Below are 112,148 nucleotides of genomic sequence, written 5' to 3'. Positions count from 1 at the left end.
TCCGGTATGGTCACCAACCCGGTGACCGCCACACCAGACATGACGATTCGTGACGTCGACGCGCTGTGCGGCCGCTTCCACATCTCGGGCCTGCCGGTGATCGACGCCGACGAGCGCCTGGTGGGCATCATCACCAACCGCGATATGCGCTTCGAGCCGGACTACGACCGCAAGGTCGCAGAGGTGATGACAGCGATGCCGCTGGTTGTGGCGGATGAGGGCGTCGATAAGCAGGAGGCACTTGCGCTGCTGTCGGCGAACAAGGTGGAGAAGCTGCCGATCGTGGACAAGGCAGGCAAGCTGGTTGGCCTGATCACGGTGAAGGACTTCGTGAAGAGCGAGCAGTACCCGAACGCGTCGAAGGACTCGAACGGCCGTCTGCTTGTTGCCGCTGGTATCGGCACTGGTGAAGAGTCCTACGAGCGTGCCGCGCTGCTCGTTGAGGCGGGTGTCGACGCCCTCGTCGTCGACTCTGCGCACGCACATAACAACCGCGTGCTGGAGATGGTGTCCCGTGTGAAGAAGGACTTCGGCGACCGCGTTGACGTCGTCGGCGGCAACCTGGCAACGCGCGAAGCCGCGCAGGCCATGATCGATGCCGGTGCGGACGCGATCAAGGTCGGCATCGGTCCTGGCTCCATTTGCACCACCCGCGTTGTTGCGGGCGTCGGAGCACCACAGATCACGTCCATCCTGGAGGCTTCCGTACCTGCTCACAAGGCCGGGGTACCGATCATCGCAGACGGTGGCATGCAGTTCTCCGGCGACGTTGCTAAGGCCCTCGCCGCTGGCGCATCGACCGTCATGCTCGGCTCCATGCTCGCAGGCACCACTGAGGCACCCGGTGACGTTGTCGTCGTTGGTGGCAAGCAGTACAAGCGCTACCGCGGCATGGGCTCGATGGGCGCGATGCAGGGCCGTGGCCTGACCGGCGAAAAGCGCTCCTTCTCCAAGGACCGCTACTTCCAGGCAGACGTCACCAGCGAAGACAAGCTGGTGCCGGAGGGCGTCGAGGGCCGCGTTCCGTTCCGCGGAGATATCGACGCCATCACCCACCAGATCGTCGGTGGTCTGCGCGCCGCGATGGGCTACACCGGCTCCGCCTCGATCGCAGAACTGCAGACGAAGCAGTTCGTCCAAATCACCACGGCTGGCTTGCGCGAATCGCACCCGCATGACATCACGCAAACGGTTGCAGCGCCGAACTACCACAACTAATCCTTTCTGACTGGCTCCTGAAGGAGAGAACCTGACATGCGTGAATATGTAGAAATTGGCATCGGACGCGAAGCCCGCAAGGCCTACGACCTTGACGATCTGACCCTGGTTCCGACGCGGCGCACCCGCTCGTCGAAGGACGTCAACACGGAGTGGCACATCGACGCCTACTCCTTTGACATGCCGCTCGTATCCCACCCGACCGATGCCCTAGCGAGCCCCGAGTTCGCCATCGAGATGGGTAAACAGGGTGGACTTGCGGTGCTCAACGCCGAGGGCATCCTGGGCCGCCACGCGAACTTCGAAGAGGCGATCAACGAGGTCTGCGGGCAGGCGCCAAATCCCAAGGACCTCGAGCAGGAGAATTACCACGAGATTCCTAGCAAGATTGCCAAGGCTACGGCAACGCTGCAGAAACTCCATCAGGCCCCAATTAATTTGGACGTGTTGAGCGAGCGCATTGCGCAGGTCCGCGCGTCGGGCGCGACCGTCGCTGTGCGCGTGAGCCCGCAAAACGTGCGCGAGCTTGCCCCTGCAGTGATCAAGGCCGGCGCGGAGATCCTGTTCGTGCAGGGTACGTTGATCTCCGCCGAGCACGTGCAGCCCGGTGGGGAACCGCTGAACTTGAAGGAGTTCATCGGCTCCCTTGACGTTCCGGTCATCGCAGGTGGCGTCTTCGACTACACGACGGCCACGCACCTGATGCGTGCTGGCGCTGCCGGCGTGATTGTCGGCTCGGGTCGTTCCTCTTCCGGCCTGGCGCTGGACGTTCCCCTTGCAACTGCGATTGCCGACGTGGCTGCGGCTCGCCGCGACTACTTGGACGAGACCGGTGGCCGTTATGTCCACGTTATCGCTGATTCGGCACCGTCGAACGCCGGGGACATCGCGTTGGCACTCGCCATGGGCGCCGACGCCGTCATGGTAGGCAGTCTGTTTGCGAAGGCGAACGAGGCCGCTGCTGGCGGCGCGTACTGGGAACCGGCGGCTGCGCACCCGCGCTTCCCGCGCGGCGAGGTTGCCAACTGGGAGTTCGGCGATCGTCTTCCGCTGTCTGAGATTTTGTTCGGTCCATCGAGCGATTCGGGCGCTGCCACGAACTTAGTGGGCGGTTTGCGCCGTATTATGGCGAAATGTGGGTACACTGATCTCAAGTCGTTCCAAAAGGTCGACGTGACCGTCCGCCCGTAAACAGATTGACCTAATATATCGAATATGGCCTACGAAGTAGTTATTAAACGAGATGCCCCTGACGGCCCACACCACGAGGTTGATGTCAACCACATCTTCTTCTCGGTGACGGACAGCAAGGGCATTATGACCCATGTCAATGAGGTCTTTATTCACTACGCGCAGTATCCCGAAGTCGAGATGATCGGGAAGCCACACAATCTCATTCGCCATATTGAGATGCCTGGTGGCGCGTTCAAGCTGATGTGGGACGTCATTGAGGACGGCCGACCGTTCGCAGGCTATGTCCGTAACCGCGCAAAGAGCGGCTCTGCGTACGACGTGTTTGCTACCGTGACGCCTCTGCCAAATGGCGACTACCTCTCGGTGCGCACCCGCCCGATGACCGAACTGTTCAAGGTCGTCGGCGACGTGTACCAAGCGGTGAACGACGTTGAGTGGAAGGCGCGCCACGAGGGCGTTGGCCGTCGCCGCCGTGCAGAGCTTGGCTTGGACAAGCTGCAGGAGCTTGTGCCTGATTACGACGCCTTCGTTGCCGAAGCGCTGCCGGCCGAGGTGCTGGCGCGTGAGGAAGCGGGCTTCGACCTTCCAGAGGGCACCGGTGAGGTGTACGAGGCTACCAAGCGTCTCTACCGCGAGCTGGACCGCTTCATGGAAATCCAGTCGTCCATTAAGGAAGCCGCTGAAGAACTGGCAAAGGCCAGCCAGACTTTGGTGGAAGAAAACGCTGTGACCAACAGCGTGAAGGGCGAGATGGAGAACGTCATGGCGGAGGGTGCTGCCCGTACGCTGTTGCTTGCACCACTGCAGGTGTGGGCGACGATGCGTGGCATCATCGACGAGAACGCGCAGTCGCTCAACGAGGTGGCTGGCGAGTTGGCGAAGAAGGCGGCGTCCGCGCGTATGGCGATTGCGCTGGCTCGTCTGCATACTGCGCAGACCGCGATTTTCTCCCTTGAGGCGAACCGCGGCGAGGTGCTCTCTATGCTGTTCGACGCCCTCGAGGTGGACGTGAAGCAGATGGACGACGCAGTCTTCCTGCACTCCTCCCTGGCGAACCGCGTGGACCTGAAGGTGAACTCGATTTCCGAGCTGACCAAGATGCCGCTCGAGATGATTCGTCGCTGGTCCCAGACCACGGCGCAGGAGCCGTTCGGCGAGAACATCGAGCCGCTTGTTGCTCAGGTGCACCGCGCTATCCAGGCTGCTGATAACTCTATCGAGCGCCTGCACGCTTCCTCGCAGAAGCTGGGCTCCGACCCGGCGATTGACGGGGTGCACGATGCGCTGGAGAACCTGCGTGCGCTGCTGAAGTAGTCTGTTGTAACGTCGCAACGCTGAAGACACCACCCGCCAAGCGGGTGGTGTTTTGTTGTTTCGAAGGGATTCCCGCACCAGATTCCAGTATTTCGGCCGGGTGCATTGGCGTTTCCCCAGGTCCCGAATTGTGCGCGCGGGAATGTGGTGCGCAGGACACTGTCATCGGGCTCACGTACACATTAGGTGCTGCGTAGGTTAAGATTTGGTGCGTGACTACAGCTCAAACTCGCCCTGTTCTTGTTGTTGATTTCGGTGCGCAGTACGCGCAGCTCATTGCGCGTCGTGTGCGTGAGGCGCACGTGTTCTCCGAAGTCGTTCCGTCCACGATCTCCGCTGCGGAGGTGAAGGAGAAGCAGCCGCTGGCGCTTGTCCTATCCGGTGGCCCGTCGTCCGTGTATGAGGATGGCGCTCCGCAGTTGGACCCTGAGATTTTCGAGTTGGGGATTCCGATCTTCGGCATCTGCTACGGCTTCCAGGTGATGACGCGGGCGCTCGGCGGAAAGGTTGAGCAGACCGGCGCCCGTGAGTACGGCCGCACGTCGATGGACGTCAAGGGCGGCGTGCTGCACGCCGGCTTGCCGGAGGAGCACAAGGTGTGGATGAGCCACGGCGATTCGGTGACGCAGGCTCCGGAGGGCTTCGAGGTCACCGCGTCTTCGAAGGGTGCGCCGGTCGCCGCGTTCGAGAACGTGGAGCGCAAGTTCGCCGGTGTGCAGTACCACCCGGAGGTGATGCACTCGCCGCACGGCCAGGAGGTGCTGACGCGCTTCCTCACCGAGATTGCTGGTCTGGAGCAGAACTGGACGGCATCCAATATTGCGGAGCAGCTCATTGAGCAGGTTCGCACCCAGGTTGGGGACGGCTACGCCATCTGTGGTCTGTCCGGTGGTGTGGACTCGGCTGTTGCTGCGGCGCTGGTGCAGCGCGCGATCGGTGACCGTTTGACTTGTGTGTTCGTGGACCACGGCCTGCTGCGTCAGGGTGAGCGCGAGCAGGTGGAGAAGGACTTCGTCGCCGCGACCGGCGCGAAGCTGGTCACCGTGGATGAGCGCAAGGCCTTCCTGGACAAATTGTCTGGTGTGACCGAGCCGGAGGCCAAGCGCAAGGCGATCGGTGCGGAGTTCATCCGTTCCTTCGAGCGCGCTGTGGCTGATGTGTTGTCGGACCACAAGGTCGATTACCTGGTGCAGGGCACCCTGTACCCGGACGTCGTGGAGTCTGGCGGCGGCACCGGCACCGCGAACATCAAGAGCCACCACAACGTCGGCGGCCTACCGGACGACGTCGAGTTTGAGCTGGTCGAGCCGCTTCGTCTGCTGTTTAAGGACGAGGTCCGCGCGGTCGGCCGCGAGCTGGGCCTGCCCGAGGTGATCGTGAACCGTCAGCCGTTCCCGGGTCCGGGCCTGGGCATCCGGATCATCGGTGAGGTCACCGAGGAGCGCCTGGAAACCCTGCGCGCTGCTGACGCGATTGCTCGCGAGGAGCTGACCAAGGCTGGACTGGATGACCAGATTTGGCAGTGCCCGGTTGTGCTGCTGGCCGATGTGCGTTCGGTTGGTGTGCAGGGCGATGGCCGCACCTACGGCCACCCAATTGTGCTGCGCCCTGTCGCATCTGAGGACGCGATGACCGCGGACTGGGTACGCATCCCGTACGAGACGCTGGAGGTCATCTCGACCCGCATCACCAACGAGGTGGCGGATGTCAACCGCGTGGTGTTGGATGTTACATCCAAGCCGCCGGCCACCATTGAGTGGGAGTAGGTAGCCGAATTATTCGGCAAAGTACGCGGACACGGACCCGACGCGCTGCTTCACGTTGATCGTGAGGAGCTCGCCGTCCTTGTCCGCGTTTTGCTTGCCCTGGGGGCATGTAGTTTCGCCGATGGTGGCTTCGCAGTGGACGTCGACCGGCACGTTGTTGGGCAGAATGATCTCGATTTCGCCGACGCCGTTGGCAATGTTGACGGTCTTCGGTTCGTCGAGTGGTTTGAGGCTGCTCAGATCGATGGTGGTTTCTCCAACGAGGTTGTTGAGATCGGGGATTGAAGCCGCGTCCTCGAATGAGTGGTGCATTTCGCCGATGCGGCTGCCCACGTTGCTCTCGAATCGGGGGCCCGCAATACCGGTGATAAACAGGGCGCAGACGAGGATGACAGCCAGGGGCAGCCATAGCCAAAGGCGTTTCTTTTTCTTCGGCTGTTCCGGCGCTGGCTCGGTTGGCTCAGGCAGGTGCCAGAGCCCGGGCGCCGCGCCGAGCGGGTCCCACGCGGGTGGCGTGCCGGGATGCTCGTAGCCCTCGGGCACGGTGAGGTGTGAGGTGTCCACGGTGGGGCCTTCGCTTGTCGACGCCTCCTCGGGGTTCATTACCAGCAGTCCTGCCGGGGGCTCTGGTTGGCGCTGGTGGGCGAGGTACCAGCCGAGCGCGAACAACACGAACGTAACGAGCACCCCGTTGAGGTCGCCTGCCGCTGAGACAGATGGGAAGAAGATCACCAACCCGATGAGTAGCCACCAGCCGGTGCTGCGGTCCTTCTTCTCTGGCTCGGTGAGTTGTTCTTTCGGCGTGATAATTGAGTTCCACGGGCTGCGGGTCATGCCGAAGCGTGGCATGTTGATCCAGCACAGTAGGTAGAGGAAAAGTCCGCCGCCAAATACGAGTGCAAGTGCTACGAAGATGACGCGAACAAGCATCGGGTCGACTTGGTAGCGGGCGCCGATGCCTTCACAGACGCCAGCGATGACAGCCTTACCGCCCTGGTCTTCTGGGATGCGGGGCGGGCGGGTCTCCCACATGCGCTTCAGTGTGTTGGTTTCCATGCCTCCATTGTCGCGTGGTGGGCCCGTGGACGGTATCGGGAATGACCCTGATTTTTGATTTCAGGGTTTACCCCGATGTGGCCGAGGCGCCGCCCGTGTCATGATGAGTGCATGTCTGCGTTGTATCCCCGGCTGACCCGGGACCGTTCACGCCGCGTGATCGCGGGTGTGGCCTCTGGAGTTGCTGGCCACTTCGGGGTGGACGTGAAATGGGTGCGGCTGTTCTTTGTCGTCGCAAGTTTCACTGGCGGGATTGGCGTGTTGTTGTACACGGGCTTGTGGATGTTCGCGCCGGTTGCAGAGAGTACCGAGCCCCGGCAGCGTCCTGGAGCGCTGGATGTTTTCCTTGTGCTGGTGGGGTTTGCGGGTGCGCTGATGTCCTTGCAGAGCTCCTCGGGCGTTGGATCGGCTGTGCTGTTCGTGGTTGGCGTGCTCATAGTGGGTGCGATTATCGCGTTGCAGGCCTACGACCGCGGTATGGCCTCATGGAAGAATCTTGCGGCGCTGGCGCTGGGTGCGCTGCTCATGATGGGTGGGGTGCTGGCGCTCGCGCTCATGGGGGAAAGCAGCGGGGTCGCCGGTGTGGTTGTCTCTGTGCTGGTGACGGTGCTGGGGGTGGCGGTGCTGGTGGTGCCGCTGATTACGAAGTTGGCGAACTCGCTCGTCACGGAGCGTGAGCAGAAGGCGGTGGCGGACCAGCGCGCGGAGATCGCTTCCCGCTTGCATGATTCGGTGCTGCAGACCTTGGCGCTGATTCAGCGCCAGGCTGGTGATCCGGACGAGGTGGTTCGGCTTGCCCGTGGCCAGGAGCGTGAGCTTCGCGCCTGGCTTTTCGACGACACCGTGTCCAACCACACCACCACCTTCGCCGCGCTGTGCAAGGCTGCCGGCGAGGTGGAGGACGCGTACGGGATCGTGATCAAACCGGTCACGGTGGGCGAGGACATCCCTTTCGGCGAGCGCGCCGAGGCAGTCGTGCTCGCAGCCAGGGAAGCGATGGTCAACGCGGCAAAGCACGCCGGTGTGGACACCGTTGATGTTTACGCGGAGCACCTTGCTGGCAGGCTCACCGTGTTCGTGAGGGATCGCGGCAAGGGCTTCGACCCTGAGGCAGTGCCGACGGACCGCCACGGGTTGCGGGACTCCATCGTGGGCCGCGTGGAGCGCGTTGGGGGAGAGGTGCACGTGGTGGCATCGGAAAGCAGTGGCACCGAGATTGAACTAGCGTTGGACCTATGACTCGCGTGTTTCTAGTGGATGACCACTCCGTGTTCCGCGCTGGGGTGAAGGCAGAGCTGCAGGAAGCGGTGGACATCGTCGGTGAGGCCGGCACGGTTGCCGAGGCGGTGCGAGGGATCGAGCAGACGCAGCCCGACGTCGTGCTTCTCGACGTCCACATGCCCGACGGCGGCGGCCTCGCCGTGCTGAAGCGCGCTCCGGGCCCTGCGTACCTGGTGCTCAGCGTGTCCGATGCAGCCGAGGACGTCATCGCCCTGATCCGCGCGGGTGCCCGCGGGTACGTGACCAAGAACATCGCGGGCGCGGAGCTCGCGGAGGCGATTGAGCGGGTGCACGGCGGGGACGCGTACTTCTCACCGCGCCTGGCGGGGTTCGTGCTTGACGCGTTCGCGAGCGGGCCGGTCGTCGAGGAGGACGACCCGGCGGTGGACTCGCTGACCCGGCGCGAACTCGAGGTGCTGCGGCTTTTGGCACGTGGCTACACGTATAAGGAGATCGCGCAGCGCCTGTTTATTTCGGTGAAGACGGTGGAGACGCACGCGTCAAATATTTTGCGCAAGACGCAGACCTCGAACCGCCACCAGTTGACCCGGTGGGCGGTTGCGCGCGACCTGGGTTAGCGTACGCCCGCCTGCGGCAGCAGCGACTGGGCGGTGAGGTCCGTTTCCTGCAGCATGCGCGGGTCGGTGCCGGGCATTGGGGAGATGGTGGTGTCGGCCCACTGCTTGCCGGTGGGAATGCCGGCGATGTGCAGGCGCGGGTCCAGGGTGCCGTCGGGGTGGACGGTGCGGCGGGTGTCTGCGTCGGTTTCGGGAGAGCCGGTGGGCGTGCCGAAAGGCGCGAACGGGCGGATGCGCTCGCTTTCCAGCAGCGACGCGGTGAGTGGGTCGGCTGCGCGGGTGATGTTGGGGGACGGCAGGAATGCGTCCGCGAGGGTGTCCGCGGTGACGGTGCGCTCGGTGCTGGTGGCGGTGAACGTGGTGCCCGACTGCGTGACGGTTGGGGTTGGGCCGAGCAGGGTGACCAGGCCGGCGTCGATGAGTGCGAGGAGCTCGCGGGAGCGGAACAGCGGCGGTCCGGAGCCGACCATCTGGCCGAATGCCATGTAATCGGAGAGCGCGCCGCGCTGGTCCTCCGGGGTGCCGCGGCCGTTCTCCACAGCGATGGCGGTTGGTTTGCGGCCTGCGGAGATCACCCACAGGGCGGACTTGATGGGGGAGTTGTGGGCAGCGACGGCCTCGGCGATGTCGCGGGCCAGGGCGTCGGCGATGACGCAGTTCAGGCTCTCGGCGTCGAGGCCGTCGCACCCGGCCAAGGGGTCGATCCAGTAGGAGACGTCGAAGGGCTCGGTGGTGGCGTCGGCAAGGGCGTCGTTGAGCGCGCGGGCGCAGGGCAGGAGGCTGGTGCGGGTGGCGGCGCCGGCGAGTGGTGCGGCGTCGATGCGCGAGATGATGTCCGCAAGCGGGATGCGCAGGGCGTCGGGGCGTACGCGCGCAAGCGTGGTGTAGTAGGCGGCGTAGGAGTCGCGGATGAGCGCCGGCCAGAGTTGCTCGCCGAAGCTCACCGTGGTGGTGCCGCTGTGCTGCTCGATCGCGGCGCGCAGTCGAGAGAGGTCGGCCTTGGGCGGCAGTGAGTGGTACTCGGATTTCGGCAGGTAAGGGTAGCCGCGGCCAGAGGTAACCACGAGGTGAGGCTCGGCACCGCTGGGTTCGTAGCGTAGCCCGGAGCGGGTGTCGGCGGGCACGAAGCGGCCGCCGCGGTTGATGGTGCTCAGCGCCATGAGGTCGAAAAAGCCCATGCCAAGGCCGCGCACGATTGCGGTTTCGCCAGCAACCAGCGTATCGACGTCCTGTTCCACCGGGTTGCCCGGCTGAATCCAGTGCCCGCGGAAGGCCACCGGGTGCTCGGGGACGACCCAGCCGGTGGCGAGCACGGTGGCGTCGGCGTGGACGGTGGTGCCGTCCTCAAGCGTGATGGCGTCGTGGCCGTTCTCGGCGGTGATGCGCTGCGCGCGGGAGCGGTGGTTGGTGACGGTCACGTGTTCGGGGAGCTGCGCCAGCGCGACCGTGAGGCCCCAGTGGAGGTACTCGCCGTACAGCGCGCGGGATGGGTTGGACTCCGGGCGGGTGGCAGCCAGCTCCGCGCCGAAGTCGGCGGTGACGTGGTCGGGGGTTGGGTGGGCGTCGAAAAGTGATTGCTTGGTGGCGGACACGGCGTCGCGCTCGCCGCGCAGGAGCTGGATCCACTCGTACATGGTCGGGCCCTCGAGTACGGGGGCGGTGACGGTCGCGCCGGGTTCGGTGAAGAGGGTGACGGCGCCGGCCAGCGTGTTCATGCACAGCGTGTGGGTTTGTGTGGTGTCCCAGACGCGCCCGGCGCCGTGCTGGGCGTCGTCGATGAGGTGGATTGTCAGCGACTGGGTGGAATTAGATTCGTTGAGCGTGGCGGCGACGCGTTCGATGATGGAAATGCCACGTGGACCTGCGCCGACGATGGCGATTGCTGGCTGCACTGTGTGTTCCTTCCTGTTGCGACAGTGACCGTTTAGACTGCTTAGTCTAGACGCATGAGACCGCTCCGTCTAATCTGTGTTAGCGTTATCGCTCATCGAAGGGAGAACAGTGAAGCACACACGTCGAACGCAGGCCGGAGCGCTGCTTGCGGCTACCACGCTACTCGGATTATGCACCGCATGTGCAGGGCAAACAGAGCAAAGCGGGGACATGCAGGCAATCACGTACCTGGAGCCGAACTGGTTTACCTCGCTCTATCCGCCTGCGGCCGGGTTCTACCCGAATGGTGGCGTCGTGAATCAAATAACAGACAGACTGCTCTATCAGGACCCGGAGACGCTCGAGCTGCACCCGTGGATCGCCACGAAGCTACCGGAGATCAACGAGGACGCGACGGTATACACGTTCGACATCCGCACCGACGTCACCTACTCCGACGGCTCGCCGCTCACCGCGGAGAACGTCGTGGCCAACTTCGACCTCTACGGCAAAGGCGACAAGGAGCGGCTGCTCAACGCATCCGAGCAGATCTCGAACTATGACTACGGCGAAGTCATCGACGAAGACACGGTGCGATTCCACTTCACCGCACCCTCGCCGGGGTTCGAGCAAGCGGTCTCCGTGTACAACGCCGGGCTGCTTTCCGACGCCACCCTGGCGCTCGACAACGAGTCCTTCGGGCCGGGCAGCGCCCACAACATCATCGGCTCCGGCCCGTTTGTCATCGCCGGTGAGGAGCTGGGCACCTCCATCGAGCTGCGGGCGCGCGAGGACTACGACTGGGCACCGCCCATCCTCGAGCACCAGGGCCGCGCCCGGCTGGACAGCGTGACGTACCGGCTCGCCGCCGAAGAAGCGATGCGCACCGGCGCGGTCCTATCCGGGCAGGCGGACATCGTGCGCGACGTGACTGCGTCGGCCGAGCGCCACCTCCAAGACCGCGGCGTGCAGATCGTCTCCCGCGGCACGAACGCGATGAACAACCAGATCGCGATGCGCCCGCAGCACCCGTACCTGCAGGACATCCGGGTGCGCCGCGCGATCACGCACAGCGTGGACCGCGAAGAGCTGCTGCGCATCCTGTTCTCTGACTCCTACCCGCTGGCGACCTCGAGCGTGGCCGCCACCGGCTTGGGCTACAAGAACCAGGGTGACGCCTACACATACGACCCGGAGCTTGCCCGGCAGCTCCTCGATGAGGCCGGGTGGGTCGTGGGTGGCGACGGCATCCGCGTCAAGGACGGGGAACGCCTGCACCTGACCGTCAACTACGCGCAGACCCAGCCGCGCGCCCGCGAGGTGATGACGATGGTGCAGTCCTACCTGCGTGACATCGGCATTGAGCTGTCCATCCTTTCCGGCGACCGCTCGACGCAAAACGTGGCGTCGAAGGACCCGGACAAGGTGCAGCTCTACCACACGATGGTCGGTCGGGCGGACTACGACGCCATCGAGTCGCACTACGCGGTTGGGCGCCGAGACTCCTTCATTAACCAGGATGAAAATGACAACGTGATCGACCAGCACCTCGAAGACCTGCTGCAGACCGTGGTCTCCACACCCGACGACACAGGCCGGGCCCGCGCGGTGGAAGCCGTCCAGGACTACGTCACTGAGCAGGCCTACGCGCTGCCGCTGTTCGAAGAGCCGCAGGTCTACGCCCTGAGCCCGCGCCTGTGCGGGTTCAGCGTGGAATCTGTTGCACGACCTGCGCTGTACAGCGCCTACCTCCAGGAAGGGGATACGCCATGCCGTACATCGTAAAGCGGGTAGGCCAAGCACTGATCGTGCTGCTGCTGACCTACACTCTCGCATTCTTTCTGCTTTCGGCTCTGCCATCCGACGGTGTCATGGCCCGCTACGCTGACCCGGCACTGGGACTCAGCCAGGCGGAGATTGAGGCGATCCGTTCGGAGATGGGCGTCGATAAGCCGTTGCTTACGCAGTACGTGGCGACGCTGACGGGTCTATTCACCGGTAGCCTCGGCTACTCCGTGCGCACTGGTACGCCGGTGGGCCAGCTCATCGCCGACGCCCTGCCGCATACGCTGGCGTTGGCCGCGACCTCGGTCGGGCTCGCGATCATCGTGGCACTCATCACCGCATTCGTCGCGACGCTGCCCGGCGCCGGGCGCATCGGCGCGCTGTTTCGCGCGGTGCCCTCCCTGATGGTGTCGCTGCCAGGGTTCTGGATCGCGATCGTGCTGCTGCAGCTCGTGTCCTTCGAGCTCGGCTGGATCAACGTGATTGCGCCGGGCCCGCTCGAGGGGCTCGTGCTGCCGACGCTCACGCTGTCCGTCCCGATGGCGGTCCCGCTCGCGCAGGTGCTGATCCGCTCCATCGACGAGGTGCAGCGCAGCCCATTCGTGCAGGTGGCGCGTGCGCGCGGCGCGAGCGAGACCCGCATCTTCTGGTCCGACGTGCTGCGAAACGCGCTGCTCCCAGCGCTGACCATGGCTGGTTTGCTCTTCGGCGAGCTCGTCGGTGGTGCTGTGGTGACGGAAACCGTCTTCGGGCGTACGGGGTTGGGCTCCATGGTGGTCACCGCCGTGTCGAACCGCGACACGCCGGTGCTGCTGGGCGTAGTCCTCATCGCGGCGGTGGCGTACGTGACCATCAACCTCATCATTGACCTGCTCTACCCGGTGCTTGACGTGCGGCTGCGCACCGCCGGCGGACCGTTTGCCGCAACACCGAAGCAGTACGCCAGCCAGTCCGCCGACGCCATCGACGTGCGGGCAATCGAAACGGGACGGGAGTAGCAACCATGCGAACGACGAATTGGAAACAGCATTGGAAACAACCAGGCACGGTTCTCGCACTGCTCGTGCTGCTGCTTGCGTGCGCGTGGGCCCTGCTGCCGGGCATATTTGCCACGCACGACCCATACAAGGGCGTCGACGTAGCCCTTGCAGCGCCGAGCGCGGAGCACTTCTTCGGCACCGACGCCGTGGGGCGCGACGTGTACTCGCGCGTGGTCTACGGCGCGCGCCAGTCGCTGCTCGGCGCGGTGATCGCGGTGGCGGTCGGGCTGGTGTTCGGCACGCTGATTGGCCTGGTGGCGGGCGCGCTGCGAGGCAAAGTCGACACCGTACTGATGCGGATCGTGGACGTCCTGCTCGCTATCCCAGGCATCCTGCTGTCTCTGTCCATCATCATCGTGCTGGGCTTCGGCTCACTACAGGCGGCCTTCGCTGTCGGCATGACCACGGTGGCGACGTTCGCCCGCCTCGCCCGTTCACAGGTGATGCAGGTTGCAGGCACCGACTACGTTGAGGCCGCCTACGGCTCTGGAGCGACGAAGTCCCAGGTGCTGGTGCGCCACATCCTGCCGAACTCGCTCACCCCGGTCATCGCGCTGGCGGCCCTGCAGTTCGGCACGGCGATCCTGCAGCTGTCCATCCTCGGGTTCCTCGGCTACGGTGCCCCGCCGCCGATCCCGGAGTGGGGCCTCATCATCGCCGAAGGCCGCGACTTCATGGCCACCGCCTGGTGGATCATCGTCCTGCCCGGCGTGGCGATCATCGCCACCGTCATGAGCGCGAACCACCTGTCCCAACTCATTCGTACGGAGGCCTAACCCATGCAACCCCTGCAACCTTTACTTGAAGTACGTGGCCTGACCGTCGCGTACGGCAATCAGCCGCCATCGGCGCAAGACGTGTCCTTTTCCGTCGCGCCTGGCAAACTCACCGCGATCGTGGGGGAGTCCGGCTCTGGCAAGACGACCTCGGTGATGGCGACTCTGGGACTCCTCGGCGGGTCCGCGCGGGTGCTGGACGGCGCAGTCTATTTCCAAGGCAAGGACATCACGCAGTTGTCTCCGCGGCAGTGGCGTCAGCTGCGCGGTGCGAAGATTGGCTTGGTGCCGCAGGACCCGAACAATTCGCTCAACCCGCTCAAGCCCGTCGGGGCCTCGATCGAGGAGGCGATGGCGGTCCACGGTATTGGCACAGCCGCCTCCCGTCGCGCACGCGCGCTGGAGCTCATGGAGGCCGTCGGCATCGACGACCCGCAGCGCCGCCACGGCCAGTACCCGCACGAGCTCTCGGGTGGGATGAAGCAGCGCGTGCTCATCGCAGCAGCCATCGCGCCCGAGCCGCAGGTACTGATCGCCGACGAGCCGACGTCCGCCCTGGATGTGACCGTGCAGGAAAAGGCGCTGGACGTGCTCGACGAGATGCGTGAGCGCCTCAACCTCGGCATCGTGCTGATCACGCACGACTTGGCGGTGGCGGGTGACCGTGCCGACGACGTGGTGATTATGCAGCGCGGCGTCGTCGTGGAGGAAGGCCCCGCCGCGGAGGTGCTCGCCGACCCGCAAGAGGAGTATTCACAGCGCCTGCTTGCCGACGCCCCTTCGCTCGCCGTCGCGAACGCCTACCACCGGCCAGCGCCGGACGGCGACGTGCTGGTGCGCGTGGATCACCTGCGCCAGGAGTATGGGGACTTCGTGGCCGTCAATGACGTCTCCTTCGAAGTGAAGCGAGGGTCCACGCACGCGATTGTGGGCGAATCCGGCTCCGGGAAGACCACGACTGGGCGGGCGATCTCCCTGTTCCGGGATCCGACGAGCGGCAGCGTCACCATCGGCGGCAACGTCGTGACCGGCGTCGACGACGCCACCCGCCGGAAGCTGCGCTCCACGGTGCAGCTGGTGCACCAGAACCCGTTTTCTTCCCTGAACCCTAAAATGACGGTGGAGGCCATCGTGGCCGAGCCGGTTCGGAACCTGACGGGGGCGTCGAAACGCGAGGCGCGCGCGAAGGCGCACGAGGTGCTGGCGCGCGTGGCGCTGGACCCGCAGCAGTTCGCGCGGCGCACCCCGTCGCAGCTTTCCGGCGGGCAGCGCCAGCGTGTCGCCATTGCGCGTGCGCTCGTGGTGGAGCCGGAGCTCGTCGTGTTCGATGAGGCGGTTTCCGCGCTCGACGTGACGGTGCAGGCGCAGATCCTCCGGCTGCTGGAAGACCTGCAGCAAGAGCTGGGCCTGACCTATATCTTTATTTCCCATGATTTGGCGGTGGTGCGCCAGGTTTCGGACACGGTCAGCGTGCTCAGCCGTGGTACCCAGGTGGAGTATGGCCCGACGGACGACGTCTTCCAGTGGCCGCGCCACGAAGTGACAAAGAACTTGATCCATGCAATCCCGGGCGCGCGCTTTCGCGCCCGGCAGTTAGGAGAATTTAGTGTCTAACATCATCGATACGCTTGCCGACGCCTCTCCGGAACTCGCGCGCCTTCGCAGGCGCCGCCCGGAAGCAGTCGAGAACGCAGAGCTCACGTTTACGGCCCTCTTCGAGCCTGACGACGAGGGCGACGTGCCACTGGCCTGGCGCTATGGTGTCGCCGCGTTCGTGGCCGGGCTCACCGGACTGACAACTGCGAGCGCGTTCTACCGGGAGTTGCTCGAGGACCTCGAAGACCAAGCCCCCGGCCTCGCCGAGGCCGTCGACGACGCTGTCGCGCGCGGTGCATCCGAGGGGCCGTACTGGCACGGCGACTTCGTCCTGTTCGGTGACGTCATTGGGGAGGCGTCCGAGCAGTTCGCCGCTGCCCTGGACTTCGCACACCTGCTGGTCTTCCACCCGAAGGATTCCACCGCCGCAGCGATCGGTCACCTGCAGACCTCCGGGTGGAGCGACAACGGCATCGTCACGTTGGGGCAGCTCATCGCGTTCGTGGCGTTCCAGTTGCGCGTCGTGCACGGCGTGCGGGTGCTCGGCGGGGTTGACGCTGGTGGAGCGCAGCGGGCGTCGATTAGCGGGCGCGCGCACGGCGTGGCTGACCCCGGCTGGGAGCCCGGGCCGCGCACCCTGCTGCCCGAAGTTGTGGCGCCGACGAAGTTCGTGGAGCACTCCCTGGGCTGGCGCGCGTGGGTGCCCAGCCTGGACAAGTTCGAATTCATCGACGAGCACCGCGACGCGCTGCTCAAGCCCGAACGAATCGATATGGAGTACTTCCGGCTGCTCGCGCGTGACCCTGCGGTGCTCAAGGCACGCACCCTGACTGACCTGGACATTTTCTACAACACCGACGGCGGCCTGGGGCGCGCCGAGCGCGAACTCGCCGCGACCGTGGTCTCCCGTCTCAACGGGTGCGAGTACTGTGCTTCCGTGCACCAGGGGCGCGCGAAGCAGGAAGGCGGCGACGCCGAGGCGATCTCCCGGCTCCTCGACGAAGGCGTGACCGCGGACCTGGGCACCCCGCTGTGGAACGCGCTGCGCGATGCGGCCGTGGCGCTCACGCACACCCCGATCGCGTTCTCGCAACAGCACGTCGTAGCGCTGCGCGAGGCCGGCTGCGGCGAGCTCGAGATCCTTGACCTGATCAACTCGGCGGCGTTCTTCAACTGGGCCAACCGCCTCATGCTCAGTCTCGGTGCGGCTGACGTACCGAAGCGCTACCGCTAGCGCTTCTGGATGGGCGCTGTAGGCGCGTATGCGAGGCGCCGCGTGCCGTCGACGTGCGGCATGAGCACCCACGCCACCACAAACAGCCCACCCGCAAGCAGCGCCAGCCCCCAGCCGGGCAGCGGCGCGATCAGCGGGCTCAGCATGATTGCGAGCCACCACAGCATCAGCGGCACCACCATGCTGAGCGACGGCACCTGCGAGACGTTGCGGCTGCGCGCAAACTCGGCCATAGCCTTGCGGTACGGGTGCGCTCGGGTAGTTGCACGGGCGACGAGCACCGCGGCGAGAGCAATGCCGACTTTCACGGCTGCGGGTAGCGGTGCCGCCATCACGCTTATCGACGCCGCTACGCACCCCGCCGCCACAGCCCGCACAATGGGTGGCGTGGGAATTGGGGTGACGCGGTTGCGGAAGTCTGCGTAATACATAGGGCAGAGCGTACAGCATGGTGTCTCGCTTTTTGTGGCACAGGGATTCGAAACCCTGTTCGACCTTTACTGTTGCCCGTGTCGGGGGCGCGTTGCATACTTACATGCATGAATGGAACACCTATTCGCTTGCGTGAGTTTGCCTCGGACGGTGGCGGACAGCTCAGCAAAGCTGAGCAGATTGCGCAACTCCGAGCGCAATTAGCCGAGCTCGGCGGTGGTGCTGTGCAGGAGCCGATCGGGAGCGAGGGTGTTGTTCCGCTGTCTGCAGAGTTGGCGCGCGTGCTCCCGAACGGGGGTTTGCCAAGACGGCAAGTCACGCAGGTGAGCGATACGCCGTCGCTTATCGTAGAGATCCTGCGGCAGGTCACGGAAGCCGGAGGATACGCGGCCGTGGTGGGGTGGCCGGAGTTGTCCTACGCAGAGCTCTCGAAGCAAGCGCTGCGCAGAACCGTAGCGGTTCCGGAACCGGGGATGGATGCCATGCACGCCGCAGGGGTGCTCGCCGAGGGGCTAGACGTGGTGGTGCTACACACCCGAAGCGAAATCCAGTACACGCCCGCCCAGGCACGCCCACTGCTTGCCCGCGTGCGCGCAGGGGAGGCGGCGATGCTCTGCGTGAACGCGACGGTGCCTTCGCCTGCATTGCGCATGAGCGCGGACATCGCTAGCTTCCACGGCATCGGGCGCGGCCGCGGGCGCATCGCAGGCATTGACCTGGAGGTGTCCGCGCACGCGAAAGGCTGGAAGCGGCCACGGGCACTGCTGACGCTTGGGGCCGCGACGGGCGGTGTCACGCATCTGAAAGCGGTGCCCTCATGAGGGTTGCGGCGCTCTGGTTCCCGGATTGGCCCGTGCAAGCAGCCAAGCTCGAAGCCGAGGACACGCTGGAGGAACCGATCGCGATCGCGGTGCAGCACCGTATCAAGGTGTGTTCGCAGGAGGCGCGGCGCGCCGGGGTCCGCCGTGGGATGCGGGTGCGCAACGCGCAGGCCGTCGCGCCTGAGCTGACGGTGGTAGAAGACAACCCGGAGCGCGACGGCCGCACGTTCAGCGCGCTCGCGGGATCCCTGGATGACGTGGCGGCCTCCGTGGAGGTGCTGCGCCCTGGCCTGGTGGTTGCGGACCTCGCCGCGGCGGGGAAGTTCCACGGCGATGAAGATACGGCGCTTGAGATGCTTCTCGACGCCGCCGCACGCCACGGCATCGACGTCATGGCAGGGGCGGCGGATGAGATCGCCACGGCCGTGATCGCCACCCGGAGCTCGCACGTGGTTGCAGCGGGGGAGTCGGCGCAGTTCCTTGCAGTACAGCCGCTTCGGGTGCTCACCGCCGAGACAGCACTCGGCGCGGACCCGGAAACGGTCCGTACCCTGGGCCAGCTGGGCATCCAGACGCTGGGGCAGCTCGCGCAACTGCCGTCCTCTGCCGTGATGACTCGCTTCGGGGTCGCGGGCATCCACCTCCACCGGATCGCCAGTGCGGCCCCGGACCGGCGCGTCGCCCCGGAGCTACCCGTGGAGGACTTCGCCGTCGAGATGACGCCGGAGGAACCAATCGAGCGCGTCGACGCCGCCGCGTTCGCCGCCCGGGCGCTCGCGGCCACGCTGCACCAGCGCCTCAAGGGGGCCAGGGTGCACTGCCTCCGGCTGAAAATCTCCGCCGAGCTTGTCGACGCCACCCGGGTCGAGCGCGTGTGGCGCACCCGGGAAGCACTGACAGAGGCTGGCACCGCCGACCGGGTGCGCTGGCAGCTCGACGGCTGGCTCACCAACGGGGGCGCAGGGCCGATCGCCTCGCTCATGCTGGAACCACTTGAGCTTGCGCAACCCGACATGGTGGGGGAGCTGTGGTCCGACGGGGCGTCGGACGAGGGGGCGCGGCGCGTGATCGAGCGGGTGCAGTCCCAGCTCGGAATGGAGGCGGTGCTGCAGCCGGTCGCGGTTGGAGGTCGCGGCGTGGCCGAGCGTATTCAGCTGGTGCCCTATGGGGAGGTGCCGCCGCAGGGCCGCGGGGCGTTCGTCGGCGCCGTTCCGTCACCACTTCCAGCCCGGCTCGGCGGTGGGATCGAACACCCGTCATCGCGGGTGCAGCTGCTGGACAGCTCCGACCAGCCGATACTGCTCAATGCCGAAGTCCTGCTCAGCGGCCAGCCGACAACGCTAGTGTGGGGCAAGCGCTGCTACGACATCACCGCGTGGGCAGGGCCTTGGCCCGTTGACGAAGAGTGGTGGGGTGCTCATCCGACCCGGCTTGCGCGCCTCCAGGTGCTGGGTCACGACCAGGCGGTAGGAACAGGGCAGCGCGGGTGGTTGTTGGTGTGGCACCGGCAGCGCTGGAGCGTCGAGGCGCTCTACCACTAGGTGTTAGGACTGCACGATGTCGACGACCAGGCGCAGCGGGTGCTCCAGAATCTGCACCGAATACGGCAGGTCAGAGCGCAGCCCTACGACCACGCGGCTGCGACCCTCGTAGGTGCCGGCGTTGACGACGTCGATAATGTTGCCGGTCTCTGCCGGGGTATCCACCTTGATTTGGTCCGCGTCCAGGCCAAGTTCGTAGGGGTAGACGGTGCCGTCGATGTTGATATTGAGGAACGCGTTGCCGGTCACCTTCAGCGGTTTGCCGGTGATCTCCTGCATCGGGGTGGAGGTGTAATCCACGAACCAGCCCGGCTCGCCCTCGCCGACGAGGTCTACAACCACACGGTCGAACCCTTCGTGGGTGCCCACACGCACGCCAGCCACGGCGAGTTGAGCAGGCGCGGAAGGCCGCTGAGTCTTCGGGCTCGCGTTCGCGGTACCGAGCGGGCGAAGCTGCGTCGTTGATGGCGCAGCATGCATCGAGCCGACGCGGGTCGCGGCCTGGTCCTGAGCAGGAGAGGACACGCACCCGGCGAGCACGGCGCCAGCAATGCAGGGCGTCAGCGCCGCAACGGCGAACTTCGGTAAGGGAAACACGCAAATTACCGTAGCCAGAACGAATCTCGAAGAGCAAAGCAGAACGGCAAAAAATCAAAAAGGTTATCAAAATGTTAACTGCCCGACTCGGCCCGGTTTAGGTATACCTAATCAATCGGGAAATTTTCGCTACAGTAGGTGACATGACTACAGCCCATGCACGCACACTCTGCTCCGATACGGACAGTGAGCCGCTGCCGGGTACCGCGAAACCCGGCTCGACCTACGTTTTGTTTGAGTGGCCACACAAGTGGAGCCACGACGTACTCGACGGCGACACCTTCGGGGATGAACTGACCGAAAAGTTGAAAGCGCACATGCAGCGCTACAACGCCACCTTGCTGCTCATCCGCCACCCAACGAGGGAAGGCCGCCAGATTGAAGACCACCACGTCTACCTGGTCTTCGCCGACCAGGCAGCAACCGAGGTGCTGCACGTCGATGGGCCTGAGGCGATCCTGGATCTCGACCTGTCAGGCCCAGGGCAAAACAGCGCCAAGTCGCGTACGAAACCGCTGGTCCTGGTCTGTACCCACGCGAAGCGCGACATGTGCTGCGCCATCAAGGGTCGCCCCATCGTCAACGAGCTCGTAGAGAAGTACCCGTTTGGGCAGGGCAACGACGTGGTGTGGGAAACCTCGCACATCAAGGGGCACCGTTTTGCCGCCACGATGCTGCTCATGCCGTGGGCGTACAGCTTTGGCCGAATGAACCTTGAGGCTACTGAGGCCATGCTTGAAGCTGCGATGCGCGGCGAGTACTTCGTGCCGGGCAACCGCGGCCGCGGCACCTTCAGCCCGGTAGGTCAGGTGGCGGAAGTGGACGTCGCAACGCAGCTCGCCACCCGAGGGGACAAGGTGCGCTACGGCCAGCTCGAAGTCACCGCCGAGCGTATCGACGGCCCCTCCGCCCACGTCACCGTCACCGACACCGCGACCGACACTGCCTACGAGGTGACGTTGGAACAGCGCGACGTTGATGCCGTGATGGCATCATGCGGGAAGGACCCGAAGCCCGGCAAGAGCTGGGTCGCAGTCGGGCGCTCCTAGATGTAGCTGGGCAGCACGTCAGCGACCCTGTTGATCACGTGGTCGGTGCGCTGCTGCACCTCGGCGGGCGAGTGGTGGAAGCTGTGCGAGTGATCTGCGATCTCGTGCATGGACAGGTCATTCCACGAGTCGCCGAAGGTGTACAGCTCGATGTCTTCGCGTGGGACGTCGAGGAGCTGCAACAGGTCCTGGATGCCTGCGCCCTTCGTGCGACCGGGCGCCATGATGTCGATGAAGTCCTGGTTCTGCGCTACCGATACATGCGGCAGCGCGCGCGTCCACTCGTAGACTTCCGCGCGAAGCGCTTCGTTGCCTGGGATCCACAAGGGGACGACGGCGAACTCGTGGTGGGGAATGTCGGCCGTCGTCATTGCGTCGAAGTTGACGGTAAAGCTGCTGCGGGCCTGGGTGTTGTTGCTGAACTCACCATCGACGTGGCCGATCGTGGTGCCGAACACCGCCACCCCATCCGTGTCAGCGAAGTGCGTGACCACCTGCTCGACGATCTCCGGGTCTACAAGGTGCGAGTAGAGCAGGCGCTCGTTATCGCCGGTGGTTGCGGAGCCGCCGTTGGAGAGCACCTGGTAGTCGAAGCGGATGGGGCAGTGGCGCATTCCGAACTCGAGCGCGGTGCGCGAGCGTCCGGTGGCAGAAATGGCGATGTGGCCGGCGTCGCGCCAGGCCTGGATTGCGGCCATGTCGGCCGGGTCGAAGCCGTGCTCGCCCGTGTCAGTGTCCGTGGAATGATGAAGGGTGCCATCAAAATCAAACGCTGCGATTTTCATGGCACCCATCCTAACCAACTGATCACACCTTAGCGGCGCATCACCTTCTTGGACAGCCAGTTGCCCAAGAACTGCGCCAGCTGCACGATGACGACGATGACGATCACAGCCGCCCACGTCACCTGCGGCTCGAACTGGCGGTAGCCATACACGATGGCGAAGTCACCGAGGCCGCCACCGCCGATGTAGCCGGCCATCGCGGACATATCGATCACCGCGATGAAGATGAACGTGTAGCCGAGGATCAGCGGACCGAGCGCCTCGGGGAGGATGACGGTGCGGATGATCGTCCACGGTCCTGCGCCCATCGAACGTGCGGCCTCAATCATGCCGGGGTCGATGGACACCAGGTTCTGCTCGACAATACGGGCCACGGTAAAGGTCGCGGAGAAGCACATCACGAACGTGGCTGCACCACGACCAATCGTCGTGCCCACCACCGACAACGTGATGGGGTAGAGCATCGCGATCATGATGATGAACGGGATCGGCCGGAAGAAGTTCACGGCGAAGTTAATCACCCAGTACACGACGCTGTTCTGCAGGATGCCACCCGGGCGGGTGGTGTACAGGAACACGCCAAGGATCAGGCCGCAGATACCACCGACCAGCAGGGTGATGCCCACCATCCAGAGCGTGTCGCCGATGGCGTCTACGAACGTGGGACCGAGGCGGTCCCAGTTCGGCTGCGCCAGAATGAATTCATTGACAGCACTGTTCATCGACGTATCTCCTGAATATCCGTGGTGCCCTGCAGCGTGTGCAGGAACTCGTTAATCGCTGCATCGTCGCCGTTGAGGCGGACCGTCATCTTGCCGAAGGAGTGCTCCTGCAGGGTCGTAATACCCGCATGCACCGGCTGAATCGACACGCCGCGTTGGCGCGCCTTCTCCGCCGCGCCGAAGAATCCCGAGTGTTCGGTCAGGTCGACGGTGAAGAGACGCCCAGGCGCCGCGTTCAGCAACTCGAGCTCCTCGTGCTTGTCTGGGGTGTTGCGAAGCGACGTCGATACGAAGCGCTGCGCGACCTTCGTCTTCGGGTCCGAGAACACCTTGTAGACGGAGCCATACTCGACGACCTTGCCGGCCTCCATCACGGCGACCTTGTCCGCAATCGCGCGGATCACGTCCATCTCGTGGGTAATCACCACGATCGTGATGCCAAGTTCCGCGTTGACGCGGCGCAGTAGCTCAAGCACCTCGTGGGTGGTCTCGGGGTCGAGGGCGGAGGTGGCTTCGTCGGCAAGCAAGAGCGAGGGATTCGTGGCGAGCGCACGAGCGATGCCCACGCGCTGCTTCTGACCACCCGAAAGTTGCTCGGGGTAGTTCTTGCCGCGATCCGACAGGCCGACGAACTCGAGGAGCTCCTCGACGCGCGCCCGGCGCTCCTGCTTGCCCAAACCGGCAAGCTGCAGCGGGTACTCAATGTTGCCCGCCGCAGTTCGGGAAGAGAACAGGTTGAACTGCTGGAAAATCATCCCAACGTTTCGGCGCACTTCCCGCAGGCGCTTCTCGCTCTTGCCGACGATATTGGTGCCGTCGAGGAGGAGTTCGCCGCTGGTAGGCATGTCGAGCCCGTTGATCAGCCGCACCAGCGTGGACTTGCCAGCGCCGGAGTAGCCGATCACTCCAAGGATCTCACCAGGCTCGACCGTCAGCGACACATTGTCGACGGCCACAACCTCGCGCCCACCCGTTGTAAAGACTTTCGATACGTCCCGGAACTCAACCCGGGTGCCGGTTTTCGTCACGGATTACTTCTCCTGAAGGCGTGCGAGGATAGCGTTTGCGTCATCACGGGAGCGCTCAACAGCGACCGCGGTGCCGCGGGAATCCTCCTGGACGGCAGCTGCGACCTCTGGGGAGTTCCACAGCTCTGCGAGGCGGTTGTAGGTCGGGTTGTCCAGGTCCTCAGCGCGTGCAGCGAAGACGTTGATGTATGGCTCGCCCTGCTCGGAAGCCGGGTCATCCTGGAAGATAGCCTGCTTTGGCTCAATGCCAGCGCGCTCCAGCCAGGAGTTGTTGATGATGGCCGGGCGGCCTTCCTTGTACGCGGAGGTCGTCTGGGAAGCGTCGACCGGAACGACCTTCACCTTCGACGCTGCCTCGTCGATATCTGCTGGGGACGGTGCCAGTTCATCAGCGCCATCCTTCAGCGTGATCAAGTCAGCCTGGACGAGGACGTTGATTGCGCGGCCCTGGTTCGAGTCATCGTTCGGGATAGCAACCTCGGTGCCTTCGATGCCGTCGAGGGAATCGTGATCCTTCCAGAACAGTGCCAGCGGGTAGATCTCCGTGGTGGACAGCACCTTCAGGTCGTTGCCGGAAGCCTCGTTGTAGGTAGCAAGGTAGAGGATGTGCTGGAACTTGTTCAGGTCAATCTCGCCCTGGGCAAGCGCCTCGTTGACTGGTGCGTAGTCAGAGAACTGCACGATGTCGAGGGTGATGCCGTTGTCCGCTGCAAGGTCCTCGAAGACGGACCATGCCTTCTGGTCAGCGTCGGTGGTACCAATCTTGACGACGGTGTCCTCGCCGCCACCGGCAGCGTCAGTGGACTTTTCAGCGGAGTTGTCAGAGCAGGCTACGAGGCTGGTAGCTGCGAGGGCTGAAGCTGCGATGGTTGCAATCACACGGTTGAGGCGCATGATGTCTCCTTTATGTCTTTCGTTGGGGAATCATTGATGGTTTGAAAACTTAGCATCTATTGGACCGCTTAGTCTATCCCTGGCTACAAACGTTGAATATAAATCCGCTTGCACGAACATTCGAACATGTTTACACTATCGAACATGCGATTCAATGGGGGTGCTCCGCTGACATGGTCAAAGCTGGAGCGGATACTGTCTGGGAACGACGTCGGTCCTGTCGTTCCGGTAGATCACCTCGCCTTTGCTGGTGAAGCGGAGGGTGAGGGGGTCGGTGGGCGGCGCGGTGGGGTGCCATTCGCCGAGTTGCACGCGGTGTCGTCCTATAGCTTCCTTGGCGGGGCGAGCGAGCCTGAACAGCTGGTTGCACGCGCTCGGTCGCTCGGACTTTCGGCGCTTGGCCTGTGTGATCGTGACGGTTTCTACGGTGCGGTGAAGTTTGCGGAAGCTGCTGCGGCGGCCGGGATGCCCACGGTGTTTGGTGCAGAGCTGACGCTGAAAGAGGGGGTGCTGCCCGTCCTGGCCCGTGGCGCGGAAGGGTACCGGAGGTTATCGCATCTGATGTCGCGCGCGCACATGGAGGGTAGGCAAAAAGGCGAGCTCTCGTACCCGCCGATGTGGGAAATCGGGGAGTGGCTTGATGGCTCCTGCTTAGCGCTTGGCGGGTGGGAGTGGACCCCGCTATTCGATAAATTGAGCGAGAGCTTCGGGGTGGAAAATGTGGTGAGGGAGTACGTGGTCTCACTCATGCCGGATGACGCCGATCATCACCAACAATTAGACCGCTTCGTTCATCTTCCCGCCATAGTGAGTACCCGGCCTGCCGCTGCGACGCGCCGACACGCGCGCCTCGCTGCAGCGAAACATGCGCTTGGCCAGCGCCGCGCGCTGCGGCAAGACGTTGCTGACCTGCACCCCATGGGTGCGCACTGGCTGCGCAGCGGGCAGCAGCTCGCCCGGCTGCTGCCGGGATGTGAGCCGATGCTGGCCACCACCGTGGAGCTTGCCGAACAGTGCGCGTTTACGCTCGACCTTGTCGCGCCAAACCTACCGGACTACGACACTCCTGCTGGCCACAATGAGATGAGCTATCTGAAGGAGTTGACCTACGCGAGTGCGCAGGTGCGGTATGCGACGCGCCCGGAAAACATCCGTGAGCAGGCGATGAAGCAGATTGCTTATGAACTCAGCGTGATTGAGGAGCTCCAATTCCCCGGCTACTTCTTAATCGTGTACGACCTGGTCGACTTTTGTCAGCGCAGCAATATCCTGTGCCAAGGCCGTGGGTCGGCGGCGAACTCAGCGGTCTGCTTTGCTCTCGGGATCACGAACGCCGAGCCGATCAGCGCTGGCCTTCTTTTTGAGCGTTTCCTGTCGCCGGACCGCGATGGCCCACCGGATATCGATATTGATATTGAGTCCGGCAGGCGCGAAGAAGTAATCCAGTACGTTTACCGGCGCTACGGCCGCGAGCGTGCCGCGCAGGTGGCGAACGTGATTACGTACCGGAGGAAGGGTGCTGTTCGTGACGCTTCCCGGGCGCTCGGGTACCCACAAGGTGCTGCGGATGCCTGGTCAAAAGGACTCAGCGACCCGCCGGAGCAGGTATGTACGTTGGCGGAGGAGTTCATTGGCCAGCCACGCCACCTCGGGATCCACTCGGGCGGGATGGTGATCTGCGACCGGCCGATCGCGGACGTTGTCCCCATCGAGTGGGCGCGCAAGGAACAGCGCTCTGTGGTGCAGTGGGACAAAGACGACTGCGCTTCGGCGGGGTTGGTGAAGTTTGACCTGCTCGGGCTCGGCATGCTGGAGGCCCTGCACCACATGGTGGACCTCGTACGCGATACAACGGGCACAGAGGTGCACCTGTGGGAGCTCGACCTCACCGACACCAACGTCTACGACATGCTGTGCCGCGCTGACGCCGTCGGGGTATTCCAGGTGGAGTCGCGCGCGCAGCTTTCTACGCTGCCACGGCTGAAACCACAGCGATTCTTTGACCTCGTGGTCGAGGTGGCCCTCATTCGCCCAGGCCCAATTCAAGGCGGATCCGTTCACCCATATCTACGGCGCCGCGATGGCCTCGAGCCCGTCATTTACGATCACCCGGTGCTGGGAAAATCTCTTGGTAAGACGCTGGGTATTCCGTTGTTCCAGGAGCAGCTCATGCAGATCGCCGTCGACGCCGCAGGATTCAGCGGCCGGGAGGCCGACGCGCTGCGCCGCGCGATGGGTTCGAAGCGTTCTCCAGCAAAAATGGCGGCGCTCAAAGCCCGGTTCTTCGAGGGCTGCAACACCACGAACGGGATCGGGGCGGACGTCGCGGAAAAGCTCTGGAACAAGATCGTCGCGTTTGCCGCCTACGGATTTCCGGAGTCGCACTCGCAATCGTTTGCGTCGCTTGTGTACTTCTCCGCGTGGATGAAGTACTACTACCCGGCGCAGTTCTGCGTCGGCCTGCTGCGGGCACAGCCGATGGGCTTCTACTCGCCCCAGTCCCTGATTCAAGACGCCCGCCGCCACGGCATCACGGTGTTGCCGGTGAGCGTGAACGGATCCGGCGTACAGGCGCGCTGTATAGATAATGACACAATTCGGATCGGGCTGAATTTGGTGAAGGGGGTCGGGGAGAAGGCTGCGGCCAGGATCGAGGAGGCCGCGCCGTTTACGGACATCGCGGACCTGGCGCGTCGGGCGGAGCTGACCGTGGAGCACGTCGAGGCGCTCGCCAAGGCGGGTGCGCTGGACTGCTTCGGAGGGGAGCGTCGACAAGCAGTGTGGGCTGCGGGTATCGCAGCAACAGAGCGCGACGGCATGCTGCCTGGGCTTTCAGGTATCGACGCCCCAGCGCTGCCCGGGATGACCGCGTTCGAGCTGCTCGCGGCCGATGTTGCCGCGACCGGCGTCACCCCTGATGCTCAACCGATGCAGCTGCTGCGCGAACACTTGCAACGGGAGGGGATTCTCCGAGCGGTCGACCTTCGTAGCGTGGAAGACGGTACCCGCGTCCGCGTCGCAGGCGTGGTCACGCACAGGCAGCGGCCGCAGACGGCATCAGGCCTGACGTTTCTGGGGATGGAGGACGAAACCGGGCTGCTGAACATCATGGTGTCGCCGGGGCTGTGGAAGCGGCAGCGCGTAGTGGCGCGCACAGCGCACGCGCTGGTGGTGCGCGGGATTGTCCAAAATGCGTCAGGTGCGGTCAGCGTCGTGGCGGACCGTCTGGAGCAAATCGATGTCGGCCAGTGGCTCTCGCGTGGTTCACGTGATTTTCGGTGAAGTCGCTAGGGTAGGGCCCATGGAACAGCAGACTGACGCACTCGCGAGACCACCGCTACCGGTCTCGGTTGAGCAGATGCACCGCGTATCACGGAAGTACATGGTGCCCATGCTGGTGACCAATACGGTGTGGGCGCTGATTGTCATCGGCGGCTTGCTGTGGGCCCAGTGGAAGTACGGCGGCTGGTGGATGTGGGGAGCGGCCGCCTGTGGGGTGTTCTTTATCTGGAAGTACTTCTTTATCCCGTTTCAGGTACGCAACCTGGCGTGGCTGGAAACGAACAACGAGCTGATCCTGAGCCAGGGGAAGATGTGGCACACGCTCACCGTTATCCCTTACGGGCGCATCCAGTTCGTGGACGTCAACACGGGACCGGTGATGCGGATGCTTGGGCTCAAGAAGTTGGTGGTGAACACGGCATCGGTCAGTTCGGTGACCACACTGCCTGGGCTTCCCGCCCACGACGCCGACGCGCTGCGTGACCGGCTTGTAGTCAAAGCACGCGAACAGATGAGTGGCCTATGACGGCGGCCTCTGAGTACCGGCGGGTCCACCGACTGACCCCGTTGCTGCGCGTGTGGGCGACGCTGCTTGCTCTGCTCACGATCGCTGTCTTCAACTTCACGATGCCCCTAGTCAACTGGCTGCAGGACGAAGGCATCGGCATCATGGATGTGGGCGTGGCCGTCGGCGTGTTCGTCGTTGGCCTGCTCGTAGTGTTCATTATTTCGCAGCTGTGGTGGGCCAAGATCGGATTCCGCGTTGGCGAAGAAGACATCGAGCTGACGCGAGGGGTGCTCACCACTAAGGTGCGCACCGCTCGCTACGACCGGATCCAGGCAGTCGACGTCATCGAGCCGTTCGCGCCGCGCCTGTTCGGGCTTGCGGCGGTGCGCGTCGAGGCGGCCGGCGGCAACAACTCGGCCATCGAGATCGCCTACCTGCCCCGCGCGGAAGCAGACGAACTACGCGCCGAGATCCTGCAGGCCATCGCTGCCCGCCCCGGCGCAGCTGCGTCCGCGTTGACGCCCACCGAGCAAGACGCCGACCCGGCTAATACGCTGGTGCCACCAATCCCGATTGGTCGTTCGCTGCTTGCTGCGGCGTTCCAACTCTCAACCATCATTACTGTTGTCTCGAGCGCCGTCCCGCTCTTCACCGATCTCTCGATCACCGCGGCAGTACCGATCCTCGTCGGGTTCGTGCCACAGATCTGGCGCACCATCGACCACTCGTGGCGCTTCAATTCAGTGCTTGACGATGCCACCTCCGGCAGCAACGGGGCCGTCATCAACATGACGTACGGGCTTGCGAACCGCAGGCACCAAGCGGTCCCGCTGCACCGCATCCACGCGGTACAGCTTCGCCAGCCACTGCTGTGGCGCATGTTTGGGTGGTGGACCGTCTCGGTGACTGTGGCCGGGTACGGATCCGAGCGCAACAAGGCAACTGGCACGTCCAAGCTGCTGCCGGTCGGGACCTTGGAGCAGGCCATGCAGGTCATCGACGCGATTGCGCCGCTGTCCGGTGAGGCGATGCGAGACATGTCGCGTGCACAGCTGCGCTCCCCGCGCTCTGCGCGGTGGGTTTCACCGGTTGATTGGCGGCGGCAGACAGTCGCGCTGTACCCAGAGGCCACCGTGGTCACGTTCGGTCGCCTGTCCCAGCGATACCAGATGGTGGAAAACGCGCATATCCAGGAACTTTCCTTCAAACAAGGGCCGTTGCAGCGCAGGCTTGGCCTCGCGCACGTGCGCTTTGATCTGGTCCCTGGAGCCGTCAAAATGGTGGCTCGGGATATGCGCGCGGGGGAGGGGCGTTGGATCGTCGATACGCTGCGCACCCGCACGCTGCCTGGCATGGACGATGCGGTAGCGCTCGTCGAGGAGACTTAGTTGTGGATGGTCAGGCCCCAGTATTGGATGGCGCTGCCGATCTCCATGGCGCCTACGCGAGTCTTATTCGCATCGGACACGTTGGAGTTGACGCCTACGGCCCACACTCCAGAGTTGTCGGCGGCGAAGACCGCACCGCCTGAGTCTCCGCGATCGGTGATGCTGCGGAAGTAGAAGAGGCCGTTGTTTCCGATGCTTTCGAACTCTCCACATGAGTAACCGGTGGTGGCGCCGAGACGGCAGATGGCCATGCCGCGTGCCTGTGCTTCTTGCGGGGTGATCCAGCCGCGGAGCGGAAGATCCAACGGGAGTGTTGAGGAAGATCGCGCATCGCCGGTGATTTCGATCAGCCCGATATCGGCGCCGACGATACCGCCGTATGCGTCCTTCTCCAGATAGGACTCCACCATCTCTCCGACATACGACCAGTTGCCTTGGGCATCCTGCACGTAGAACTGATCGCCGCGATCGCCACAGTGGCCCGCAGTGATGATGAAGATCCGCTCGCCTTTGGATGCAAGGAAGCCCGTCGAACAGCCCGAGCTTTGTGTCTCGTTGATGATCCTGCCGCCAGGTACGATCCCGCCAGGCTGCTCCAGCCACTTCCAGTCGACGGAGTTGTGGTAGTACACGCCACGGTTGTCGTCGCGGCCCCGTTGCCCAGATGAGTCGTTTCTCGGATCGATGACGTTGCGTTGAATCGGTGGCTCGACGCGCTGGCTGGGGGCGCTTGGGCGTTCGCGGTAGTCCGGTTCTGGCCGGTACGGTGACTGACGGGCGGAGGTAGTAGTAGCTGGTGTCGGAGAGTTCTCGTTAAGCATTGAGGCTATGTCCGAGACTGCGGCGTCTTGCTCGGCGCGCCACGCGTCGAGCTCTTCATCGGAGGAACCCGAACAACCGACCAACAGGGTAGAGACGGCGAGTACAGCGGTCAAACGGGCACGGGATGCAGTCGTAGAGAGCATGGCGGACTCGTTTCAACTAAGGGGGCAGGGTAACAGGCACAGATCTTAACAGCTGTAGCAACCCTTCCGCTTAGACTCCGCCGACGAATCCCAACTGCCGCCAAGCCTCGAAGACGGCGACGGACGCGGAGTTGGAAAGGTTCATCGACCTGCGGCTCGGCAGCATCGGGATGCGTAGCTGCTTGGTCACGCGCGGGTGGCTGCGGTGTGCTTCGGGGAGACCGGTCGGCTCGGTGCCGAAGAGGAGGGCGTCGCCGTCGCGGTACTCGACGTCCTGGTAGTAGTCGGTTGCCTGCGTGGTGAACGCGAAGATGCGGGCATCCGGGATGGCGGCGAAGCAGGCGTCGATAGTTGGGTGGATCTGGACGTCCGCTAGGTCGTGGTAGTCCAGCCCTGCGCGCTTCAGGTGCTTGTCTTCGAAGTTGAACCCGAGTGGCTCCACCAGGTGCAGTACGGCGCCGGTGTTTGCGCACAGCCGGATTGCGTTGCCGGTGTTGCCTGGGATGACGGGATTGTCAAAGATAACGTGAAAAGCGCACATGGTTACAGTCTAGGATGGTCACCGTGACTGCGATTAAATTAGACGGAAAACTGTACCGCGAGGAGATCTTTGCGGATCTCAAAACACGAGTTGCCGCCCTGCGCGAGCGTGGGATTACGCCGGGGCTGGCCACCGTGCTGGTCGGCGATGATCCGGCGAGCCAGAACTACGTGCGCATGAAGCACCGCGACTGTGAAGAGCTGGGCATTGCCTCCATCATGAAGGAGCTGCCAGGGGACATCACGCAGGAAGCACTCGAGGAAGTCATCGAGGAGCTCAACAACGACGACGCCGTCACCGGCTACATCGTGCAGCTGCCACTGCCGAAGCACTTGGATGAGAACCGCATCCTGGAACTCATCGATCCAGACAAGGACGCCGACGGCCTGCACCCGGTCAACCTGGGCAAGCTGGTGCTCAACGAGCCCGCGCCGCTGCCGTGTACGCCGAACGGCTCCATCAAGCTGCTGGAGCGCTTCGGCGTGGATCTTAACGGCGCGATCGTGTGCGTCATCGGCCGCGGAGTAACCGTGGGCCGCCCAATCTCGCTGATGTTGACCTCGCGTAACGTCAACGCCACGACGGTGCTGTGCCACACCGGCACCAAGGATCTGGCCGCGGAGACGCGCCGGGCGGACGTGGTCATCGCGGCGGCTGGCAAACCACACATGATTACGGCGGACATGATTAAGGAAGGCGCCGCGCTGCTGGACGTGGGCGTCTCTCGTGTCGACGGCAAAACAGTCGGCGACCTGCACCCGGATGTGTGGGAGAAGGCGGGCTGGGTCTCGCCGAACCCTGGTGGCGTTGGCCCGATGACTCGCACGTTCCTGGTCCGCAATATCGTGGAGCGGGCTGAGCAGCTTGCCTAACTCGGCAGAAGGGTTGTCGCTGGACAACCCTCATGACATTGGGAACCCGCCCTCGCCTCTGCCTCGGAACGTGCAGGTGGCGATGGTCGGCGTGTTCATCCTGGGTTTTGTCGCCGCGGGGGTGTGGTCGCTGACGGATCATTGGCGGCGTGCCACGTTCACACTCGGGGCGACCATGCTGTGGTGCGCACTGCTGCGCCTGACGTGCGACTCGCAAGTCATTGGTCTGCTGGCAGTGCGCTCCAAGCGTTTCGATATCGCGTTTTCCACCGGCCTGGGCGCCGCGATGGTGTGGCTAGCCTGGTCGGTGGACGCGCTGGGCTCCTAAAGGGATCTTACGCGCTGGTCAGCGCGATGAAGTTGCGCAAGATGTTGTCCATCTGGCGGGCCTCGACGAGAAACGCGTCGTGGCCAACCGGGGATGACAGCTTGTGCATCCCCAGCAGGTTCCCCAGGTTGCGGGACATGTGTTCCTGCTGGTGGTAGGGGTACAAAATATCCGTATCGACGCCCACAATCATCGTCGGCACCGTCGACGAGTGCAGCGCCTTGTTCAGGCCTCCGCGACCGCGACCGATGTCGTGGCGGTTCATGGCTTCAGTGAGTGTGACGTAGGCGCCGGCGTCGAAACGCTTGACGAGCTTCTGCCCCTGGTAGTCCAGGTAGCTTTGCACAGCGAAGCGCTGGTCGTGCTCGCGGTAGGGGCCGAGTGGGTTTTCGCCTTCTTGGGCGCTGGTGCCGAAGCGCTCGTCGATTTCGAGCTCACCGCGGTAGGTGAGGTGTGCGATGCGCCGGGCGGCAGCCAGTCCCTCATCGGGGGAGGTGCCGGTGGAGTAGTAGTCGCCGCCGTGCCAGTTGGGGTCGCGCACGATGGCGTAAATCTGAGCCTCCTGGATGCCGATCTGCCAGGCGCTTGCGCGCGCGGAGACCGCCATGACGCAGGCGTAGCCGACAGATTCGGGGTAAAGCAGCGTCCACTCCAGGGTGCGCGCCCCGCCCATGGAGCCTCCCATGATGGCATGCACACGGTGGATACCGAGCTGGGTGAACAAGGTGCGTTCGGCGCGGACCTGGTCGCGGACTGAAAGTGCGGGGAAGCGCGACCCCCATGCGGCGCCGTCGGGATGCGTGCTCGCAGGGCCAGTCGAGCCGTAGCAGGACCCGATCACGTTGGTGCAGATCACGCACCAAGTGTCGGTGTCGAGTGCTTTGCCGGGGCCGATCGCCCCGCCCCACCACTCAGCGGCGTTGGAGTCCCCGGTTAAGGCGTGCTCAACAAGGAGGATGTTGTTCTCGCCCTTCGGGTCACCCCGGAACTGCCCCCACCGCTGGTATGCGATGTGGGCGTCCTGGATGGTGGCTCCGGCCTCTGTGGTGAAGTCGCCAATCGGGACTAATTGCAGCTCGCCTTCAGGCGCCAGGTTGGGCATGTTAGATCGCTGCGAATCCGCGCTCGAGGTCCGCAATGATGTCGTCGGCGTCTTCGATACCGACGCTCAGGCGGATGGTTGCCTGGGAGATGCCGGCTCGTGCCAGGCCCTCCGCGTCCGACTGGGAGTGCGTCGTTGTAGCCGGGTGAACCACCAGGGAGCGCACATCGCCAATGTTTGCCAGGTTCGAGTGCAGCTTGAGGGCGTCGATAAACTTCCAAGCGTTGGTGTGGTCGTCCTTGTCGCCTGCGATTTCGAACGAGAGGACCGAGCCGGTGTAGCGCAGTCCGAGCTTTTCCTTGACCGCGTAGTACGGAGAGGACTCGAGGCCGGCGAAGTTCACCTTGGCTACCTTGTCGTGCTCGCTGAGGAACTTCGCTACCTTCAGTGCGTTCTCGTTGTGACGCTCCACGCGCAGGCTGAGCGTGTCTAGGCCCTGCAGCGCAACCCACGCGTTGAACGGGGAGATTGCAGCGCCGGTGTCGCGCAGGATGCCGGCGCGGGCCTTCAGTGCGAAGGCCGGTGCACCGAGGTCCGCGTACTTCAGGCCGTGGTACGCCGGATCCGGGGTGACGAAGTACGGGAAGACTGGCTTGCCGTCGCGCTCGACGGTCCAGTCGAACTTGCCGCCGTCGACGAGGACGCCGCCGATAGCTGCGCCGTTGCCCGTGTAGAACTTCGTAGTGGAAGCGACCACGATGTCCGCGCCGAGCTCCAGTGGGCGGACCAAGGCAGCGGTGGCCATGGTGTTATCGATAATCAGTGGCACCTGGTTGCGGTGCGCGACCTCCGCGACGGTCGGGATGTCGAGGACGTCGGCGATCGGGTTGCCGAAGGTCTCGCCGTAGAACGCCTTCGTGTTCGGCTGGACAGCCGCCTGCCAGCTCTCTGGATCGTCAGGGTTGTCCACGAACGTGACGTCGATGCCGAGGCGCGGCAGCGTCACCTGGAACAGGGTCTCGGTGCCACCGTAGATGCGAGGTGAGGTAACGATGTGGTCGCCTGCCGACGCCAGGTTCGTAATGGCGGCAGTCTCTGCAGCCATGCCGGAAGCGAATGCGGTCGCTGCGACGCCCCCCTCGAGGTCCGCGATGCGGTCTTCGAGTGCCTGCTGGGTTGGGTTGGTCAGGCGAGTGTAAATCGGGCCTGGGTTGGAGAGGTTGAAGCGGTCTGCTGCGTGCTGAGCGTTGTCGAACACGTAGGAGGTGGTCATGTAGATGGGTTGGTTGCGGGCCCCGTAGTCGCTGTCCACGGCCTGTCCGGCGTGGATGGTGCGGGTGTTGAAGGACCAGTCTTTCGTATTGCTGTTGTCGTATTGAGTCATGGGGAACAATGTAACGCTTGGTAGGTTTCGTGTGAACCAAGCTGTCTAGCGATACTGTTTAACCAGGCGATATATGTGAATATAAATAGAATAGTGAAGAGCGTCCAGCGCCACGCTCACCCCGGGCGGTAGTCATGCCAACTTGCTGGTTCAACCATGTTGACAATAGTGACGGTGATGTACGTTCGTGAACCTTCGCGCTGCGCAACGCGGGCTAGGCCTTCGCGGCGGGAGGGAACCGGTACCGGGTTTTCGCCGTCAGAAAAGACATGGGGATTGACAGAGCTCATAAGGCACAACAGCAACGGTGGGAGGAACGGAAGGAAGAGCTACGGCGGGGGATTGTGGACAAGCGGGTTCTTTCCCACAAGGAACTCGACAAACTCCGAGGTCCGTATCGGGTGCTCGACACGAGCATTGTGTATGCAGAGACGGGATGGAAAGCGCTGAGGTTCCACGAACGTCAGTGGCTGCGCGTCGAAGCTGCTGCGATGATGAGCAGGGAAGCGGTGTTGGTCGGAAGATCGGCCGCGCGCATGCACGGCATTTGGGTGATCAGTACGACGGAAGAACCCGTCGAACTGTGTCTGCTTTCGAGGGGGAGCCCGCCATCTCGCCGAAACCGGGAGGGGATAATGTTTCGGCGCATGGTGCTGCGTAGCAACGAAATCTCGTTGCGCGACGGCCACCGGGTTACTAACGGTTTCCGAACGTTTGCTGACATCGCCCGCCATTACGGCTTCGTCGAAGGGCTCGTCGCTGCCGACTACCTTCGGTGTAGTGGGTTTACGTTTGAACTTCTTGAACGGGAGGCATCCCAACTTGGCAGGCTAAAGGGCGTTGCCGTGGTCCGGGAGTGCATCCGGCACTGTGTCGCGGATTCCGGTTCGCCCTACGAATCTTTCGCACGCGCTCTGCTGATCCGGGCGGGGATCGGCCCTTTGTTTACGCAGTACGAAGTGGCTGGACGCTACGCGGACCTGTGCGTCGACGGCTGGTTACTCATCGAGATCGACGGCAACGTGAAGTACCAAGGACCCAATGCCGAACGCGTGCGGCAGGAGGAGTTCGAGCGCCAGAAGAGAATCGCCAACAGGGGGTATGTCTTCCTCCGCTACTCGCCGTCGTTCTTGCGTCGGTACCCCGATCAGTTCGTCCGCGAGGTCCGCGACACCATCGCTGGCCGCCGGGCAGCCCTCGGGTGAGTACCTGCTTCTCGACGCCACTACACCCGCAGCCCGCTCTTAGCCGAGGATGGTGACCAGAGGATGGTAATCAGCCGAGTAGAGGTGATCGCCGTTGGCCCAGTTACTCGGCTGATTACCATCCTCTGGTTACCACGTAGAGGTGCCATCCTGGGCGCCAGGTCAAGAACCGTAAACGAAACCCCGGCCGCCGCGAAAACGCAGCAACCGGGGCCGATCAAACCGAGGGTTTACTTCAAACCGTCAATCACCTTGTTAAACGTTGCCGACGGACGCATGACGGCAGTGACTTTGGCCTCCTCAGGCCAGTAGTAGCCACCCAAGTCGGCAGGGGAGCCCTGCACCGCGAGCAGCTCTGCGTCGATGGTCTCGGCGTTCTCTGCCAGCGCTGCAGCAACCGGAGCGAACGTGGCCGCCAGGTCCGCGTCCTCGGACTGTGCAGCGAGTGCCTCGGCCCAGTAGCGTGCCAGCCAGAAGTGGGAGCCGCGGTCGTCGATCTCGCCCACCTTGCGCGATGGCGACTTGCCTTCGTTGAGCAGCTTCTCCGTTGCGCGGTCCAGCGCGTCACCGAGGACGCCTGCCTTCTCGTTGCCCTTGGTGTTCTTCTCGTGGCGGAAGGACTCTGCAAGTGCGAGGTACTCGCCGAGGGAGTCCCAGCGCAGGTGGTTCTCCTCCTGGACCTGCTGGACGTGCTTCGGCGCGGAGCCGCCGGCACCGGTTTCGAAGAGGCCGCCGCCAGCCATCAGTGGAACGACGGAGAGCATCTTCGCGGAGGTGCCCAGCTCCAGAATCGGGAACAGGTCGGTGTTGTAGTCGCGCAGGACGTTACCGGTCACGGAGATGGTGTCCTCGCCGCGGCGGATGCGCTCGACGGAAACCTTCGTCGCCTCAACCGGGTTCAAGATGGAGATGTCCAGGCCGTCCGTGTCGTGGTCCTGCAGATATTTCTCAACAAGGGAGATGAGGTTGCGGTCGTGCGCGCGCTCCTCGTCGAGCCAGAAGATGGCCTTCATGCCGGACAGGCGTGCGCGGTTGACGGCGAGCTTCACCCAATCCTGGATCGGGGCGTCCTTGGTCTGGCATGCGCGCCAGATGTCGTCGGCTTCGACGTCGTGCTCGATCAGCACGTCGCCGGCGGCGTTGACAACCTGGACCTTGCCGTCGGCAGGGATCTTGAAGGTCTTGTCGTGGGAGCCGTACTCCTCAGCCTTCTTCGCCATCAGACCAACGTTTGGCACGGTACCCATGGTGGTTGGGTCGTAGGCGCCGTTGGCGCGGCAGTCGTCGATAACCGCCTGGTAGACGCCCGCGTAGGAGGAATCCGGGATGGTCGCCAGGGTGTCCTGCTCCTGGTCGGCAGCGTTCCACATGTGGCCCGAGGTGCGGATCATCGCAGGCATCGAGGCGTCGATAATCACGTCGGATGGTACGTGCAGGTTGGTGATGCCCTTGTGGGAGTTGACCATCGCCAACGCCGGGCCGTCCTTCAGTGCCTGCTCGAAGGCCGCGCGGATCTCCTCACCATTATCGACGCCAGCAAGGCCATCAAGGATTGCGCCCAGGCCGTTCTCGCCGTTCAGGCCAGCAGCGAAAAGGGTCTCGCCGTACTTGTCGTAGACGTCCTTGAAGTATGCGCGGACGACGTGGCCGAAGATGATTGGGTCGGAGACCTTCATCATCGTTGCCTTCAGGTGAGCGGAGAAGAGCACGCCCTCTTCCTTGGCGCGCTTGACCGCGTCGAGAAGGAACGCGTCGAGCGCCTTGGCGGACATGAAGGTGCCGTCCACGACTTCGCCAGCTTCGACAGCCAGGGAGTCCTTGAGGACGGTCTCGGTGCCATCATTGGCGACCAGCTTGATGGTCAGGGAATCGGCCGCCGGCATGATGACGGACTTCTCGTTGTGGCGGAAGTCTCCAGCATCCATGGTCGCAACGTTGGTCTTGGAGTCCTTCGACCACGCGCCCATCGAGTGTGGGTGCTTCTTTGTGAAGTTCTTGACGGCCTCCGGCGCACGGCGATCGGAGTTGCCCTCGCGCAGGACGGGGTTCACGGCGGAGCCCTTCACGGCGTCGTAACGCTTCTGTACTTCGCGCTCTTCGTCGGTGGAAGGATTGTCCGGGTACTCCGGCAGGTCGAAGCCAGCGGCCTGCAGCTCTGCGATGGCCTTCTTCAGCTGGACCAGGGAAGCCGAGATGTTCGGAAGCTTGATGATGTTCGCTTCGGGGGTAGTAGCAAGCTGGCCGAGCTGCGCAAGTGCGTCGTCCATCTTCTGCTCGTCGGTGAGACGCTCCGGGAACTGCGCAATGATGCGGCCTGCAAGCGAGATGTCAGCGGTGGTGACATCGAGTCCCGCCTGAGCGGCGAATGCCTCAACGATTGGCTTGAGGGAATAGGTTGCCAGCAGTGGCGCTTCATCGGTGCGTGTCCAAATGATTTGAGCCATGGTTCTCCTTAAGTATCGCGTCAAATGTGTTGCCTAAACCCACAGCGTACAGCTTTTACATACCGCGTGTCTTGTATTAGCGGGGAAAGGTAGGGTCATGGGCATGGTTTTAAGCATTGCTTCGGTCAACGTCAACGGAATCCGCGCGGCCACGAAGGTCCGCAACGAGCTTAATCACGGGATGCACGCATGGCTCGACGCCTCGTCTGTCGACGTCGTGCTGATGCAAGAGGTGCGGGCAACGCAGCAACAAACCGAGCTCGCGCTGGCGCCTGCGCTCGAACAGGGGTGGCATCTCGCCGTCGCCCCGGCAGAAACTCCGGGCGCGAAAGGCCGCGCGGGTGTGGGAATTCTCTCAAGAATCCCCCTATCTGAGGTAAGCGTTGGCATCCCGGGCTTCGAGGATGCGGGGCGTTTCATTGCGGCGACGCTAGAGAATGGCGTGCGGGTGGCGTCGCTCTACCTGCCGTCGGGCGCCGCGGAGACCGCCAAGCAGGACGAGAAGTACCGCTTCTTCGACCAGTTCGGCCCGGTGCTCGAGGAGCTGCCCGCGAAGTACCCCGACATGGTGATCGCAGGCGACTGGAATATCTGCCACCGCCGCGAAGACCTCAAGAACTGGAAGACGAACCGGAAGAAGTCCGGCTTCCTGCCCGACGAGCGCGCGTTCATGGACTCCGTCTTCGGTGCGTTCCCGGATGACGCCGCGCAGGACCTCGAAGACAAGGATGCAAGCCGGTGGGCTGGGGCGGTGGAGTATGAGTCGGAGGGGCGTCGACAAGCGAATGACAACCCACAGTGGTTTGACGTCGCGCGCCGCCTGCAGCCCGAGGACGCGCCGTACACGTGGTGGACCTACCGCGGCCAGGCGTTTAACAACGACGCCGGCTGGCGCATCGACTACCAGGCCGCAACGAAGTCCATGCTCGAGCGCGCGCAGCGCAGCTGGGTGGAAAAGGCGCCTACGGTTGAGCAGCGCTGGTCGGATCACTCCCCACTCATCGTGGAGTACGACATTTAATATGGACGCAGTCAGCACCGATCAGCTCATCACCGCGCTGTTCATCATCGGTATCGTCGCAGAGGCCATGACCGCGGCTGTCTCCGCGGGCCGCATGCGCATGGACCTCTTCGGGGTCATCACCCTCGGCGCGTTGACCGCGCTCGGCGGCGGCACGGTGCGCAACCTGCTGCTGGGGATTTACCCGATGGTGTGGGTGGAAAAACCCGAGTATCTGCTGCTCGTCGTAGTTGCTTCCGTACTGACTGTCCGCATTAGTTGGCTGATGCACCAGCTGCGTCGCGGCTTCTTAGTTGCCGACGCCATCGGGCTCGCCGCGTTCGTTGTTGTTGGTATTCGAATCGCGATTGAGAACGGTCACGGGTTCATCATTGCCTGCGTGGCCGCCATCACCACCGGTGTGTCCGGCGGCATCATTCGCGACGTCCTCTCCGATCGTGTGCCGCTGGTGTTCCGGAAAGAGTTGTATGCGTCGGCGGCGGTCATCGGCACGGTCGGGTGGTGGCTGATGATGCTGGTTGGTGTCCCGGAGTGGATCAACGTCATTGTTACCGTGCTGCTCGTGCTGGGTATCCGCCTGGTTTCCCTGAAGCGTGGCTGGTCACTGCCAGTCTATGTGTACGACGACGAGCGCGTCGCCGAGATCGACCCGAAGTACGCGCTGACCTCTTACTTCTACCGGCGAGCGCGGATGGTGCCGGGGGCGCGCCAGGTCTACCGCGGCATCAAGCGCATGCGCCGAACCGACCCGCGGCCAAACAACAAGGCCGACAAAGAGGAAAAAGAATAGGGCAGGGAGACAGGTAGCGCACGCGCGCGTTCCAGTCTGGTCTACAGTAAGAAAGCATGACTGAAAAACAGCGCGTACTTTCCGGAATCCAACCCACGGCAGACTCCTACCACCTCGGCAACTACCTCGGGGCGTTGAAACAGTGGATTGACCTGCAAGACGGGTACGACGCGTTCTATTTCATCCCGGACCTGCATGCGATTACGGTCGACCAGGATCCGAAGGAGCTGCGCGAGCGCACCATCGCGGGCTGCGCACAGCTGATCGCGCTCGGTATTGACCCTGAGAAGTCCACTCTCTTTGTGCAGTCGCACGTGCCGGAGCACACGGAGCTGACCTGGGTGCTGCAGTGCCTCACCGGCTTCGGCGAGGCAAGCCGCATGACGCAGTTTAAGGACAAGAGCCAGAAGCAGGGCCAGGACCGCACCTCTGTCGGTCTGTTTACCTACCCAGTGCTGATGGCGTCCGATATTCTGCTGTACTCGCCGCAGCTCGTGCCCGTTGGCGAAGATCAGCGTCAGCATCTCGAGCTGACCCGTACGCTCGCTGAGCGCTTCAACTCCCGCTACGGCTCCACGTTCGTGGTGCCTGAGGGCCTCATCCCGGAAGGCTCGGCAAAGATTTATGACCTGCAGGATCCGACGTCGAAGATGAGCAAGTCTGGGCAGAACCCGAAGGGCCTGATCAACCTGCTGGATGATCCGAAGGTGTCCGCGAAGCGGATCCGGTCCGCGGTGACGGACGACGATGGCGTCGTCGCCTACGACAAGGAGAACAAGCCTGGCGTCTCCAACCTCCTGGTGATCCAGTCGGCGCTGACCGGCACCCCGATCGACTCGCTGGTGGCCAGCTACGAGGGCAAGGGTTACGGCGCGCTGAAGGTGGATACGGCGGATGCACTCGAAGCCTTTACGACGCCACTTCGCGCCCGCTACGACGAGCTCATGAACGACCGCGCGCAACTGGAACGCATCCTCGCAGACGGAGCGCAGCGCGCCCGAGAAATCGCGGCGCCGTTGGTCAAAGACGTCTACGAGAAAGTCGGGTTCCTGGCCGGAGCCTAATAATTCGGTGGCTAGATCGTGGACCTTTCCTCTACGATGGTGTGCTTAGCGTAACTAACCAAACGTAGGGAAGGGACTGTGATGGCCACTTCGACGTCGCCACAGACGGAGTACACCGATCGGCAGGGCATTGAGCGCGCCACGAAGCAGCAAACAGAGGGCGCTGCGGACGAGATTGCGAAGAAGGCTCCGGCGGTCGGGCACCTGATGCGGATGAACGAGCGTTTCTCCGCGCAGGGCGGAAACCAGCTTTCAGCAGGTATTACGTACTTCTCGGTACTGTCACTCTTCCCGCTGGCGATGTTGCTGTTCGCTGCCCTCGGTATGTTTTTGAACGGGCGCCCGGACATCATGCAGCAGGTGCAGGACCAAATCACTGAGAACCTCGAAGGGGGACTCGGCGAGACCGTCAACGAGTTGCTACAGGCAGCGATCGACCAGCGTGGAGCCGTCGCAGGTGTCGGTTTGCTCACAACCCTCTGGTCCGGCTTGGGATGGATGAACAACCTGCGAGTCGGCGTTTCGGCGATGTGGAACCTTGACGCGAATGATGGTGGAAACTTCGTCGTGAAGAAGCTGACGGACCTGTTGGGCTTGATCGGTTTGATTCTGCTCTTCATCGTGGCGTTCGGTGTGACCGCTGTAGGTGCATCCTCCTGGACCTCGCAGGCGATGGAGCACTTCGGTCTCGGTGACTTCCCGGGGGCCCGCCTCGTGGTGTGGGCCGTCGGCCTGTTGGTCGGTGTGCTGGCGAACTTCCTGGTTATGTGGTGGATGGTCACGTACATGCCGCGCACGAAGGTGCCGATGAAGTCCGGCCTGAAGGGCGCGCTGCTCGGCGCGGTCGCGTTCGAGCTGGTGAAGCAGTTCGCAACCGTGATCGTCAGCTCGGCGACGGGCAACCCAGCCGGCGCGATCTTCGGCCCAGTGATTGTGCTGATGGTGGTGCTCTATCTCATCTGGCGCGTTGTGCTCTACGTTTCTGCCTGGACCGCAACTACAGAGGAGTCGTTGGAGCTCGAGCCGGTTGAGGTCCCGGAGTCCGCGATCATTAATGTGCGCGCGGGCGCGTACCAGGACCCTGCTAGCAGCGCCTCGGCATCGGGCAAGGCGCTAGGCATTGGGGCCGCGATTGGTGCTATTGGCGTCGGGATCGTTTCTTTGCTGACGCGAAACTAAGCGCGACGGCGAGTGCGGTAACCACCAGCACGCCGCCGACGAGCGCGATGGAAAGCCAGGGAATGCCACCCTGGCTTTTTGCTGTTCCAGGCTGCTCATCAGCGGTATCGGTCGGCTGCGATGTTGTCGTCGGCGTTCCCTCGACAGGGTTCAGCGACGCCACGTGGGTGTGGCCCTCGGAGGCGTAGGCGTAGGACTCGTGGAGAAGCGTCTGCGCCTGCTGCCACGCGCGCATTTTATCCACCGTGGTGTCCAGCACTACCGCCACCAGACGCACGCCGTCGTGGTCGACTGCGCCTACAAACGTGTGGTTCGCGTCATCCGTGTAGCCGGTCTTGCCGCCGATGCCGTCTGGGTCGTTGAGGTAGAGCTTGTTGTCGTTCCACAGCTCGTAGCCCGGGATGTCACCATAGCCGGGGAAGGGGTAGGAGGCGGTGTCTGCGATTTCGGCGAACGCCGGGTTGGAAAACGCGGCCCGGTAGGCGAGCGCCATATCCCATGCCGAAGTGGACATCCCAGCCCGATCCAGCCCGGAGTAGGAGGTTGCGCGGGTGTCGAGCATGCCGAGCTCGCGGGCTTTCGCGTTGATCTTCGTCAGGGTGGCGTCGTCACCGCCGAGCGCCTGCGCGAGCGCATGGGCGGCGTCGTTGCCCGAGGCCATCAGCAGGCCGTGTAGCAGGTCGTTGACGGTGTACTCGCCGCCGGCCCCGATGCCGACGGCGGAGCCCTCCTGGCCAGCGGATTCCTCGCTGACCACAACGCGCTGCTCGCGGGGCAGCTCGTCAATCGCCACGAGTGCGAGCAGCACCTTAATAATCGAGGCCGGCCTGTACCTGCCGTGCGGATCCTTCATCGCAATCACGTCGCCGGTATCGAGGTTGGCGACCAGCCACGCGGACGCGAGCACCCCCTCATCGACATGGAATCCCTCGGGCGCCTCGATGCCGCAGGAGCCCTCGTAGGTTACGGGGAGTGGTTGGAGCGTCTCGGTTTCGCGGGCCTCGGACGTCGATACTGGCTCGGGTGGCCACAGGGAGCGCTCGCAATTGTTCGTGTCCGGCGCATGGAGGCGGACAGGGGGGACCCAGTTGCCGTAGTCGTCGTAAAACCCGGGGCGGGGTGTGACCGTGGTCGTGACCGTCGTATCCTCCGCCTGCGCAAGCGGGGCAGGGGCGAGAGTCAGGCACAGGGGCGCGCACACGGCGCTTGCGATGCGTATTGCAGTGTTCATCGCAGGCTATCGTACGCCAGGTCACCCACGATATTGGTGAGGCTGCGCTTTGTTGCGCGGGTGTGTAGTTTCAGCCACGATGTAGCGCATGGTTGCGGTTGAAGGCATGAATGAGCGGCTGAACAAGCTGCGCGCGGCAGTGCTCGGCGCGAATGATGGCATCGTTTCGACGGCCGCGGTGGTCGTCGGCGTCGCGGGTGCTACCCCGAACGTTCCCGCGATCGCTACGGCCGGCATCGCCGCGCTGATCGGTGGCGCAGTGTCGATGGCGCTCGGCGAGTACGTGTCCGTGTCCTCCCAGCGGGATATGGAAAGCGCCTTCATTGAGCGCGAGCTTGAGCTGCACAAGGAGGACCCGCACGAGGAGTTCGAGCACCTGGTCGCAGGCTACGTCGCGTCTGGTTTGAGCTCGAAGACGGCGCTGAAGGTGGCGAAGGAGCGCACCGCCGAGGACCCCATCAAGGCCCACTTGGAAATGCACTACGGCATCGACGAGGACGACCTTGCGAACCCATGGTCCGCGGCCATTGCGTCGTTCATTTCCTTCTTCCTCGGTGCGTTGCTGCCGCTTGCTGCGGTGCTACTTCCGCCAGACTCGTGGCGTGTGGCGTCGACGTTCATTGTGACTCTCGTGGCGCTGGCGGCAACTGGCGCGATCTCTGCTCGCACTGGTGGCGCGAGCGTGACGCGCGCCGTGTTGCGCTTGGTCATCGGCGGTGGGCTTGGACTTGCCATCACCTTCGGCGCTGGCTGGGCCTTCGGCACCGCGGCGCTCTAAGAGTTTCGTGCCTCGTACTGCTTGACCAGCCGCTCGATGAGCTCGTCGGTGAGTTTGTCGTCCTGCAGAATCATGTCCAGCATCTTGCTGGCGGTCTGATCAAGGTTGCGGTCCTCGTCGTAGGAATCGCCGGAGAGATCCACCCCGATGCCGTCGAGCAGCGACTCGCTTGTCGACGCCCCCTCCGCCACATCCTGGCCTTCCTCCACGTTGATCGCCTCGAACTGGGATGTGAACTCCTGGAGGAACGCATCCGCCTCGTGGACTGCTTCCGAACGGCCTTTGCCGCGCTTGACTTCCGATTCGATCCTGCGCTGGAGCGCCTTTTCCATCTGGCGGTGGCGCCAGGAGCGCACGCGGGTCGGCTCGAGTTCACGCGCGATGTTGCGTGAGCGACGCTCCGCTTTCCGAGCCAGTTCCGCGAGGTGTGCCGCGGTCTGGTTTACCGGCGCGAACTCGGAGTTCGTGGAGATTCGCCAGTTTCCGTAGTAGCCGAGCAGGAAGAGTCCGAAACTCACCATCGGGCCAAGCACCATCCCGATCGCCATGTGGCCCGTGGCGTGCCCAAGCAGCACGATGACAGAGCATGCCACGGCTGGAATGACCGTTGGTTGGTTGTTGCCGAAGACACTCGGCTCGCGGCCGGTGACGACGTCGCGGATCATGCCGCCGCCCGTCGCGGTGAACACGCCCATCATGATCGCAGGCAGGACCGGCAGCCCGTACGTCAGGGCTTTCGACGCCCCGGTGGCCGCCCACAGCGCTGAGACGAAGGCGTCGCCGTGGCTTTCAAACACGCTCCACGCGCGCCCTTTGAAGTATGTAAAGCGCGCGATCACCGCGCCGGTAAAGGCCAGGATGAGGTACTCCGGCTGGCTCATTGCGGCCACGGTGCCTTCGTTGATGAGGACGTCGCGAAGCATGCCTCCGCCGAGTGCGGAGAGCATCGCGATGAAGAAAAACCCGATGATGTCGTAGCCACGGTGGCGTGCGATTGTGCCACCGATGATGCCCATCAGTAAGACACCGGATACATCGAACCAACGATAAATAGCGGAGATTAACGGATCGACCTGGTCCATGGTGGCACATTTTACGTGTGCCAGAATCCGGCGTCTTCGACGGCCTCAGGAATTTAGGCTGCGACTAGAACTTGGAGAAGCGCTTGATGAGCTGCAGCTCCATCTCGTTCCACGCCTCAGCCTTATCCGTAAACGGCGCAGATGGGACGTAGCCTGCGGCTTCGGTGGAGCCCAGCATGTACGCCAGGTAGTCCTGCATGCGTGGGTTTGCCAGGAGGAATGAATTGAGCGAGTCGTCCTTGGCCCAGTCGGCGGCGTCGGCAAGCAGCTCGTAGGCCTTCGCCATCTGCTTGGTATCGACGCTATCGACGCCCTGCTTGATGTCCTGCGCGATGCCGTTGAAGGAGTAGGAGTTGTCCGGGTGGACGGTGACCTCGAGCTCACCAGCGTTTGCCAGGGTAACCAGGTCAGGCCAGGTTGCTACTGCGGCGAGGTCATGGTCATCGTTCTCGATAATCCAGCGTCCAAGGTGTTTGGTGGACGGGAACGTGAAGATTTCACCGTACTTGCCCAGGAATACCGGGTTGGAGCCCAAGTAGGTGCGCAACGTGTAGACGCTCTTGCCCTGGATGGAAACCTTCACTGGGTCGATTCCGGCACGTGCCCACGCGGAGTTGTCGTATGGGTCTTGCGCCTCCTGCTCAGCACGCTCGGCCTCGCTGGCTTGCTGCTTCGCCTCTTCGCGGGCCTTTTGTGCGGCCTCGATAGCTGCGGCAGCGGCGCTGACCGCTGCCGCGTCGATGGAGTCCGTCTTCACCACGCGGACCGATTCGTCGAGGGATTTGACTACCTCTTCCCAGTTCGCCAGCACGACGCGGCCGACACCAGACCACTCGTCCAGGCCGTTCTCGCCCTGGTAGTGATCAGAGCCGCGGTTGACGTTGCCCAAAATCGAGTGAGAGGCGAAGAAGATCAGTGCTGGCTCTGCCGCCGCTACCTCCGCGAGGGAGCGCGAAATCTGCAACACGCGGGACAGGTGCGAGACGTTCTCGTGGCTTGGGCGGCCAGCCAGCAACTCCGGTGCACCAATGATGTCGAAGTACTGCTTGTCATTCGGCACCACACGGTCGTCGCCCTGGTTCGAAAACTGCTCCCACTTGGGGTGGTCCGCCAGGTCGTGCTTCGGCGTGTTGTTGATGTATGCGAGCAGCGCCTCGGGGGATTCGAAGACGAGCACCGAGTTTTCATCGCCGAAAAAGGCCTGCCACTCGGAGCCGTGCTCCTTCCAGGTTGGCGCCCACAGGGTGTAGAAATCGCCGTCGGTCAGTGAAAGCTTGACGGGCAAAATAGCACGGGTAATCATGCAGCAAATCTATCACGCTGTTGGACGCCAGAAACCTTTGAAGGCCATTCCCATGTTTTCTGTTCGCACCGGGTTCATCTGAACTGGGTCGCCAGCTTCGATGAGCATCCCGTCACCGGCGTACATGGCAACGTGTCCATCCCACACCGCGAGGTCGCCCGGTTGCAGGTCCTCGTAGCGGACCTGTTGCCCGATATTCTGCTCTTGAGCTAGGCGTGGCAGCTCCACACCGGCCTGCCGATACGCCCAGCTTGTCAGCCCGGAGCAGTCGAACCCGCCGGGCGCAGATCCACCCCACGCGTACCGTGTGCCGAGCTGTTGTTTCGCCGCCGCGACCGCAGCTTCACCAGTTGCCGAGCCACCCCGGGAGGGAGGAGGTCCCGCCTGCTGAACGGCGGCGAGCTGGGTGACCTCGTTCTTAGCGTGAGGGAGTTCGCGGGCTGTGATGAGGCGCTCGAGCTCGTACATGGCGGCTTTTGCTTGCGAGGATGCGGCAATAGCGGGTTGGCTCGCTGCGTGTGCCACGATCTCCGAGAGCTGCTTGGCTAGTGGTGCGAGGTCGTTCGCCAGTCCGTTGAGAGTGAGCCCAGCCTGGGTGACCGCCCACGCGACCTGGGCGGCGATCTTGATCCCCGCTCCGATCGCAGTTGCAGGGTTGAGCAACAGTGGTAGGAGCGGTTGGGTGTCTCGGATGAGGTCAACCACGATATTGCTCAGGTCTTTGGCGGCAAAGAACACGAGGCTGCTCGCCTGACCGAACATCTTCACAATGGTGTCGCGATCTTTCCCCAGCAGGTTCGCAGCATTGCGCAGCGTCTGGCCCGCAGGGTGCGCCCCTACGAACGCGGCAAGGGGCTCGATGGCGGAAAAATCTGGAGTGGAAAGGAATGGGAGTTGGGGAAGTGGGGCAGGGACGTGTCGCAGAATGAGCTGCGCTGCCGCGATCGGGTCAATGCCCGCAGCCAGTGCAGCCATCACAACACCGCCTGAAGAAGGTTGCTGAATCGCTCATCAACGCTGATGGCCGCTTTTACAGCCAGGAGCATCGCGAAAGCGACGCGGCTTGCTTCCTCACTCAAAGCCTCGCTTCTCGCGTTTTCCTGCTCCACGGCCTGCGAGAGCGCCTGGCTGAACTCCGCGAGCGGCCACACATTGGGAACCGGAACGTTTGGCAGTGGTTGGAGCGCAGCGGCGTCGTCGCGTAGCGAGTCAGCGTGCGAATGGATCGTTGATTGGTCAAAAGCGAAAGTAGTCATAAGAGATTGGACGCACGGAGTCAGTAAACGGTTCCCTCCGAATTTCAATTACCATGTGAATCATGGAAATTACCGTTGTTGACCACCCCCTAGCAGCCTCCCGTCTGACACTGATGCGCGATGAGCGAAGCGACAACACCGCGTTTCGTGCCGCACTCGCTGACCTGGGCGCGATGCTGATATATGAGGCGTCGCGTGACCTGAAAACCGAAACCTTTGAAACCAAAACGCCGGTTGCAACAGCCACCGGCGTTCGCTTGGAAAAGCCCCCAATTATTGTTCCGATCATCCGTGCCGGCCTCGGAATGATTGACCCGGCGTTGTCCATGATCCCGGACGCGCAGGTCGGCTTCATCGGCATGGCGCGCGACGAGCAGACGCACGAGCCGGTTCCATACCTCGAGGCGCTGCCCGACGACCTGTCGGGACAGCCGGTGTTCTTGGTTGACCCGATGCTGGCCACGGGAGGTTCCCTCATCCACGCGATTGAACTGTTGGAAGGCCGTGGGGCAGACGACATTACTTGTGTGTGCATGGTCAGTGCGCAGCCGGGCGTCGACAAGCTGAAGCAGCACGGCGGATCGGTGCGACTGATCACCGCCGTCATTGACCCAGGACTCAACGAGGACGCGTACATCGTGCCGGGCCTCGGCGACGCCGGAGATAGGTTGTACGGGCCACGCAATATTGACCTCTAGTCAAAGTAACGTGCGTCGGATATAATCACCGGAAGTTTGTTACGTACACGAGGGGGTATACGTGTTCTTTCAAGGGAGTCTTGGCGCACGTTTTTCGGATGTGGATTCGGACCAGTACTGGGCCAGCTACGCGTTTGCGTTAGGGGAGAAGATCCGCGCGCTGCGAACAATGCAGGGGCTATCGCAGGCGTACCTGGCGGAGCGGGCGGGGATCTCTCGTTCGCTGCTCTCTAACCTGGAGCGCAATAGCTACAACAGGAATAGGGCTGCTGACCCCACGCTTTCGACGATCTACCGGATCGCTGCCGCGCTCGATGTTTCGCCGCTGCAGCTGCTTCCAGCGGACGAGGAGCAGGTGGACGAACACGACCAGTCACAAGATTCGGCGGAGATGAGCGTAGAATCATTGCCACAATAAGGCGCAGTGGGAGCCACGCGCACAAATGCTGGGTGAAGGGTGAACATACACGATGACGGCCGGAGGAATTGCGCGCGCGGTAGACCAATGGGTGAAGGAACATCACTCGACAATGGTGGAGTGGCGCCGTCACTTCCACTCCTACCCGGAGCTTTCCAACCAAGAGTTCGCCACCACCGAGTTCATCGCGAAGGTGCTGCGTGAGCACGGCCTTGAGCCCGTCCTCTTTCCCGGCACGGGACTCTACGTCGACCTGGGCCCAAAGGACGGCAAGCGGCTCGCGTTCCGCGGCGACATCGACGCCCTGAAAGTGCCGGAGCAAACCGGCCTGCCGTTCGCATCCCAGCACCCGGGCGTTTCCCACTCGTGCGGCCACGACGTGCATACGACGGTGGCGCTCGCGCTGGCGTGCGCCTTATCGACGATCCAGCTGCCGCTCGGCGTACGCATCATCTTCCAGCCGGCGGAAGAAGTGATGAACGGCGGTGCGCTCGACGTGATCGAGTGGGGCGCGCTGCAGGATGTCGCGAGCATTTACGCCCTCCACGCCGAACCGAAACTGCGCGTAGGCCAGATCGGTGTGCGCACGGGCGCTATTACCTCGGCGTCGGACGTGCTGCGCATTACGGTCAACGGGCCTGGCGGCCACACCTCTCGCCCGCAGCTTTCGGCGGACGTGGTCTACGCGCTCGGGGCGCTGATTACGCAGTTGCCGGCGCTGCTGTCGCGCCGGGTCGACCCACGTACGGGCACGGTGTTGGTGTTCGGGCACGTCGAGTCGGGCGACGCGGCGAACGCGATCCCGAAGACAGGCGAGCTACTGGGCACGTTGCGGACAGCGGATATCGGGACGTGGCGGATCCTCGAAGATCTGGTCACTGACCTGATCGACCTCGTCGTCGCACCGACCGGATGCACGTACCACCTCGACTACATGCGGGGAGTGCCACCGGTGCTCAACGACGACGCCGCGACGGCGATCGGGGTACAGGCAGGGCGCAGGATCGACCCACACGCGGTGGTGACCGCGCCGCAGTCCTCGGGCGGGGAGGACTTCTCTTGGTACCTGGAGCACGTCCCCGGGTCGATGTTCCGGCTCGGTGCCTGGAGCGGTGAGGGAGAGATGCAGGACCTGCACCAAGGCAACCTTGATATTGATGAGCGAGCACTTGAAGTTGGGGTGCGTTTGTTCGGAGGGGTCGTCGAAAAGTACGCCGAAAACCTCAGCTAGTGCAACTTTTGGTTGGTAACGAAGCCGTGGGCGGCCGTGTAGACTAGCCAGGTATTTGTGCGAACGACGAAGACCGTTGAGGAGTATGTAGGTGTCGAAGAAGATCGTCATCATTGGCGGAGGGCCAGCTGGTTACGAGGCTGCGCTGGTTGCATCAAAGTACGGGGCCGATATCACCATTGTGGAAGACAATGGTTTGGGCGGCTCCGCTATCCGCAAGGACGTTGTTCCTTCGAAGAGCTTTATCGCCGGCGCTAACATTAAGACGGACCTTCGCCGTGCAGACGACATGGGGCTCAACCACGGGCTTGGGGAAGCCCAGCTTTCGCTGACCGCCCTGAACGCGCGCGTGATCGCGCTGGCTGATAAGCAGTCCAGTGACATCGCTAAGCAGTTGGAGCAGCGTGGCGTGCGCCTTATCCAGGGGCGCGCTCGTTTTACGGACCAACAGCACGGTCACACCACGCACCGCGTGGAGGTGCACTGCGAGGGCAAAGACACCGAGATTATTGATTGCGACATGGTGCTGGTGTGCACCGGCGCGAACCCGCGCGTGCTGCCGGGCGCTGAGCCGGACGGCGAGCGCATCCTGAACTGGCGTCAGATGTACAGCCTGCAGGAGATGCCGACGCACCTGATCGTGGTCGGTTCCGGTGTGACCGGTGCTGAGTTTGTTTCTGCGTTCGCTGAGCTGGGCGTCGAGGTGACCATGGTTGCTTCGCGTGACCGCATCCTGCCGCACGATGACGCCGATGCCGCTGACGTGCTCGAGGAGGTGCTCGCGGGCCGTGGCGTCCACTTGGAGAAGCACGCTCGCGTGGAGTCGGTGACGAACACTGGCGACGGCGTGGTTGTGCGCACGACGGACGGGCGCGAGATCGCCGGTTCGCACGTGATGATGTCCATTGGTTCGATTCCGAACACGGCGGACCTCAACCTGGAGGCGGCCGGTGTGGAAGTCGCCCCGTCGGGCCACATCATTGTTGACCGTGTGTCGCGTACCAACGTTGCAGGTATTTACGCTGCGGGTGACTGCAGCGACCTGATGCCGCTGGCATCGGTCGCGGCGCAGCAGGGACGCATTGCGGTCGACCACGCGCTGGGCGAGGGCGTGTCACCGGTGCGCCTGAAGACGGTGGGCAACGCGGTCTTTACCCGCCCGGAGATCGCCGCGGTTGGTGTGACGCAGCAGCAGATCACCGACGGCGAGGTTGACGCGGACATCTACAAGCTCGACTTGGCGACGAATCCTCGCGCAAAGATGCGTTCCCTCCAGCACGGTTTTGTGAAGATCTTCGCCCGCAAGGGCTCCGGCCAGGTACTCGGCGGCGTGATTGTCGCACCGACTGCCTCCGAGCTGATTCTATCGCTGACCATCGCGGTAGCCAACGACCTGACTGTGCGTCAGCTGGCGAATTCGATGGCGGTGTACCCGTCCCTGTCCGGTTCGATTACGGAGGCGGCACGCAGGCTGATTGCTAAGTCTGATCTGGACTAGCGCTCGGGCTAGAACTAGGCGGCCCCGGAAACGCTCGCTGCGGACAGGATGTTCGTGGGCAGGTAGCGCAGCCGGGGCCGATTTGTGTTGCCGATTCGGGGGAGATGTTCAGCCCGTCGGCGTAAATCATGCGCTGGGCGAATGCGATATCGCAGCCCAGCACCACAGCGTGTTCCCGGCGCGGGGAATCGAACCCTACGACGGGGCCCTGCACCATCCGCGCAATCCATAGGTAGGTCCGGCCGTCCGGCATGACGGCGACCTGACGCGTCACTCTATTCGAAGTTTCAAACGCGCGGTGCACGACCCACAACGGGCAGCCCCCACCGTGGCGCGAGAAGTGGAAGGCTGTCGATGACTGCCGCTTCGATATGTTGCCTGCCCGGTCGGTGCGCACGAAGACGAACGGAATCGCCTCTGCGCCGGGGCGCTGCAACGTCGCGAGGCGTTGGCAGGTTGACTCGAAACCAGTGCCGAAGCGCGCGGAGATGACGTCGATGTCGTAGCGGGTTTCTTCGGCAGCTTGGAGGAGCTCCGCGTAGGGCATGGTGACAGCGGCGGCGAAGTACTGCGCCAGCCCGTGGCGCGCGAGCTGGACGGGCTCGGGCTGTGTCGATTCGTCGAAAGTGTCGCGGACGTACTCGTCGATGAGCTCTGCGAAGGCGGTGCGGCCGTAGTGGTAGGCGAGTTCAAAGCACTGCTGGGACTCGGTGAGTCCGGTGCGTAGGCGGATCTCGCGCTGGTCGTGCTGCAGGGTCGAGCGGGGGCCGTGGGCGTATTGGTTGAAGCGCACTTGGATGCCGTATTCCCTGTCGAAGGTTGCCGCGAGGCGTGTCAGTCGCAGTTGCCGGTTCGCGGCGTGCGCTGCGAGCTGCTCGGCAGCAACGTCGAGCTCGTGGAAGTAGTTCTTGTGGTTCTGGAAGAATTCGCGCACGAGTGCGTGGGGGTGTTCGGAGTCGGTGGTCTCGGGTGAAGTCAGCGCCCGTAGGGAGTTGGCGATGTCGGGGAAGCGCTGTGCGAACTCGTGCAGTTTCGGCTGTGAGACGTCGGGGAGTAGCTCGGAAAGCTCGTTGACCACGCGTTGGTCTTCATCGGGGGAGAAGAAAGTGGTGGAGAGCTGAAACGCGTGGGTGAGTTGGAGGAGCACGCTGACGGTGAGTGGACGCTGGTCGTTTTCGAGCTGGTTGAGGTAGCTCGTTGAGATGTCTATGCGGCGGGCCATTTCGCCTTGTGTGAGTTCGAGTTCATGGCGGAGCGTCTGTATCTTTGCCCCCGCGTACAGCTTTGCCATCGTACCTTTCTCCCATTTTGTATGCGTGTACTGCGTAGTTAACAGAATTTGCACAAGTAGCAGAATTTGTACGCAGAAGTTTACATGCGAAAATCATGGCCCGCATCACATTTGGCTCACTAGTATGAGCTGCAACATCAACGAGGTTTCGCGGTAGCGGAACTACAACGAAGACGAAGGAGCCAAGATGATCGAACACAACGTGCGCACGCACCGTTCGGCAGAAGATTTCCCGATTGAAGAGCACCTCGCATACAAGATCGCCAAGGTTGCAGCAGACCCGGTAGAGGTTCCAGCTGAGACGACTGAGATGATCATCAACCGCATTATCGACAACGCGTCGGTCGCCGTCGCTTCCTACGGTCGCCGCCCAGTCGCCACCGCTCGCGTGATGGCGGAGGCCCACCCGGTCGCCGAAGGTGGCGCGCAGATCTTTGGTGTCGACGGCTCCTACTCCGCAGAGTGGGCCGCATTCGCCAACGGTACAGCGGTCCGCGAGCTGGACTTCCACGACACCTTCCTCGCGGCGGAGTACTCCCACCCGGGCGACAACATTCCGCCGATCCTCGCAGTAGCACAGCACAAGGGCCTCGACGGTAAGGCGCTGATCCGTGGTATCGCGACCGGCTACGAGATCCAGGTCAACCTGGTTAAGGGTATTTGCCTGCACGAGTGGAAGATTGACCACGTGGCGCACCTCGGCCCATCTGTTGCGGCGGGTCTGGGCACCATGCTGAACCTGGACATTGACACCATCTACCAGGCAGTTGGCCAGGCGCTGCACACCACGACGGCGACGCGCCAGTCCCGCAAGGGCCTCATCTCTTCTTGGAAGGCGTCCGCCCCGGCATTCGCGGGCAAGATGGGCATCGAGGCTGTTGACCGCGCGATGCGCGGCGAGGGTGCACCCGCTCCGATTTGGGAGGGCGAGGACGGCTTCATCGCCTGGATGCTGCATTCCCCAGAACGCACCTACGTGGTGCCACTGCCTGCAGACGGTGAGGCAAAGCGCGCAATCCTGGATACCTACACCAAGGAGCATTCGGCTGAGTACCAGTCGCAGGCCCCAATCGACCTGGCGCGCCGCATGAAGCAGACCATCGCGGATGCCGGTAAGTCCACCGCCGATATTGAGTCGATCGTGCTGCACACCTCGCACCACACGCACTACGTCATCGGCACCGGAGCGAATGACCCGCAGAAGATGGACCCGAAGGCGTCCCGCGAGACCCTCGACCACTCGATCATGTACATCTTCGCCGTAGCGCTCGAGGACGGCACGTGGCACCACGTTGATTCCTACGCTCCTGAGCGCGCGAACCGCCCTGAGACGATCACGCTGTGGCACAAGATCTCCACGGTGGAGGACCCGGAGTGGACGCGTCGCTACCACTCGCAGGACCCGGCCGAGAAGGCGTTCGGCGCAAAGGCCGTCATCACCTTCAACGACGGCACCGTCATCGAGGATGAGATGGCCGTGGCGGACGCTCACCCATTGGGGGCGCGCCCGTTTGCCCGTGAGCAGTACATCCAGAAGTTCCGCACGCTGGCGGAGGGGATCGTCGATAAGGAAGAGCAGGACCGTTTCCTTGAAGACGTGCAGAACCTCGAGCAGCTCACCGACTTGAGCAAGCTCAACATCAAGGTGAACGCGGACGCGCAAGCCAATGCTCCTCAGATCCCAGGAGGGATTTTCTAAGATGTTTGTTCCTGATACAACGCCAAATGAGCGCCGACTGGCGCTGCGGGCCTCACTCGAGTCCGCCGAAATTACAAAACTGCCCGGCGCGTTCAATCCGCTGACGGCTCGGCTCATCGAGGACATCGGTGGCTTCGAAGGGGTCTACGTCTCCGGCGCGGTACTTGCCAACGACTTAGGCCTGCCGGATATTGGGCTGACCACACTGACGGAGGTCGCCCAGCGCGGCGGGCACATCGCTCGCGCTACGAACCTTCCAGTGCTTATCGACGCCGACACCGGCTTCGGCGAACCGATGTCCGCAGCACGCACTGTGGCTGAGTTCGAGGCCGCGGGGCTTGCCTCGCTGCACCTGGAGGACCAGGTGAACCCGAAGCGCTGCGGGCACCTCGACGGCAAGGAAGTGGTGCCGCGCGACCTGATGGTGCGACGCATCAGCGCCGCAGTAAAGGAGCGCCACGACGATGCATTCGTCATCTGCGCGCGTACCGACGCAGCTGGCATCGAGGGCATCGACTCCGCAATCGAGCGGGCCAAGGCTTACGCAGATGCCGGCGCGGACCTTATCTTTACGGAGGCACTCTATACCGAGAAGGACTTCGAGACCTTCCGCAAGGCCGTCGATATCCCGCTGCTGGCGAACATGACGGAGTTCGGTAAGACCAAGCTGCTCTCCGCCGGAACCTTGCAGGACCTCGGCTATAACGCGGTGATCTGGCCGGTGACCACGTTCCGCCTCGCAATGGGGCAGACCGAGGCCATGCTCCGCGACATCGCGGAAACCGGCACGCAGGAGCCGTGGTTGGACCGCATGCAGCACAGGTCCCGCCTATACGAGCTGGTCAAGTACGAAGACTTCAACCAGTTCGACCAGTCCGTCTTCACATATTCCAAGGACACCTACTCGTCCACATTCGAGTAATCCCTATCCCGCATCCCTAACCCAATCCCTATCCCGAAAGGACTTCATCCCATGACCACTCAAGAAATCAAGAAGGGCCTCGCCGGCGTCGTTGCGGACTACACTGCAATCTCCAAGGTCAACCCTGAGACGAACTCCCTGCTGTACTACGGTTACCCGGTCCACGAGCTGGCAGAGCACTGCACCTTCGAAGAGGTTGCGTACCTGCTTTGGCACGGCGAGCTGCCTGACAAGTCGGGCGCGGAGGAGTTCCGCCTCGGATGTATGAACAACCGCGACATCGATGAGGAGCTCATCCAGGTCATTAACTACCTGCCGAAGGACTGCCACCCGATGGACGTGCTGCGCACCGCAGTGTCCTTCCTGGGCACCCGCGACGAGTACAAGTTCACCCCGGATGCTGACCACATCCGCAAGATCGGTACCGAGCTGCTGGCGAAGCTGCCGACCATCGTGGCCACCGACATTCGCCGCCGCCAGGGCAAGGGCTACATCGCCCCGAGCAAGGACAAGGGCTTCTCGGAGAACTTCCTCTGGATGGTCTTCGGCGACGAAGAAGGGTCCCCGGCAACCATCCCGTCGGATATCGAGGCATTCGAGAAGACCATGATTCTCTACGCGGAGCACTCCTTCAACGCGTCCACCTTCACCGCGCGCACGGTGACCTCCACACAGTCCGACGCCTGGTCCGCGATCACCGCGGCTATCGGCGCACTGAAGGGGCCACTGCACGGTGGCGCGAACGAGTTCGTCATGCACCACATGAAGGAAATCGACGACCCAGCCAACGCGGAGCAGTGGTGCCTGAACAAGCTGAAGAACAAGGAGCTCGTCATGGGCTTCGGCCACCGCGTGTACAAGAAGGGCGACTCGCGCGTGCCGACCATGGAGGCAGCGTTCAAGAAGCTCGCCGCGGAGCACAAGGACCAGGGCGCCGAGAAGTGGGTGGAAATCTACGACATCATGGCGAAGACGATGTACGAGAACACGTCCATCAACATCCGCCCGAACCTGGACTTCCCGTCCGGCCCGTCCTACTACATCCTGGGCTTTGACATCGAGTTCTTCACGCCGCTGTTCGTGATGAGCCGCATCACCGGCTGGACCGCGCACATCATTGAGCAGTACGAGAACAACTCGCTGATTCGCCCACTGTCCGCGTACAACGGCCCGGAGGAGCGTCACCTGGACGGCACCTACCAGCCGCAGTAAGCCAGAACGACGGGTGGTCTGCCTTTGGGGCGGACCATCCGTTTTGTTTGTTTTTATATGAGATGCGTTGACCGCTGACCCCAACTTGGGGGGTAATCGCTATGGGAACAGATGCAATTGTGCATTTTCCCGTGGTGTGGCGCCAACCTGCGTTAGGATTGTCAGGCCAACCAAATAACATTCAAACTGTCACGCATGTCACAGTATGGAAGGATTGCATCGATGGAGCAGCTCCCCCTGAATGACCTCCCGGCATTCAAAAAGATCTTGGTAGCAAACCGTGGCGAAATCGCGGTTCGTGCCTTCCGCGCAGCATTTGAGACTGGCGCAAAAACTGTCGCGGTGTACCCGCGCGAGGATCGAAAGTCCTACCACCGACCGTTCGCCGACGAAGCCGTACGAATTGGTGTTGAGGGCCAGCCAGTCAAGGCGTACCTGGACATCGACGAAATTATCCGTGCGGCGAAAGAGACCGGCGCCGATGCAATTTACCCGGGCTATGGGTTCCTCTCGGAGCGCGCAGACCTTGCGCGCGCTTGCCGCGACAACGGCATTAAGTTCATCGGCCCAAGCCCAGAGGCGCTTGAGCTGACTGGTGACAAGGCGGCCGCTGTGCACGCTGCTGAGCGCGCCGGGCTGCCGACGTTGAAGGACTCCGAGCCGTCAACTGACCCGGCGGAGCTCGCCGAGATTGCGAAGGAATTCACCTTCCCGGTCTTCGTCAAGGCAGTCGCCGGTGGTGGCGGGCGTGGTATGCGCTTCATCGAGAAGATCGAAGATGTCGAGCGCCTCGCAGCAGAGGCGTCCCGCGAGGCGGAGGCAGCGTTTGGCGACGGCCATGTGTACCTCGAGCGCGCGGTCATCCGCCCGCAGCACATTGAGGTGCAAATCATGGCGGACTCCTACGGCAACGTGGTGCACCTGTTCGAGCGCGACTGCTCGCTGCAGCGCCGTCACCAGAAGGTCGTCGAGATCGCTCCGGCACAGCACATCACGCAGGAACAGCGTGAACGCATCTGCCAGGACGCGGTGAACTTCTGTAAGGAGATCAACTACGAGGGCGCCGGTACCGTCGAGTTCCTCGTCGACGAGCAGGGCAACCACGTCTTCATTGAGATGAACCCGCGTGTCCAGGTGGAGCACACCGTCACCGAGGAAATCACCGGCGTGGACATCGTGAAGAACCAGATGTACATCGCTGCGGGCGCGAAGCTCGAGGACGTGCACCTGACCCAGGACCTCATCGAGATGAACGGTGCCGCGCTGCAGTGCCGCATCACCACAGAGGACCCGAACAACGGATTCCGTCCGGACTCCGGCGTGATCACCGGCTACAGCTCCCCAGGCGGTGCGGGTGTGCGTCTCGACGGCTCCGCGAACGTCGGTACCGAGATCACCCCGAACTTCGACTCCCTGCTTGTGAAGATGACGTGCCGTGGCCGTAACTTCCAGGTTGCCGTCGACCGCGCACTGCGCGCGCTTAACGAGTTCACCGTCACCGGTGTCTCCACCAATATTGGCTTCCTGCGCGCGCTGCTGTCCGACGAGGACTTCCGCTTCAAGCGCATCAACACCGGCTTTATCAACGATCACCCGTTCTTGCTTGAGGCTCCTGCCGCGGCTGACGATGCCGGCAAGATCCTCGACTACCTGGCGAACGTGACCGTCAATAAGCCAAACGGCCCACGCCCGACCTCGATTCGTCCTTCGAAGAAACTGCCGGAGTTCGATTACGGCGACCTGCCACGTGGCTCCCGCGACGACCTGCTGGAGCTCGGCCCGACGAAGTGGGCGGAAAAGATCCGCAACCAGACGGCTCTCGGGGTGACCGAGACGACGTTCCGCGATGCGCACCAGTCGCTGCTGGCAACCCGCATCCGTACGAACACGCTGGTCGCTGCGGCGAAGCACGTCGGCCACATGACGCCACAGCTCGCCTCTGTAGAGGCGTGGGGCGGCGCCACCTACGACGTGGGCATGCGCTTCCTGCACGAGTCTCCGTGGATGCGTCTCGACGCCCTGCGTGAAGCCATCCCGAACGTGAATATCCAGATGCTGCTGCGCGGCCGCAACACCGTGGGCTACACCCCATACCCGGATTCGGTGACGAAGGCGTTCGTGAACGAGGCGGCGTCGTCAGGCATTGATATCTTCCGCATCTTCGACGCCCTCAACGACGTTTCCCAGATGCGCCCCGCTATCGAGGCTGTTCTGGAGACCAACACCACCGTCGCCGAGGTTGCGATGGCGTACTCGGGCAACCTGCTCGACCCCGCCGAGGACATCTACACGCTGGACTACTACCTGCGTCTGGCCGAAGAGATTGTCGACGCCGGCGCGCACGTCCTGGCGATCAAGGATATGGCCGGCCTGATGCGTCCGGGCGCTGCCGCGAAACTGGTCAAGGCGCTGCGCGAGCGCTTCGACCTGCCTGTTCACGTGCACACTCACGACACGGCTGGCGGCCAGCTAGCGACCTACCTGGCGGCCGCAAATGCTGGCGCGGACATTGTGGATGTGGCGTCGGCACCGCTGGCGGGTACCACCTCGCAGCCGTCGCTGTCCGCACTCGTTGCTGCCTTCGCGAACACCGAGCGTGACACCGGCATTGACCTGCAGGCTGTCAGCGACCTCGAGCCGTACTGGGAGGCCGTGCGCCAGGTTTACGCTCCGTTTGAATCTGGTATTCCTGGCCCGACCGGTCGTGTGTACAAGCACGAAATCCCGGGCGGTCAGCTTTCCAACCTGCGTACGCAGGCGAAGGCGCTGGGCCTGGGCAACCGCTTCGAGCTCATCGAGGACTACTATGCCGCGGTGAACGAGATCCTCGGCCGCCCGACGAAGGTCACGCCGTCGTCGAAGGTTGTGGGTGACCTTGCGCTGCACCTGGTGGGTGCGGGCGTGGACCCGAAGGACTTCGCGGAGAACCCGCGCAAGTACGACATCCCTGAGTCCGTCATCGGCTTCCTGCAGGGTGAACTGGGTACGCCTCCGGGTGGCTGGCCGCTGCTGCGCGACAAGGCGCTCGAGGACCGCCAGGAAGTCGACCACACGGTGGACGTGCCGGAAGAGCTCGCTGGTGACCTTGATTCCGAGGACCACGTGACGCGCCGTGCTGCGCTGGACCAGCTGCTGTTCCCGAAGCAGTACAAGGAGTTCCTGGAACACCGCCGCACCTACGGCATCACGGACCACCTGTCGGACCGCACCTTCTTCTACGGCCTTGTTGAGGGTGAGGAGACGATGATCTGGTACGGCGAGCTCGAGGATCACCTGCCGCCGCTCGTGGTCAACCTTGACGCCGTGGGCGAGCCCGATGAGAAGGGCATGCGCCAGGTCATCCTGACGGTCAACGGCCAGATCCGTCCGATGCAGGTCAGGGACGAGAACGCCGAGTCCACAGTCGCCGAGGTGGAGAAGGCTGATCCGTCGCAGGAAGGCCACGTTGCGGCACCGTTCGCTGGTGTGGTGAACGTGACCGTCAAGCCTGGCGACGAAGTCAAGGCCGGCGACCAGGTTGCTTCTATCGAAGCGATGAAGATGGAGGCCGCGATCTCGGCGACGAAGGACGGCACCATCGAGCGAGTCGCCTTCACGCAGGCAACCAAGGTGGAGGGCGGCGACCTGGTCGTCGTGATCTCCTAAAGGGTTTCTCGCCGCAGTTAGCCGACGTTGCAGTCAAACACCATGACATTGGCATCGTCGGCAACCGTGGTGAAGCCGAACTGCTCGTAACGGTGGCGCGCACGCTCGTTGTCTGGGTCAACCCAGAGAGCGACGCGGGGCGCGCCTTGTTGCGCTGCAAGCTCAATGACTGCGCGTAGCAGTTTCGAGCCGAGCCGGTGGCCTGCGAAGCGGCGTTCCACCGCGATGGCGAGCTCCGGCACGTCGGGGCCGAGGTTTGCGTGGCCTGCATCCGGGTCATCCCAGTAGCGCAGCCACACGCCACCGGCGGGGGTGCGGAACTCATCGCAGGCGATAATGCCGCCGTCGCGCTCCGGGTCCCAGTGGTCCACGTAGTCGGTCACCCCGAGGCGCTCCTCGTGCCCGACGGGCGCGGTTTCATCGCCGAATACGTCCGCAAGAAAGTTCAGGCGCTGCAGGTACATGCGGTCTGATTCGGTGGCTTGGCGTAGAGTAAACGACTTGTTTTGTGTCATGGTGCCACTGTAACGCGACTACTACGGATAGGCGCAGCCAGGGCCGTGCGGTACCCTGTGGCCTATGCGAGGAGGAACTGCACGCGGCATCGGGGCCGTCACTGTGGCGTTGGCCCTTGGTATCTCACACGGGGCTGCGGTCGCGGCGCCGGTGGTGCAGCAGGGGGGTCTGATTGTTGTTGGTAGCAACGTGAAATGCACCGTCGCGATGAATGACAAAAACCAGGGCGTGAGCTACACCAGCGCCCACTGTGGCAGCAACGGGGATCGTGTCACCGTCCAGGGGGCCGAAGGGCTCACCGGAACGTTTATCCCCTCGCCGTTGTACCGCGATGAGGAGGATTACACCGCGAACGACTGGGCCATGGTGGTCTGGGACGACGGCGTGGCCCTCGGCCCGAACTGGCTCAGCGGAGACACCCTTATTTCCCCAGGCACGACGCTGACCTCGAAGGATCGCGTGTGTACCTACGGCGGGGTGACGAAGGCGAAGCGCTGCGGTTCGTTCGCTGCGCGCCTCGGCAACACGGTGTTCAGTACGCTCCCAAATGGCCAGGCAGGCGACTCCGGTGCACCCGTGTGGGTCGAAGGCAAAGGAATGATCGGGCCGTACTCGGGCGTGAGCAACATCTCCTCATCGTCGGGCGTGCGCGGGCTTTCCCGCGCGGTTCACCCGGAAGACGGCCGCGACTACGGCAGCGATGACGAAATCGAGGTGCTCAAGCGCTGGTTCCATATCGACGGCCCCGTGGTGCACACCGCCAAGCGCCCAGTAGAAACGGCCGCGAAGGCAGGGGCGCAGTTGGGCAAGCGCCTGGACTCGCTGTCCTCCGAGGATGACTCCGCAGTGCGCGGTGTGTTGCCAGTCGTGCTGGCAATCGTGTTGGGCGTACTCGTCGCCGCGGCACCCGACATCGTCTCTATCGTCGAATCGTGGCGCTCAATAGCAGCGGCTAGAGGTCAATAACCATGGTGCCCGGGTGTGGGGCATCGGCAACATCCCGGAAGCCGAATTTCTCATAGACGTGGCGGGCTTTGGGGTTGTCGGCGTCGACAGATAAAGCGAGCTGTCGCGCACCCTTGTCGCGCGCGAGCTCGCAAGCCTGCTCAATCATCGTGCGTGACAGGCCCTTGCCCTGCGCGCGGGCTTCAATCGCGATGGCGAACTCGGGGATATCCGGCCCAAGGTTTGCCCACCCCACGGCGGAGGTATCCTCCCAGAACCGCAGCCAGATCGCCCCGGCCGGTACGCCGAGGGCGTCGTAGACGATGACGCCGCCGTCGCGCTCCGGATCCCAGTCGCCGATGTAGCCTGCGGCGTAGGTGGGGTAGTCACTGAACAGTTCGCTCGATTCATCACCGTGCGCCTCGGCGAGGAAGTAAATACGCTCGAGGTACGTGCGGTCGGACTCGGTGGCCCGACGGAAACTAAAGTCCATGGGCTACTTCAACTCCATGAGCGTTGCGCCCTTGGCCGCTTGAGCGCCCTGCTCGGCGGCCAGGCCCGTCACGACGCCATCCTTGTGCGCCTTGACCGGGTTTTCCATCTTCATCGCCTCGAGCACGACGAGGACGTCGCCCTCAGCGACGGTGTCGCCCTCTGCCACGTTGACCTTGATTAAAGTTCCCTGCATCGGCGCCGTCACGGCGTCGCCGGATGCGGCGGTCTTCGCGGCCGATGCGCGGCGCTTCTTCGGCTTGCGAGCAGGGCCCGCACCGGGCACGAGTGCGGAAGGCAGGGCTACCTCGATGCGGCGGCCGTCAACCTCCACGGCAAACACCTGCTTATCGACGCCTGCTTCGCCCTCCACACCTTCACCATCAGCTGCGGTGACGGCTGGCATCTCGCCATCCCAGGTCTCTTCGATCCAGCGAGTGTAGACGTCGAACGAGGTGCCGTCGCCGATAAAGGCGTCGTGCTCGACCATTGCGCGGTGGAAGGGGATCACGGTCGGGATGCCCTCGACGACGTATTCCGCAAGCGCGCGGCGGGCACGATTCAGCGCTTCCTCGCGCGTTGCGCCGTACACGATCAGCTTGGCCAGCATCGAGTCAAACTGACCGTTAATCGCCGAACCTTCGCGCACGCCGGAGTCCACGCGCACGCCGGGCCCGGCTGGCTCGCGGTAGACGTTGATCGGGCCAGGAGAAGGCATGAAGTTGATAGTTGGGTCCTCGCCGTTGATGCGGAACTCAAATGCGTGCCCGCGCGGCGTTGGGGTCTCCGTGATGCTGAGCTGCTCGCCGCGGGCGATACGGAACTGCTCGCGTACCAAGTCCAGGTCGGTGGTCAGCTCAGTGACCGGGTGCTCTACCTGGAGGCGCGTGTTGACTTCCAAGAAAGACACCAGGCCGTCAGCGCCAACCAGGTACTCTACGGTGCCTGCGCCCGAGTAGCCGGCTTCCTTACAGATCGCCTCGGCGGAGCGCTCAATGCGCTCGCGCTGCTCATCGGTGAGGAACGGTGCAGGGGCTTCCTCGATGAGCTTCTGGAAGCGGCGCTGCAGCGAGCAGTCACGGGTACCCACGACCACGACATTGCCGTGCTGGTCCGCGAGCACCTGCGCCTCAACGTGGCGAGCCTTATCCAGGTAGCGCTCCACGAAGCACTCGCCGCGGCCGAAAGCGGCAACGGCCTCACGGGTCGCGGACTCGAACAGCTCCGGGATTTCTTCCCGCGTATGCGCGACCTTCATACCGCGTCCGCCGCCGCCGTAGGCGGCCTTAATCGCGATCGGGAGGCCGTGCTCATCTGCGAACGCAAGGACTTCCTGTTCGTCTGCGACCGGATGTTTCGTGCCGGGGGCCATCGGGGCGTCGACAGCTTCGGCGATCGCACGGGCCGCCACCTTGTCACCCAGCGTGGCGATAGCCTCGGGGGAGGGGCCGATCCAGGTCAAACCGGCGTCGATAACTTTCTGTGCGAATTCAGCGTTTTCGGCGAGGAAACCGTAGCCGGGGTGAACGGCGTCCGCACCCGAATCCGCCGCCACTTTGAGCAGCTTCGCCATGTCCAGATAGGTCTCTGCGGCGGTTTCCCCGCCGAGGGCGAACGCTTCATCGGCAAGGGAAACATATGGTGTGGCCGCGTCGCTGTCCGCGTACACCGCAACGGACGCGATGCCTTCATCCTGGGCAGCACGAATGATGCGCACCGCGATCTCGCCGCGGTTTGCAACCAACACCTTGGTCACTTGCTGATTGTGAATAGGCACAAAAAATCCCGTCTTTCTCAAAGAGTCTGAGCTTTGCCGAAATATATCGGATTTTGCCACCCTATGTTACTACTTGCCGGTAGGTCCCAGCGATTCTCATAGCGAGGAGTGCATGAAACGCGTCGCGGGGGCGCGCTTAATCATACGTGCCTAGCAGGTAGCTGATGGAGGAGCTCCAGCGGTCGTGGAACTTTTCGACGTCCCCCGAGACCGCTGCTATGCCCTCGTCGGTGGCGCGAAGCTCGGCAGAGTAGTGGTTGACGAGCCCTTCGGCTGTAGACCTGCCGCGCTCCGACCATTCGAAGATTGCGCTGTCGTCCCCGAGTGGGGTGATGCTGTCGACTCGGTCGAAAGCCTTCATCTCTTTGATTGGTTTGCCGTCGACATAGAACGCTACTCCGTCGGTAATGGAGGCGCCGGTGCCAGCTGGGCGGTCCTTGTCCCCGAGTGAGCCGCGGAAGATGATCCAGCTCAGACGCTGACACGGGTCGTAGCGATTGTCGATGTCCTCGATCCAGTAGTTGAAGTCGCTGCCATCATCAGCGGGCATGCGCCCGGGCGTCGAGTTGGAGGGGTATGCCTCGCGTGGATCATTGGGTAGCTGGACACACGCATCCGCATTATTCTGCTGCGCTGGCTGCTTGGCAGGCGATGAGGCGGTGTCAGGGGTGTCTGAGGACGAGGGCTCTTCCACCACGGTGGTCTGTGTAATGGTGATGACGGGTGGTGTGTCTGTTTCGGAGCTGCACGCGGTGAAGGTCAGTGGTGCCAATACCGCGAGAGTGGCAGCTGATGCGCGGTTGAAAAGCATGCGTGTCATGGTTTCGTCCTGGGGTTAGATGAGAGGGGTGTGGTGACGCTGCCTGGGTCGGCGTCGGAAAGCATTTGGCGACAGACTATCAGTTTGTGCTTGTCGACGAGCCAGCGCTTACTGCGTGCCAGGGGGTTCGTGCTTGGCGCCGGAACACACAGGGCACTCGTCCAAGTGCCTGCTTGCCGACGCCACGTGGCACCCCAGCGTTACACTACGAGGCATGCTACGGATGGACGACTTTGCCTCAGTGATCTATTCGGCGGGCAAGGTTTTCGACAACCTCCGTACCAGACGGCTTGCGACTGAGGAGTTCTTGGCAAATGGCAGCACTGCCGGAATCGCCTCGCGGGCTGACTTGCAGCTGCTCCAAGACCTGCAGGACGCTGCACGAATTGCGCTGCGTGCGAAACACGACCGGCAGCCGGTGACCGCCGAGCTTGTGTGCGCACTCAACGCCGCGATCCTATGCGTAGCCGCGGGGTGCAGACACGGGGAAAGTGATTCCTGGCAGCCAACCTGGCAATGGGTTGGAGAGCAGGAGAGACTCAGAATTAGTCTCCGTAGTTCGCGAGGTAACGGATCTTCGGTGTGATCTCCACACGGCCTTTGCCCTCGCGGTGGCGCTTCATGATGAGCTTGGCCGCGGCGATCTGGCCCGCGTTCGGAGGAACGTTGGTCTTTGGGACGTAAAACTCTTGATTAGGGGTACGGCGCTTTTCCATTTATGTCACCTGCTCTCGGAGTCCCAACTCCTGGTTATTTGCTTGATTAATGAATCGACGAGGTCATTCTCATTATTTCCTAGGAAGGGCGCGTCATCAAGCGCATCGATGGCAGCGACACCGATGGCGACGACTTCTGGCTCTTTTGATACGCAAAGGTCCGTCGCCCAACGCAAATTTGAGTGCCATTCTTTAAGTAAATCTTGCTTTCGTGTGTTCTCAAGAGTTTTCAGGACTCCGTAAAAAGCCACTGCGGCGGGAATTGAGGGTCCCAGCACCTTAGCGCCTAGATCGAGGGCAGCTTCTCGTGTTACTGGGTCCTTGAAGATTAACGCTAAGTAAAACAACCCGGCGAACAAGAACAAGATAATGATCAGAAAATCTTTGACCCAAGTTAAGCCTTGGTCTGTAGTACCCCCACCACGTTTCATGCTCATAAACCATAGCAGACAGCCATGGGCTGAGAGCAGACCTGTGAAGGAGGCTCTTGAGCCCCACAAACACAAACGGGATGGGCTGGGAAGTGGTCCGCCCTGTCCTCGCAAAGCTTGACGTGACCGGTCGTATCACTCTCGCTCAGCCACGACGGCGACTACGCCACCGCCACCTGCCTGATAACCAATATGGCTTAGCGTTCGCCGCGCTCCACTGGCACACGCACCATGTTTCCCCACTCCGCCCACGAGCCGTCGTAGAGCGAAACCTGCTCGAAGCCGAGCACGTGCTTCAGCACGAACCAGGTATGGGCCGCGCTTTCGCCGAGCTGGCAGTAGACCACAGTCGGTGCAGCTGGGTCGAAGTCTTTATAGACGTGCGCAATGTCATCCCTGCCCTTGAGGCGCGCGTTCGGGAACACGGAGTTGCCCCACGGCACGTTCACTGCGCCGGGGATGTGCCCGTGGCGCAGAGTATCGACGCCACCATCCTGTGCGGCCGCCTCTGTTCCTGCGTAATGCTCGGGCGAGCGGGCGTCGATAAGCTGGGCGGGTGTTTCCTGCAGCAGCTCGGATGCGAAGGCGCGAAGCGGTGCGTCCTGGCGCTCGACTACCGGGTACTCAGTGCGTGGATACTCCGGCACCGCGAAGGAGGTATCGCGCTCTTCGCCCATCCAGGCGTCGCGGCCGCCGTCGAGGATGCGCACATCCGGGTGACCGAACAGCTCAAAGACCCACGCCGTGTAGGCGGCCCACCAGTTGGAGCGGTCGCCGTAGATCACCACGGTATCGTCGCGGGAGATGCCGCGCGCGCTCATGAGTTCTGCGAAGGCCTCGCCGTCGATAAAGTCGCGCTGCACAGGATCATTGAGGTCGTTGTGCCAATCGATCCGGACGGCGCCTGGGATGTGCCCAATGTCGTAGAGGAAGGCGTCCTCGTCGCTTTCGACCACCCGCAGACCCGGCATGCCCAAGCGTGCAGAAAGCCACGCGGCTGACACGAATCGTTCCGGATGTGCGTAGTTCGCAAACTGCGAGTGATCGTCGAGTTCGATGCCCACGGTGGGTTAACCTCCAATAGCAATGGCCAATAACACAGAGCGAAGTTACTTACTGCCCCTCACCCTACATGTCAAGGAAAATAGGTGACGCAAAATTCCGCAAAAACGGGTCCAGTGTGCGCGGTGTCACTCGCGTGCGCAGGGTGTATTCACGGGGGTTATACGCGGTGTGAACTTGGGCACGTTTTCCCAGGCGAGTGCGGAAAAATTCATCCTGCCAAATAAAGTTACTAATTGGAACATACAGACACCCGTTTCCACCCACAAGGTGGGACAATGACTAGAAAGGTGCCCCATGCATAAAGCTATCGTCGTATTCGAGGTCGAGGGCGGCTCGGATAAGTATTTCGACGGACACCGGAAAGACACCATGCCGATCGTCAACGCGATCAAGGCCATGGGATGGCACGCCGAAGTTGTCTTCTACCGCCCCGAGTGGAAAGACGCGATCTACACCTACGTCTCCGAGAACTTTGACGGCTACATCTCCCGCGTAAACCCAGGCAACATCCCTGGCGGCGAGAAGGGCTACTTCGACCTGCTCACCAGCCTTTCCGTTGCGGGCCTGGTCGGTATGTCCACGCCGGGCGAGATGATGGCCTACGGTGCAAAGGACGCCCTGGTGAAGCTGAAGGACACCGACCTCGTCCCGTCCGACACCGCCGCGTACTACGACGTCGAGACCTTCCACGAGACCTTCCCGACGTCCCTGTCCTACGGCGAGCGCGTACTGAAGCAGAACCGTGGCTCGACCGGCGAGGGCATCTGGCGCGTCCGCATCGCTGACGAGGACCTCGCGGCCTCCGTCGAGCCAGGCACCGCGCTGCCGCTGGACACCAAGATCCGCTGCACCGAGGCCGTCGACAACCACACCGAGACGCGTGAGCTCGGCGAGTTCATGACCTTCTGCAACCAGTACATCGTTGGAGACAACGGCATGCTGGTGGACATGCGCTTCATGCCACGCATCGTCGAGGGCGAGATCCGCATTCTGCTCGTCGGCCCGCACCCGGTGTTCGTTGTGCACAAGAAGCCGGCAGAGGGCGGCGATAACTTCTCCGCGACCCTGTTCTCCGGCGCGACGTACACCTACGACAAGCCAGAGGCATGGCAAGAACTCATTGACATGTTCGCTGAGGCCCGCCCGGTCATCGCCGAGAACCTCGGCGGCGACAACATCCCGCTCGTCTGGACCGCGGACTTCATGCTGGCCGACGGCGAGAACGGCGAGGACACCTACGTGCTCGGCGAGATCAACTGCTCCTGCGTCGGCTTCACTTCCGAGCTCGACATGGGTATTCAGGAGCTCGTTGCGCAGGAGGCAATCAAGCGCGTCGAGGCGAAGTTCGCCTAGTCGCGTTTAGCCATAGGCGCCATGGCGCCGACCGGGGTTTAGAGGAGCGTAGCGACGCTGTCCGGGTCGGCGTCGGAAAGCATTTGGCGGCAGCGGTCGTACTCGGCGTCGTCGCCAATGGCCTTGGAGGCCAGGGCGAGCATCGCGATAGCCTTGAGCACCGGCACGTTCGCCTCGTGTGAGGCCGGAACCGGGCCCCAGCCCTTCCAGCCGTTGGCGCGCAACCGGTCGAGTGAGCGGTGGTATCCGGTGCGGGCGTACGCGTAGGCGACGATCGTGTCGCCGTCTGCCAGCTCGCGCTCGGCGCGGGCGGCCCACACGGCGGGGGAATCGGGGTGCGCGACGGCGGTGGCGTCGGCAAGCAGGTCGCAGCCGGTGGCTGGGTCTTCTGGGAGGTGGATCGGATCAGGGGCAAGCATGTCGTTGAACTTCATGCCGACTAGGATACCCAGAACTCCGACGCGTCCAGTCCGAAGTGATAGAGGCAGCGCCGCAGCAGCGGCATGGACAGGCCGATGACGCTGGTCGGGTCGCCGTCAATGGAGTCAATAAACCAGGAGCCGAGTGCCTCTAGCGTGAACGCGCCCGCGCACTGCAAAGGCTGACCGGAGCTGGCGTAGGCTACGATGTCGGCGTCGCTCGCCTCGCCGAAGCGGATGGTGGTGCGCACGGTGTCCGTGACCCACTCGCCGTTGTAGGCGACGGCGTGGCCGGTGAGCAGCTCTGCGGTCTTGCCGCGCTGTGCTCGCCACCGCTCGATCGTGGCCTCAACGGTGTGCGGCTTGCCTAGCAGCTGACCGTCCAGGAGCAGCATGGAATCGCAGCCGACCACGACGTCATCCGGGAACTCGCCGGCGACGGTCTCGGCCTTCGCGCGGGCGAGGGCGGCGACGGTGTGCGCTGGTGGGGCGTCGGCAAGCGAGGCGATCACCGCATCCTCGTCGATGTTGGCGGGCCGAAGCACAGGCTTGACGCCACCCTGCTCGAGCAGCATTCGGCGCGACGGCGACTGCGAGGCGAGAACAATCCGCATGGCTTAGGAGTACGTCGAAGGGGAGAACGCGAGCGGGTTAAACAGCGTCGGCGCATGCACCGGCGAAGGCGCTACGCCCCACAGGTTGCGCTGCCCGCGCTTCGCGGCCTGGGCCTGCTGCTGCAGTTGCTCCAGCACGAGGCGTAGCGCCTCGACCTCCTCGGGGGAGGGGTTGCCTTTCACAACGTCGAAGGGGAGGGAAGACATACGTTCCTTTCGTGGTTACAGCGGCAGGTTGCCGTGCTTCTTCTGCGGCGGATAGACAACCTTGCGCTCCAGCAGGCGCAGGCCCTCCACGACCTGGGCGCGGGTGTCGCTAGGTGCGATGACGGCGTCGACAAGGCCGCGCTCGGTAGCGACGTAGGGGTTGAGGTTTTCTTCCTCGTACGCCTGCGTATCGACGCCCAACGCCTCAGCAGCCGTCGGTGCGTCAGCCAGCGCGATCTGCGCGGTCGGCCACGCGAAGACAAGGTCAGCGCCCAGGCCCTTCGAGCCGAGCACCGAGTAGGCGGTGCCGAGCGCCTTGCGCGTGATCACAGTAATGGTGCCCACCTGGGCCTCAGCGAAGGCGTACGCCAGCGTGGACGCAGCGGACAGGGCGCCTGCCTGCTCCTCCTCGACGGTCGGGACGAAGCCTGGGCAGTCCACGATGTGCAGCAGCGGCAGGTTGAACGCGTCGCAGGTGCGGATGAAGCGCGCGGCCTTTCGGGCAGCGTCGGCGCTCAGGCAGCCAGCGAGCACACTTGGCTGCGTGGCTACGATGCCGAGCGCCCGACCGTCAATGTGCGCAAACCCGGTGACGACGTTGCCGGCGTGGGCGCCGCCGAGCTCGTAGAAGTCGCCGTCGGTGATCGTCTCGATGACGGTGGTGATGTCGTATGGCTGGGCGTCCTCGTCGGGAACCAGGGAGTCAAGCACGCTGGCGTCAGCGCCCTCGGCGGCGTCAGCCACGGGAGCAGCCGCGCGGTTGTTCAGCGGCAGGTAGCTCATGAGCTTGCGCACCTCGTCGACAGCCTGCTCGTCGGTGCTGACGCGAATGTTTGCAACACCAGTGGTGGCCGCGTGGACGTCCGCGCCGCCGAGCTGCTCCGCGGTCACCTCGCTACCAGCGACCTTGGAGGCGACGTCGGTTGCGGCCAGGTGAAGGCTTGCGCCATCAACCATGATGCGCATGTCAGCCAGCGGGACAGTGGTGGCAGCAAGCGTGGCAACCTCGCCGGCAACCACGGCGATCTGCGGCAACAGGCCAGAAGCCTGCGTCGCAGCACGCAGGATCTTCGCCTGCATGTGAGCCGTGACGACGCCCTCCTGCCAGCGCGGGCCGAGCGAGTCGTAGAACCCGATTACCGGCACGCCAGTCTTTGCGGCCAGCTCGTAGACTTTGAGGATCTTCTCGGCGTACACCTCGCCGATGCCGCCGTCGAAAATGGTGGCGTCCTGGGAGAATACGCACACGCGGCGGCCGTTGATAAGGCCGTAACCTGCCACGACACCGTCCGTCGACGGCTTGGTGCGGTCCATCTTGTATGCCTCGACGCGGTGGCGTGCCAGCGCGTCGACCTCCACGAAGGAGCCCGCGTCCAGCAAACGCTCGACACGCTCACGCGCAGTCAGGTCCCCGGCCTCGTGGACCGCGTCGATCGCGTCCTGGCCAAGCGGCGCCTGGGCCTCGTCAAGCCGGTTGCGCAGATCTTGGATACGGCCTGCAGTCGTCGACATGTCAGGTTTGGAAGAAGATTTATCGCCCATATCGCCTCAGTCTAACTAGCACGGAAAGAAAACCACATTATAAATCGCGCGGCGGGGCCCTTATGTTTCAGGTGCCAGGACGCCAACACGGCACGGGCAACGCGCTTAGCGCATGCTCGGGTCCTTGAAAATGCTCCACGCAGCTGAGATCAGCGGCAGCTGCAGCGGAAGTCGACCGATGCTGATCACCTGCTTTTGCCACGGCTTGTTGCGCCACTGGCGGGCCATCTCGAAGTTCGCAGGCCACACGGCCAGCAAGAGCGCTGCTGCGAAGCCACCACCGAGTTTGCGCAGCTTCGGCGCACGTTTCTGGTGTCCCGCATGTGACGCCGGGCCAAGCTTGGGCGCGGCCAGCAGCACAGCAGCTGCCAACTCCGCGGCGCCGGACGCGTAGGTATACGTCCGGGCCTCACCTGGGAGGGACTCGGGAACGATCGAATCGAAAGGTTCTGGTTTGATGAAGTGCAGGATGCCGGCCACCCCGAACGTCGGGATGAGTGCCTTGCGGAGGAAACGTTGAATCGTCATGTGTCTAACAGTAGCGCTAGATTAGGTCAACATGAATGCTGAAGAACTGAGCAGGCTCCAGCGGGGCGTCGAAAAGTATTGGCCGGTGGTGCGCTGGGTGGAAACCACCGGGTCGACGAACGACGATCTCCTCAACAAAGGCGAACCCGGCACCGTGCTCATCGCGGGGGAGCAGACGGCGTCGCGCGGGCGACTTGGCCGCAAGTGGGTCAGCCCGAAGGATGCGCAGCTGGCGATGAGCATGGTGCTGCCCATCGACGACAACCCGCCACCGTTCGGGCTGCTGTCGATCGCGCCCGGTGTCGCGGTGACCGACGTCGTGCCGCAGGCCCAGCTCAAATGGCCGAACGACGTGCAGATCGGCGGGAAGAAGCTCGCCGGGATTCTCTCCGGGCTCGCGGACGGGCGCGTAGTGGTCGGCATCGGCATCAACGTCAACTTCGAGCGCGAGCAGCTGCCCATCCCCACCGCAACGGCGCTGAATCTCGAGGGGATCGACGTCGACTTCGTGGACTTCACCACGCAGGTGCTGTGCGCGATGGGTGAACGTTTCGCGCAGTGGCAGCAGCGCGACCCGCAGCTGCTGGCCGACTACCGCAAAGTGTGCAGCACGATCGGGCAGCACGTGCGCATTGAGCTGCACAACGGCGAGGTGATTGGCACCGTCGATGGCGTCAACGACGAGGGCGAAGTGATCATCGACGGCACGGCATACAGCGTCGGAGATGTGCACCACCTCCGGCCGAAACAGTAGGATCTGTGCCGTGCAACAGTCGCGGGTGAAGTTTCAGCTGGCAGAGGGCGAGACCGTCCTCGCCGACACGAACCCGCCGTTAACGAGCCTCATTTTCCCGTTGCTCGAGCTCATCGTGATCACCGGGATCGCCTGGATTGCCATCGGCTGGATGGACGTCACCCCGTTTGTGAACCCCCAGGCGCACAACATCGTGGTTGCGGTGTGGGCGCTGCTGTCGGTGTGGCGCTTCGTGTTGCCGGTGGTTCGCCACCGCCGCCAGCGTTTCCTGCTCACCGACCGCCGCATCCTCGCCCGCTCGGCGCGCGGTGCGGTCGACTCCATCCCGCTGCGCCAGATTCATTCTTTTCGACGCCAGCGCGGCGGGCTGTCCATCGCCCTGTGGGGGTTCGACCAGCCGGTGTTCTTCCCGCAGGTGGGGAAGGCGCGTGCGGTGGAGCGTGCGCTGGACGAGAGCCTGCGCCGCCGCTAACTACTCCTTAATTTCCGTTGTGTGCAGCTGGCTATCCAGGTCGCTCGGGCTGAGACTGCCTGCCTGGAAGTCTGCCGTGATCGGCAGGTGCAGATCCATGTCGGTGGCGGGGCACAGCTCGATGACGGCGTCGTTGATGGTGTAGTCGAGCACGTGGCCGCCGGCGGTGCGGGCGTCGTCAATGAAGTGGACGTGGCAGCCGGGCACCCCGATGCCTTTGGCGTAGGCGGGGGTGCGGAAGCCGCCGATGATGCCGTGTACGTCGGTGAAGTGGTGCTCGGCGTCATCGCCGATGGCCTCCGTCATGGGGCGGTACGGTTTCTCCTGCTTGGTCACGGTGCGGGTGACCACCTCGTCGAAGGTGCCGGTGATTCTGACGGCGTAGAAGAAGTTGTGGCTCGGCTCGAGCGCGTCGATGAACTCGGCCAGTTCCGCGCGGCGCATGCCTTTCGGCGCGTCGACGCGGATGCGCGGCACAAAGTTCGTCACGACGGTAAACGGCGTGCGTTGGTCAAGGCTTGCGACGCGCGCTTTGCCGTCGCTGGTGAGCTGGTAGCAGACGCCGTCGAGAATGATCATCTCTCCGTCGAGCCCGTCGAAGGTGCCAAGGCCGAAGTTCCCTTTGCCGAGGATGTCTCCGATGGTCAGTTCGCCTTCGTAGATGCCGTCGAGAAGCGCGGTCATCAGTGAGTTCTGGAAGATGGTGTGGCGAACAATCGCGGGATTCGTTTCAGTCATGCCCACATCGTAGCGCCCATAAGGCTAAGGTAGTTCGTTGTGAGAGACGCTCAAGGAATGCCCAGAGTTGCCGTTATCGGTGACGGTCAGCTTGCCAGAATGATGCACACGGAAGCCATCGAACTTGGACTGCAGCCCAGGGTGCTTGCAGGCGCCCCGGACGCCTCGGCCGCCCAGGTGTTTGGTGACGTCCAGCTTGGTGACTACACCAACTTCGACGACCTGCACGCGACCATTCAGGGTGCCTCGGCGATTACGTTCGACCACGAACACGTCCCAAACGAGTTCCTGCAGCGCCTGCTGGACGAAGGTTACAACGTGGAGCCGCGCCCCCAGGCGCTGATTTACGCCCAGGACAAGCTTGAGCAGCGCACCAAGCTCAAGGAGCTGGGGGCACCGGTGCCGCCGTTTGCGAAGTTTGACTCCGTGGAGGACGCCCGCGAGTTCTGGAAGCTTGTCGACGGCCGCGTGTGCGTCAAGGCGACGCGCGGAGGCTACGACGGGCACGGCGTCTGGTTCCCAGAGACCCTGCAAGAGTGCGAGCAGCTGGTCACCGATCTGCTTGAGAAGGGCGTTGTGCTGTACGCGGAAGAAAAGGTGAACTTCGCCCGCGAACTTTCCGCGATGGTGGCGCGCAACCGGGACGGCGAGGTCAAGGCGTGGCCCGTCGTCGAGTCACGGCAGGCGGACGGCGTCTGCCATATCGCGATTGCTCCAGCGCCAGAACTGCCGGCTGATGTGGCGAAACAGTGCCGTGATCTTGCCACCAATATTGCGACCAAGCTTGACGTTACGGGCGTGCTCGCCGTTGAGCTCTTCGAGTGCATCGGGGAGGACGGGGCGTCGAAAATTCTGGTCAACGAGCTTGCGATGCGCCCGCACAACACGGGGCACTGGACGCAGGACGGCTGCGTGACCTCCCAGTTTGAGCAGCACCTGCGCGCGGTCCTGAACTGGCCGCTCGGGTCCGTGGACACGCTCGAGCCGGTCACGGTGATGGTGAACACTCTCGGTGCGGAGGAGGATCCGCAGATGCCGATGGAGCAGCGCGTCATCGAGGTGATGCGCCGCTACCCGGAGGCCAAGGTGCACCTGTACGGCAAGAGCTGGCGCCCTGGGCGCAAGATGGGACACGTCAACGTCACCGGCTACGACGCCACGTCCACCTTGGCAATTGCGCAGCACGCCGCGCACTTTATTGTTCACGCGAACTGGTACTAACAGGAGGAGAGTTTCTTCATGAACGCACGCGTTGGCCTCATCATGGGCTCGGATTCGGACTGGGACACGGTTGCGCCTGCCGCAGAGGTACTTGCGGAGTTCGGGGTGCCGTTTGAGGTCGGGGTGGTCTCCGCGCACCGCACCCCTGAGAAGATGCTTGCCTATGCGAAGCAAGCACATGAACGTGGCATCCAGGTCATCATTGCGTGCGCCGGTGGGGCAGCCCACCTGCCGGGGATGGTTGCCGCGGCAACGCCACTGCCAGTCATCGGTATCCCTCGCGCATTGAAGGACCTTGACGGGCTGGATTCTCTGCTTTCCATCGTGCAGATGCCAGGGGGTGTTCCAGTCGCGACGGTGTCTATCGGCGGCGCGAAGAACGCGGGCCTGCTTGCTGTTCGGATGCTCGGTGCCGGGGATCCGGAACTAGTGGACAAGATGGCGAAGTACCAGGCCGACATGGCGGCCGAAGTTGAGCGTAAGGATGCCGCGCTGCGCAGCCGGTTGCTGGGTGAGTAGCAGTCCCATCGTGGTGCTGGGTGCGCGAATTGTCGACGGCCACCCGTCGCGCATGCTGCACGCCCGGCTCTGCAGCGCACTGCTCCGCTGGCGGACGGACGCGCACGCTGGCGTGCGGCGCGCCATCGTGGTCACCGGCCGCGGGGAGGCGGCCGTGATGGCTCGCTGGCTTGTCGAGCGCGGCGTGCCCCGTGAACTGATCATTCAGGAGCCCCATGCGTCGTCGACGAACGAAAACCTCGAGCGTACCCGCGCGTTGTTCCCGCACGCGCCGCGGCTGATCGTGGTGACCAGCAACTTCCACGTGCGCCGCACGCGCGTGTGGGCCTGGCACCTGGGGATTCCAGTGGAGATGGTGCCTGCGCGCACCCCGCGCCGTTCCCGGCCGAAGAACTACGCGCGCGAGCTCGTTGCGTTGCCGCACTCCGCGGCGCGGGTTGTGTGGCGACGCCTTATGCACAAAATGCGCTAGAGTACATCCGATGGTGCTACTTTTGGTGCCATGTGCTTCAGTCCTAGGAAGGCTCCATTCATGACACACTTACATCGCCGCATCACCGGCTTGATCACCGTTGCAGTACTGGGGGCCAGCGTGGCTTCATGCGCCGGAGATGGCCAAGACGCCACAGACGCGCCCCAGACCGACAAGGACGGTGCCGCAGTGACTGCCGGGGCCAACCAACCCGCAGAAGTCAATGGGGTCGATTTGCATTTTCTCGCGATGATGACACCGCATCACCAGCAAGCCGTGGACATGAGCGAGATCATCCTGGCCGCCGATGGCATCAGCGAAGCCACCGCGGACTTGGCCGAACGGATTAAAATCGGGCAACAAGAAGAAATCGACACCATGGTCGACTGGGCTGAACAATGGGACCAGGGTGACTTGATGGCACATCACGCCCCACACATTGCCAATGGCATGATCACTCCAGAACAGATGGACCAGCTGAAATCACTTTCGGGCGAGGAAGCAGACACCCGGTTCCTCCAGCTCATGCATTTCCATCACGCGGGTGCCGTTGCCATGACCCAAGACCAAATCGACAACGGCGGCTACCAGCCTCTCGTGGAACTGGCTCAACAAATGGTCGACGTGCAAACCGCTGAGATGCACGAGATGGAACAACTCCTGGAAGCCAGAGGCGAAAGCCTGCTGACTGAGTAACCAACCTGGATAAACGAAGCGGGAGCGCGTTAACCCGGGTATAAGTTCGTAGTGCACCTGTAATACGACTGAAAGGGAACACCCATGATCGCCAACTTCAACGCCGCGCAAAGCAAGCAGACCGCCGACGGCTTCTTCTCCGCGCTTTTCGACTTCTCCTTCTCCCAGTACATCACCCTGAAGTTCGCCCGCGTGATCTACCTGATCTCCGCAGTCTTCATCGGACTGTGCTGGGGTCTTCGGCCTTTTGGTGTCGCTGGCTACGTTTAGTGTTGGTTTTGGCACCGGCCTGCTCATGCTGATCGGCTTCCTTCTCTTCGGTACGCTTTTCGCGCTGTTCTCATTGATCAGCGCGCGCGTCACCCTCGAATTCATGGTCTCGGCGATCAAGACGGCGCAGAACACTTCCGAGATCGCAGCGGCGCAGCGTCGTTAGGGGTCGCTAGACCCCGCCCGGCAAACTGTGCAGAGTGAGGCCGCGCGCGGCGGCAGCCTCGCCGAAGCGCGCAACGAAATCGGCCGAGCGCTTACCGGAGGCGCAGTAGACCACGACCTCGCCCGCGCCGCGCAGCGTATCGAGCAGTGCGAGCGCGGCGTCCGGGTCTTCGCGCCACACCGAGGCCGGCAGGTGGAAGGACGCGTGCGGCAGGTCCTTGATCGCTTTTTCACCGAGTTCGCGCACGTCCAGCGCTGTGGCGTGACCATCCGCGACCTGCACGAGTAGGCGCGTTTTCTCGCCGTCTGGCGGCAGCATACACGGGGCAGCTTCGGAGACGAGTTCGGTGACCAGCTCGCGCTGCGGGTCGGCAGCGACCTCGAAGCGCCGGAGCGTCCCGGCGAGCGCCTCGTAGACATGGAGCACACCGACCTCGGCGTCCATGCCCGCGAGGTATTTCACGGCCTCCGTGGCCATCAGCCCGCCGACGACCGAGGTCGTCACCCCGAGCACGCCGGCGGTGGCGCAGTCCGGAGTGTCCTCGGGTGCCGGGTGGGTGGGGTAGAGGTCGCGTAGCCCGACCCCGCGTGCATCCGGTCCGGAGTACCACAGCGCGAGCTCGCCGTGGAAGCGCAGCACCGAGCCCCACACCAGGGGCGTGCCGGTGAGTTCTGCGGCGTCGCCGGCGAGGAATTTCGTGGTGAAGGTATCGGAGCCGTCGATGACCAGGTCGTGCTCGCGGAACAGCCCAGGTGCGTTGGAGGTGTCGAGGCGCTTGCGCAGCGGCACGATCGTGGCGTCTGCGCGGTGTCGGCGCAGCTGCTCGGCTGCCACCTCCACCTTGGGCCGGCCCACGTCGGAGGCGCTAAACAGAATCTGGCGGTGGATGTTGGTGTCATCCACCACGTCATCATCAATCACCGTGATCGTGCCGACACCTGTGGCCGCCAGCGCCTGCATCACCGGGCAGCCGAGCCCGCCCGCGCCGATGACAAGCACCCGCGCGCGGTTCAGCGCCTCTTGGCCCGCTAGCCCGAAGCCGGGCAGCAGCGTTTGGCGCGCGGTGCGCCGCAGCTCAGCGTGAGGCAGGCTCATAGGACCTCATCCGCCCAGCTCGCTAGGCCATCAAAGCTTGACGACGCCAACGCCCCTTCCGCATGCGTCCGCCGCGGAATCCGACCCGCATCCCGCGCGAGCCGGCCAGCCTCGACCGCGTGTCGCATCGCACGCGCCATCGCGACCGGGTCCTGGCAACGGTTGACCGCGCTGGCGAGCAGCACGCCGTCGCAGCCGAGTTCCATGGCCAAGGTGGCGTCGGAAGCGGTGCCGACGCCGGCGTCGAGAAGCACGGGCACCTGCGCACGCGCGCAGATCAGCTCGATGTTGTGCGGGTTCAAAATGCCAAGGCCGGTGCCGATCGGAGAGCCGAGCGGCATCACCGCATGCACCCCAACCTGCTCCAGGCGGGCGGCGACGACCGGGTCGTCGGAGGTGTAGGCAAGCACGACGAAGCCTTCGGCGACGAGGAGCTCGCAGGCGTCGACAAGCTCGACGACGTCCGGCAGCAGCGTGTGCTCGTCCGCGATGACCTCCACCTTGACCCAGTTCGTGCCGAGCGCCTCGCGCGCCAGTTGCGCGGTGAGCACCGCGTCGCGGGCGGTGCGGCAGCCCGCAGTATTCGGCAGGGGATCGATGCCGAGCCGGGTGAGCATCTCGAAGACGCTCTCGCCGCCATTGGTGCGGGCGGCATGCCGACGCATCGCCACGGTGGTCAGCTGCGTGCCGCTGGCCACCAGCGCGTCCTCGAGCAACTGCTGGCTGGTCGCCCCGCCGGTGCCCATGATCAGGTGGGAGTCGAATTTCTTGTCGGCGATGTTCAGCACGTCTAGCCTCCTTGGACGGCGGTGAGGATGTCGACGGTGTCGGCGTCGGCAAGCGAGCTGTCCCAGCGACTTGCGGGCACAACCTTGCCATTGACAGCGACGGCGACGCCTTCTGCGTGGCCGACGACCTCCTCGACCAGCGACCGCACAGTCGGCGCGGTGTCGAAGGTATGGGGCTTCTCGTTGATGATGATGCGCATGATGCTCCTTTACAGTTCGTGGCGGCCGGGGTCGCAGTCGGAAATATCGACGGTGGTTTCGCGGTCCAGCCCGAGGTCGGCGCCGACGCGCGCGCCGAGCGCTGCCAGCAGGATGCCGTGGCGGAAATAACCGGTGGAGACCACCAGGTTCTCGCCGCGCAGCCCCAGGTAGGGCAGGTCGTCGGGCGTGCCTGGGCGATTGCCGACGAGCGCCTCAACCAGCTCGCAGTCCTCGATGGCGGGGACGACGCGGATGGCGTCGCGAAGCAGCGTATACACGCCATCGACGGCGGGCCGCACGCGCGCGTCTTCGCGGCTGGTTGCGCCCACGGCGATGGTGCCGTCGGTGCGCGGGATGATGTAGACGGGGCGGTCCTCGACGAAGGCGCGCACGACCCGGCCGACCGGCATGCGGCCGGTAAGACGCAGCATGTCGCCGCGCACCGGTCGCAGGTTCAGCGGCAGACCGAGCGCGCTGGCACCGAGACCGTTGCACGCGTAGATGGTGTCGCCGCGCAGGCTGCCGGTGCTGGTTTCGACGCCCACGCAGGTTTCGCCCTCCCAGCGCAGTGCTGTGGCCTGCTCGCGAACCAGCGTCACGCCGCGCGATGCAAGCTCGCGCAGCAGAGCGGCGGCGAACATGCGCGGGTTGACCTGGTGGTCGCCGGGGATCTCCACCACGCTGGCCAGCTGGGGGCTTAGGCCCGGCTCCTGCGCCCGCGCCTGGCGCAGCGTGAGGCGGTCGACGTCCATGCCGTGGGCGTGCTGGTGCTCGGTGAGCTCGCGCAGGTGGGTAGCGTCGGCGCGGTCGGCGGCGACCACGAAGGTCGACTCGGTGCGGTACCCAACCTCGATGCCCGGCAGGTCTGCGATCAGCGAAGGATAGAGCGCCGCCGACTCCAACATCAGCGGATAGAGCGGCTCCTGGCGGTACTGCACTTCCGCGGCCGGGGCGAGCATGCCGCCGGCCACGTTGGTCGCGCCGCTTGCCGGGGCCGGGTCCACCAGCGCGATCCTGCGGGGATCCACCCCGCGGCGTGTGAGCTCGAACGCGGTGGTCAGGCCGATGATGCCGGCGCCGACGATGACGTGCTCGAAACTACTCACGACGCTTCCTCGAAATCCTTGACGATACCCGCCGCCATCGCGCGCGGGTCCTCAGCGTGCATGAAACCGCGGACGATCGCCACGCCGGCCACGCCCGTGGCGGCAAGCGCGGCGGCATCCGTGGCGTGTACGTCGCCGATCGCCACGACCGGTACCTGCGAGGCCTCGACCAGCGCCGGGTAGCCGTCGAGGCCAAGTGGGGCGCGGCCGGAGTCCTTCGTCGGGGTCGGGCGGAAGGGGCCCGCGCCGACGTAATCGATCACGTCGGCGTACGCGTTCGCCGCCTCCACCAGTGCGAGCGTGCCGGTGGTCAGTCCGAGGATCGCGTCCGGCCCGAGCAGTTCGCGCGCGGCGCGCGGGTCCATGTCGTCCTGGCCGATGTGCGCGCCGTGGATGTGGTGGGTGCGCATGAGGCGGGCGGCGAGGGGAACGTTGTCGTCGATAAGCACGCGCGTGCGCGGGTTCGCCGCGGCGACCGCATCGGCGACCTCGCACGCGAGACGCTCGAGGTCGGCTTTGGCGATCGGCTTGCTGCGCACCTGGATCACGCCCGCCCCGCCGGCCGCGGCTTCGGCGGCGACGCGCGCGACATCGGCGGTAGGCTGGCCCGTGACGAAATAGCAGCGTAGGTCGAGCGACTTAGGCATCGCGCACCACCCACGCGCGGTCGGCCTGGTCGAAGAAATCGCGCTCGTAGCGCGAGGCGACCGCACACGCGCGCACCGCCGCGTCCAGGGCGTCGGGGTTCGCCTCAAGGGTGGCCTCGCAGCGGTCGATCGCGCCGCGCACCGCCTCGTAGAAACCGTTGCCCGAGTAGGTGGCCAGCCAGTCGTGGTAGGGATGCGAGGCGTGGTTGTGCTCCGCGAGGCGCGCGCCGACCTCGTAGTAGAGCCAGTAGCAGGGCAGCACCGCCGCCTGCCCGATCGCCGCCGACTCGCCGAGGGCGGAGGCGAGCAGGAAATCGGTGTAGGCGCGTGTGACCGGCGACGGCAGCGTCTCGCGGCCAAGATCGGCGAGCCAGGTGCGTTGCATCTCTTGCTCGTCGGTGATCGCGGCGTCCGCATCCTTTGCCCACGCGCCGCCAAGCGCGTGCAGCGAGCGCGCGTACTTGGTCAGGTAGTAGGCGTCCTGCTCGAGGTAGAACATGAAGTCGGCGTGGTCGAGGGTGCCGTCGGCAAGCGTGCGGATGAACGGCAGCTCCATAATCGCGGTGAGGTACGGCGCCGAGGCGTCCCACAGCGCCTGGGTGTACGGGCCAGCAGGCGTGGCGAGTGGCGCGGTTGGTGGGGCGTCGATGCGCAGGAAGCGCTCGGGGTTGCAGTCGGCGGCGCGCTGCATGCGGCGGCCGACGTGCCCGTGGTCGACGGGGCCGCGGCCGTGTCCAACGGCGAGCACGTCGGCGTGCGCAATCGCCTCGTACAGCCAGCGCGACGCCCACTCGGTCGCCGCCGGCGTATCGAAGCCGGCGCCCAGGCGCGTCGCCAGCGCCGAGGAAAAAGAGCAGCCCGTGCCGTGCGTGTTCTTCGTGTTCACGCGGCTTACCGACACGTGGTGCACGCGCTCGGCGGTCACCACGGCGTTGTCTGCGCGCGGGCCGGTGAGGTGCCCGCCCTTGACAATCACGGTTGTGTCCAGCTTTTTCGCCAGCCCCTGCGCCTGCGCGATCGCGGTGTCGAAGTCGGTGGCCGGGTCTTCGCCGGTGAGGACGGCGAGTTCGGGGAGGTTGGGCGTGATGATGTCGGCAAGCGAGGCGAGCTCGCGCAGCGCGACTTCCGCCTCGGGCGTCAGGAGCCTATCGCTTGACGACGCCACCATCACCGGATCCAACACCACCGCGGCCTCTCGTGCGTGTGTGGTGAGGAATTCGCGCACGACCTCGATGATTTCGGTGGTGCCGAGCATGCCGATCTTGATCGCGTCGATCGCCACATCATCGGTGACGGAGCGCAGCTGTGTGCGCAGAAAGTCGATCGGCGGGGTGAAAATCTCCTGCACACCGGTGGTGTTCTGGGCGACCAGCGAGGTCACTACGCTGTAGGAAAAGCCGCCGGCGGCCTGGATGGATTTGATATCGGCTTGGACGCCTGCGCCTCCGGTCGGGTCGGTGCCGGCAATCGTGAGGATGCGGGGCAGGGCAGGTGCATTCATGTGGGACATCCCTTCGCTAGGTTGAGCTAGAGCAGGTTCGACGGGTCTGATCTCAGCACCACTTCGGGGTGCACCCCGTGTCACATTGGTGACACTAGCACAGCGCGAATCCTGCCCTGCGCACGATCGCAGCGGCAAAAACCAGACCTATATTAGGCGTATGGATTGGGCTGCCGGTTCTCTTTTGAGCTGAAAGTGGAATGCTTCTCACAATCGCTTGTTTGTGCAGCGTGTGGGTGTTTATTGTGGGTGGCATGATACTCGTAGACGCATTAATCGCCGGCGAAGTACCAGTCCGACATGGCGGCTGAAGTTGAGCGTAAGGACGCCGCGCTGCGTGAGCGTCTGCTCGGCGAGGAGTGATTTAGTCTTCGCCTGCGCGCCACTGGCGCCACCGGCGAATCAGCCACCACAGTGCTGCGACGAAGGCGGCAAGAACGAGGCCCGGCCAGATTGATGGCTCGGGCTTTGTGATGTTGATGGCGGCCTGTACGAAGGCGAGCAGGGTGAAGAACCCTACGAACCCAATGATTGTTTGCCAGAGCAGATCCTGGCGCTGTGAGGGCCGTTGCACTCGTTAGAGGCGGGGGCCGAAGTTCAGGCCCATGTGCGGGGCAGCGAAGTATAGCCACCCGGCCATCAGGGCCCCGAGTACTGCCAAGAGCCCAACCACAACTCCGGCGACCTCAAGCGCGTTTGCTTCTTCCTTGGTCACACCACCGTTTGCGGTGGTGTTGGTGGTGACGTTGGTGGTCACTGTCGTGCCGTTGTTATCGGCGTTGGTGTGCACCGTTGCGGTGGTTTCGGCGTGTGCCGTGCCAGTCATGCCGCTCAGTACCAGGGAGGATGCGAGTGCGGTTGCCGTCGCGATTCGGAGTGTGGTGTGGTGCATAGCTGCTCTTTCTAGGGGCGGGAAGTAATAAAGTGAATACAGCTTAATCTAGACATAAGAAAAAGTTAAGTCAGCCCTTCACGCCGCCGGCTGTGAGACCAGACACAATACGGCGCTGGAATACCAGCACCATGATGATCAGCGGAATCGTCACCAGCGAGCCCGCCGCCATAATCGCAGCGTACGGGTACTCGAAGGCGCTCGGCCCCGAGAATCGTGCAATTGCGACGGTGACAGGTTCAGTCGCCGTGGACGACAGCTGGCGCGCCAACATAAATTCATTCCAGGTGGTGATAAACGCCAGGATGGCCGTCGTGAAGATGGCCGGTGCCGCCAACGGCAGCAAGATGAGGCGAAATGCCTGGCCACGGGAGGCGCCGTCGACACGCGCTGCTTCCTCGAGCTCCCAAGGAAGTTGCTGGAAGAACGACACCAGCGTGTAGATAGTCAGGGGGAGGGCGAATGAGATGTTCGGGATGATCATGGCACGGTATGTGCCGATCCACCCGAGGTCACCGAACAGCTGGAACAGGGGAGTGACAAGCGCAATGCCAGGGAACATCGAGGCCGCCAAAATGATGCCCGTGATGAATCCCTTGCCGCGGAAGTCCAGGCGAGCAAGCGCGTAGGCGGTGAACACGCCCACGGCGACCGCCAACGCCGTTGTCGCCAGCGAAATAATCAGCGAGTTGAAAATCGCCCCGAGGAAGTCATTGCCGGCGTCCGTGGCCAGTGCGTCCCGGTAGTTCTCGAGGGTGACGTGCGTGGGCCACGGCGTGGTATCGAACGTGAAGCGTTTGTCCCGCAGCGCCGTGATCACCATCCAATAAAACGGGGCGAGCCCCCAGAACATGATGAAGATGATGCCTGCGTAGTGGCCGAGTCGTTTCATCGCGCTGCCGCCTCCTTCTTCTCCTGCTTGCGCTTCGCGCGCCGGGCTTCACGCCGTTCGTTCGCGCCACCAACGTTCGCTCCGAGGAACCGCACCATGACGAACGCAACCGCGAAGATTAGCAGGAAGATGAGAGTGGACAGCGCCGAGGCCGAGTTGAAGTTGCCCTGACGCATGTCCTCAACCACCAGTTGCGAAATTGTCGCGGTAGGGGAGTTTGAGGAGCCCGAAATCATGATGACCGGCAGGTCGTACATGCGCAGCGCGTCGAGCGTACGGAAGAGCACCGCCACCATGAGCGCTGGCCGCACCAACGGCAGGGTGATGCTGGTGAAAGTCTGCCATGCGGAGGCGCCGTCGACGCGCGCGGCCTCGTAGACATCCTTCGGAATCATCTGCAGGCCTGCGAGGATGAGCAGCGCCATAAACGGCGTGGTCTTCCACACGTCGGCGATGATCACCGCGAAGCGTGCCGCCCACGGGTCAGTTGTCCACGCCACGCTCGCGCCCAGCAGCGAGTTCACGATACCGCTCGGTGCGAACATGAACTGCCACAACTTCGCGGTCACCGCGGTTGGGATCGCCCAAGGGATGAGTACGGCCGCGCGGATCAGACCGCGGGCGCGCGACGGCCGGTTCATGATGATGGCCATCCCGATACCGAGCACTGTCTCCAAGGCGACGGTGACCACGGTGAAGAAGAGTGTCACCGACACTGCTGGCCAGAAGTCGGTCGCAAGCACGCCAGGAGGGCAGGCACCCACCACGCCCGACGGCGTCATACAGCGGTTCGACAGCCAGTACAAGTAATTATCGACGCCAGCAAAGCCACCATCGACGAACACTCCGGTAGAGGCGTCGAGGTGCCGGTTGGACTGGAATGAAAGCCATATTGCGCGGACGATCGGGTAGCCGATCACCACCGCCAACACCAGCAAGGCGGGCGCGACGAGCGCTGCTGCCTTCGTGGTATCGCGAGGCTTGGATGGAGATGTGCTCATCGCGGGCCTTTGCAAAGTAGACGGGAAGATGGAGATATACGAACTATAACGCCCGCCCGAACACAGTCCGGGCGGGCGTTCTGCTCATACGACGTATCGTATTAGGAAGCCTGCTTGATAGCAGCTGCCATGTCGGCGGTGGCGTCATCGACGCTCTTACCGGCGGTCAGTGCTGCGTAGGCGTTGTCCTGGATAGCCTTCGAGATCGCAGGGTAGAACGGGGAAACCGGGCGAGGCTGCGCGTTCTCCAGCGAAACCTTCAGTGCTGGCAGGTATGGGTGCTTTGCAACCAGCTCGGCGTCGTCGTAGATCGATGCGAGCACTGGTGGGAAGGATGCTTCAGCGAACGAGAGCTGGTTGTCTTCGTTGATGATGAACTCGATGAAGTCCTTCGCGGTCTGCTTGTGCTTGGAGTTGACGTTGATGCCGTTGTTGTAGCCACCGAGGGTGGAAACACCCACGCCGTCCTTGCCAACCAGCGGCTGGACCTCAAAGTTCACGCCAGCTTCCTGGGCGTTGGTGTACATGTACGGCCAGTTGATCGCCAGAGCGGTGTTGCCCTCGGTGAACGCGAGGTTGGTTTCCTCCTCGGTTGCTGCCGTGGAGCTCTTGGCGATGACGCCGTCGTTGTATGCGTCAACGAGTGCTTGCAGTCCGGCCTTTGCGGCGTCGGACTCGACGGTTGGCTCGCCGGCGTCGTCAAGGACGCTGCCGCCCCAGCCGTTGATGAAGCCGAGCGTGTTTACGGTCAGGCCCTCGTACTGCTTGAGCTGGGTGGTCAGGCAGTCTCCCTCGACCTCCTTGCAGGCGGCGATGACGTCTTCGAAGGTGTCAGGCGCGCTTGGGACCTTGTCGACGTTGCGGAACAACAGCTGGCCGTTCGTGTTCTGCGGCAGGGCGTAGAGCTTGCCGCCGTAGGTCGCGGAGTCGACGGTGGACTGCAGCAAGCCGGAGGTGTCGATGGCGTAATCGCCCTCGAGTGGCTCGAGCCACTGGTTCGCTGCGAAGTCGGCCGTCCACACAACGTCGAGGGCCATCACGTCGTAGTCGGCGTTACCCGCCTGGAGGGACTGCACGAGCGTATCGCGCTGGTCGTCGGCCTCGCCGGCGAGCTCAGAGAGGGTGACCTGCTCATCTGGGTGAGCCTCGTTCCACTTCTCGATGATCGGCTTGAGCTTGTCCGTGTCATTGCGGCCCATGGCGAACGTGATCGGGCCGCGCTCCGCGCCGCCCTCGGAAGCGGAGGTGCCGGAGTCCTTGTTGGTGTCCGCTGCCTCGTTGTCAGAAGAGCAACCGGTCAGAGCTGCGCCAGCGAGCGCAATTGCACAGAGGGTTGCACCAGTCGTACGGAGTTTCATTCATCCGCCTTTCGTTGGGTCATGTGTGACTCGTGTGAATTCGGTGTCTTCAATCTAGTGAAAAACTGGACCCGGGCGCGCAGAAATCTGCCGAATTACCTACGAACGGGGGAGAAAACGGGGTTAAATGTCCGGTTGTATGTGGTTTACGTGTTCCGCCTGGGCGATGGCTGCGATCCTGTCTTTACCAGGTGTTTCCGCCCCGTCTGTCACCACGACGACCGAACCGCCCCCAGCCAGCGGGGCAAGTACGCGATGTTCGAATTCGTCGGCGCTGTTCCAACCGGCAATCAATACCCGTTGGGGGGAGGCGGGCTGCTCAGCCCCCTGAGGAGCTGCTTGTGACCACTGCGCGATGTCTGCAGTCTGTCCAAAGTACTGGTCGCCGTAGCTGCGCACCGTGGGACTGAAGTCCACGGTTCCAAGTGGCAACGTGCCGCCTGATTCGACGACGCCGCGCCCGAAGGGGTCCCTTGATACAACGACGCACTCGTCCGCATCAGCCCAGGTGTCGACGCGCTCCGCCACGGTAAACACGAGCGGGACATCGTCGCCTGTGCTCGCGAAGATCGGGCGACGCCCAATGTTGTAGGCGCCAAGCGCGATCACCGCAGCCTGCCAGGACACCGGAAGGTCGATCACGATGGGGTCAGAGCCCTCGAGGTCGAACTCCTCGTCCAGCAAGTTGCCCACTTTGCTCAGCCAGTTGTCCAGAGTCAGCGCGGAAAATTCTATGCGGCTGCCCTGTGACTCGTCGTAGACGGTCAGGCGTGGTGTGGCGGGGTCTTCCTGCAATAAGCGTGCCAGCATACTCATGGCAGCCAAGCATAGGTGGCCAAGCTAGTTCACGCAGCGAGGCCCTTGGCCGCCAGCGTCGATCTCCGGGCCCAGACTCATGCCGCTGATGTCGTCGCCAGGTGTGCCGACGGGCACATGCTGTTGGGCATCTTCCGGATCGACCTTCGCGGGGCCGTTGTAGTCTTCCGCGACAACCGCGATGATGCTGCCCGGTTCGAGAGCATTGTTCGCCGTGACTGGGACGCCGCCAAGCATCTCGGCGAGCTTGCGTGCTCGTGGGTCTTCGGGGTCGGCGGCGACCACCTGGGATTCCCAGTAGATTCCGTCCATTGCGTTGGATACATCGGAGACCGTAATGCCTGCGTCGGCCAACCACTCGCCGGTGGCGCGGGCTTGGCCTGGAACGGAGCCCGCGTTGAGGACGGAGACCTGCGCACCTGCAAAGTCTTCGGCCTGCTGGGGAGCTTGCTCCGGTTGGCTGTCCTCGGGGACCTGTTCCTTGGCTGCGGACTCCATGAAGCTGTGGACCTCGTTGATGTCCACGGTCACGATGGATTCGCCGAAGTCGCCGACACCGTTGACCGAGGTCACAGGGATGGTGGTGAAGGTGACGTTGCCGCCCGCCAGGCCGGACATCTGCTGGGCAAAACGCATCACGTCGAGGCTCTGGTCAAGAGTGACCGAGCGCTCCGCCGCGGTTGCCAAGTCGCGCAGTTTCGCTGGGCTTGTCAGCGTGCCTGCGGAGAGCACCTTCTGCACCAACGAGGCCATGTACGCCTGCTGGCGCACGATGCGGTCGAGGTCGCCGCGCGGCAGGTCGTGGCGCTGCCGCACGAAGGACAGCGCCTGAGCGCCGTCGAGCGTTTGCTGCCCGGCAGGGAAATGTGCGCCGGAGAGTGGCTCGTCGACCGCGGCGTTGAGGCAGACGTCCACCCCGCCAACCGCGTCCGTAAGAAGGACGAAGCCGAGCAGGCCTACCTGCGCGTAGTGGTCTACTTCCACGCCGGTGAGGTCATTGATGGCGTCGATAAGCCCGAGCTGGCCTGCGCGTGCAACCTCTTGCTCGAGTGCCGGGCCCTCTGGCTTGCCCGCGGCGATGAGCTCCTCGCGTTTGGCGGCGGCGTGCGCACCGTAGACACCATTGATCTTCATGTTTCCGTAGTCGTCGGTGTGTACGTACGTATCGCGCGGGATGGAAACTGCCGTGGCCCGCGAACCGTCGTCGGGCACACGGATAATCATGATGGTGTCCGTGTTGATCTCACCATCGGCGACACCCGCGTTGAGGTGCGCCAACTCAGACTCGCTCAAGGGGTTGCCTTGGGCGTCAGTGCGGGAGTCCGAACCGACCAGCAGGATGTCCATCGCGCCGTCGATCTGGTCCTTGTCGCTCTGCCCACGTCCCGCGTTAATCCGCAGCTCAGAGGCGCTGAGCTGATTGCTGACCCTGCCGACAGTGAAGTAGCCGACGGCCGACACCGTCAACGCAACGGCAGACAGCACCGCAAGGGTTGTCTTCACAACCGGGTGCCCCAACTGCGAGATGTCACGCATCTGCGATGGGGCGGGCTGGATGTCGCGCGCAGGCCTCAAGGAGTCAGTCACAGGGCGCAATTATACAGGGTGCGAAAACAACAAAAGACACGTGCGTGGGCGAGTTCAAGATGCTTCTCACACTTTTGGATGGGTAAGCTGATTCGCATTGTGTACATGAAGGCTGGCCGAGAGGACCGATAGGAGGGGCAGGCAGCTATGACAGCTCCACTCGCCGTGGTGGCGGTGACGTACTCGCCAGGCAAGCACTTGGCGCAGCTCATCGCTTCGCTTGACGACGCCACCGAGGGTCAAACACTGCTTATCTGTGCAGATAACGGCTCTACCGACGGTGCCCCGGAGGCTGCCGCACGTGAACACGACAACGTCGAACTGCTGCGCACCCGCGGCAACATCGGGTACGGCGCTGCGATCAACGCCGCGGTCCGGGAGTTGCGGCCACGCCGCGAGCGGGGAGAGATCAACGGTGACTACTTCTTGATCTCCAACCCGGACGTGGTGTTCCAGCCGGGAAGCGTGGACACGCTGCGCGCCTGCATGGACGCGCTACCGGAGGCGGGCGCCGTAGGGCCGCGCATTGAGGACTGCGAGGGCAACCTGTACCCAAGTGCGCGAGAGGTGCCGGGCATCATTACCGGCGTGGGGCACGCCTTGTTATATGAGGTGTGGCCGTCCAACCCATTTTCTGCCTCGTACAAGGCGGAGCAACACATGGATCACCAGCGCAGTGCGGGCTGGCTCTCCGGGGCGTGCCTGCTCGTGCGGTGGGACGCCTTCGACGTCATTGGCGGGTTCGACGAGCGCTACTTCATGTACCTCGAGGACGTTGACTTCGGAGACCGCTTGCGCCGCGCCGGATGGGAGAACGTGTACTGCCCTTCCTCGGTCATCGTGCATGACCAGGGCCATGTTGCTAGCAAGTTCCAGCGAGTCACGGTGCCGGCGCACCACACTTCCGCATATCGTTTCCAGTCTGACCGTCACCCGCACTGGTGGCAGGCCCCGCTGCGCGCGCTGCTGTGGGTCGGTTTGAAAGTGCGGGCGGCACTGTTTGTTTCGCGCAGTAAATAAGAAGAACGCTTTGAAAGGATTCCACGTGAATGCATCCCGCACCGTGACCCCGGAGAATACCGACGCGGTCATTTTGGTTGGTGGTCGCGGCACGCGCCTGCGTCCGTTGACGGTGAGTACCCCGAAGCCGATGTTGCCGACCGCAGGGCACCCGTTCCTCTCGCACCTGCTTGCGCGGATCCGCCAGGCGGGGATGCGCCACGTGGTGCTGGGGACGTCGTACCGCGCTGAGGTGTTCGAGGAGTACTTCGGCGACGGGTCCGACTTCGGTCTTGAGATTGAGTACGTTGTCGAAGAGGAGGCGCTGGGTACCGGGGGCGCGATCCGAAACGTTGCCGACAAGCTGCGCTTCGACAACGCGATGGTGTTCAACGGGGACGTGCTGTCCGGTGCTGACCTGAGCAAGATTTTGAACTACCACGCTGAGAAGGACGCCGACGCGACCTTGCACCTGGTCCGCGTACCCGATCCTCGCGCGTTCGGTTCCGTCCCAACCGACGAGGACGGCAATGTGCTTGCGTTCTTGGAGAAGACGGAGGATCCGCCGACAGATCAGATTAACGCTGGGTGCTACGTGTTCCGCCGCGAAGTCATCGAGCAGATCCCGGCTGGTCGCGTGGTCTCTGTCGAGCGCGAGACGTTCCCTGGTTTGCTTGAGTCGGGCGCGAAGATGGTCGGCTACGTGGATACCTCTTACTGGAGGGACATGGGTAGGCCGTCGGATTTCGTGCAGGGCTCCTCGGACGTGGTGCGCGGTATTGCGTACTCGCCGCTGCTGGAGGGCCAGACCGGTGAGGCGCTTATCGACGAATCCGCTGGCGTCGCGGGTGGTGTCATCTTGATGGGCGGCACCGCGGTTGGACGCGGCACGGAGATCGGCGCTGGGTGTCGCGTGGATGACAGCGTCATCTTCGATGGGGTCACTATTGAGCCCGGTGCCGTGATCCGCGATTCCATCATCGCCTCGGGCGCCACGATTGGCGCGAACTCGCGCATCGACGGCTGCGTGATCGGAGAGGGCGCACAGATTGGGGCGCGCTGCGAACTGCAGGGCGGCATGCGAGTGTGGCCTGGTGTGACGATTCCGGATTCGGGAGTGCGCTTTTCCCCAGATGCGTAAGCGACACGCCGTATGGGTGGAATTTCTAGCTGGTTAGTAAGGGGTAGCCAATTCGCCTACCACATGTAGTACCCCCGTGCTGTACCCCCGTTTCTAGCCCCCTGTGACTGTTGTGACTCGTGTGACTGATGGCGTGCAATTCTTGCGGAAAAGGTCAAGGTTTCACCCCGATAGCTTGCACCTATTTAGTGGTTCGGTGTGTAATCGCATGAGTGCAAGGGTCACTCGTCGCACCCCTCAAGCGGGTAGACGACGCAGCTGGCCGAAACGAAGAACGACGGAGAAAGGGGACGGCGTGGAAGACATGGCGAATGGTGCTGACATCCGTGGCGTAGCCGCGGTCGGCATGAGCTTCGATGAGCTGTTCGGTGCCGTCGAGCAGGAATGGCAAGATCAAGCGCTGTGTGCTCAAACCGATCCCGAGGCGTTCTTTCCGGAAAAGGGTGGCTCGACTCGCGAGGCAAAGCGAATTTGCAAAGCGTGCGCCGTGCGCGATGAGTGCCTCGAGTTTGCGCTCGAGCACGACGAGCGCTTTGGCATCTGGGGTGGCCTCTCGGACCGTGAGCGCCGCCGCTTGAAGAAGCAGATCGGCTAAACGCCTGCACTACCAGGGAAAATCTGAATCGATATCCCGCGGGTCCAGGTTGATATACGAAGCAACAAGGGCGGTCAGTACCCAATGAATGAGGGCTGACCGCTCTTCTGCTGTCTCAGTGCGCTGCTCAATCGGGCGGCGAAACAGCACAAAGCGCGCCCGGGTGGGCACCCCGTAACGGTCCACGCCCGCCTGTAAGATTCGGCCGAGTGGGACGGGACCGTCGGCAACAATCTCATCGCTGAAGCGCGCGACGTCGGGGCTCAGGCGCATCCGGGGGATCGTATCGACGGCCAAGTCCACCGTTGCCAGCTGCTCAAAGTACGCGTTGTGCAGCGGTGCGTACGTGTCCAGTACTAGCTGATCGAACTGTGCGGAGCGGGTTCGATAACGCGGAACACCAACGGGCAGCAGCGGGCCGCGGGCCCCACGACCGTGGCGGTCCCGCGCGGTCCGAAGGTGGTGAGTTGGCGCGTTCATGCACCCAGATTCTAGAGATGTTGCCGCTGCACCGGGCATGGCGCGCCGGGGCCGTACTACCAAAATCTCAAGTTGGGGTTTAGGCTTAGACGGCGTGAGTACTTTCCGTCGGTGTTGTCGTCCTGGTTGTGGCAGGCCTGCTGTGGCCACGCTGATTTATGCCTACTCGGAATCGACAGCAGTAATCAGCCCGCTCTCGCCGAACCCCGAGCCCCACGCGTGGGACCTTTGTGAGCGCCACTCGGCGCACATCACGGCCCCCGTTGGCTGGGAGCTTGTGCGAGTAGAGGCCGTCGACATCTTTGACGACGAAGCCCACGCCCTCGAGGACGAGGAGCTCACGGCGCTGGCGCAGGCCGTCCGGGAGGCGGGGCGGGTGACCACCGGGCTGGTGGACAACGGCGGAGATCCAATCGAGTACGAGGCCACCAAGGACTTTAACGACCCGTCGACTTCGAACCACCCGGTGCACCGCACGAAGCGGATCGAGGAGCACCTCGCCGCGGAGAAAGATGCGCGGCGTTCCCACCTCCACGTGGTCCCTGACCCAGCCGAAGCCACTGAAGACGCCGAAGATACCGGCGAGGAGCACAGCAACTAAGATTGCCTGTATGGCTATTGAGCACACCTATGAGTCCTTGAAGGGCCTTATTAAGGCGTATGACATTCGCGGCGTTGTTGGCTCCACCATAGATGCGGACACAGTCCGCACAGTAGGCGCAGCATTCGCCCACATTATTTACAGCGAGGGCGAGCGAACTATCGCCGTCGGACACGACATGCGGCCATCCTCGCCGGAGCTTTCCGCTGCGTTCGCAGAGGGTGCGACCTCGCAGGGGCTGCACGTTCTTGACCTCGGACTGACCTCGACCGACGAGCTCTACTACGCAGCAGGCACCTTCGAGTGTGCCGGCGCGATGTTTACCGCCTCCCATAACCCTGCCCAGTACAACGGGATCAAGCTGTGCCGTGCGGGCGCTACGCCGGTCAGTACTGATACGGGCCTGTCCGAGATCAGCCGCATGCTCATCGAGGGGGTTCCGGCGTTTGAGGGCGAAGCTGGGAGCGTCGAGAAGCGGGATGTGCTCGACTCCTATGCGCGTTTCCTCCGGCAGCTTGTGCCGCTGCCGCAGGGCAAGGCGTTAAAGGTCGCAGTCGATGCTGCGAACGGCATGGCCGGGCTGACTGTCCCGGCGGTGCTCGGAGACCTGAATATTCGGCCGCTCTACTTCGAGCTCGATGGCACGTTCCCGAACCACGAGGCTAACCCGCTCGACCCGAAGAACCTTGTGGATCTACAGCGATTCGTTGTCGAAGAGAAGGCGGACATTGGCCTGGCATTCGACGGTGACGCGGACCGCTGCTTCGTCGTGGACGAGCGCGGGGAGGCGGTATCTCCATCGGCGATTACGGCGCTGGTGGCTACTCGCACGCTCGCGACGCACCCGGGCGCGACCATTATCCACAACCTGATCACCTCGCGTGCAGTGCCGGAAATTATCCGTGAGCAGGGCGGAAACCCCGTGCGCACCCGAGTGGGGCACTCGTACATCAAGGCTGAGATGGCGCGGACAGGTGCCATGTTCGGTGGGGAGCACTCCGCGCACTACTACTTCACGGAATTCTTCAACGCGGACTCTGGCCTGGTCGCGGCGCTGCATGTGCTCGCGGCATTGGCGGAGCAGGACAAGCCGTTGAGTGAGATGATGGCCCAGTACGAACGCTACGAGGCGTCCGGGGAAATCAACTCCACCGTCGATGACCAAGAGGCTGCCACCGAGCGTGTTCTTGAGGCACTCGGTGACCGCGTCGCGGACATCGACCGTCTTGACGGGGTTACGGTCACACTTCGCGACGAAGACAGTGCCCCCGGGCCGGTCTGGCTGAACCTGCGTGCGTCGAACACGGAGCCACTGCTGCGACTCAACGTCGAGGCCCCAACGAAGGCGAAGGTCGACGAGATTGTGCGGGAAGTTTTGGCTGTGATTCGCCAATAGTGCAGGTGGTCTTCGTCGCTGTTCCGTGAAACGGCGCCTCGCTGGTATCCTGGAACGCTGTTGTTTCAACCGTTTCAATGCCGACGGAACTGACGGAACTTGCGAAGGAGACACTTATGGAGCACCTACAGGGGGCTCTGCGGAACTACCCGTGGGGGTCGCACACGTTGCTTGCGCAGCTGCGTGGCACCCAGGTGCCCAGCGAGGCGCCGGAGGCTGAGCTCTGGTTCGGCGCCCATAGTGCCGCACCTTCCCAAGTCGCAGGCCGGGGCCTCGACGCCGTGATTGCCGCGGACCCCGAAGGCACGCTGGGCAAGCGCGTCGCGGACCGTTATGGCTCGCATTTGCCGTTCCTGCTGAAGCTGCTCGCCGCTGATGAGCCGCTGAGTATCCAGGCGCACCCGTCGCGCTCGCAGGCGAAGGCGGGGTTCGCGCGCGAGGAAGAAGAAGGCATCCGCCTGGACGATCCGACGCGCAACTACAAGGACCCGAACCCGAAGCCCGAGCTCATCGTGGCGCTCACCCCGTTCGAGGCCCTCGCCGGTTTCCGCCCGCTTGCGCAGACTCGCGAGTTCTTCGCCGCGCTCAACTGCGAGGAGCTTGACCACTACGCCTCGCTTCTCGACGCCACTTCGGAGGAAGCCGGACTCCGTGCGGTATTCACGACGTTCATCTCCCTGCCCGAGGACGTGCGTAAGACTCTGATTGACGCGATCGTTCCGGCCGCCGAGCGCGTCGCGGATGACGTCGGAGCTGGCGCGGCTGGTCCGCTGGCTGCGATGTTCCTGCGGGTCCACGACAAGTACCCGAACGACGTCGGTGTCCTCGCAGCACTCCTGCTGAACTATGTACAGATGCGTCCGGGGGAGGCGCTCTTCCTGCAAGCCGGGCAGTTGCACGCGTACCTGTCCGGGCTCGGCGTGGAGATCATGGCGAACTCGGACAACGTGCTTCGAGGTGGACTGACGTCGAAGCACGTGGACGTGCCTGAGCTGGTCAAGGTGCTGGACTTCTCCACGTTGGAGGACCCGTTCGCGAACACCACCGAGCGCGACAACGAAGTGAGTTTCCATCTGCCGGTGGATGACTTCATTATGAGTGCCCACCGTATCGACGCCGAGCATTCGCTGATCGTGGACACCGACGGCCCCGCCATCGTCCTGTGCACCGAGGGAACGGTGCGCGCGGGCGACTTTGTACTGAAGCCTGGTCAGGCGGCGTGGATCCCAGCCGCCGACCCGGCTGTGACCTTCGAGGTTGCGGAGGGTACCTCCGCGCAGTGCTTCTACGCGCGGGTCTAGGCAGGCCCCTGCCCGTCAGTTGCGGCTGGGGGTACTGCGCCTTCTTGGGAGGCTGGCTCTTCGGAAGTAGTTGATGCGTCTTCCTGTGAGGCTTGAGCCGACTCTTCGCTCGTTGGTGTTGGCGTGTTGACTGGCAGTGATGTCGTAGCTGCGGCGCCGGGGTGTAGCGCTGACGTCGTGGAGGTGGGAAGCTCCTGCGTCGGCTCAGATGGCAGCACCGTCGGGGATGACGGCTGCGTCGTGCCAATGGTGGTTGGCGTCGAAATGGTGGTTGGCGCCTGCTCCGTCGCCCGTGGCCGCGAGGTGCTCGACGTGGTACTTGGAACGTTCGGTGCGTCCGGCGTGTCGGGGCGAGGGGAGCGCTGCTTCGGGCGCTGCGGCTCTGCTGTTGGGGCGGGACCAGCTGGGCGCGACGCAGGCGCGGCCGGGGCCACGTTCGACGGGCGGTACTGCTTCGTCGGCTCCGTTACGGCTGGCGCACCGGAAAACGCGTGCGCAGGGGCCAGCGGGTCCGCGGATAGGTTGTAGGCAGACGGCGCAGTCGTGGCAATGTACGCATCGGCGGTGTGAAGCGCTGCGGAGTCGCCCCGGGAAGAGCGTGCAGAGCTCGAAGGGGTCGTCGATAAGGAAGAAGTTGTTGTGGTGGAGGTTGTCTCAATGAAGCCTGCTTGTGTGGTGGCGTTCGAGCGCCCCGGCGAGGACGCGTTCCAGACCACGACTCCCACTGCGATGGCAACGCAGATGCCGAGCGCCATGAACGTGGCGACTCTCCTTTGCGTCTGATTCATACGTTGCCCTTCGCCGCAGAATTTCCAGAATTACAAAACGATAACAATTTCGTTGCTTGAAATGTTTATAGCACGGAAGTCGGACATTGAAAAGAGTGTGTCCACGCGGTTATCAGGTGGGAAGCAGGGGAGTTCGCAATGCGTGCCGTGCCGTGTAGATTGCAGGGTATATACAGCCCCCACCTGAAAGGAAACACTGATGAGCAGCTGGGACCAGAAGATTTTCTCCAACGACGACAACATTGATTTTCTCGACGAAATCGCGGATTTGGACGAAGAAGACATTCTGGAAGCTGTCCGTGACGCCGTCTTGCTAGCTGCTGACCAGGACAGCGCCTCAGATGAAGAACGCACCAACGGGCTCGCTGCGGCGACCATCACCGCGATCTGGGCCGGCGCGCCGTTTTCCGCCGGTGAGATCGCGGAGCGTTTCCCCTTCATCCGCGGCAACAGCGGTGAGCTCGACGAGCAGCTCATCGAGAGCGCAGCCGAGCTTCTTGAGGCTGTTGGCGATGAAGAGGACGAGGACGTCGAACAGTTCTTGGAAGCGCTCGCGTAGGGGGCCAGTAGCCGTTAGGAGGTCTGTGGCATGATCATCGCCATCGAAGGCATTGATGGGGCGGGGAAGAACACCATCGTGAAGCGCATTGTGGAGGAATACGGCGCGGACACGCTGTCCTTCCCACGCTACGAGGACTCGCTGCACGCGCAGCTGGCACAGGACGCCTTGTACGGCAAGATGGGTGACCTGGTGGATTCCGCTTACGGGATGGCGACGATGTTCGCGCTCGACCGTTTTGGTGCCAAGGCGCAGCTTGAGCAGTACCAGGACACACAAGATCGGATCTTGTTGCTTGACCGCTACGTTGCCTCCAACGCCGCCTACACTGCGGCGCGCACCGGGGACGATGCCGCGGCGGAGTGGGTTGCTGAGCTCGAGTTCGGAAAGCTTGGGCTGCCGAAGCCCGACCTGCAGGTGCTGGTCGCTACCGCCCCGAGCGTTGCGCGTGAGCGCGCGCAGCGCAGAGAAGCTCAGGACGCGACGCGCACCCGCGACCACTACGAGCGCGACGGCGGGCTGCAGGACGCGACGTTTGCCCAGTACAATCGGCTCGCGGAGACTGACTGGGTGAGTCGGTGGATTTCCACGTCGGATGCCACGGCTATTATCCAAGCAATACAAAGCGCGCGTTAAGAGGAGCTGCCAATGTCCATGTCGAAAATCCTGGTCGTTGACGACGACCCAGCTATCAACGAGATGCTCACCATCGTGCTGGAGGCCGAAGGCTTTGACTCCCGCCCCGTCACCGATGGCGCCGAAGCCGTCCAGGCCTTCCATGAGTACGAGCCCGACCTGATCCTGCTGGATCTTATGCTTCCGGGAATGAACGGCATCGACATTTGTAAGGCGATTCGCCGCGAATCCTCCGTGCCGATCGTCATGCTCACCGCGAAGACGGACACCGTCGACGTGGTGCTCGGCCTCGAGTCCGGCGCGGACGACTACATCACGAAGCCCTTCAAACCGAAGGAGCTCGTCGCCCGCATTCGGGCGCGTCTGCGCCGGACGGATGAGGAGCCGGGTGACGTCATCGAGATCGCCGATTTAGTAATCGACGTCCCCCAGCACATGGTGACCCGCAACGGGGAAGAGATCGCGCTGACCCCGCTCGAGTTCGATCTCCTGTTGGAGATGGCGAAGAAACCAAACCAAGTGCACTCCCGCGACGAGCTACTGGAATCGGTGTGGGGCTACCGCAACAACTCCGATACCCGCCTGGTCAACGTGCATGTGCAGCGCCTGCGCTCCAAGATTGAGCACGACCCGGAACACCCGGAGATCATCCAGACCGTGCGTGGTGTGGGCTACAAGTCCGTGAAGTAAGAGTGGGAGGTGGCGCTCCTGTTCGCCGTACTGAAACGTAGCAGGGACCGGATCGTAGAAGCGTGGCGCACTTCGCTGCAGGTGCGCTTCGTCGGCACGGTGTTGATTGTTTCCGCCGTGGTGATGATGGTGCTGGGGTTTGCGCTGGCGTCGGTAGTGAGCCAGCGTATCGCTGCATCCAAGATTGAGGCGGCGAGCGCGGAGATTGACCGTGCGCGCGTGACCGTCGAGGAGCAGATTAATAACTCGGGGTCCGCTACCTCATTGCAGAGCCGCTTGAATTCGGCGCGCGCCGGGCTGACGCAGCGTGCGCAGCAAAACTCGGAGGCGTCTGCTGTGTATGAGCCTGTGCTGGTGGTGAAGAACCCGAACGGGGTTGTTACGTCCTCGCCGGAGTCGTACCAGATCCCTGACAAGCTGGAGGAATACGTCGCTGAGGGCAATATCGCCTACCAGTTTTCCTCGGTGCAGCGCGGCGACCACTCGTCGTACAATGCCCTGATTATTGGCACCCCGACGACTTCGGATGTGCCGCACCTGCAGCTCTACCTTGTGATGAACATGGACAATGAGGCCTCGACGCTTGCGCTGATGCGGGGCATCTTAGCGACGGCCACGGTGATCGTCAGCGTCCTGTTGGTGGGCATTGCGTGGCTGGCGTCGCAACAGATTGTTGCACCGGTGCGCTCGGCGTCGCGTACCGCGCGCCGGTTTGCTGAGGGCCACCTGCGCGAGCGCATGCCTGTCGACGGCGAGGACGAGATGGCGGTGCTGGCGCTGTCCTTCAACAACATGGCGGACAAGCTGTCGCAGCAGATTGATCACCTTGAGCGCTACGGCGACCTGCAGCGTCAGTTCACGTCCGACGTGTCCCACGAGCTGCGTACGCCGCTGACCACGGTGCGGATGGCGGCGGATATGATCGCCGCTGACGAGGACTCCCTGGAGCCTGGCACCCGCCGCGCTTCCCAGCTGATGACTCGCGAGCTGGACCGCTTCGAGGCCCTGCTCAATGACCTGTTGGAGATTTCCCGCCACGACGCCGGCGTCGCCGACTTGTCCGTCACGCAGATGGATATGAAGTCGCCGATCATGTCGGCGTGGCAGCAGACGCAGCACCTTGCGGACGAGCTCGGCGTGGAAGTTTCCTTCGACATGCCGGAGGAACCAGTGATGATGCTCGGCGAGTCCCGCCGGATCGAGCGCATCGTGCGTAACCTCATTGCGAACGCGATTGACCACTCGGAGGGCAGGCCGGTTACCGTGACACTGCGCGCCAACGAGAGTGCCGTCGCGGTGACGGTCAGGGACCACGGCATCGGGCTCAAGCCTGGGCAGGAGGAACTGGTGTTCAACCGTTTCTGGCGCGCGGACAAGTCCCGCAAGCGCCACTCTGGTGGCACCGGTCTTGGCCTGGCCATTGCCCGCGAGGACGCGCAGCTGCATCACGGCACGCTGGAAGCCGTCGGGGAAGAGGGCGTCGGTGCGCTGTTCCGTCTGGTCCTGCCGCTGGATCCGGAGGCAGGCTTTTCGACGTCCCCTCTGCCCCTCGAGCTGGAACCCGGGGCGGACGCGGACAGCGTCGAAGTGGACGTCGAAACGCAGGACGAGGAAAGGCAGCCAGATGAAGTGCATGAAGCGTAGGTACCTTGCTATAGCGATGAGCACGACGCTGCTCTTGGGCGGGTGCGCGACGCTGCCGTCGAATACTGACCCGCATGTGCTGCGGCCCTACCAGGAGGAAGCGCCGGAGTCGGAGATTATCGGCCCGATCAAGGACCGCGAGCCGGACCTTTTGCTGCGTGACTTCTACGCGGCCTCCGCGATCCCAACCGGCGACTACGAAGCGGCGCGCGCCTTCCTCACTGAGGCCGCGAAGCCCACGTGGAGCGCCAACGAGCAGACGCTCATCGTCGACCGGATCGGGTTGAATACGGTGTCCGGCAGCTCGGGGAGCAAGCGCAGTTTTGCGGTGCACGGCAACGTGGTCGGCGCGCTCGGCAGTGGTGGCGTGTTCACTCCGGAGCGCGGTACCTACGAGGCCACGCTGGAGCTCGAGCAGGTCGACGGCCAGTGGCGCATTTCCTCGTTGCCGCCCGGCGTGGTCATGGAGCGCACCGAGCTGCGCAACCAATACCAGCCTTACAACCTGTACTTCTTTGATCCGACCGGCAAGGAGCTGGTCACCGACCGGCGCTGGGTCTACGCGCCGCGCGATTTCCTACCCAGTACGCTGATCTCGCTGCTGCTCGAAGGGCCGGCTAGCCGCTTGCGCCCCGCGATCATGGGGACGCTGCCATCGACGGTGCGCTACACCGGTTTCGAGGGCGGTGTCTACCACTTTGCGGGCCTCGGCAATATGGACGAGGCCGCGCGCAGCCGTTTCGCCGCACAGGTGGTGTGGACGCTCGCCTCCGCAGGCGTGACCGGCCCGTTTTCGCTCCTCGCCGACGGCGAGCCGCTCATCACTGGCGCCCGCGAACTGACCACCGACGACTTCATCGACGTCAGCCCCGTCGTCGAGCAAGTCGGGGAGAGCACCCTGTACTCGCTTGCCGACGGCCACGTCTCCCAAATCACCGGCGGCGGCCCGCAGCCTGTTGCCGATGTGCTGGGCAACACGCACAGCGTGGTCACCGCCGACATTTCCGGTGAGGGGCAGTGGGCCGCGGTGTTCAACGTCGGCGACGGCCCCGAAGGCGCCGAGCTGCGCCTCGGGCAGCTCACCGGCGGTAGCGTGGACGTGGTGAAGGCGGAGACCTTCTCGCGCCCATCGTTCGAGCCAAACAGCAAGGCGGTGTGGACCGTTTCGGACGGCAAGCACATCCTGCGCTCCACGCAATCCTCGGCGACAGGGGAGGTCACCACCGAGGAAGTGCACGTTGATCTTCCCGAAGATGTCGACGGCAACATTTCCGTGCTGCGTCTTTCCCGATCGGGCTCGCGCGTCGTCATGGTGATTGACGGCCGCCTGTACACCGGCATCATCGAGCAGCGCGCCGCAGGCGCCGGCGCAATTGTCAACGTTCTCGAGTACAGCTACGAGCTCGGTGGCAGCGTGGTCTCCGCGGACTGGCACCCCGACGGCTCGCTCATCGTTGGCACCTCGAACCCGGCGTCGCCCGTGATGCGTGTGGAGCAGGACGGATCCTCGACCACCGCGCTGTCGCTCGGGAACATCTCCGCGCCGGTGGTGGCCGTGGCGGCGTCGCCAAACATGCTGTACGCGACCGACGCAAACGCCATTTTGCAAATGCCCGTCAGCGGTGCCGACACCCCGATCTGGCGCGAGGTGCCTGGCCTCCAGGGTGTGCGCTCACTGCCGATCATCGCGAGGTAGGCGGCGTGACGCTCGCAGAGGTTGGTGAACTCTTCCTACCGCGCCACTGCGCTGGGTGCGGGACCCCAGGCTCCGTGTTGTGCCCAGCCTGCCGCACTGAACTGTCGGCACTGCCGCGCCGGGTGTCGCCGCAGCACTTGCCGCACGTGCCGGTGTTCGCGCTCGGGCCGTACGGCGGCGCGCACCGTGGGGTAGTGCTCGCGATGAAGGAGCGCAGGAATTTGGCTGTGCGCAAGCATGTCGGGGCGGTGCTGGACGCGGCGCTGACCTTTCTTGAGGTTCGCGGTGAGATTCACCCGGACGCGCTGCTGGTCCCTGCGCCGACGCGCGCGGCCTCGGCAAGGGAGCGCGGCGGGGACCCGGTGAGCGTGATCTGTAAGCGCTCGGGGCGCAAAGTGGTGGACGTGTTGGAGCTCGCGGAATCAACGACTGACCAGTCGGAGTTGGACGCGGCGCACCGCCGGTCCAACTTGGCCGGCGCGGTGCGGATGTGCCGCGGGTGGGAGGCGCTGCACACGGGCACCGGCGCTGGCCCCGTCATTGTTGTTGACGATGTCGTGACCACCGGCGCCACGCTTCAGACCAGCGTGGAAGTGCTGCTCGCGCACGGGTTTGACGTGGTCAGCTGCGTTGCCGTGTGCGCCGCCTAGCCGCGCAGCACGCATGGTGTTCGCTGGTAGCAAACTGGCAGGGAGTTTTACACAGATACGTAGCCATTGGTTATTACCAGTTGTATAGTGGTGATAGACCCAGTTCCAACAACGCTAGGGAGGAAGCAGATGACTTCTGCAGAGCACACCGACGGATTCGCACCAGCAGCCCAGGTTACGATTACTGGCCGTAACGTCGAGGTCCCAGAGCATTTCCAAGAGCGCGTCAACGCCAAGCTCGCCAAGATTGAGAAGCTTGATCCAACGTTGACGTTCTTCCATGTTGAGCTGCAGCACGAGCCGAACCCTCGTCGTGAGGCACAGGCACAGCGCGTGCAGATTACTGCGACCGGCAAGGGCCACCTGGCACGTGCGGAAGCCAAGGAAGACAGCTTCTACGCAGCGCTTGAATCCGCGCTGGGCAAGCTGGAGCGGTCCTTGCGCAAGGTAAAGGTCCGCCGCGAGATTGCTCGTTCCGGCCACCGCGCACCGAAGTCCACCGGCGAAATCGCAGCTGAGCTTGCGCACGAGGCAGAGGATGCTCGCGCAAAGCAGGCGGAGGGCCAGTATGACACTGACCCGTACGCGGGCACCTTTGAGGATGCGCCGCTCGGCCAGGTTGTGCGTCGCAAGCTGCACCCGGATACCCCGATCAGCGTCGATGAGGCGCTCTCCGAGATGGAGCTGGTTGGCCACGACTTCTACCTCTTCATCGATGAAGAGTCGAAGCGTCCAGCAGTGGTCTACCGCCGCCACGCATACGACTACGGTCTGATCACCCTGGCTCCAGAAGATGAAGTCAAGGCAAACGACGAGAAGTAACGTCGCCACTATATGATTCGTCGCCTGCTTGTGTAAGCAAAAAGCTTGTACGGGCGGGCGGCGTTTTCACATTCTTTTCTTATTGATTCCACCAGTTGTGATTGCCTGTTTTCGTTGACGCGTGCGTACAATGGCCGATTGGTACATAAAAGCAGCGCGTAGAGCTGGCGTGATCGCTTTGTTTTTCTAACTTTTGAAGGATTCTAGAAACGTGTTTGGACTGTCGAAACTGCTGCGTGCGGGTGAAGGGCGTATGGTAAAACGCCTCTCGAAGATCGCTGATCAAGTCATGGATCTCGATGAGGAGTACGCGGCACTCACAGATGACGAGTTGAAGGCCAAAACGGAAGAGTTTAAGCAAAAGATTGCCGACGGCGCTTCGCTCGACGACATTTTGCTCGATGCGTTCGCGACAGCCCGCGAGGCATCCTGGCGCGTGCTGGGGCAGAAGCACTACAAGGTGCAGATCATGGGCGGTGCCGCGCTGCACTTCGGTTCCGTCGCCGAGATGAAAACTGGTGAAGGTAAGACCCTGACCTCGGTGCTGCCTGCCTACCTCAATGGTTTGAGCGGCAAGGGTGTGCACATTGTTACCGTCAACGACTACTTGGCAAAGCGTGACGCCGAGATGATGGGTCGTGTCCACCACTTCCTGGGGCTCGACGTGGGTGTGATCCTGTCCGACATGCGCCCGCAGGAGCGCAAGAAGGCGTACGACGCGGCGATTACGTACGGCACCAATAACGAACTCGGCTTCGACTACTTGCGTGACAACATGACCCGTTCGGTCAACGACATGGTGCAGCGCGGCCACAACTTCGCCATCGTGGACGAGGTTGACTCGATTCTTATCGACGAAGCCCGTACCCCGCTGATTATTTCCGGCCCGGTTGATGGCTCCAGCCAGTTCTACACCGTGTTCGCGCAGCTCGCACCGCGTATGCGCGAGGGCATCCACTACGAAGTGGACCACCGCAAGCGCACCATTGGTATCTCCGAGGAAGGCGTGGAGTTCGTCGAGGACCAGCTGGGCATTGACAACCTGTACGCGCCTGAGCACTCGCAGCTGGTGAGCTACCTGAATAACGCTATTAAGGCGAAGGAGCTCTTCGAGCGCGATAAGGACTACATCATCCGCCAGGGTGAGGTCATGATCGTCGATAGCTTCACGGGCCGCGTGCTGGCGGGCCGTCGCTACAACGAGGGTATGCACCAGGCGATCGAGGCGAAGGAAAACGTTGAGATCAAGAACGAGAACCAGACGCTGGCGACGGTGACGCTGCAGAACTACTTCCGTCTCTACGACAAGCTGGCTGGCATGACCGGTACCGCTGAGACTGAGGCGGCGGAGCTGCACCAGATCTACAAGATGGACGTTGTGCAGATTCCACCGAACCGCCCGAACCAGCGCGTGGACCGCGACGACCTGATCTACAAGACGCAGGAAGCGAAGTTCGCCGCTGTTGCGGAGGATATTGCGGAGCACGTCGAGAAGGGCCAGCCGGTGCTGGTCGGTACCACCTCGGTGGAGCGCTCGGAGTACCTCTCGCAGCTGCTGACGCGCAAGGGCATCAAGCACAATGTGCTCAACGCGAAGCACCATGAGGAAGAAGGCCGAATTATTGCGGAGGCTGGTCTGCCGGCGAAGGTGACGGTCTCTACGAACATGGCTGGTCGCGGTACGGATATCGTGCTGGGTGGCAACCCGGAAATTCTGTTGGACGCGAAGCTGCAGGAGCAGGGCCTCGACCCGTTCGAGGACGAGGAGCGCTACCAGGAGGCGTGGAACGAGCAGCTGCCGAAGGCGAAGGAGCGCTCGAAGCAGCTCGGCGACGAAGTACGTGAGGCTGGTGGCCTGTACGTGATCGGTACGGAGCGCCACGAGTCTCGTCGTATTGATAACCAGCTGCGTGGCCGTTCTGGCCGTCAGGGTGACCCGGGTGAGACCCGTTTCTACCTGTCGATGCGCGACGAGCTCATGGTTCGCTTCGTTGGCCAGTCGATGGAAAACATGATGAACCGCCTCAACGTTCCGGACGATGTTCCGATTGAGGCGAAGATGGTGTCGAATGCGATTAAGGGCGCGCAGTCGCAGGTTGAGAACCAGAACTTCGAGATGCGTAAGAACGTCCTGAAGTACGACGAGGTGCTCAACGAGCAGCGCAAGGTGGTCTACGGTGAGCGCCAGGAGATCTTGGCGTCGAAGGACATCAAGGATCAGGTCCGCCGCATGATCAGCTCGACTGTCGGCGCGTACGTGGATGGCGCGACGATGGAGGGCTACGTCGAGGACTGGGACCTGCAGGAACTCTGGCACGCACTCGAGTCCCTGTACGGCCCGTCGAAGACGGCACAGGAGCTTATCGACGGCGACGAGTACGGCAAGCCGGGCGAGCTCACCGCTGAGCAGCTTCGCGAGGCACTCATCGACGACGCCCAGGCCCAGTACGATCAGCTCGAGGCGAACGTTGCCGAGATCGGCGGCGAGGAGCAGATGCGCAACGTGGAGCGTATGGTGATCCTGCCGATCATCGATACGAAGTGGCGTGAGCACCTCTACGAGATGGATTACCTCAAGGAGGGCATCGGCCTGCGTGCGATGGCGCAGCGCGACCCGCTGGTTGAGTACCAGAAGGAGGGCGGCGACATGTTCAACGCGATGAATGAGGCCATCCAGGAGGAGACGGTGCGTCAACTCTTCATGATGCGCAAGCAGTTCGAGTCGGCAGAAGACGAGACGGCGCAGGCCTAACCTCGTCCTGCTCGCTCCGGCCGGTTGGTGTTCCTTAGAGAATCTTAAAGGACACCAGTCGGCCGTTGTCCATTTTTGCCACGAACCCGAAGCGCTTTTGCCCTGTAGCGACGGTGCCGAAGAACTCGCCGCCGTCGCGGGCGTGGCAGGTCACGATGCGCGGCGGGCCCGCGTGTTGTTGCTGGAAGCGACGGTAGGCGCGGACGTTGGTGCGGGCGGCCGTGGAAAAGCGGTCGGCGCGCAGTGCACGGAGGTTTGTGGCTCCGAAGCTTGCTGCGAGCGCTGTGCGCACGAGCGGGGCGACGCTGGATCCGGTGCGGCGAGGGTCGCTGGGTGAGTACCGTGCTTGGCGGCGGCGCGTTTCCGCTGCGCGTCCGGAGCGCTTCGGGGAGGGAACGAGCAGTTGAACGTGCTGGTGGCCAGGGGCGGGGTAGTAGGTCACGGCGGGGTCCTTTCGTATCGTTGTGCACGGTGCGGGGTGCTGGTAGGTAGTATTGTGCACGTTCGCGCCGTGAGGGCGCTAGGAGAATTTGCGCACTTTGGTGTGCACTGCAGAAGAACCGAAAACGAAGTACAGGAATTGAGGCGTCCAAATGCAGGGACTCATTATTGACTACGCAGGTGTGTTGGACCAGGATCCGGAGGATCAGCGCCGCTGGCAGCAGCTGATTGAGGCTGTGAAGGAGAAAGACAAGGCCGTAGGCATTTTGTCCAACGAGGAATCCGAGGGCCAAATGGCGGACGCGGTGCGGGACTGGGAGTTCCGCGGTGTCGTGGACGCGGTGGTGCTCTCCGGCGACATTGGTGCGGAGAAGCCGTCCCCGGCAGCATTCCAGGCCGCGGCGGATGCGTTGGATATTCCGCTCAATGACTGCGTCATGATCGATGACGACATCATGAACGTCCGCTCGGCCGTCGAGTGCGGCATGATCGCGATTTTGCACACGGCGTTTGACCGCACCGCGGTGGAGATCCAGACGCTGTTCAATATCGAGGGGGAGTTTTAATGCGCGTCTACATCCCCGCGACGTTCTCCATGGTGGAGGGACTCGCCGCAGACAAGGTGCTGCACCCGCGCAACGGGTGGGGCTTCGCCGCGACGACGGCGCTGCGCGAGTTCTTCACCTCCGGCGATGAGGAGGAGATCGAGGCAGTAGCGTTTGACGACGCCGCGCTGGCCTCCATCCGTCTGCTGGCGATTGGTGACCAGGATCGGTTCCCGCACCGCCGTGTGGTGATCTCCGCGGACGTGGACGCCGAGGAGGCCGACGACATGGGGGACTCCGTCGTGCGGGTGTCTGGGCCGGTGGCGTTGGAGGACGTTGCCGCGATCCATATCGACCTGGCGGAGGCGGAAGCGGCGACGGCGAAGGCCATCGAACACATCGACGCCGCAGACCTCGGGGACGAGGACGCGGAGCTGGCTGTCGGGGACGCGCAGGACAATTACCTGGCGTTTTACGACGTCAGCGAGCTACCGTTCCTCGTCGAGCTGCTTTAGATCCCACTCGTTGTTGGAGCGCAGCGCGCTGAGTAGGCGTCGCACGGCGGCGACGCGGCGCGACAGCGCCCCTCCCTCGAAGGCGTCCCAGGCGCACTCCGGGTCCGTGGGCGGGCCGGCGTGCGTGCAGCCGCGCGGGCAATCCTGGGCTGCCTCGGCGAGCTCGGGGAAGACGTCGATGACTTGGTCGGGGGAGACGTGCGCCAGGCCGAACGAGCGGATGCCCGGTGTGTCGATGATCCAGCCGCCGCCCGGAAGCTCGAGCGCCACGGACTGCGTTGAGGTGTGGCGGCCTTTGCCCACGCCGGAGACGTCGCCGGTTTCGCGTTGCGCGTCCGGGACGAGGCGGTTGACCAGCGTCGACTTGCCCACGCCGGAGTGGCCGACGCAGGCCGATACGTGGTCGTTGAGGCGTTGTGTGAGTTGGTCGAGGGGGTCGTCGATACCTACGGTGAGGACTTCGACGTTGAGGTCCTCGATTTCCGCAATGAACTCGTCGGGGCGCGCGAGGTCCGTTTTTGTCATGCAGACAATGGGGCGCACGCCGCCGACGAACGCGGCGATGAGCGCGCGCTCCACAAGCCCGGTGCGTGGCGGCGGGTCGGCGGCGGCGACCACGATGAGCAACAGCTCCGCGTTGGCGACGACGACACGCTCGAAGGGGTCGGTGTCGTCCGCGGTGCGGCGCAGGACCGAGGTGCGGTCGGCGCGCAGCACGATGCGGGCGAGCGTGTCCTTGCGCCCGCTGGTATCACCCACGACGCTGACTCGGTCGCCGACCTCGATGCTGGTGCGCTTCAGGTGGCGCGCTCGCATGCAGGCAACCAGCGTGCCGTTATCCAGCATGACACCCCAGCGCCCCCTATCCTTCGTGACCACCATCCCGGTGAGCGCATCCTCGTAGGAGGGGCGGTCCTTGGTGCGGGGGCGTGAGCCGCGCCCGGGGCGGACGCGGACGTCGGATTCGTCGTAATCGCTGAACTTGCGGCGTGCCATGGGGTTCTTTCTATGCTTCTTCGTGCTGGAGCGCGGTGTGCCACATCGCGGGGAAGTCGGGCAGGGTCTTTGCCGTCGTTGCGATGTTTTCCACCTGCACACCCGGGGTGGTCAGGCCGATGATGGCGCCGGCGGTGGCCATGCGGTGGTCGTCGTAGGAGTGCCACGTGCCGCCGTGGAGGGGCTGTGGGTGGATACGGAGGCCGTCGTCAAGCTCTTTGCAAGCGCCGCCAAGCCTGTTGATTTCGGTGGTGAGCGCCGCCAGCCGGTCCGTTTCATGCCCGCGCAGGTGCGCGATGCCGGTCAGCTCCGATGGGGTCGCCGCCTGCGTGGCCAGCGCCGCGACGGTCGGGGTGAGCTCGCCGATGTCTTCCATGTCCAAGCTGATGCCCTGCAGGGTGCCCGGGGTCGGGCCCTGCACGCGCAGTGAGTTGCCGGATAGTTCGACCTCGCAGCCCATTTGTGCCAGGATGTCGCGGATTACGTCGCCCGCCTGCGTCGTCTGCGTTGGCCAGTGCTCGATGCGCACTTCGCCACCGGTGATGGCCGCGGCGGCCAAAAACGGCGTCGCGTTCGACAGGTCCGGCTCAATCTCCCAGCGCCTCCCGCGGATCTCCTGCGGGGCAACGTGCCAGGTCGCGTCCTCGCACTGCGTCTCGACGCCGGCTTCGCGCAGCATTGCCACCGTCATATCAATATGCGGCATGGACGGCAGCGAGTCGCCCGTGTGGGTGATGGTGACGCCTTGCTCGAAGCGCGCCGCGGCAAGCAGCAGTCCGGAGACGAACTGGGAAGACCCGGAGGCGTCAATGCTGACGTCCCCGCCTGCGACAGTGCCGGTGCCGTGGACAGTGAAGGGGAGGCGCTCCCCGTCGATATCGGCGCCGAGCTGGCGCAGCGCATCCAGGATGGTGCCCATCGGCCGGGTGCGAGCGTGCGGGTCGCCGTCGAAGCGGGTGGTGCCGTGCGCGAACGCCGCCACTGGTGGCACGAAGCGCATCACGGTGCCTGCCAGGCCGCAGTTGATGTCGCCGCCGCGCAGCGGTGCTGGCTGGACGTGGACGGTGTCGCCGTCGTGGGTGAACTGTACGCCGAGGGCAGCCAGGGCCGCCTCCATGAGGTCGGTGTCGCGGGAGCGCAGCGCCCCGACCAGCGTCGACGGGCCAGAGGCCAGCGCCGCGAGAACATAGGCGCGGTTCGTCATCGATTTCGACCCCGGCAGCGCGAGTGTGGCGCGGACGGGGTCGGCAATGGAGGGGGCTGGCCACAAGTCAGTCATGACGTACATCATAATGGAGGAATGTGTGGCCGTTTCGTTTTGTTTAGCACCGGCGAGCAACTCCTCGGATTCGTCGGCTCTCTCCCAGGCGTGCGCGACGTTGTAGCGCCCGACGGCACGCCACCCGCCCGCTACAACGTCGCGCCGACGCACCAAGTACCCATCGTGCGCTTCCACGAACACGAGGCGCTCGTCCAAGCCGCGCGCTGGGGCCTTCTCCCGAGCTGGAAGCGCGACGACTCCGGCCCGCCACTGTTCAACGCGCGCGGGGAGACCGTCGCGGTAAAGCCGTCGTTCCGTAGCGCAATGCGCTCGCAGCGCGGCATCATGCTTCTCGACGGCTACTACGAATGGCACGAAAAACAGCCCTACTACGTCACCCCGGAGTCCGGGATGCTCGTCGCCGCCGCACTGTGGGACACCGGCGCTAACCGGCTTTCGACGACCATGGTCACCACCGACGCCGCCGAACGTATCGCGTGGTTACACCACCGGCTCCCGCTGTTCCTCTTGCCTGAGGAAATCGAGCAGTGGACACAAGGCACAGCAGAAGAGGCTCAAGAGCTCATCTCTCCCTCGCGCGTGGCACCGCAGCTGCAGTGGCATGCGGTTGGGCGCGAGGTGGGCAACGTCCGAAACGATTCGCCCGAGCTCATCCAACCGATCTAGGCGCCGATCGGCGCGAACTTCCCGGACGTCAGTTTCGCCAGGTCACCCGGGGCCAGTTGCACGGATAGCCCCCGCTGACCGGCGGAGACGGTGATGGCGTCGAGGGATTCGATGGTGGCGTCGAGAAGCACTGGGAGCCTCTTGAGCGTGCCCAGCGGCGAGATGCCACCCACGACATAGCCCGTGGCGTGCTCAGCCTGTGCGAGCTCCGCCATCGCAGCCTTCTTCCACCCCAGCGCCTTCGCTGCTGCCTTCAAACTCAGGTGCCCAGAGACCGGCACGCAGCACAGGGCGAGCTTCTTCGGGTCCTGCACATTCGACACCACCAGCGTCTTGAGCACCGTCGTAGGATCAAGCCCCAGCTCATGGGCCGAATGCTCACCGAAATTATCCTGGCTCGCGGCGTACTCCAACACCTTATGAGGAGTCTTCGCCACAACTTTCAAAGCGCGAGTTCGTTGCATACAGACGATGCTACGTCGCGCGCCCGGCTGGCTACAATGGCCCCTATGGCCGAAACAGACCTCAAAACACGCTTTACTGAGGAAGCGATGCCACTGCTAGACCAGCTCTACGGCGGCGCGCTGCGGATGACCCGCAACCCCCAAGACGCCGAAGACCTCGTGCAAGAGACCTTCTTGAAGGCGTACAACGCATTCGACAGCTTCAAACCAGGCACTAACCTGAAGGCGTGGATGTACCGAATCATGACGAACACGTACATCAACTCCTACAGGAAGAAGAAGCGCCGACCACTGGAAACCTCGGCCGAGGACGTGACCGACCATCAGCTGTACACCACAAGCTCGCACGACTCGACCGGCCTCGAATCAGCGGAGGTTGAGGCGCTCAAGGCGATGCCGAACTCGCGGATCAGCGAAGCGCTCAACGCGCTGAATGAGGACTACCGCATGGTGGTCTACTACGCGGACGTCGAAGGCATGGCGTACAAGGAAATCGCCGAAGTGATGGACATTCCACTGGGGACCGTCATGAGCCGACTGCACCGTGGAAGAAAACAACTGCGCGAGATGTTGAAAGACGTGGCACATGAACAGGGCATCGGGCTCGACCATGCGGATATGGCGGAGTTGAAGCAGCAGAAGGTGGAGGAGAAGTAATGGCAACAGAACATAACCACGCAAGTGAAGCTGACTGCCGCGGCATGCACCAGCTGCTGTGCGAGCTGTTCCAGCCGGACACGCCACCCGAGCGCGTGGCCGCCATCCGAAAAGAATTAGCGAGCTGCCCTGACTGCCTCCGCCAGCTTGAATCGGAGGAAGCGATCCGTGGCCTTGTGCGCGACTGCTGCGGGCAGGCCCACGCGCCACGGGTATTGAGGGAGCGGATTATCACCTCAATTTCCTACACAGAGGTGCGTATTCAGCGGCGTTAAATGCCGCGTGTTGGCGTTGTTTGCCGGGCCCGAACCAGTACAAGCATCATGCTGGTTCGGGCCTTTCATACTTTCGACCCAACC

Annotated in this window: 112 protein-coding genes, 1 pseudogene and 1 riboswitch (1 of these 114 running past the window's edge); of the genes and pseudogenes, 62 read left to right on the top strand and 51 right to left on the bottom strand. The window is 63.5% G+C overall.

Annotated elements, in window-relative coordinates:
- From guaB to guaA, 4 genes are all read left to right on the top strand, one after another.
- A protein-coding gene (gene guaB, locus QP802_RS04345) for an IMP dehydrogenase (RefSeq protein WP_284817672.1) crosses the window boundary here: on the top strand, positions 1–1,218 show its 3' portion. Its footprint begins 306 nt before the window's first position; 1,218 of the gene's 1,524 nt are visible here — the last part of the coding sequence; the start codon falls outside the window, past its left edge; it ends in the stop codon at positions 1,216–1,218.
- Between the two features lie 36 nt (positions 1,219–1,254).
- Positions 1,255–2,409, top strand: coding sequence for a GuaB3 family IMP dehydrogenase-related protein (locus QP802_RS04340; RefSeq protein ID WP_070363034.1), 1,155 nt, complete (start codon positions 1,255–1,257; stop codon positions 2,407–2,409).
- A 24-nt stretch (positions 2,410–2,433) separates the two neighbouring features.
- Positions 2,434–3,726: a PAS domain-containing protein gene (locus QP802_RS04335; protein ID WP_070477610.1), complete on the top strand. Its 1,293-nt coding sequence runs from the start codon at positions 2,434–2,436 to the stop codon at positions 3,724–3,726.
- A gap of 212 nt (positions 3,727–3,938) precedes the next feature.
- Positions 3,939–5,492: a glutamine-hydrolyzing GMP synthase gene (gene guaA, locus QP802_RS04330; RefSeq protein ID WP_284817671.1), complete on the top strand. Its 1,554-nt coding sequence runs from the start codon at positions 3,939–3,941 to the stop codon at positions 5,490–5,492.
- Between the two features lie 9 nt (positions 5,493–5,501).
- On the opposite strand, the gene QP802_RS04325 is transcribed toward guaA, so the two are convergent.
- Positions 5,502–6,548 (bottom strand): PspC domain-containing protein, encoded by a 1,047-nt coding sequence (locus QP802_RS04325; protein ID WP_284817670.1) that lies wholly within the window; start codon positions 6,546–6,548, stop codon positions 5,502–5,504.
- 111 nt (positions 6,549–6,659) lie between these two features.
- On the opposite strand from QP802_RS04325, the gene QP802_RS04320 reads away from it, so the two are divergent.
- Together QP802_RS04320 and QP802_RS04315 are read left to right on the top strand one after the other, a co-directional pair.
- Positions 6,660–7,787, top strand: coding sequence for an ATP-binding protein (locus QP802_RS04320; protein WP_284817669.1), 1,128 nt, complete (start codon positions 6,660–6,662; stop codon positions 7,785–7,787).
- On the top strand, positions 7,784–8,407 hold the full coding sequence (locus QP802_RS04315; protein ID WP_252930971.1) for a LuxR C-terminal-related transcriptional regulator: 624 nt from the start codon (positions 7,784–7,786) through the stop codon (positions 8,405–8,407). Before QP802_RS04320 ends, QP802_RS04315 begins: the two co-directional genes overlap by 4 nt.
- Here the strand turns inward: QP802_RS04315 and QP802_RS04310 are convergent.
- Entirely contained in the window at positions 8,404–10,299 is a 1,896-nt protein-coding gene (locus tag QP802_RS04310) for an FAD/NAD(P)-binding protein (RefSeq protein ID WP_284817668.1), read from the bottom strand. The two genes, QP802_RS04315 and QP802_RS04310, sit on opposite strands and share 4 nt — an antisense overlap.
- Before the next feature lie 211 nt (positions 10,300–10,510).
- Here QP802_RS04310 and QP802_RS04305 point away from each other — a divergent pair, with 211 nt between their 5' ends.
- The 5 genes from QP802_RS04305 to QP802_RS04285 are packed head-to-tail and all read left to right on the top strand — an operon-like array spanning position 10,511 to position 16,710.
- Positions 10,511–12,064 carry a TIGR04028 family ABC transporter substrate-binding protein gene (locus QP802_RS04305; protein ID WP_350338462.1) on the top strand — a complete coding sequence of 518 codons (1,554 nt, stop codon included), beginning with the start codon at positions 10,511–10,513 and terminating at the stop codon, positions 12,062–12,064.
- Positions 12,049–13,062: an ABC transporter permease gene (locus tag QP802_RS04300; RefSeq protein WP_284817667.1), complete on the top strand. Its 1,014-nt coding sequence runs from the start codon at positions 12,049–12,051 to the stop codon at positions 13,060–13,062. The genes QP802_RS04305 and QP802_RS04300 overlap by 16 nt, the downstream gene beginning before the upstream one ends.
- Before the next feature lie 5 nt (positions 13,063–13,067).
- Positions 13,068–13,880, top strand: a complete 813-nt coding sequence (locus QP802_RS04295; protein WP_070975837.1) for an ABC transporter permease — start codon at positions 13,068–13,070, stop codon at positions 13,878–13,880.
- A gap of 3 nt (positions 13,881–13,883) precedes the next feature.
- Positions 13,884–15,494: a dipeptide ABC transporter ATP-binding protein gene (locus QP802_RS04290; RefSeq protein ID WP_070363025.1), complete on the top strand. Its 1,611-nt coding sequence runs from the start codon at positions 13,884–13,886 to the stop codon at positions 15,492–15,494.
- Positions 15,487–16,710 (top strand): alkylhydroperoxidase domain protein, encoded by a 1,224-nt coding sequence (locus QP802_RS04285; protein ID WP_284817666.1) that lies wholly within the window; start codon positions 15,487–15,489, stop codon positions 16,708–16,710. Before QP802_RS04290 ends, QP802_RS04285 begins: the two co-directional genes overlap by 8 nt.
- Here the strand turns inward: QP802_RS04285 and QP802_RS04280 are convergent.
- A complete protein-coding gene (locus tag QP802_RS04280; protein WP_070363023.1) occupies positions 16,707–17,141 on the bottom strand; it encodes a hypothetical protein in 435 nt (144 codons plus the stop codon). The genes QP802_RS04285 and QP802_RS04280 overlap by 4 nt on opposite strands.
- A gap of 108 nt (positions 17,142–17,249) precedes the next feature.
- Here QP802_RS04280 and QP802_RS04275 point away from each other — a divergent pair, with 108 nt between their 5' ends.
- Positions 17,250–17,963 carry a hypothetical protein gene (locus QP802_RS04275; RefSeq protein ID WP_071572746.1) on the top strand — a complete coding sequence of 238 codons (714 nt, stop codon included), beginning with the start codon at positions 17,250–17,252 and terminating at the stop codon, positions 17,961–17,963.
- Complete coding sequence (locus QP802_RS04270) at positions 17,960–19,504, top strand: Y-family DNA polymerase (protein WP_284817665.1); 1,545 nt, start codon at positions 17,960–17,962, stop codon at positions 19,502–19,504. Before QP802_RS04275 ends, QP802_RS04270 begins: the two co-directional genes overlap by 4 nt.
- A 3-nt stretch (positions 19,505–19,507) precedes the next feature.
- Here the strand turns inward: QP802_RS04270 and QP802_RS04265 are convergent, their stop codons facing one another.
- Positions 19,508–20,101 carry an AMIN-like domain-containing (lipo)protein gene (locus QP802_RS04265; RefSeq protein WP_284817664.1) on the bottom strand — a complete coding sequence of 198 codons (594 nt, stop codon included), beginning with the start codon at positions 20,099–20,101 and terminating at the stop codon, positions 19,508–19,510.
- A gap of 143 nt (positions 20,102–20,244) precedes the next feature.
- Between QP802_RS04265 and QP802_RS04260 the strand changes: the two genes are divergently transcribed.
- The gene (locus QP802_RS04260) at positions 20,245–21,150 is read left to right on the top strand and encodes a sucrase ferredoxin (RefSeq protein ID WP_070477627.1); all 906 of its coding nucleotides are present in this window, start codon (positions 20,245–20,247) and stop codon (positions 21,148–21,150) included.
- Here the strand turns inward: QP802_RS04260 and QP802_RS04255 are convergent.
- Genes QP802_RS04255 through QP802_RS04240 form a run of 4 tightly spaced genes read right to left on the bottom strand, consistent with a single transcriptional unit; the run spans position 21,147 to position 24,579 of the window.
- Positions 21,147–21,935, bottom strand: coding sequence for an HAD family hydrolase (locus tag QP802_RS04255; RefSeq protein ID WP_284817663.1), 789 nt, complete (start codon positions 21,933–21,935; stop codon positions 21,147–21,149). The genes QP802_RS04260 and QP802_RS04255 overlap by 4 nt on opposite strands.
- A gap of 29 nt (positions 21,936–21,964) precedes the next feature.
- Positions 21,965–22,657, bottom strand: a complete 693-nt coding sequence (locus QP802_RS04250) for a methionine ABC transporter permease (RefSeq protein ID WP_070477634.1) — start codon at positions 22,655–22,657, stop codon at positions 21,965–21,967.
- Entirely contained in the window at positions 22,654–23,685 is a 1,032-nt protein-coding gene (locus tag QP802_RS04245; protein WP_070477636.1) for a methionine ABC transporter ATP-binding protein, read from the bottom strand. The genes QP802_RS04250 and QP802_RS04245 overlap by 4 nt, the downstream gene beginning before the upstream one ends.
- A 3-nt stretch (positions 23,686–23,688) precedes the next feature.
- Positions 23,689–24,579: a MetQ/NlpA family ABC transporter substrate-binding protein gene (locus QP802_RS04240; RefSeq protein ID WP_256041905.1), complete on the bottom strand. Its 891-nt coding sequence runs from the start codon at positions 24,577–24,579 to the stop codon at positions 23,689–23,691.
- Between the two features lie 144 nt (positions 24,580–24,723).
- Between QP802_RS04240 and QP802_RS04235 the strand changes: the two genes are divergently transcribed.
- From QP802_RS04235 to QP802_RS04225, 3 genes are read left to right on the top strand one after another with little or no spacing between them, the layout of a single operon-like run.
- On the top strand, positions 24,724–27,861 hold the full coding sequence (locus tag QP802_RS04235) for an error-prone DNA polymerase (protein WP_407933404.1): 3,138 nt from the start codon (positions 24,724–24,726) through the stop codon (positions 27,859–27,861).
- A 19-nt stretch (positions 27,862–27,880) separates the two neighbouring features.
- A complete protein-coding gene (locus QP802_RS04230) occupies positions 27,881–28,387 on the top strand; it encodes a PH domain-containing protein (protein ID WP_284817661.1) in 507 nt (168 codons plus the stop codon).
- A complete protein-coding gene (locus tag QP802_RS04225) occupies positions 28,384–29,757 on the top strand; it encodes a PH domain-containing protein (RefSeq protein ID WP_284817660.1) in 1,374 nt (457 codons plus the stop codon). The genes QP802_RS04230 and QP802_RS04225 overlap by 4 nt, the downstream gene beginning before the upstream one ends.
- Here QP802_RS04225 and QP802_RS04220 read toward each other — a convergent pair.
- Together QP802_RS04220 and QP802_RS04215 are read right to left on the bottom strand one after the other, a co-directional pair.
- Entirely contained in the window at positions 29,754–30,722 is a 969-nt protein-coding gene (locus tag QP802_RS04220) for a S1 family peptidase (protein WP_284817659.1), read from the bottom strand. The genes QP802_RS04225 and QP802_RS04220 overlap by 4 nt on opposite strands.
- A 70-nt stretch (positions 30,723–30,792) precedes the next feature.
- Positions 30,793–31,263 carry a tRNA (cytidine(34)-2'-O)-methyltransferase gene (locus QP802_RS04215; protein WP_070363012.1) on the bottom strand — a complete coding sequence of 157 codons (471 nt, stop codon included), beginning with the start codon at positions 31,261–31,263 and terminating at the stop codon, positions 30,793–30,795.
- Between the two features lie 23 nt (positions 31,264–31,286).
- Here QP802_RS04215 and QP802_RS04210 point away from each other — a divergent pair, with 23 nt between their 5' ends.
- On the top strand, positions 31,287–32,135 hold the full coding sequence (locus tag QP802_RS04210; RefSeq protein ID WP_205634833.1) for a bifunctional methylenetetrahydrofolate dehydrogenase/methenyltetrahydrofolate cyclohydrolase: 849 nt from the start codon (positions 31,287–31,289) through the stop codon (positions 32,133–32,135).
- The gene (locus QP802_RS04205) at positions 32,128–32,463 is read left to right on the top strand and encodes a DUF3017 domain-containing protein (protein ID WP_240492742.1); all 336 of its coding nucleotides are present in this window, start codon (positions 32,128–32,130) and stop codon (positions 32,461–32,463) included. The genes QP802_RS04210 and QP802_RS04205 overlap by 8 nt, the downstream gene beginning before the upstream one ends.
- Positions 32,464–32,470: 7 nt before the next feature.
- On the opposite strand, the gene metX is transcribed toward QP802_RS04205, so the two are convergent.
- Positions 32,471–33,565, bottom strand: a complete 1,095-nt coding sequence (gene metX, locus QP802_RS04200; protein WP_284817658.1) for a homoserine O-acetyltransferase MetX — start codon at positions 33,563–33,565, stop codon at positions 32,471–32,473.
- Position 33,566: 1 nt separating this feature from the next.
- On the bottom strand, positions 33,567–34,889 hold the full coding sequence (locus QP802_RS04195; protein ID WP_284817657.1) for an O-acetylhomoserine/O-acetylserine sulfhydrylase: 1,323 nt from the start codon (positions 34,887–34,889) through the stop codon (positions 33,567–33,569).
- Positions 34,890–35,233: 344 nt separating this feature from the next.
- Here QP802_RS04195 and QP802_RS04190 point away from each other — a divergent pair, with 344 nt between their 5' ends.
- Positions 35,234–36,094: a hypothetical protein gene (locus tag QP802_RS04190; RefSeq protein WP_284817656.1), complete on the top strand. Its 861-nt coding sequence runs from the start codon at positions 35,234–35,236 to the stop codon at positions 36,092–36,094.
- Between the two features lie 230 nt (positions 36,095–36,324).
- On the opposite strand, the gene QP802_RS04185 is transcribed toward QP802_RS04190, so the two are convergent.
- Positions 36,325–38,538 (bottom strand): NADP-dependent isocitrate dehydrogenase, encoded by a 2,214-nt coding sequence (locus QP802_RS04185; RefSeq protein WP_284817655.1) that lies wholly within the window; start codon positions 38,536–38,538, stop codon positions 36,325–36,327.
- Between the two features lie 103 nt (positions 38,539–38,641).
- Between QP802_RS04185 and QP802_RS04180 the strand changes: the two genes are divergently transcribed.
- From QP802_RS04180 to QP802_RS04165, 4 genes are all read left to right on the top strand, one after another.
- The gene (locus QP802_RS04180; RefSeq protein ID WP_284817708.1) at positions 38,642–39,559 is read left to right on the top strand and encodes an exodeoxyribonuclease III; all 918 of its coding nucleotides are present in this window, start codon (positions 38,642–38,644) and stop codon (positions 39,557–39,559) included.
- A gap of 1 nt (position 39,560) precedes the next feature.
- Positions 39,561–40,349 carry a trimeric intracellular cation channel family protein gene (locus tag QP802_RS04175; protein ID WP_284817654.1) on the top strand — a complete coding sequence of 263 codons (789 nt, stop codon included), beginning with the start codon at positions 39,561–39,563 and terminating at the stop codon, positions 40,347–40,349.
- Between the two features lie 56 nt (positions 40,350–40,405).
- Positions 40,406–41,413, top strand: a complete 1,008-nt coding sequence (gene trpS, locus QP802_RS04170) for a tryptophan--tRNA ligase (RefSeq protein ID WP_256041913.1) — start codon at positions 40,406–40,408, stop codon at positions 41,411–41,413.
- 81 nt (positions 41,414–41,494) lie between these two features.
- Positions 41,495–42,592 carry a YhjD/YihY/BrkB family envelope integrity protein gene (locus QP802_RS04165; protein WP_070477651.1) on the top strand — a complete coding sequence of 366 codons (1,098 nt, stop codon included), beginning with the start codon at positions 41,495–41,497 and terminating at the stop codon, positions 42,590–42,592.
- Here the strand turns inward: QP802_RS04165 and QP802_RS04160 are convergent.
- Positions 42,552–43,823: a D-alanyl-D-alanine carboxypeptidase family protein gene (locus QP802_RS04160; protein ID WP_070363002.1), complete on the bottom strand. Its 1,272-nt coding sequence runs from the start codon at positions 43,821–43,823 to the stop codon at positions 42,552–42,554. The genes QP802_RS04165 and QP802_RS04160 overlap by 41 nt on opposite strands.
- 88 nt (positions 43,824–43,911) lie before the next feature.
- Here QP802_RS04160 and QP802_RS04155 point away from each other — a divergent pair, with 88 nt between their 5' ends.
- Positions 43,912–44,601, top strand: a complete 690-nt coding sequence (locus QP802_RS04155) for a VIT1/CCC1 transporter family protein (protein ID WP_070363001.1) — start codon at positions 43,912–43,914, stop codon at positions 44,599–44,601.
- Here QP802_RS04155 and QP802_RS04150 read toward each other — a convergent pair.
- The 4 genes from QP802_RS04150 to QP802_RS04135 form a co-directional block, all read right to left on the bottom strand.
- Positions 44,598–45,683, bottom strand: a complete 1,086-nt coding sequence (locus QP802_RS04150; protein WP_284817653.1) for a trimeric intracellular cation channel family protein — start codon at positions 45,681–45,683, stop codon at positions 44,598–44,600. The genes QP802_RS04155 and QP802_RS04150 overlap by 4 nt on opposite strands.
- 64 nt (positions 45,684–45,747) lie before the next feature.
- Complete coding sequence (locus QP802_RS04145; RefSeq protein WP_070362999.1) at positions 45,748–46,986, bottom strand: hypothetical protein; 1,239 nt, start codon at positions 46,984–46,986, stop codon at positions 45,748–45,750.
- 12 nt (positions 46,987–46,998) lie between these two features.
- The gene (locus QP802_RS04140) at positions 46,999–47,961 is read right to left on the bottom strand and encodes a C40 family peptidase (protein WP_252930952.1); all 963 of its coding nucleotides are present in this window, start codon (positions 47,959–47,961) and stop codon (positions 46,999–47,001) included.
- Complete coding sequence (locus QP802_RS04135; protein WP_070362998.1) at positions 47,961–48,242, bottom strand: hypothetical protein; 282 nt, start codon at positions 48,240–48,242, stop codon at positions 47,961–47,963. The genes QP802_RS04140 and QP802_RS04135 overlap by 1 nt, the downstream gene beginning before the upstream one ends.
- Before the next feature lie 62 nt (positions 48,243–48,304).
- Here QP802_RS04135 and upp point away from each other — a divergent pair, with 62 nt between their 5' ends.
- The 4 genes from upp (at position 48,305) to QP802_RS04115 (ending at position 52,087) form a co-directional block, all read left to right on the top strand.
- The gene (gene upp / locus QP802_RS04130) at positions 48,305–48,940 is read left to right on the top strand and encodes a uracil phosphoribosyltransferase (protein WP_070362997.1); all 636 of its coding nucleotides are present in this window, start codon (positions 48,305–48,307) and stop codon (positions 48,938–48,940) included.
- A 100-nt stretch (positions 48,941–49,040) separates the two neighbouring features.
- The gene (locus tag QP802_RS04125) at positions 49,041–49,358 is read left to right on the top strand and encodes a helix-turn-helix domain-containing protein (protein ID WP_070362996.1); all 318 of its coding nucleotides are present in this window, start codon (positions 49,041–49,043) and stop codon (positions 49,356–49,358) included.
- A 52-nt stretch (positions 49,359–49,410) separates the two neighbouring features.
- Positions 49,411–50,589 (top strand): amidohydrolase, encoded by a 1,179-nt coding sequence (locus QP802_RS04120; protein ID WP_284817652.1) that lies wholly within the window; start codon positions 49,411–49,413, stop codon positions 50,587–50,589.
- 91 nt (positions 50,590–50,680) lie between these two features.
- Positions 50,681–52,087 carry an NAD(P)H-quinone dehydrogenase gene (locus QP802_RS04115; RefSeq protein WP_070477660.1) on the top strand — a complete coding sequence of 469 codons (1,407 nt, stop codon included), beginning with the start codon at positions 50,681–50,683 and terminating at the stop codon, positions 52,085–52,087.
- On the opposite strand, the gene QP802_RS04110 is transcribed toward QP802_RS04115, so the two are convergent.
- Entirely contained in the window at positions 52,068–53,378 is a 1,311-nt protein-coding gene (locus QP802_RS04110) for a helix-turn-helix domain-containing protein (RefSeq protein WP_284817651.1), read from the bottom strand. The two genes, QP802_RS04115 and QP802_RS04110, sit on opposite strands and share 20 nt — an antisense overlap.
- 187 nt (positions 53,379–53,565) lie before the next feature.
- Between QP802_RS04110 and prpD the strand changes: the two genes are divergently transcribed.
- From prpD to QP802_RS04090, 4 genes are all read left to right on the top strand, one after another.
- On the top strand, positions 53,566–55,077 hold the full coding sequence (gene prpD, locus QP802_RS04105; protein ID WP_284817650.1) for a 2-methylcitrate dehydratase PrpD: 1,512 nt from the start codon (positions 53,566–53,568) through the stop codon (positions 55,075–55,077).
- Position 55,078: 1 nt separating this feature from the next.
- Positions 55,079–55,999 carry a methylisocitrate lyase gene (gene prpB, locus QP802_RS04100; RefSeq protein WP_070975875.1) on the top strand — a complete coding sequence of 307 codons (921 nt, stop codon included), beginning with the start codon at positions 55,079–55,081 and terminating at the stop codon, positions 55,997–55,999.
- Between the two features lie 51 nt (positions 56,000–56,050).
- The gene (locus QP802_RS04095; protein ID WP_070362990.1) at positions 56,051–57,211 is read left to right on the top strand and encodes a bifunctional 2-methylcitrate synthase/citrate synthase; all 1,161 of its coding nucleotides are present in this window, start codon (positions 56,051–56,053) and stop codon (positions 57,209–57,211) included.
- A 195-nt stretch (positions 57,212–57,406) separates the two neighbouring features.
- Positions 57,407–60,856, top strand: coding sequence for a pyruvate carboxylase (locus tag QP802_RS04090; RefSeq protein ID WP_240492740.1), 3,450 nt, complete (start codon positions 57,407–57,409; stop codon positions 60,854–60,856).
- A 17-nt stretch (positions 60,857–60,873) separates the two neighbouring features.
- On the opposite strand, the gene QP802_RS04085 is transcribed toward QP802_RS04090, so the two are convergent.
- Entirely contained in the window at positions 60,874–61,371 is a 498-nt protein-coding gene (locus QP802_RS04085) for a GNAT family N-acetyltransferase (RefSeq protein WP_070975880.1), read from the bottom strand.
- A gap of 64 nt (positions 61,372–61,435) precedes the next feature.
- Between QP802_RS04085 and QP802_RS04080 the strand changes: the two genes are divergently transcribed.
- Positions 61,436–62,338: a chymotrypsin family serine protease gene (locus QP802_RS04080; RefSeq protein ID WP_256006204.1), complete on the top strand. Its 903-nt coding sequence runs from the start codon at positions 61,436–61,438 to the stop codon at positions 62,336–62,338.
- Here the strand turns inward: QP802_RS04080 and QP802_RS04075 are convergent.
- From QP802_RS04075 to QP802_RS04050, 6 genes are all read right to left on the bottom strand, one after another.
- Positions 62,325–62,810 (bottom strand): GNAT family N-acetyltransferase, encoded by a 486-nt coding sequence (locus tag QP802_RS04075; RefSeq protein WP_070975883.1) that lies wholly within the window; start codon positions 62,808–62,810, stop codon positions 62,325–62,327. The two genes, QP802_RS04080 and QP802_RS04075, sit on opposite strands and share 14 nt — an antisense overlap.
- Before the next feature lie 3 nt (positions 62,811–62,813).
- A complete protein-coding gene (locus tag QP802_RS04070) occupies positions 62,814–64,586 on the bottom strand; it encodes an acetyl/propionyl/methylcrotonyl-CoA carboxylase subunit alpha (protein WP_284817649.1) in 1,773 nt (590 codons plus the stop codon).
- 136 nt (positions 64,587–64,722) lie between these two features.
- Positions 64,723–65,406 (bottom strand): hypothetical protein, encoded by a 684-nt coding sequence (locus QP802_RS04065; RefSeq protein ID WP_256007748.1) that lies wholly within the window; start codon positions 65,404–65,406, stop codon positions 64,723–64,725.
- Positions 65,407–65,951: 545 nt separating this feature from the next.
- Positions 65,952–66,122 carry a hypothetical protein gene (locus QP802_RS04060; protein ID WP_168156198.1) on the bottom strand — a complete coding sequence of 57 codons (171 nt, stop codon included), beginning with the start codon at positions 66,120–66,122 and terminating at the stop codon, positions 65,952–65,954.
- A 5-nt stretch (positions 66,123–66,127) separates the two neighbouring features.
- Positions 66,128–66,559 (bottom strand): hypothetical protein, encoded by a 432-nt coding sequence (locus QP802_RS04055; protein WP_070975887.1) that lies wholly within the window; start codon positions 66,557–66,559, stop codon positions 66,128–66,130.
- 191 nt (positions 66,560–66,750) lie between these two features.
- Complete coding sequence (locus QP802_RS04050) at positions 66,751–67,617, bottom strand: sulfurtransferase (RefSeq protein ID WP_284817648.1); 867 nt, start codon at positions 67,615–67,617, stop codon at positions 66,751–66,753.
- A gap of 295 nt (positions 67,618–67,912) precedes the next feature.
- On the opposite strand from QP802_RS04050, the gene QP802_RS04045 reads away from it, so the two are divergent.
- Positions 67,913–68,971 carry a Cj0069 family protein gene (locus QP802_RS04045; protein WP_070975890.1) on the top strand — a complete coding sequence of 353 codons (1,059 nt, stop codon included), beginning with the start codon at positions 67,913–67,915 and terminating at the stop codon, positions 68,969–68,971.
- 38 nt (positions 68,972–69,009) lie between these two features.
- Here the strand turns inward: QP802_RS04045 and QP802_RS04040 are convergent, their stop codons facing one another.
- The 5 genes from QP802_RS04040 to QP802_RS04020 form a co-directional block, all read right to left on the bottom strand.
- The gene (locus QP802_RS04040) at positions 69,010–69,405 is read right to left on the bottom strand and encodes a DUF3151 domain-containing protein (protein ID WP_256020703.1); all 396 of its coding nucleotides are present in this window, start codon (positions 69,403–69,405) and stop codon (positions 69,010–69,012) included.
- A 5-nt stretch (positions 69,406–69,410) separates the two neighbouring features.
- Positions 69,411–70,004 carry a Maf family protein gene (locus QP802_RS04035; RefSeq protein ID WP_284817647.1) on the bottom strand — a complete coding sequence of 198 codons (594 nt, stop codon included), beginning with the start codon at positions 70,002–70,004 and terminating at the stop codon, positions 69,411–69,413.
- A gap of 3 nt (positions 70,005–70,007) precedes the next feature.
- Positions 70,008–70,211, bottom strand: coding sequence for an acyl-CoA carboxylase subunit epsilon (locus QP802_RS04030; RefSeq protein ID WP_070362979.1), 204 nt, complete (start codon positions 70,209–70,211; stop codon positions 70,008–70,010).
- A 15-nt stretch (positions 70,212–70,226) separates the two neighbouring features.
- Positions 70,227–71,753 carry an acyl-CoA carboxylase subunit beta gene (locus tag QP802_RS04025; protein ID WP_284817646.1) on the bottom strand — a complete coding sequence of 509 codons (1,527 nt, stop codon included), beginning with the start codon at positions 71,751–71,753 and terminating at the stop codon, positions 70,227–70,229.
- A gap of 105 nt (positions 71,754–71,858) precedes the next feature.
- Positions 71,859–72,281, bottom strand: coding sequence for a DoxX family protein (locus QP802_RS04020; RefSeq protein WP_070362977.1), 423 nt, complete (start codon positions 72,279–72,281; stop codon positions 71,859–71,861).
- Positions 72,282–72,312: 31 nt separating this feature from the next.
- Here QP802_RS04020 and QP802_RS04015 point away from each other — a divergent pair, with 31 nt between their 5' ends.
- Positions 72,313–73,035 (top strand): biotin--[acetyl-CoA-carboxylase] ligase, encoded by a 723-nt coding sequence (locus QP802_RS04015; protein ID WP_256059602.1) that lies wholly within the window; start codon positions 72,313–72,315, stop codon positions 73,033–73,035.
- Positions 73,036–73,045: 10 nt separating this feature from the next.
- Positions 73,046–73,507 (top strand): hypothetical protein, encoded by a 462-nt coding sequence (locus QP802_RS04010; protein ID WP_246814899.1) that lies wholly within the window; start codon positions 73,046–73,048, stop codon positions 73,505–73,507.
- Here the strand turns inward: QP802_RS04010 and budA are convergent, their stop codons facing one another.
- The gene (gene budA / locus QP802_RS04005; protein ID WP_070362974.1) at positions 73,508–74,245 is read right to left on the bottom strand and encodes an acetolactate decarboxylase; all 738 of its coding nucleotides are present in this window, start codon (positions 74,243–74,245) and stop codon (positions 73,508–73,510) included.
- Between the two features lie 57 nt (positions 74,246–74,302).
- On the opposite strand from budA, the gene QP802_RS04000 reads away from it, so the two are divergent.
- The 6 genes from QP802_RS04000 to QP802_RS03975 all read left to right on the top strand — a co-directional run bounded on the left by QP802_RS04000 (position 74,303) and on the right by QP802_RS03975 (position 77,589).
- A complete protein-coding gene (locus QP802_RS04000) occupies positions 74,303–75,466 on the top strand; it encodes a 5-(carboxyamino)imidazole ribonucleotide synthase (protein ID WP_256041924.1) in 1,164 nt (387 codons plus the stop codon).
- 18 nt (positions 75,467–75,484) lie between these two features.
- Positions 75,485–75,985, top strand: a complete 501-nt coding sequence (gene purE, locus QP802_RS03995) for a 5-(carboxyamino)imidazole ribonucleotide mutase (protein ID WP_070362972.1) — start codon at positions 75,485–75,487, stop codon at positions 75,983–75,985.
- Positions 75,978–76,457, top strand: a complete 480-nt coding sequence (locus QP802_RS03990; protein ID WP_071572702.1) for a YdcF family protein — start codon at positions 75,978–75,980, stop codon at positions 76,455–76,457. Before purE ends, QP802_RS03990 begins: the two co-directional genes overlap by 8 nt.
- Before the next feature lie 60 nt (positions 76,458–76,517).
- On the top strand, positions 76,518–77,153 hold the full coding sequence (locus QP802_RS03985) for a DUF305 domain-containing protein (protein WP_070362970.1): 636 nt from the start codon (positions 76,518–76,520) through the stop codon (positions 77,151–77,153).
- An 84-nt stretch (positions 77,154–77,237) separates the two neighbouring features.
- A complete protein-coding gene (locus tag QP802_RS03980) occupies positions 77,238–77,423 on the top strand; it encodes a DUF4282 domain-containing protein (protein ID WP_070362969.1) in 186 nt (61 codons plus the stop codon).
- Complete coding sequence (locus tag QP802_RS03975; RefSeq protein ID WP_240492828.1) at positions 77,404–77,589, top strand: DUF4282 domain-containing protein; 186 nt, start codon at positions 77,404–77,406, stop codon at positions 77,587–77,589. The genes QP802_RS03980 and QP802_RS03975 overlap by 20 nt, the downstream gene beginning before the upstream one ends.
- 6 nt (positions 77,590–77,595) lie before the next feature.
- Here the strand turns inward: QP802_RS03975 and QP802_RS03970 are convergent, their stop codons facing one another.
- From QP802_RS03970 to QP802_RS03910, 13 genes and pseudogenes are all read right to left on the bottom strand, one after another.
- Complete coding sequence (locus tag QP802_RS03970; RefSeq protein WP_284817645.1) at positions 77,596–78,684, bottom strand: ThiF family adenylyltransferase; 1,089 nt, start codon at positions 78,682–78,684, stop codon at positions 77,596–77,598.
- Positions 78,681–79,472, bottom strand: a complete 792-nt coding sequence (locus QP802_RS03965) for a thiazole synthase (RefSeq protein ID WP_070362967.1) — start codon at positions 79,470–79,472, stop codon at positions 78,681–78,683. Before QP802_RS03965 ends, QP802_RS03970 begins: the two co-directional genes overlap by 4 nt.
- Positions 79,473–79,474: 2 nt before the next feature.
- Positions 79,475–79,672, bottom strand: coding sequence for a sulfur carrier protein ThiS (thiS, locus tag QP802_RS03960; protein ID WP_070362966.1), 198 nt, complete (start codon positions 79,670–79,672; stop codon positions 79,475–79,477).
- Positions 79,673–79,681: 9 nt separating this feature from the next.
- Positions 79,682–80,779: a glycine oxidase ThiO gene (gene thiO / locus QP802_RS03955; RefSeq protein WP_070362965.1), complete on the bottom strand. Its 1,098-nt coding sequence runs from the start codon at positions 80,777–80,779 to the stop codon at positions 79,682–79,684.
- Positions 80,776–81,426, bottom strand: a complete 651-nt coding sequence (locus QP802_RS03950; protein WP_070362964.1) for a thiamine phosphate synthase — start codon at positions 81,424–81,426, stop codon at positions 80,776–80,778. Before QP802_RS03950 ends, thiO begins: the two co-directional genes overlap by 4 nt.
- Positions 81,419–82,915, bottom strand: a pseudogene (locus QP802_RS03945) (bifunctional hydroxymethylpyrimidine kinase/phosphomethylpyrimidine kinase); the annotation flags it as partial. The pseudogene QP802_RS03945 and the gene QP802_RS03950, both read right to left, overlap by 8 nt.
- Positions 82,916–82,918: 3 nt before the next feature.
- Positions 82,919–83,015: riboswitch (TPP riboswitch) on the bottom strand.
- 276 nt (positions 83,016–83,291) lie between these two features.
- Complete coding sequence (locus tag QP802_RS03940; protein ID WP_070477699.1) at positions 83,292–83,501, bottom strand: PEP-CTERM sorting domain-containing protein; 210 nt, start codon at positions 83,499–83,501, stop codon at positions 83,292–83,294.
- A 3-nt stretch (positions 83,502–83,504) separates the two neighbouring features.
- The gene (locus tag QP802_RS03935; protein WP_070362961.1) at positions 83,505–83,819 is read right to left on the bottom strand and encodes a hypothetical protein; all 315 of its coding nucleotides are present in this window, start codon (positions 83,817–83,819) and stop codon (positions 83,505–83,507) included.
- Between the two features lie 70 nt (positions 83,820–83,889).
- Positions 83,890–84,711 (bottom strand): carbohydrate ABC transporter permease, encoded by an 822-nt coding sequence (locus tag QP802_RS03930; protein WP_070477701.1) that lies wholly within the window; start codon positions 84,709–84,711, stop codon positions 83,890–83,892.
- Positions 84,708–85,712, bottom strand: a complete 1,005-nt coding sequence (locus tag QP802_RS03925) for a carbohydrate ABC transporter permease (protein WP_256059599.1) — start codon at positions 85,710–85,712, stop codon at positions 84,708–84,710. The genes QP802_RS03930 and QP802_RS03925 overlap by 4 nt, the downstream gene beginning before the upstream one ends.
- Before the next feature lie 101 nt (positions 85,713–85,813).
- On the bottom strand, positions 85,814–87,070 hold the full coding sequence (locus QP802_RS03920) for an ABC transporter substrate-binding protein (RefSeq protein WP_284817644.1): 1,257 nt from the start codon (positions 87,068–87,070) through the stop codon (positions 85,814–85,816).
- Between the two features lie 123 nt (positions 87,071–87,193).
- Positions 87,194–87,886, bottom strand: coding sequence for a TIGR03089 family protein (locus tag QP802_RS03915; protein WP_070975914.1), 693 nt, complete (start codon positions 87,884–87,886; stop codon positions 87,194–87,196).
- A 24-nt stretch (positions 87,887–87,910) separates the two neighbouring features.
- Positions 87,911–89,473, bottom strand: coding sequence for an LCP family protein (locus tag QP802_RS03910; RefSeq protein ID WP_083329463.1), 1,563 nt, complete (start codon positions 89,471–89,473; stop codon positions 87,911–87,913).
- A gap of 147 nt (positions 89,474–89,620) precedes the next feature.
- On the opposite strand from QP802_RS03910, the gene QP802_RS03905 reads away from it, so the two are divergent.
- From QP802_RS03905 to QP802_RS03895, 3 genes are all read left to right on the top strand, one after another.
- Positions 89,621–90,493, top strand: a complete 873-nt coding sequence (locus tag QP802_RS03905) for a glycosyltransferase family 2 protein (RefSeq protein WP_256020720.1) — start codon at positions 89,621–89,623, stop codon at positions 90,491–90,493.
- 25 nt (positions 90,494–90,518) lie between these two features.
- A complete protein-coding gene (gene manB, locus QP802_RS03900) occupies positions 90,519–91,613 on the top strand; it encodes a mannose-1-phosphate guanylyltransferase (protein ID WP_252930919.1) in 1,095 nt (364 codons plus the stop codon).
- Positions 91,614–91,917: 304 nt separating this feature from the next.
- Positions 91,918–92,208 (top strand): WhiB family transcriptional regulator, encoded by a 291-nt coding sequence (locus QP802_RS03895; protein WP_305083192.1) that lies wholly within the window; start codon positions 91,918–91,920, stop codon positions 92,206–92,208.
- A 9-nt stretch (positions 92,209–92,217) separates the two neighbouring features.
- On the opposite strand, the gene QP802_RS03890 is transcribed toward QP802_RS03895, so the two are convergent.
- Positions 92,218–92,688, bottom strand: a complete 471-nt coding sequence (locus tag QP802_RS03890; RefSeq protein WP_070362954.1) for a metallopeptidase family protein — start codon at positions 92,686–92,688, stop codon at positions 92,218–92,220.
- A 94-nt stretch (positions 92,689–92,782) separates the two neighbouring features.
- Between QP802_RS03890 and QP802_RS03885 the strand changes: the two genes are divergently transcribed.
- From QP802_RS03885 to manA, 3 genes are all read left to right on the top strand, one after another.
- Positions 92,783–93,289: a DUF3499 domain-containing protein gene (locus tag QP802_RS03885; RefSeq protein ID WP_240492737.1), complete on the top strand. Its 507-nt coding sequence runs from the start codon at positions 92,783–92,785 to the stop codon at positions 93,287–93,289.
- A gap of 10 nt (positions 93,290–93,299) precedes the next feature.
- Positions 93,300–94,685 carry a phosphomannomutase/phosphoglucomutase gene (locus tag QP802_RS03880; RefSeq protein ID WP_284817643.1) on the top strand — a complete coding sequence of 462 codons (1,386 nt, stop codon included), beginning with the start codon at positions 93,300–93,302 and terminating at the stop codon, positions 94,683–94,685.
- A 116-nt stretch (positions 94,686–94,801) separates the two neighbouring features.
- Positions 94,802–95,986 (top strand): mannose-6-phosphate isomerase, class I, encoded by a 1,185-nt coding sequence (gene manA, locus QP802_RS03875; RefSeq protein WP_284817642.1) that lies wholly within the window; start codon positions 94,802–94,804, stop codon positions 95,984–95,986.
- Here manA and QP802_RS03870 read toward each other — a convergent pair.
- On the bottom strand, positions 95,983–96,774 hold the full coding sequence (locus tag QP802_RS03870) for a hypothetical protein (RefSeq protein ID WP_284817641.1): 792 nt from the start codon (positions 96,772–96,774) through the stop codon (positions 95,983–95,985). The genes manA and QP802_RS03870 overlap by 4 nt on opposite strands.
- Positions 96,775–96,973: 199 nt before the next feature.
- Between QP802_RS03870 and QP802_RS03865 the strand changes: the two genes are divergently transcribed.
- From QP802_RS03865 to secA, 8 genes are all read left to right on the top strand, one after another.
- Positions 96,974–97,333: a DUF4259 domain-containing protein gene (locus QP802_RS03865; protein WP_070362950.1), complete on the top strand. Its 360-nt coding sequence runs from the start codon at positions 96,974–96,976 to the stop codon at positions 97,331–97,333.
- A 30-nt stretch (positions 97,334–97,363) separates the two neighbouring features.
- Positions 97,364–97,969: a dTMP kinase gene (locus tag QP802_RS03860; RefSeq protein ID WP_256000587.1), complete on the top strand. Its 606-nt coding sequence runs from the start codon at positions 97,364–97,366 to the stop codon at positions 97,967–97,969.
- Positions 97,970–97,987: 18 nt separating this feature from the next.
- Positions 97,988–98,659, top strand: coding sequence for an MtrAB system response regulator MtrA (mtrA, locus tag QP802_RS03855; protein ID WP_070477811.1), 672 nt, complete (start codon positions 97,988–97,990; stop codon positions 98,657–98,659).
- Positions 98,660–98,668: 9 nt separating this feature from the next.
- Positions 98,669–100,303, top strand: coding sequence for an MtrAB system histidine kinase MtrB (gene mtrB / locus QP802_RS03850; RefSeq protein WP_270049410.1), 1,635 nt, complete (start codon positions 98,669–98,671; stop codon positions 100,301–100,303).
- A complete protein-coding gene (gene lpqB / locus QP802_RS03845; protein ID WP_256000588.1) occupies positions 100,293–101,999 on the top strand; it encodes an MtrAB system accessory lipoprotein LpqB in 1,707 nt (568 codons plus the stop codon). The genes mtrB and lpqB overlap by 11 nt, the downstream gene beginning before the upstream one ends.
- A gap of 5 nt (positions 102,000–102,004) precedes the next feature.
- The gene (locus tag QP802_RS03840) at positions 102,005–102,649 is read left to right on the top strand and encodes a ComF family protein (RefSeq protein ID WP_284817640.1); all 645 of its coding nucleotides are present in this window, start codon (positions 102,005–102,007) and stop codon (positions 102,647–102,649) included.
- Between the two features lie 129 nt (positions 102,650–102,778).
- Complete coding sequence (gene hpf / locus QP802_RS03835; protein ID WP_070362946.1) at positions 102,779–103,471, top strand: ribosome hibernation-promoting factor, HPF/YfiA family; 693 nt, start codon at positions 102,779–102,781, stop codon at positions 103,469–103,471.
- A 211-nt stretch (positions 103,472–103,682) separates the two neighbouring features.
- Positions 103,683–106,223 carry a preprotein translocase subunit SecA gene (gene secA, locus QP802_RS03830; RefSeq protein WP_256000589.1) on the top strand — a complete coding sequence of 847 codons (2,541 nt, stop codon included), beginning with the start codon at positions 103,683–103,685 and terminating at the stop codon, positions 106,221–106,223.
- A 34-nt stretch (positions 106,224–106,257) separates the two neighbouring features.
- Here secA and QP802_RS03825 read toward each other — a convergent pair whose 3' ends face one another.
- The gene (locus QP802_RS03825; protein ID WP_284817639.1) at positions 106,258–106,665 is read right to left on the bottom strand and encodes a hypothetical protein; all 408 of its coding nucleotides are present in this window, start codon (positions 106,663–106,665) and stop codon (positions 106,258–106,260) included.
- 151 nt (positions 106,666–106,816) lie between these two features.
- On the opposite strand from QP802_RS03825, the gene QP802_RS03820 reads away from it, so the two are divergent.
- Positions 106,817–107,230: an HAD family hydrolase gene (locus QP802_RS03820; RefSeq protein ID WP_070975921.1), complete on the top strand. Its 414-nt coding sequence runs from the start codon at positions 106,817–106,819 to the stop codon at positions 107,228–107,230.
- Complete coding sequence (locus QP802_RS03815; protein WP_070362942.1) at positions 107,230–107,724, top strand: DUF6912 family protein; 495 nt, start codon at positions 107,230–107,232, stop codon at positions 107,722–107,724. The genes QP802_RS03820 and QP802_RS03815 overlap by 1 nt, the downstream gene beginning before the upstream one ends.
- Here QP802_RS03815 and rsgA read toward each other — a convergent pair.
- Both rsgA and aroA read right to left on the bottom strand, forming a co-directional pair.
- Positions 107,698–108,720, bottom strand: coding sequence for a ribosome small subunit-dependent GTPase A (gene rsgA / locus QP802_RS03810; protein ID WP_070362941.1), 1,023 nt, complete (start codon positions 108,718–108,720; stop codon positions 107,698–107,700). The two genes, QP802_RS03815 and rsgA, sit on opposite strands and share 27 nt — an antisense overlap.
- Positions 108,721–108,730: 10 nt before the next feature.
- Positions 108,731–109,999 (bottom strand): 3-phosphoshikimate 1-carboxyvinyltransferase, encoded by a 1,269-nt coding sequence (gene aroA, locus QP802_RS03805; RefSeq protein WP_284817638.1) that lies wholly within the window; start codon positions 109,997–109,999, stop codon positions 108,731–108,733.
- Between the two features lie 21 nt (positions 110,000–110,020).
- On the opposite strand from aroA, the gene QP802_RS03800 reads away from it, so the two are divergent.
- Complete coding sequence (locus QP802_RS03800) at positions 110,021–110,668, top strand: SOS response-associated peptidase (protein ID WP_256006223.1); 648 nt, start codon at positions 110,021–110,023, stop codon at positions 110,666–110,668.
- Here QP802_RS03800 and ybaK read toward each other — a convergent pair.
- Complete coding sequence (gene ybaK / locus QP802_RS03795; RefSeq protein WP_070477729.1) at positions 110,665–111,132, bottom strand: Cys-tRNA(Pro) deacylase; 468 nt, start codon at positions 111,130–111,132, stop codon at positions 110,665–110,667. The two genes, QP802_RS03800 and ybaK, sit on opposite strands and share 4 nt — an antisense overlap.
- A gap of 36 nt (positions 111,133–111,168) precedes the next feature.
- Between ybaK and QP802_RS03790 the strand changes: the two genes are divergently transcribed.
- Together QP802_RS03790 and QP802_RS03785 are read left to right on the top strand one after the other, a co-directional pair.
- Entirely contained in the window at positions 111,169–111,789 is a 621-nt protein-coding gene (locus QP802_RS03790) for a sigma-70 family RNA polymerase sigma factor (RefSeq protein ID WP_070362938.1), read from the top strand.
- Entirely contained in the window at positions 111,789–112,064 is a 276-nt protein-coding gene (locus QP802_RS03785) for a hypothetical protein (RefSeq protein ID WP_070362937.1), read from the top strand. The genes QP802_RS03790 and QP802_RS03785 overlap by 1 nt, the downstream gene beginning before the upstream one ends.
- The last annotated feature ends 84 nt before the right edge of the window (positions 112,065–112,148 follow it).

Origin of the sequence: Corynebacterium sp. UMB10119B (assembly GCF_030228125.1) — a bacterium.
Taxonomy (GTDB): domain Bacteria; phylum Actinomycetota; class Actinomycetes; order Mycobacteriales; family Mycobacteriaceae; genus Corynebacterium; species Corynebacterium pseudogenitalium.
This window is presented reverse-complemented; position numbering and strand designations above follow the sequence as displayed.

What these genes read in the sequence shown, in the direction of transcription:
- QP802_RS04340 (WP_070363034.1), top strand. Translation starts at nt 1,255, where the DNA reads ATGCGTGAATATGTAGAAATTGGCATCGGACGCGAAGCCCGCAAGGCC.
- QP802_RS04335 (WP_070477610.1), top strand. Translation starts at nt 2,434, where the DNA reads ATGGCCTACGAAGTAGTTATTAAACGAGATGCCCCTGACGGCCCACAC.
- QP802_RS04325 (WP_284817670.1), bottom strand. Translation starts at nt 6,548, where the DNA reads ATGGAAACCAACACACTGAAGCGCATGTGGGAGACCCGCCCGCCCCGC.
- QP802_RS04320 (WP_284817669.1), top strand. Translation starts at nt 6,660, where the DNA reads ATGTCTGCGTTGTATCCCCGGCTGACCCGGGACCGTTCACGCCGCGTG.
- QP802_RS04315 (WP_252930971.1), top strand. Translation starts at nt 7,784, where the DNA reads ATGACTCGCGTGTTTCTAGTGGATGACCACTCCGTGTTCCGCGCTGGG.
- QP802_RS04305 (WP_350338462.1), top strand. Translation starts at nt 10,511, where the DNA reads ATGCAGGCAATCACGTACCTGGAGCCGAACTGGTTTACCTCGCTCTAT.
- QP802_RS04300 (WP_284817667.1), top strand. Translation starts at nt 12,049, where the DNA reads ATGCCGTACATCGTAAAGCGGGTAGGCCAAGCACTGATCGTGCTGCTG.
- QP802_RS04295 (WP_070975837.1), top strand. Translation starts at nt 13,068, where the DNA reads ATGCGAACGACGAATTGGAAACAGCATTGGAAACAACCAGGCACGGTT.
- QP802_RS04290 (WP_070363025.1), top strand. Translation starts at nt 13,884, where the DNA reads ATGCAACCCCTGCAACCTTTACTTGAAGTACGTGGCCTGACCGTCGCG.
- QP802_RS04280 (WP_070363023.1), bottom strand. Translation starts at nt 17,141, where the DNA reads ATGTATTACGCAGACTTCCGCAACCGCGTCACCCCAATTCCCACGCCA.
- QP802_RS04275 (WP_071572746.1), top strand. Translation starts at nt 17,250, where the DNA reads ATGAATGGAACACCTATTCGCTTGCGTGAGTTTGCCTCGGACGGTGGC.
- QP802_RS04270 (WP_284817665.1), top strand. Translation starts at nt 17,960, where the DNA reads ATGAGGGTTGCGGCGCTCTGGTTCCCGGATTGGCCCGTGCAAGCAGCC.
- QP802_RS04260 (WP_070477627.1), top strand. Translation starts at nt 20,245, where the DNA reads ATGACTACAGCCCATGCACGCACACTCTGCTCCGATACGGACAGTGAG.
- QP802_RS04255 (WP_284817663.1), bottom strand. Translation starts at nt 21,935, where the DNA reads ATGAAAATCGCAGCGTTTGATTTTGATGGCACCCTTCATCATTCCACG.
- QP802_RS04250 (WP_070477634.1), bottom strand. Translation starts at nt 22,657, where the DNA reads ATGAACAGTGCTGTCAATGAATTCATTCTGGCGCAGCCGAACTGGGAC.
- QP802_RS04240 (WP_256041905.1), bottom strand. Translation starts at nt 24,579, where the DNA reads ATGCGCCTCAACCGTGTGATTGCAACCATCGCAGCTTCAGCCCTCGCA.
- QP802_RS04235 (WP_407933404.1), top strand. Translation starts at nt 24,724, where the DNA reads ATGCGATTCAATGGGGGTGCTCCGCTGACATGGTCAAAGCTGGAGCGG.
- QP802_RS04230 (WP_284817661.1), top strand. Translation starts at nt 27,881, where the DNA reads ATGGAACAGCAGACTGACGCACTCGCGAGACCACCGCTACCGGTCTCG.
- QP802_RS04225 (WP_284817660.1), top strand. Translation starts at nt 28,384, where the DNA reads ATGACGGCGGCCTCTGAGTACCGGCGGGTCCACCGACTGACCCCGTTG.
- QP802_RS04220 (WP_284817659.1), bottom strand. Translation starts at nt 30,722, where the DNA reads ATGCTCTCTACGACTGCATCCCGTGCCCGTTTGACCGCTGTACTCGCC.
- QP802_RS04215 (WP_070363012.1), bottom strand. Translation starts at nt 31,263, where the DNA reads ATGTGCGCTTTTCACGTTATCTTTGACAATCCCGTCATCCCAGGCAAC.
- metX (WP_284817658.1), bottom strand. Translation starts at nt 33,565, where the DNA reads ATGCCCAACCTGGCGCCTGAAGGCGAGCTGCAATTAGTCCCGATTGGC.
- QP802_RS04195 (WP_284817657.1), bottom strand. Translation starts at nt 34,889, where the DNA reads ATGACTCAATACGACAACAGCAATACGAAAGACTGGTCCTTCAACACC.
- QP802_RS04185 (WP_284817655.1), bottom strand. Translation starts at nt 38,538, where the DNA reads ATGGCTCAAATCATTTGGACACGCACCGATGAAGCGCCACTGCTGGCA.
- QP802_RS04180 (WP_284817708.1), top strand. Translation starts at nt 38,642, where the DNA reads ATGGTTTTAAGCATTGCTTCGGTCAACGTCAACGGAATCCGCGCGGCC.
- QP802_RS04175 (WP_284817654.1), top strand. Translation starts at nt 39,561, where the DNA reads ATGGACGCAGTCAGCACCGATCAGCTCATCACCGCGCTGTTCATCATC.
- trpS (WP_256041913.1), top strand. Translation starts at nt 40,406, where the DNA reads ATGACTGAAAAACAGCGCGTACTTTCCGGAATCCAACCCACGGCAGAC.
- QP802_RS04165 (WP_070477651.1), top strand. Translation starts at nt 41,495, where the DNA reads ATGGCCACTTCGACGTCGCCACAGACGGAGTACACCGATCGGCAGGGC.
- QP802_RS04160 (WP_070363002.1), bottom strand. Translation starts at nt 43,823, where the DNA reads ATGAACACTGCAATACGCATCGCAAGCGCCGTGTGCGCGCCCCTGTGC.
- QP802_RS04155 (WP_070363001.1), top strand. Translation starts at nt 43,912, where the DNA reads ATGGTTGCGGTTGAAGGCATGAATGAGCGGCTGAACAAGCTGCGCGCG.
- QP802_RS04150 (WP_284817653.1), bottom strand. Translation starts at nt 45,683, where the DNA reads ATGGACCAGGTCGATCCGTTAATCTCCGCTATTTATCGTTGGTTCGAT.
- QP802_RS04145 (WP_070362999.1), bottom strand. Translation starts at nt 46,986, where the DNA reads ATGATTACCCGTGCTATTTTGCCCGTCAAGCTTTCACTGACCGACGGC.
- QP802_RS04140 (WP_252930952.1), bottom strand. Translation starts at nt 47,961, where the DNA reads ATGGCTGCACTGGCTGCGGGCATTGACCCGATCGCGGCAGCGCAGCTC.
- QP802_RS04135 (WP_070362998.1), bottom strand. Translation starts at nt 48,242, where the DNA reads ATGACTACTTTCGCTTTTGACCAATCAACGATCCATTCGCACGCTGAC.
- upp (WP_070362997.1), top strand. Translation starts at nt 48,305, where the DNA reads ATGGAAATTACCGTTGTTGACCACCCCCTAGCAGCCTCCCGTCTGACA.
- QP802_RS04120 (WP_284817652.1), top strand. Translation starts at nt 49,411, where the DNA reads ATGACGGCCGGAGGAATTGCGCGCGCGGTAGACCAATGGGTGAAGGAA.
- QP802_RS04110 (WP_284817651.1), bottom strand. Translation starts at nt 53,378, where the DNA reads ATGGCAAAGCTGTACGCGGGGGCAAAGATACAGACGCTCCGCCATGAA.
- prpD (WP_284817650.1), top strand. Translation starts at nt 53,566, where the DNA reads ATGATCGAACACAACGTGCGCACGCACCGTTCGGCAGAAGATTTCCCG.
- prpB (WP_070975875.1), top strand. Translation starts at nt 55,079, where the DNA reads ATGTTTGTTCCTGATACAACGCCAAATGAGCGCCGACTGGCGCTGCGG.
- QP802_RS04095 (WP_070362990.1), top strand. Translation starts at nt 56,051, where the DNA reads ATGACCACTCAAGAAATCAAGAAGGGCCTCGCCGGCGTCGTTGCGGAC.
- QP802_RS04090 (WP_240492740.1), top strand. Translation starts at nt 57,407, where the DNA reads ATGTCACAGTATGGAAGGATTGCATCGATGGAGCAGCTCCCCCTGAAT.
- QP802_RS04085 (WP_070975880.1), bottom strand. Translation starts at nt 61,371, where the DNA reads ATGACACAAAACAAGTCGTTTACTCTACGCCAAGCCACCGAATCAGAC.
- QP802_RS04080 (WP_256006204.1), top strand. Translation starts at nt 61,436, where the DNA reads ATGCGAGGAGGAACTGCACGCGGCATCGGGGCCGTCACTGTGGCGTTG.
- QP802_RS04075 (WP_070975883.1), bottom strand. Translation starts at nt 62,810, where the DNA reads ATGGACTTTAGTTTCCGTCGGGCCACCGAGTCCGACCGCACGTACCTC.
- QP802_RS04065 (WP_256007748.1), bottom strand. Translation starts at nt 65,406, where the DNA reads ATGACACGCATGCTTTTCAACCGCGCATCAGCTGCCACTCTCGCGGTA.
- QP802_RS04060 (WP_168156198.1), bottom strand. Translation starts at nt 66,122, where the DNA reads ATGGAAAAGCGCCGTACCCCTAATCAAGAGTTTTACGTCCCAAAGACC.
- QP802_RS04055 (WP_070975887.1), bottom strand. Translation starts at nt 66,559, where the DNA reads ATGAGCATGAAACGTGGTGGGGGTACTACAGACCAAGGCTTAACTTGG.
- QP802_RS04045 (WP_070975890.1), top strand. Translation starts at nt 67,913, where the DNA reads ATGCATAAAGCTATCGTCGTATTCGAGGTCGAGGGCGGCTCGGATAAG.
- QP802_RS04040 (WP_256020703.1), bottom strand. Translation starts at nt 69,405, where the DNA reads ATGAAGTTCAACGACATGCTTGCCCCTGATCCGATCCACCTCCCAGAA.
- QP802_RS04035 (WP_284817647.1), bottom strand. Translation starts at nt 70,004, where the DNA reads ATGCGGATTGTTCTCGCCTCGCAGTCGCCGTCGCGCCGAATGCTGCTC.
- QP802_RS04030 (WP_070362979.1), bottom strand. Translation starts at nt 70,211, where the DNA reads ATGTCTTCCCTCCCCTTCGACGTTGTGAAAGGCAACCCCTCCCCCGAG.
- QP802_RS04025 (WP_284817646.1), bottom strand. Translation starts at nt 71,753, where the DNA reads ATGGGCGATAAATCTTCTTCCAAACCTGACATGTCGACGACTGCAGGC.
- QP802_RS04020 (WP_070362977.1), bottom strand. Translation starts at nt 72,281, where the DNA reads ATGACGATTCAACGTTTCCTCCGCAAGGCACTCATCCCGACGTTCGGG.
- QP802_RS04015 (WP_256059602.1), top strand. Translation starts at nt 72,313, where the DNA reads ATGAATGCTGAAGAACTGAGCAGGCTCCAGCGGGGCGTCGAAAAGTAT.
- budA (WP_070362974.1), bottom strand. Translation starts at nt 74,245, where the DNA reads ATGACTGAAACGAATCCCGCGATTGTTCGCCACACCATCTTCCAGAAC.
- QP802_RS04000 (WP_256041924.1), top strand. Translation starts at nt 74,303, where the DNA reads ATGCCCAGAGTTGCCGTTATCGGTGACGGTCAGCTTGCCAGAATGATG.
- purE (WP_070362972.1), top strand. Translation starts at nt 75,485, where the DNA reads ATGAACGCACGCGTTGGCCTCATCATGGGCTCGGATTCGGACTGGGAC.
- QP802_RS03985 (WP_070362970.1), top strand. Translation starts at nt 76,518, where the DNA reads ATGACACACTTACATCGCCGCATCACCGGCTTGATCACCGTTGCAGTA.
- QP802_RS03980 (WP_070362969.1), top strand. Translation starts at nt 77,238, where the DNA reads ATGATCGCCAACTTCAACGCCGCGCAAAGCAAGCAGACCGCCGACGGC.
- QP802_RS03970 (WP_284817645.1), bottom strand. Translation starts at nt 78,684, where the DNA reads ATGAGCCTGCCTCACGCTGAGCTGCGGCGCACCGCGCGCCAAACGCTG.
- thiS (WP_070362966.1), bottom strand. Translation starts at nt 79,672, where the DNA reads ATGCGCATCATCATCAACGAGAAGCCCCATACCTTCGACACCGCGCCG.
- QP802_RS03950 (WP_070362964.1), bottom strand. Translation starts at nt 81,426, where the DNA reads ATGCCTAAGTCGCTCGACCTACGCTGCTATTTCGTCACGGGCCAGCCT.
- QP802_RS03935 (WP_070362961.1), bottom strand. Translation starts at nt 83,819, where the DNA reads ATGCACCACACCACACTCCGAATCGCGACGGCAACCGCACTCGCATCC.
- QP802_RS03930 (WP_070477701.1), bottom strand. Translation starts at nt 84,711, where the DNA reads ATGAAACGACTCGGCCACTACGCAGGCATCATCTTCATCATGTTCTGG.
- QP802_RS03925 (WP_256059599.1), bottom strand. Translation starts at nt 85,712, where the DNA reads ATGAGCACATCTCCATCCAAGCCTCGCGATACCACGAAGGCAGCAGCG.
- QP802_RS03920 (WP_284817644.1), bottom strand. Translation starts at nt 87,070, where the DNA reads ATGAAACTCCGTACGACTGGTGCAACCCTCTGTGCAATTGCGCTCGCT.
- QP802_RS03915 (WP_070975914.1), bottom strand. Translation starts at nt 87,886, where the DNA reads ATGAGTATGCTGGCACGCTTATTGCAGGAAGACCCCGCCACACCACGC.
- QP802_RS03905 (WP_256020720.1), top strand. Translation starts at nt 89,621, where the DNA reads ATGACAGCTCCACTCGCCGTGGTGGCGGTGACGTACTCGCCAGGCAAG.
- QP802_RS03895 (WP_305083192.1), top strand. Translation starts at nt 91,918, where the DNA reads ATGGCGAATGGTGCTGACATCCGTGGCGTAGCCGCGGTCGGCATGAGC.
- QP802_RS03890 (WP_070362954.1), bottom strand. Translation starts at nt 92,688, where the DNA reads ATGAACGCGCCAACTCACCACCTTCGGACCGCGCGGGACCGCCACGGT.
- QP802_RS03880 (WP_284817643.1), top strand. Translation starts at nt 93,300, where the DNA reads ATGGCTATTGAGCACACCTATGAGTCCTTGAAGGGCCTTATTAAGGCG.
- manA (WP_284817642.1), top strand. Translation starts at nt 94,802, where the DNA reads ATGGAGCACCTACAGGGGGCTCTGCGGAACTACCCGTGGGGGTCGCAC.
- QP802_RS03870 (WP_284817641.1), bottom strand. Translation starts at nt 96,774, where the DNA reads ATGAATCAGACGCAAAGGAGAGTCGCCACGTTCATGGCGCTCGGCATC.
- QP802_RS03865 (WP_070362950.1), top strand. Translation starts at nt 96,974, where the DNA reads ATGAGCAGCTGGGACCAGAAGATTTTCTCCAACGACGACAACATTGAT.
- QP802_RS03860 (WP_256000587.1), top strand. Translation starts at nt 97,364, where the DNA reads ATGATCATCGCCATCGAAGGCATTGATGGGGCGGGGAAGAACACCATC.
- mtrA (WP_070477811.1), top strand. Translation starts at nt 97,988, where the DNA reads ATGTCGAAAATCCTGGTCGTTGACGACGACCCAGCTATCAACGAGATG.
- lpqB (WP_256000588.1), top strand. Translation starts at nt 100,293, where the DNA reads ATGAAGCGTAGGTACCTTGCTATAGCGATGAGCACGACGCTGCTCTTG.
- hpf (WP_070362946.1), top strand. Translation starts at nt 102,779, where the DNA reads ATGACTTCTGCAGAGCACACCGACGGATTCGCACCAGCAGCCCAGGTT.
- QP802_RS03820 (WP_070975921.1), top strand. Translation starts at nt 106,817, where the DNA reads ATGCAGGGACTCATTATTGACTACGCAGGTGTGTTGGACCAGGATCCG.
- QP802_RS03815 (WP_070362942.1), top strand. Translation starts at nt 107,230, where the DNA reads ATGCGCGTCTACATCCCCGCGACGTTCTCCATGGTGGAGGGACTCGCC.
- rsgA (WP_070362941.1), bottom strand. Translation starts at nt 108,720, where the DNA reads ATGGCACGCCGCAAGTTCAGCGATTACGACGAATCCGACGTCCGCGTC.
- aroA (WP_284817638.1), bottom strand. Translation starts at nt 109,999, where the DNA reads ATGACTGACTTGTGGCCAGCCCCCTCCATTGCCGACCCCGTCCGCGCC.
- QP802_RS03800 (WP_256006223.1), top strand. Translation starts at nt 110,021, where the DNA reads ATGTGTGGCCGTTTCGTTTTGTTTAGCACCGGCGAGCAACTCCTCGGA.
- ybaK (WP_070477729.1), bottom strand. Translation starts at nt 111,132, where the DNA reads ATGCAACGAACTCGCGCTTTGAAAGTTGTGGCGAAGACTCCTCATAAG.
- QP802_RS03790 (WP_070362938.1), top strand. Translation starts at nt 111,169, where the DNA reads ATGGCCCCTATGGCCGAAACAGACCTCAAAACACGCTTTACTGAGGAA.
- QP802_RS03785 (WP_070362937.1), top strand. Translation starts at nt 111,789, where the DNA reads ATGGCAACAGAACATAACCACGCAAGTGAAGCTGACTGCCGCGGCATG.